Source organism: Amorphus sp. MBR-141 (genome assembly GCF_053628695.1).
The window spans coordinates 57,672-145,780 of sequence record NZ_JBRJGW010000016.1 but is presented as its reverse complement, the minus strand read 5'-3'; the positions used below and the strand labels follow the sequence as shown (position 1 = coordinate 145,780).

Below are 88,109 nucleotides of genomic sequence, written 5' to 3'. Positions count from 1 at the left end.
ACGACCCGCGGAGAGACGGCCACCTGACCGCGTCGGGAGGCGTCGCCACGCCTCCCGACGCTCAATCAAACCACACAAATCAGACACAAGCGGAGTAAAGGGGATGGCCGCGACAGGAACGAATGGAAGGAGCAAGGGGTGAAGGCCCATTCGTTTACCATCGTCGCATCGGGGCTCGATCTCGCGTCCGACGCGCTGGAGGACAGCCTTTACGAGAGCGGATGCGACGACGCGACCGTCTCCGTCGTGCGCGGCCGGATCCTGCTGGACTTCGACCGGGGGGCGAAGAACCTCGTCCACGCGATCGCCTCGGCTGTGGCCGACGTGGAGCGGGCAGGTGGATGCTTGGAGGCTGTCGCCGTGTGACGGCGTGCGCGGAGATGCCGTTGACGCTCGGCGGCCGCGCCCAAATTCCGCTCATTCCCGCGAAGGCGGGAATCCAGGGCTGCTTGCTCCGGGCGTCGCTGTAGACTTACGAGAAGCAACGTGCGGCGAAGGCTTCCCGATGGATTTTACGTCTACATTCTCGCCAGCGAGCCGAACGGGACGCTTTATACCGGCATGACGGACGACCTCGCCCGTCGCGTCCACGAGCACCGAACCAAGGTCAGGCCGGGCTTCACCAGCGCATACGGGGTCGTCGGGCTGGTCTGGTATGAGGTTCACGACACGCGCGAGGCCGCGTTCGTGCGCGAGCGGCAGATCAAGAAATGGCGGCGGCGCTGGAAGCTTCGGATGATCGAGGCGCTGAACCCCGCCTGGCGCGATCTCTACGACAGCCTGCTCTGAGACCCGCCGCCCTGGATCCCCGCCTTCGCGGGGATGAGCGGAGTGAAGGGTGGGGGCGGGGCAGGACTGACGGTGAGGAGGACCGGGGAATGTCGGACCCGTCGACACGCACGACTGAGCTTTTGCCGAACCCGCATCCGGGCGAGATCCTCCTGGAGGACTTCCTGACGCCGATGGGGCTGAGCCAGAACGGGCTCGCCCGGGCGGTGCGCGTGCCGCCGCGGCGGATCAACGAGATCGTGCTGGGCAAGCGGGCGATCACCGCCGATACCGACCTCCGCCTCGCCCGCTATTTCGGGATGTCCGAAGGCTTCTTCCTCGGCCTGCAGGCGGACTTCGACCTGATGGAACGGCGGCGGGAGATTGCGGGGGAGCTGGACGGGATCGAGCCGAGGGCGGCGTGAGGCTGAGAGTTGGAAGCGGTGGGCGAGCCCACCGCTTCCTCTCTAGTAGAAAATCGTTAGAATCGCTGCGATGCCAAACAAGACCATCGCCAAATCGATCCTAAGGACGATTTTGACCGAATGTTTCATGGAAGAAACTCCGGTCCGCGGCCGCGGAACCAACGGATTTCGGGAGCACGCCGGGGCCAAGCGCTTGGCCAGGGCTGTGCTGGTCGAGAAATCGGGTCTGAGCCGGTGCGATGTGTGCAGGTCTGAGCTGCGCGCATTGGGGCGGGTCTGAGCCGCGTGCGTGAATTTCGGCTGATCACTGCGATCGACACTCAGTGCCGTTCCGACCACTCGAAATTAGTTCATAGAATGCGCGAGTCGGGCGCGGGTCGCAACCACTGAGGGAGAAGCTCGCAATTAGGAAAAAAATCCCAATTATATACGTGACAAAAGTGGAAATAATCCTATGATGGGTCGCGACAGGCCGGCACCGAAGATCAGAATCACGCCTGAGATGATCGAGGCGTATCGCGAAGCGTCTAGTGACGCTTATGCGGCGTTATTGAGCGGGTTCGCCGGGGGTGCCAGCGGGCAGCATCCCATGGTCGGCAAGGAAGGTCTTGAACGCGGAAGCGCGCTCTAGCAGATCGTCCGCCTCCGCGTGCAGTTCGGCGGCGATCCAATCTCTCTCGCGGTCGCTGTGGCCTAGCAGCAGCAGTTTGGCCTTGGTCTTGATAACGAAGGGTTTGATCGAGCCGGTCCTTTTGCCGCCGCGCCAGACACAGTGAGCGATGTTGTTCCGTAGCGCCGACTTGGCGCTGATGGCGTCGATTAGCTTCTTGAACTCCTTGGCCTGATCGGCCGACGCCGATGATTCTTCGATGATGGCGAACAGCAATTGCTTCTTCTGTTCGTATCCGGATTGCGCCAGCGTCATCGCGGCCTGAAAGGGCTCCAGTTCCAGCGCCGACATGATGGCTGCTTCGTAGAGGCTCTCAACGCGGGCGAATGCGTGTAAGATTCGCCCGAACGCCGCGAAATGATCCGCGGAGATATGTGGAACTTCTCTGGGTCCGAACATGACAGAACCTGCCCCGAAAACCGCCGACAACAACCTGGACGAAACCAGGCGCATAATGGAGCGCTTGGTGAACACGCCTCCGAAGCCGCATGAGCCCAAAGGCGGAAAGCCGAAGGGCAAAGAGAGGCCGGGAGACACAAAGCCTAGCGGATAATTCCGCTAGCGGCGCACCGGGAATCCGGTTTATGCTTCTCGCATGAAAAAAAGACCCCGCCGAAGCGGGGCCAAGGTTGGGGTCGGCGCTACCTCCTTGGGTAGCTCCGGCAGTGCTCACGGACAAACTCTGTCTGTCCGTTCCGTACACGCACGTAGAAGGTGACGTGTACGGCTCTTGGCAGGGTGCATGTGATAGCCATGCGCTTGCCTCCTGCCGGGTTAATCCCCGGCCTGACCGGGCACGCGGGATTGCGTCCCTCGCCACGGATGCTTCCCGTGAGCCGGTCTTGGAGCTGCCGAATCAACGATCCGAGATTTCCGCCCCGGAGTCGAGTCGGCAGCGTTCTCGGTTTGATCTTTTTTGTTAGGAATCTGGGGAGGACGGGGGATTATCCACCCTCCGCTTGCGCTTTCGATGGCGCTGGAGCTTCCTCGCCTTCTGTCTAAGCGTGCGCGGCTTCGTTAATCCGCCGATAGGTCAGGCGCTTGCCTTCGATGCCCTGCATGATGGCGTCGACGCGTTCCTTGTCGGTGAACCCGAGCTTGGTGCGGCGGTTGTAGCGGAAATCGAACTCGGCAAGGTAGCGGTGCAGGTGGGCTTCGCCGCAGTGCTGGTAGACGCCTTTCATGCCGCGCTTGAAGATCGAGAAATAGCCCTCAATCGTGTTCGTGTGGACGGCGCCGCGCGCATATTCGCCAGCGGAGTGCTTCACGGTGTGGTGCTCGCGGTACTCTTTGCCGGTCTCGGTGTAGAGGCGTGATTCGTCCGTGTAGAGCACCGCTTCGCGGGTGACGTTCTGCACCAGAATGTTGCGGACGTTGTCCTTGGTGGCATGCTTGACGTGGAACGTGCGGACAGTGCCGCCGCGCTCGACCAGTCCGACAACCGCGCGCTTGCCGGTCGCCGACTTCTTGGACTTGTAGGGACGGCCCTTGCGCTGCGGAGAGACGTAGTTGTCCTCGCGCTTGCCGAAATAAGTCTCGTCGGCCTCAACCGGCTGACCGTTTCCGCCCATCGGGGTCTCAAACGATCCTTCGCGCATGGCTTCGCGAATGCGGTGCGCCATGAACCACGCCGTCTTGTAGGTGACGCCCAGCATGCGGTGCAGCTGGTGCGCTGACATGCCCTTCTTGGACGCGCCCAGCAGGTGCACGGCGAGCCACCACTTCGTCAGCGGGACCTTTGAGCGCTCGAACACGGTTCCGACGGTGACGGTGAACTGACCCTTGCACGCATTGCAGTAGCGCAGGCCCGGGCGGTGCGACCGCTTGGTGCCCTCAACCATCGCAATGGTGGACGGATCGGCGTTGCCGCACTTGGGGCAAGTCGGACCATGCGGCCAGCGGACGGCCTCAAGGGCTTCGCGGGCTGCGGTGTCGTCGTGAAAGATCGGGTCCTGAAGGTCAGCGTGCATTGGTTTTCTCCTGCCCCTCTAAGGTAGCCAGATGCCCACTTTTGTCAAGTATATAATTAGGAAAAAAATCCTTGACAGCGTGACGCTGGTCCGGTAGGGTTCAGGCATCGTCGGAGAGTTGCGGCCGGGGGACGGCGGCGCGGGTCTGGCGTTTCAGGACATTTGGGTTGAGGCCGCGTGTGCGGCCCTGGATCCCCGCTTTCGCGGGGATGAGCGGAGGTTTGGGCGGGCGTCGGCCCCGGAAACGGGCCTTGCCGGAGCGCACCCGCCAGCGGGCGACCGCCCGCCGGCCGGAGGCCGCCCTCGCGGAGCCGGGGCACGGAGCGACCCGGCGTGAGCGGAATAAACCGCCCTGGATTCCTGCCTTCGCAGGAATGAGCGGTGTGTTGGGCGGGCGCCGGAGGAAACCGGGCACGGACCCGCCGGACCGCACCCGCCAGCGCGCGACCGCGCGCCGGCCGGAGGCCGCGCCCGCGCAGCGGCGAGCGAAGCGAGCTCGCGTGAGCGGACCGATAGCAGGCCGCCCTTGCTGAGCCGGGGCGCGGAGCGACCCGGCGCGAGCAGATCAAGACCCCCCAGGGCGCGCTCCTGCGCGCCTTTTTTGGTTCACCACACACGGGACATGACGCGATGGACGAGGGCGCTCGCCGATTCGAACCGGACTGGGCGGCGGCGAAGGCCGCGTTCGAGGCGGGCGAGGGGTCGCTGCGCGAGATCGGCGACCGCTGCGGCATGACGGAATCGGGCCTGCGCGCCCGCGCCCGGCGGCACGGCTGGGACCGGACGCTCCGGCCGCCCCAGGGGGCCGGGGTGCCCGGCCGCCAGGACGACGGTGGCGGCGGGGCTGCCGAGCCGCCGACGCCGGAGCCCGGCGCCCTGGATCCCCGCCTTCGCGGGGATGAGCGGAGTTTTTGGGGAGGCGCCGGGGCCGGAAATGGGATCCGTTGGCGTGCACCCGCCAGCGGGCGACTGCCCGCCGGCCGGAGGCCGCCCGCCCGGAGCCGGTGCGCGCAGCGCATCCGGCGTGAGGGGACAAGACTCCGCGCAGATGAGCTTGGGTGAGGGGGTCACGACAGGCCCTATGGATCCCCGCTTTCGCGGGGATGAGCGGAGTTTGGAGGGCGCGCCGGGGCCGGAAACGGGATCCGTTGGGGAGCACCCGCCAGCGCGCGACCGCGCGCCGGCCGCAGGCCGCCCACCCGGAGCCGGGGCGCGAAGCGCATCCGGCGTGAGGGAGAATAAACCCGCCCGGGCGGCGCGCCCGCCCGGAGCCGGGGCGCGAAGCGCATCCGGCGTGAGGGAGAGCAGACCTGCCCCGTTGCCGCACCCGCCGATGGCGATGCGGCTGAGGGGGCGGCGGTTGCGGCGGACGGCGGCCGACCGGGCGGCGATGATCGCCCGCCTCTACCGGGTGTTCGAGGCCCGCATCGCCGCCATCGAGGCGCGCTTCGATCCCGACGCCGCCGACGACGCGGAACGCGACACGCGGGTGCTGGCGGCGCTGGCGCGCACCCTCGACATCCTGCTTGCCCTCGACCGCAAGGCGCAGGCCGACGGCGGAGAGGCGACGCATGACCAACGGGCCGACATCGATACCCTCCGACAGGACCTTGCGGGCCGCCTTGATCGCCTCGCTCGACGGGCTGGACGCTGAGGGGCGGGCCGACTTCCTGGCCGAGCTGCCCCACGAGACGCTGGCGTGGCTGGCGCGCGAATGGACGTTCGTCGCCCGCGACGAGCAGCTGCCGCCCGACGGCGACTGGACGGTGTGGCTGATCCTCGGCGGGCGCGGCGCCGGCAAGACGCGGGCCGGCGCGGAATGGGTGAAGGGCATGGCGCTGGGCAAGGACGGCTTCGCCGAAGCCCCCGTCGGCCGCATCGCGCTGGTGGGCGAGAACCTGATCGACGCCCGCGCCGTGATGATCGAGGGGGTATCGGGGCTGTTGTCGGTGCATTCGGCCGACGAGCGGCCGCTCTGGCAGCCCTCGCGCCGGCGGCTGGAATGGAAGAACGGCGCGGTGGCGGAGCTGTTTTCGGCGGACGATCCGGAGAGCCTGCGCGGGCCGCAGTTCGGCGCCGCCTGGGCCGACGAGCTGGCGAAATGGCGCCAGGCGGAGGAGGCGTGGGACATGCTGCAGTTCGCGCTGCGCCTGGGCGAGCGGCCGCGCCAAGCGGTGACGACGACGCCGCGGCCGATCCCGCTGCTGACCCGGCTGATGGAGGCGCCGCGGACGCGCGTTGCGCGGATGCCGACCAAGGACAACGCGGCGAACCTGGCGCCTGGCTTCCTCGACCGGGTGGTCGGGCGCTACCGCGGCACGCGGCTGGGCCGCCAGGAGCTGGAGGGCGAGATCCTGGCCGACCGGGAGGACGCGCTGTGGAGCCGCGACGCGGTTGAGCGGGCGCGGATCGCGGCGGCGCCGGCGCTCGCGCGCATCGTGGTGGCGGTGGACCCGCCGGCCGCGGGCGGGCGCGCCTCGGTGTGCGGCATCGTGGCGGCCGGGATCGGCGCCGACGGCATCGGCTACGTGCTGGCCGACGACACGGTGTCGGCGGCGGCGCCTGACGTGTGGGCGGCGCGCGCCATCGCCACCTACCGGCGCTTCGAGGCGGACGCGCTGGTGGCCGAGGTGAACCAGGGCGGCGACATGGTGGCCGCCGTCATCCGCCAGGTGGACGGTTCGGTGCCGGTGACCAACGTGCGGGCGCACCGGGGCAAGTGGCTCAGGGCGGAACCGGTGGCGACGCTCTACGCCCAGGGCCGGGTGCGCCACGCCGGCGCGTTCCCCGAGCTGGAGGACGAGCTCTGCGGCTTCGGGCCCGACGGCACGGCGAACGGCCGCTCGCCCGACCGGCTCGACGCGCTGGTCTGGGCGATCACCACGCTGATGCTCACGCCCCAGAGCCGGCCGGCGATCCGGCGGGTGTAGAGGCTTTTGCGATCAGGCGGTGACGTCTGATCGATCCGGAATCGCAGCGGGCCCAAGCGCTCGAGCCATTCCCTTTCGCAGATCGCGGCGATCCGACGGGGACAGGCTTCGAGGCAGGGTCAGTCGAAGGACTGGAAGCAGACGGTGGCCTTGCCGGCGTTGTCGGCAAGCGCCGCGTCGGCGTCGTTGATGCGGAACCCGAGCCGCGCGGCGTCGAGCGGGCGCCCGACGCGCGCGGCGGCTTCCAGCTCTTCGTCGAGGGCCGCGTAGTTGGCGACGATGTCGCCGTCGGTGTAGAGCAGGCGCCCGAACGGCAGCGACCGCACCAGCTTGAACCCGGCGTAGGGCTCCAGCGCCGTCGCGTCGGCGCCGCGGTGCCCCTCGACCCCGACCGGGGGATAGGAGCGCGCATCCACGGTCCAGTCGGCGTCGAAGTACCAGTCGATCATGAAGCTGTCCGGCAGCTCCAGATACTGCCAGCCGCGCCGCGCATCGACATCCAGGCAGTGGGTCGCGGCGGCCGCCGGGGCGGCGATCGCGACGGCGGCGACGATGAGAAGCAGCGGCGCGAAACGGTGGGTCATGGCGGGCTCCGCGGGCGGGGTTGGCGGGACACCGGAGAGGGCCCGTTTCGGGACGGCAGGCCGGACCGGCATGGCGGGGCCGTCACCGGCTTGGGGCGCGCGGCACGAGGTCCGGTCCGAGCGATCGGACGGCGTGCGCCCATCATAGTGCGTGATCGCGGCAAAAGCTCAAGCGCGGGACGGGGGCGGAGCGCCGCTTCCCCCCGTTTCCTCCCATGGCCCTTCAGACAGGACCCCCCACATGCTGATCGATCGCTTCTTCAGGCGGCCGGGCGGGACGGCCGCGCCCGAGGCGAAGGCCTCGCGCACCGGACCGCTGATCGCCGTCTCCACCCTCGGCCGGCCGGTGTGGACGCCGCGCGACTACGGGGCGCTCGCCCGGGAGGGCTTCGGGCGCAACCCGGTGGTCTACCGCTGCGTGCGGATGATCGCCGAGGCGGCGGCCAGCGTGCCGGTGCTGCTCTACCGCGGCGAGGCCGAGATCGAGCGTCATCCGCTGACGGATCTCCTCGCCCGGCCGAACGGCGGCCAGGCGGGGACGGGGCTGCTGGAGGCCGTTTACGGGCACCTGCTGGTGGCCGGCAACGCCTATCTGGAGGCCGTCAGCGTGGAGGGGCGGGTGCGCGAGCTGTTCGCGCTCCGGCCTGACCGGATGCGCGTGCTGCCGGGGGCGAGCGGCTGGCCGGAGGCGTTCGAGTACACCGTCGGCGGGCGCGCGGTGCGGTTTTCCGTGGCCGGCGAGGGGCTGGCGCCGATCCTGCACCTGACGCTGTTCCATCCCCTCAACGACCACTACGGCTTCGCCCCCATCGAGGCGGCGCAGACGAGCCTGGACATCCACAACGCCGCCGGCGCCTGGAACAAGGCGCTCCTGGACAACGCGGCGCGGCCGTCCGGCGCGCTGGTCTATTCCGGCGGCGACGGGACGCTGACGGCCGACCAGTTCGAGCGGCTGAAGAGCGAGCTGGAAGATGGCTACCAGGGCGCGCGCAACGCCGGGCGGCCGCTGCTGCTGGAAGGCGGGCTCGACTGGCGGGCGATGGCGCTCACCCCGAAGGACATGGACTTCATCGAGGCGAAGAACCAGGCGGCGCGGGAGATCGCGCTCGCCTTCGGGGTGCCGCCGATGCTGCTGGGCATTCCCGGCGACAACACCTTTGCCAACTACCAGGAGGCGAACCGGGCGCTGTGGCGCCAGACGGTGCTGCCGCTGGTGGGGCGCACGCTGGAGGCGCTCGGCGGCTGGCTCGGCCCGGCGTTCGGCGACGGGCTGCGGCTTGCCTGTGACGCCGACCGGATCGAGGCGCTGTCGGCCGAGCGCGAGGCGCTGTGGCGGCGGCTGGAGGCGGCGTCGTTCCTCAGCGACGACGAGAAGCGGGCGGCGGTCGGCTACTCGCCGCGCGGCGATCCGCCGGCGCCGGAGGGATGAGGTGGATCCGGTCACCCAGTCGGTCGTCGAGCGCGGCGACCTCGCCCACCTCGCGCTGTTCCTGTGGGCGAGCTCGGCCAGCGCGCTGTCGGTGTGGGCGCTGCGCGAGCTGGCGGCGTCCAACCGGCGCTTCAACGATTTCGTCAACGAGATCGCCCGGCTGACGGCGATCTTCCGGGAGCGGGGGTGAGGGGGGTGGAGTTTGGGGGTCCGGGGGGCGGCCTGTTTTGGTCCGCTCACGCCGAATGCGCTGACGCGCATCGGCTCCGCGAGGGCGGCCTCCGGCCGGCGCGCGGTCGCGCGCTGGTGGGAGGGATGCGGCGTGGCCTTGAGCGGACCACAGTCAGGCCGCCCGCCCGGAACCGGTGCGCGGATTTTGGGGGCAAGGCCGGGAGCCATTACACCCGCTCATTCCAGCGAAGGCTGGAATCCAGTTGCCGAGCCTGCTGCAAATTGAAGGGTGGGATAAGGCGCGTGGCGTGGCTGCGCGCACTTCTCGCGTCTTGGCCCGGATCAACGGCCCGAACTGGATTCCAGCCTTCGCTGGAATGAGCGGAGTTTTCGGCGGTTTCCGGACACGCCGTCATCCCGTTGGGCGTCTGCCGACAGGCCCTATGGATCCCCGCTTTCGCGGGGATGAGCGGAGTTTGGGGTTGGGACCGGGTGATACACGGCAGGGCCGGCCGGACGGCACCCACCAGCGCGCGACCGCGCGCCGGCCGGTCAGGCCGCGCCCGCGCAGCGGCGCGCGAAGCGCGCTCGCGTGAGCAGACCAGGCCAGGCCGCCCACCCGGAGCCGGTGCGCGAAGCGCACTCGGCGTGAGGGGAAGAAAAACAGGGCTGCGGCCCGTGGCCCTGGATCCCCGCTTTCGCGGGGATGAGCGGAGATTGGGGTGGGCTTCGCGCGACACACGCGAGGCCTGTCAGGACACCACCCGCCAGCGCGCGACCGCGCGCCGGCCGGAGGCCGCCCACCCGGAGCCGGTGCGCGGAGCGCATCCGGCGTGAGGGGTCAAGAAACAAGGCTGCGGCGCGCCGCCCTGGATCCCCGCTTTCGCGGGGATGAGCGGAGATTTGGGCTCTTCTGGAGAGAACACATGCAGATGCACAGCAGGGGGTCGGGGGCGATGCCGGCCGACCACAGGGGCGTGTTCGCCGCGTTCGCGGCGGAGATGGCGCGGCTGATCGGGCGGACGTCCGGGAGCCGGTCGGGCCGGGGGCCGCGGATCGTCGAGGTGGGGCGATGAGCGGGTCCCGGGATCGGGCGGGCGGCATCGACCGGGAGGCGGTGGGCGGCCGCGAGATGGTGGGTAGTCGCGAGATGGTGGGCGGCCGCGAGGCGGCCGGGGGCCTTCGACCGGCCGAGACGAAGATGGCGGCGACGGGATACCGGGGCACCGCCGCTGCGCCGTCTGGCACCGCGCTGGAGGTGAAGTTTTCGCCGGCGCCGCAGCCGACGGTGTCGGTGGACGGGTCGTTCTCCGGCTACGCGACGCTGTTCGGCCGGGCCGATCTGTCGGGCGACGTGGTGGCGCCGGGGGCGTTTGCCGCCGGGCTGGCGGCCAAGGGGGCCGGGGCCGTCAAGCTCCTCTACCAGCACGATCCGGCCGAGCCGATCGGCCGCTGGCTGACCATCGCCGAGGACGCGCGCGGCCTGTTCGTGCGCGGCCGGCTGACCACCGAGACGACCCGGGCCCGCGAGGTGCGCGCGCTGATGCGCGAGGGCGTGCTGGACGGGCTCTCCATCGGTTTCAGGACCGTGCGCGCCCGCACCGACCGGGCGACCGGCCACCGGATCCTGATGGAAGTCGATCTCTGGGAGATCTCCATCGTGACCTTCCCGATGCTGCCCGAGGCGCGGGCCCGGGCCGCGAAGGCGGCTTCAGTGTCGGTTGCGGCCGACCGGGCGCGGCTTGCGGCCGGCTTCCGGCGGGCGGCGCGGATCCTCGGGTCGGGCTGACCACCCGAGCACTTCGACCAACCGGCGGCGGGAACGCTGCCCATCGACCGCACACGGGACGCGGCGGACACACGCGCCCCTTTTCCATCCCGTTCCATCCACGCGAGGAGCACACGCATGACCGGATTGCACGACCGCGCCGCCGAGACCAAGGCGGTTCCCACCGACGGCGAACTCAGCGCCGCGTTCTCCGACTTCATGGGGGCGTTCGAGGTGTTCAAGGAGACCAACGACCGGCGCCTCGGCGACCTGGAGAAGCGCTCCAGCGCCGACGTGGTGACGCTGGAGAAGCTCGACCGGGTCGACCGGGCGCTGGACGCCCACAAGGCCCGCGTCGACGAGCTGGTGCTGAAGGCGCGCCGCCCGGCGATCGGCGGCGACGCGGCGGTTGTCCGCAGCGGCGTGACGCTGGAGCACAAGGCGGCGTTCGAGGCCTATGTGCGGGCCGGCCGCGACCACGACCTGAAGGCGCTGGAGACGAAGGCGCTGACGGCCGCCTCCGACGACGCCGGCTACCTGGTGCCGGAGGAGGTGGACCGCGAGATCGGCCGCCGGCTGGCGCAGATCTCGCCGATCCGCGGCATCTCCGGCGTGCGGCAGATTTCCGGCACCGGCTACAAGAAGCCGTTCGCCACCTCCGGCCCGGCGGCGGGCTGGGTCGGCGAGACCGACGCCCGGCCGGAGACGGCGGCGCCGGTGCTGAAGGAACTCGTGTTCCCGACGATGGAGCTCTACGCCATGCCGGCGGCGACCGCGACGCTGCTCGACGACGCGGCGATCGACATCGGCCAGTGGCTGGCGGAGGAGATCGACCAGGCGTTCGCCGAGCAGGAGGGGGCGGCCTTCGTGGCCGGCGACGGCGACAAGAAGCCGACCGGGTTCCTCGCCTATCCCACCGTCGCCGAGAGCGCGTGGGCCTGGGAGAAGATCGGCTACCTCGCCACCGGCGTCGACGCGGCGTTCCCGGCCGCCGACCCCGGCGACGTGCTGATCGACCTCGTCTACGCGCTGAAGGCCGGCTACCGCCAGAACGCCAGCTTCGTCATGAACCGGCGGACCCAGGCGGCGGTGCGGCGGATGAAGGACGGCGACGACACCTACCTGTGGCAGCCGCCGGCGGTGCCGGGCGGGACGGCCTCGCTGATGAACTTCGCCGTCGTCGAGGCGGAGGACATGCCGGACATGGCGGCGGACGCCATGGCGATCGCCTTCGGCGACTTCCGCCGCGGCTACCTGATCGTCGACCGGATGGGGGTGCGGGTGCTGCGCGATCCTTATTCCGCCAAGCCCTACATCCTCTTCTACACCACCAAGCGCGTCGGCGGCGGGGTCCAGGACTTCGACGCCATCAAGCTCCTGAAGTTCGGCGCGAGCTGAGCGGAGGGCTCGGAGGTTCACCGCACTCCGCTCACTCCCGCGAAGGCGGGAGTCCAGGGCGGCACGCTCCGAAGCTGCGGCTCCTGGCCCTGGATCCCCGCTTTCGCGGGGATGAGCGGTTGGAGCAACGGCGGGAGAGCCATCACACCCGCTCATTCCAGCGAAGGCTGGAATCCAGGTGCTGAGCTCGCTGCAGGCCGCAGGGCGCGATGAGGTGCGGGGCGGATGCTGCGCGCATCCTGGCGCGTCCTGGCCCGGTTCGACGGCCCGAACTGGATTCCAGCCTTCGCTGGAATGAGCGGAGTTTGGGGGCTGGGTATGGGGACAACTCATTCCGCCGGGATCTGCCGACAGGCCCTATGGATCCCCGCCTTCGCGGGGATGAGCGGAGTGTGGGGGGCGCTTTGGAGACACACCGCAGGCCTGTCCGGACCTCACCCACCAGCGCGCGACCGCGCGCCGGCCGGTCAGGCCGCGCCCCGTGCAGCGGCGCGCGAAGCGCGCTCACGCGAGCGGACCAACAACAGCCCGCCCTCCCGGAGCCGGTGCGCGAAGCGCACTCGGCGTGAGGGCAAAGAAACCTGACCGAACTTCCCCGCGCCACCTGGCCCGGCATCCCAATGGCTTGTCGATCCCCTGATCGACGGCAGACGGGGCGCCGGGCCTTCTTTTTTCCGGAGGGACCATGACCGCCATCCTGACCGAGCCGCCGAAGGTGGAGCCGGTGACGCTGGCCGCGGCCCGGGCGCACCTGCGCGTCGACGCGGCGGACGAAGATGCGGCGATCGTCGACCTGATCGCGGCGGCGCGCCGGCATGTGGAGGCCGCGACCGGGCGGGCGCTGCTGGAGCAGGGCTGGCGGATCGTCCGCGACGACGTGCGGCCGGCCGGCATCGTCCGGCTCGAACCGGCCCCGGTGATGTCCGTCGATGCGGTGAGCCTGCGCGGCGCCGACGGGACCGCGCGCGTGCTGGCGGCCGACGCCTATGTGGTCGATCTCGCCTCGTCGCGGCTGCGCATCCTGCCGGGCGTGCGGCCGCTGGTCGCCGCCTGCCAGGTGGAGATCGACATCACCGCCGGCTACGGCCCCGAGCCGGCCCAGGTGCCCGAGCCGCTGCGCCAGGCGGTGCTGATGCTGGTGGCGCACTGGTACGCGCACCGGGAAGCCGCACTCGCCGCGGTGCCGGAGCCGCTGAAGCTCGGCGTCGACAGCCTGATGCGGCCGTACCGGCTGACGAGGGTGGCATGAGCGGGGATCTGCCCATCGGGGCGCTCGACCGGCGCGTCCGCATCGAGGCGCCGCTGCGCACCGGCGACGGCGCCGGCGGGGCGACGGTGTCGTGGGCGACGGTCGCGACCGTCTGGGCGAACGTGGAGGCGGTCTCGGCGGTTGAGCGCGACCGGTCGGGCCGGCTGGGCGGGGTCGCCACGCACCGGGTGACGATCCGGGCGCGGGACGGGGTCGCGAGCGGCCAGCGGCTCGTGCTCGGCGGGCGGGTTCTCGCCGTGCGGGCGACGCGGCCGGCCGGGCGGGGCGATCGGTTCCTGGTGCTGGACGCCGAAGAGGAGGGACGCTGATGGACGCGGGGCTTGCGCTGCAGGCGGCGATCCATGCCGCGCTGGTGGGCGACGCGGAACTGGTGGCGCTGCTCGGCGGGGCGCGGGTGCATGACCGGGCGCCGCGCGGGGCGGCGCATCCGTTCGCGGCGTTCGGCGAGGCGGGCGCGCGGCCCGTCGACGGCGACCTGCCGCCGCTGGTCGAGCACCGGCTGGCGCTGGAGGTCCATTCGACGGCCGAGGGCCGGGCCGAGGCGGCGGCGATCGCGGCGCGCATCGAGACGGTGCTGTCCGGGGCGGCGCTGCCGCTCGACGGGCACCGGCTGGTGTCGCTGAGCCTCGCCGACCGGGGGCTGCGCGAGGCGCGCGACCGCAAGTCGGTGGTGGCGAGCCTGCGGTTTCGTGCGGTCACGGAGGTGGCGCAGTAGGGGCGGTTCCGCGCATTTGCGGGATGGCCTGAGGGCCGGGCGGGTTCGCAAGCGCTGGCCGTGTGGCCCTGGATCCCCGCCTTCGCGGGGATGAGCGGAGTGTGGGGCACTCTGGCGATAGAACCGGGGGTCTGTCAGGACTTCGCCCACCAGCGGGCGACTGCCCGCCGGCCGGAGGCCGCCCACCCGGAGCCGGTGCGCGAAGCGCACTCGGCGTGAGGGGAACAGGAATTCAACCCCTCCCGTCGTGACGCTGGCAACTTCAGGCTCTATCGTGCGGGCAGAGACGGTGATGGCCCGAGGGAGCGAGACGGATGAAGACACGGATGATGCTGGCGGCGCTGGTGGCGTGTGGGCTGGCGCAGGGGGCTGCGGCGGCGGATTTCGACGGCGAGTGGGATGCGCTCAGCAACACCGCGACGTCGATCACCGGCAACATCGAGATCGCCGCGAAGACCATCCAGTTCCAGAACGGCACCAAGCTGGGGATCGCGCCGGCCGGCTCGGCCGAGGGCAACTGGGGCGGCCAGAGCGCCTCCGTCGAGGGCGAGATCTTCAAGCTGGCGCCGCCGGCCGATCCGGAGCTCCTGAACGGCAACAAGTTCTGCGGCATGCCGGGCAACCCGGCGACCTTCGTTGTGCTGACGCCGCTCGACGGCGGGCTGAGCCTGATCGTCTACACCGGTGACGCGACGCCGACACCCAACTCCGACCCCTGCGCGATCTACAACTACGCGCGCTAGCGGCGGGACGGCCGGGGCGGGCTGCGGGCGTCCGCTCGCGTCCTGGTCTGGATCAACGGACGTAGCTGGATTCCAGCCTTCGCTGGAATGAGCGGAGTATTGGGGCTGGCGACGGAGAAACCCTGCATTCCGTTGGGCGCCAGGCGACAGGCCCTATGGATCCCCGCTTTCGCGGGGATGAGCGGAAGTTGGGGCGGGCTGCGTGCGATACGCGGGCACGAAGGACGACACCCGCCAGCGCGCGACTGCGCGCCGGCCGGTCAGGCCGCCCTCCTGGAGCCGGGGCGCGCAGCGCATCCGGCGTGAGGGGAACAGGAAAACAGCGACAGCCTCCGCGGCGTGCCGCCCTGGATCCCCGCTTTCGCGGGGATGAGCGGAGGTTGGGGCGGAGGCCGGGGCGCACTTGAACCGGCAACCGATCAACTGAACCGACCATTCATCGACGCGATCGCCGGGTGTCTTGCGGGGCCGGGGCGGTGGCGCGCGTCCGGACCACCGGACGAACCGTCGCATTCACCAGACAGGAGGTGCCAAATGGGCGCACAGCGGGGCAGGGACCTGGTGCTCCGGCTCGACGAGAGCGGGGCGGGGTCGTTCGTGACGGTGGCGGGGCTGCGCGCCCGGCGGCTGTCGTTCAACGCCGATGCGGTGGACGTGACCGACACGGAATCGGCCGGGCGCTGGCGCGAGCTGCTCGACGGCGCAGGCGTGCGGCGCGCCAGCCTGTCGGGATCCGGCATCTTCAAGGATGCAAGCTCGGACGCGGCGGCGCGGACCATCTTCTTTGCGGGTGCGATCCGCAGCTGGCAGGTGGTGATCCCCGATTTCGGCACCGTCTCCGGGCCGTTCCAGCTCACCGGGCTCGACTACGCCGGCAACCACGACGGCGAGGTCACCTACGAGATCTCGCTGGAATCGGCCGGCGAGCTGGCGTTTGCGGCGGCATGACCATGGCGAACCGGCATCGCGGCGAGATCGCCGCCGTCCTCGACGGGCGGCGGTTTACGCTCTGCCTGACGCTCGGCGCGCTGGCCGAGCTGGAGGCGGCGTTCCAGGCCGGCGACCTGGTCGGGCTGGCGGAACGGTTCGGCTCGGGCCGGCTGAAGGCCGAGGACGCGGTCCGGGTGATCGGGGCGGGGCTGCGCGGCGCCGGTCATCCGATCGAGGACGACCAGGTGGCGGCGATGACGACGCCCGGCGGGGCGGCGGGGTTCGCCGCCATCGTCACCGACCTGCTGACCGCGACGTTCGGCGGCGAGCCGGAGGCGCCGGGCGACCCGGACCCTCGGTAGCGCCGTCCGCCCTTCCAAGGCAAGGGCGAACGGCTCGGATCCGATGTTGCGTCGCCGGTGCGGACGGCGATCCGGCTCCCGCTCCGCCTCGCACCGCTTCCGAGCCGTCCGGCACTCCGGTGGACAGCGGCACGGCCGATGGGGCTCGTGCGGCGGCGTTTCCGTGGGAGGCGGCGATGCGCTTCGGGCTCGGCACCCTGCGGCTGCCGCCCGCCGCCTTCTGGGCGATGAGCGTGCCGGAACTGGCGGCGGCGCTGGCGCCGAACAGCGCGGCGGCGGTCGATACAAGCCGTCTGCGCACGCTGATCGACCACGACGACCAACCCTGAAGGAGCGAGCATGGCGACCGATCCCAACGACCCGGGCGCGGGCTTCGACGCGGCCGCGCTGGAGGCGGCGGTGGCGCGCACCTCCGCCGACCTGGAGCGCGCGGCGGAGCGCTTCTCCACCACCGTGGTGGGCGGGCTGAGGCAGGCGGTTCTCGAGGGCAAGCGCCTCGACGGCGTGCTGGCGGCGGCGGCGCGCAGCATCTCGGCCTCGGTGCTGAAGGCGGCGCTGAAGCCGCTCGGCGAGACGCTGCTCGGCGGCGCCGTCGGGCTCGGCACCTCGATCCTGGGTGCGGCGGCGGCCGGCGCCGTGAAGACGGCCGGCAACCTGCTGCCGTTCGCCGAGGGCGGGGTGATCGGCGCGCCGGCGACGTTTCCGCTGGGGGGCGGCCGCACCGGCCTGGCCGGCGAGGCGGGGCCCGAGGCGATCCTGCCGCTCGCGCGCGGTCCCGACGGGCGGCTCGGCGTGTCGGCCGGCGGCGGCGCGCCGGTGCACGTGACGATGACGGTGAATACGCCCGATGCCGAGAGCTTCCGGCGGTCGGAGGCACAGGTGACGGCGATGCTGGCGCGTGCGGTGGGGCGCGGCCGGCGGGGGAGCTGAGGGGAATTGAGGGGTTGGGGCGGAGGCAACTTACTCTCAGGACCTGCGAAGGCTGGGGACTGGCGCGTAGGTCTCCGATGCTGCGGTGTTCGGCCCTGGATTCCCGCTTTCGCGGGAATGAGCGGAGTTTGGGGCGGGCGTCGCAGTGACGCGACCTCTGCCTGACCGGATTGCACTCGCCAGCGCGCGACCGCGCGCCGCCCGGTCAGGGCGCCCTCGCGGAGCCGGCGCGCGCCAGCGCGCTCGGCGTGAGCGGAGTTTGGGGCAGGTTCGGGAGAGCCCGTCATTCCGTCGGGGCCAGCCGACAGGCCCTATGGATCCCCGCTTTCGCGGGGATGAGCGGAGGTTGGGGTGAGGCGGCGACAGAACCGCGGGCCCGAAGGACGGCACCCGCCAGCGCGCGACCGCGCGCCGGCCGGCCAGGGCGCCCTCGCGGAGCCGGCGCGCGCCAGCGCGCTCGGCGTGAGCGGACCAGAAACCTGCGCTCGGCGTGAGCGGACCAAAACCAACCTGCGCTCGCGAGAGCTGACCCGACGAATCCCCCACATCCAAGGGATCACAGCCAATGACAACGGCCTTTCATGAGGTGCTGTTTCCGCTTGCCGTGGCGTTCGGGGCGAGCGGGGGGCCGGAGCGGCGGACCGAGATCGTCGTGCTGGGCTCCGGCCACGAGGAGCGCAACGCGCGCTGGGCGGATTCGCGCCGGCGCTACGATGCGGGCTCGGGCGTGCGCTCGCTCGACGACCTGCATGCGGTGGCGGTCTTCTTCGAGGAGCGGCGCGGCCGGCTGACCGGGTTTCGCTACCGCGATCCGGTCGACCACCGCTCCGGCATCCCGAGCGCCGCGCCGACGCCGCTGGACCAGCCGATCGGCACCGGCGACGGGGCGACGGCGACGTTCCAGCTCGCCAAGACCTATGGCGGCGCGCATGCGCCCTGGGTGCGGCGGATCGACAAGCCGGTGGCGGAGACGGTTCGCGTGGCCGTCGGCGGGGTCGAGCAGACCGCCGGCGTCCACTTCACCGTGGATGGGGCGACCGGCGTCGTGACGTTTCAGCCGGGGGCGGTGCCGGGCATCGGATCGGCGGTGACGGCGGGGTTCCTGTTCGACGTGCCGGTGCGGTTCGACACCGACCGGCTGGAAATCTCGCTGACGGCGTTTGCCGCCGGCGCGCTGCCGTCCGTTCCGATCGTGGAGATCCGGCTGTGAAGACGCTTCCCGACGGGTTGGCCGCGCATCTGGCCGGCGGCACCACCACGCTCTGCCGCTGCTGGCGGCTGACCCGGGGCGACGGCACGGTGCTGGGGTTCACCGACCACGACCGGGACCTCGTCTTCGACGGCGTGGTGCACTCGGCCGAGGGCGGGTTGGCCGCGAGTTCCGACGTCGCCGCCAGCGGGCTCGCGGTGGGCGGCTTCGAGATCGAGGGGGCGCTGACCGACGACCGGCTGGCGGCGGGCGAGCTGGAGGGCGGCGTCTATGACGGCGCGGCGGTGGAGCTGTGGCTGGTCAACTGGGCGTCGGTCGAAGACCGGGTGCGGCTGCGCCGGGGCAGCATCGGCGAGGTGACGCGGGCGGACGGCGCGTTCCGGGCGGAGGTGCGCGGGCCGACGGTCGACCTCGACATCGTCGCCGGACGGCTGTTCCAGCCGCGCTGCGACGCGGACCTGGGCGATGGCCGCTGCGGCGTCGACCTCGGCGATCCGGCCTACCGGCTGGAGGCGGAGGTGACCAGCGTCCACGGCCGCGCCGGCCTGTCGGTGAGCGGGCTCGCGGGCTTTTCCGACGGCTGGTTCGCCCATGGCCGGCTGGCGTTTGTAAGCGGTCTCAACGCCGGACGCGCGGCGGAGATCAAGGCGCACAGCAACGCCACGTGGCGGATCGATCTGTGGCAGCCGATGGCGGCCGAGATCCTGACCGGCGACCACGTGGTGCTCACGGCCGGCTGCGACAAGCGCTTCGCCACCTGCGCCGAGCGGTTCGACAACGCGCTGAACTTCCGCGGCTTTCCGCACATGCCGGGCAACGACGCGGCGCTGGCGTCGGCATCCTTTAGCGGCGACAACGACGGCGGGAGGCTGGCGTGATGGCGACGCGGGCGGAGATCGTGGCGGCGGCGGAAGCCTGGCGCGGCACGCCCTATCGCCATCAGGCCTCGCTCAGGGGCGTCGGCTGCGACTGCCTGGGCCTGGTGCGCGGCGTGTGGCGGGAGACCATCGGGCCGGAGCCCGAGCCGGTGCCGGTCTACACGCCCGACTGGGCCGAGGCGGGCGGCGAGGAGGCGCTGGCGGCGGCGGGCTTCCGGCACCTGGTGCCGGTGGCGCCCGAGGCGCGGCGGCCGGGCGACCTGCTGCTGTTTCGCTGGCGGATGGGGGTGCCGGCCAAGCACGCCGGGATTCTCGTGACGCCGGAGCGCTTTCTCCACGCTTACGACGCGGCCGGCGGGGTGGTGGCGAGCCCGCTGTCGCCCTGGTGGGTGCGCCGGCTCGCCTTCGTCTTCGCCTTTCCGGGAGTGTGCGACTGATGGGAACGCTGGTCCTTTCCACCGCCGGCCAGGCGGTCGGCGGCCTGTTCGGGCCGGTCGGCGCGCTGGTCGGCCGGGCGGCGGGCGCGCTCGCCGGCGCCGTCGCAGACGACGCCCTGTTCGGCGGCTCGAAGGCATCGACGCCCACCGGCAAGCTCGACGATCTCGGCGTGCAGGCCTCCACCGAGGGCACGCCGATCCCGCGCGTCTATGGCCGCATGCGGCTGTCGGGCACGGTGATCTGGGCCACCCGCTTCGAGGAGACGGTGGTGGTGGAGGAGAGCGCCGGCGGCAAGGGCGGGGCGCAGCCGGAGAATTCCTCCTACGCCTATTTCGCGAGCTTCGCGGTGGGGGTGTGCGAGGGGCCGGTCGCGCGCATCGGCCGGATCTGGGCCGACGGCAAGCTGCTCGACCGGGAGATGGTGACGCACCGGGTGCATCTCGGCGCGGAGGACCAGATGCCCGATCCGCTGATCGAGGCGAAGCAGGGCACCGCGCCGGCCTATCGCGGCCTGGCGTACGTCGTCTTCGAGCGGATGCCGGTCGGACCCTACGGCAACCGGCTGCCGCAGCTCTCTTTCGAGGTGATCCGCGTCGTCGACCGGCTGGAGGGGATGCTGAAGGCGGTGACGCTGATCCCGGGCGCCACCGAGTTCGGCTATGAGCCGGGGGAAGTGAGGCGGACGCTCGGCCCGGGACGCAGCGTCAGCGACAATCGCCACGCGACGACGGCGGGCTCGGACCTGGAGGCGTCGCTGGACGAGCTGCAGGCGCTGTGCCCGGCGCTGGAGCGGGTGTCGCTGGTGGTGGCGTGGTTCGGCGACGACCTGCGCGCCGGCCACTGCCGGATCGAGCCGAAGGTGGAGGATGCCACCCGCGAGACGACCGGGGCGACCTGGCGGGTGAGCGGGCTGGAGCGCGGCGCGGCGCGGCTGACCTCGCGCATCGAGGACCGGCCGGCCTATGGCGGCACGCCGTCCGACGCGAGCGTCGTCGCGGCGATCCAGCACCTGAAGGCGCGCGGGCTGAAGGTGGTGTTCTATCCGTTCGTGCTGATGGACATTCCGGCCGGCAACTGCCTGCCGGATCCCTATGGCGGGGCGGAGCAGGCGCCGCATCCCTGGCGCGGGCGGATCAGCGTGCACCCGGCGCCGGGCGAGCCCGGTTCGCCCGACAAGACCGGGGCGGCGGCGGGCCAGGTGGCGGCGATCCTAGGGGCGGCGGGGCCGGGCGACTTCGCGGCTTCGGACGGCGGGATCGCCTATTCGGGCCCCGACGAGTGGTCGCTGCGCCGGATGATCCTGCATTACGCGCATCTGTGCGAGGCGGCGGGCGGGGTCGATGCCTTTCTGATCGGCTCGGAGCTGCGCGGGCTCACCTGGACGCGCTCGGACGCCGGCACCTATCCGTTCGTGGCCGGCCTCTGCGATCTCGCCGACGACGTGCGCGGCGTGCTGCGGGCGGGAACCAAGATCTCCTATGCGGCGGACTGGTCGGAGTATTTCGGCCATCAGCCGGCCGACGGCACCGGCGACGTGCACTTCCATCTCGACCCGCTGTGGGCGCGGAGCGCCGTCGATTTCGTCGGCATCGACGTCTACTGGCCGCTGTCGGACTGGCGCGACGGCGACCAGCTCGACGCCGCCGACGCCTATGGGCCCACCGATCTCGCCTATCTCGCCGGCAACCTGGCGGGGGGCGAGGGGTTCGACTGGTTCTATGCCAGCGGCGCGGACCGGAACGCCCAGACGCGCACGCCGATCACCGACGGTGCCCACGGCAAGCCCTGGGTGTTCCGCTACAAGGACCTGGCGGGATGGTGGGGAAACGCACATTTCGACCGGCCGGGCGGCGTCGAGGCGGGCGCGCCGACGGCGTGGACGGCGGCCATGAAGCCGGTGTGGTTCACCGAGGTGGGCTGCCCGGCGATCGACCGCGGCGCCAACCAGCCGAACGTCTTCTACGATCCGAAGTCGTCGGAATCCTTCTTTCCGTACTTTTCCTCGGGCGGGCGCGACGACGCCGTCCAGCGCCGCTACCTGGAGGCGATCGCGGGCGGCTTCGACCCCGAGTTCGGATCGGACGAGGCGGTGAACCCGCCGCACCCGGGCGAGGGCTGGCGCATGGTGGCGGCCGACGGGATCCACGCCTGGACGTGGGACGCGCGGCCGTTTCCGGCCTTTCCCCAGCGCGAGGATGCGTGGTCGGACGGGCCGAACTGGCAGCGCGGCCATTGGCTCAACGGCCGGCTGGGCGGAACCAGCCTGGCCGGGCTGGTGCGGGCGCTGTTCGCCGACTGGGGGCTCGCCGACCCGGAGGTCGTCGGGCTCGACACGGTGATCGACGGGATCGCCGTCGAGGCGCCGGCCACCTTGCGGTCGGTGCTGGCGCCGCTCGGCGAGGCGTTCGGCTTCGTCGGCATCGACGCCGGCACCCATGTGCGCTTCGCCGACCGGGGCGGGCGGCTGGCGGCCACCATTGCGGAGCCCGAGCTGGTCGACACCGCCGACGCCGAGGGCGTGCTGGTCTCGGTGGTGCGCGAGCAGGCGAGCGAGCTGCCCATCGAGCTCCGGATCTCCTACCGGGACACGCTGAAGGATTTTTCCGCCTCCACCGCGCTGTCGCGGCGGCTGGTGGGGGCGAGCCGGCAGGTGGCGGACCTCGCCCTGCCGGCGGCCCTCTGGGACGGGCTGGCGGGGCAGGCGGCCGACCGGCGGCTGCACGCGCGCTGGGCGGAGCGGACGCGGCTGTCGTTCGCGCTGCCGCCGAGCCGCATCGCGCTGGAGCCGGGCGACGTGGTGGCGCTCGCCACCCGCGCCGGCGAGCGGACCGTCACGCTGGAGGAGATCGAGGACGCCGGCCATCGGCGGGTGGAGGCGCGCAGCCACGAGGCGGCGGTGTTCCGGCCGGCGGCGGCCATCGGCGTGGGCCGGACGCCGAGCCCGGCGGGGAGCTACGGGCCGCCGCACGTGGTGTTCCTGGACCTGCCGCGGCTCGTCGACGGCGACGACCACCGGCCGCGCGTGGCGGCGTTCGCGGCGCCGTGGCCGGGGGCGGAGACGGTGTGGCGGAGCGCCAGCGGCGCGAGCTTCGAGGCGGTGGCTACGGTGGTGGCGCCGGCGACGATGGGCACGCTGGCGGCGCCGCTGGACGCCGGGCCGCTCGGGCGCTGGGACCGCGTCCATACTCTGTTGGTCGATCTGGCGGGGGGCAGCCTGTCGAGCCGGACCGACGCCGACGTGTTCGCCGGCGCCAACGCGCTGGCGGTGCGCTCGAACGCCGGCACCTGGGAGGTGCTGCAGTTCGCGGCTGCCGAGCTGGTGGCGGAGCGGCGCTACCGGCTGAGCCGGCTGCTGCGCGGCCAGCTCGGTACCGAGGATGCGATGGCGGCGGGGCATGCGGCCGGGACCGCGGCGGTGCTCCTGACGCCGGCGGTGACGACGGTGCCGCTCGACCGCAGCGCGCTCGGGCTTCCGCGCACCTACCGGATCGGGCCGCCGGCTGGCGGCATTGCCGGAGCGGCGGTGGTGGAGACCGCGTTCACGGCGGCGGGGCGGGTGATCCTGCCGCTGAGCCCGGTGCATCCGCGGGCACGGCGGGCCGACGACGGGCGGGTGACGCTGTCGTGGATCCGCCGCACGCGGGTCGGCGGCGACGACTGGAGCGGCGAGGACGTGCCGCTCGGCGAGACGGTGGAGCGCTACCGGCTGGAGATCCTGCAGGCGGGCGTGGTGGTGCGTGCCGTCGAGGTCGGCACGCCCGGCTTCGTCTACGAGGTGGCGGATCAGGTGGCGGACTTCGGGGCGCTGCCGGCGGCGCTGGAGGTGCGGATCGCCCAGCTGGCGATCGGCATCGGCGCCGGTGTCGCCCGGACCGCGGTCCTCAACCTCTGATCGGGTCGGCCGGGCGCGGAAAGCGGGCGCCGGTCGCGGCCGTGGCGTTGGCCGCCCGGCCGATCGCGGCCGGTGGAGGGACCACTGCGCGGCTGGGGGGCGGTCGTCGAGGCGTGCCCGGCGGTCTCGAGGTCAGGCAATGTCCGAGGAGTGCAGGGGGATAGCTGCTTCCAGAGCCGGATAAGGAAAAGGGGAAGCCGGCTTTCCGTTCCCATCCCGCTCCAAGAGATCCGAACCGATCGTCTTGCATGAACCGAGGCCAGTCAGCCCCGCTTTCGTTGTGCGCTGGAGCATTTCCCGTGCAGATCGAACCGATCCGAGCGAAGAGGAACTGCCAAAGGGTTTGAATCCGGAGACGTTTCTTATCGGTTCTTATCCGTCAGGTGTGACCACCTGACTTCGAAGAACCTAGTGGTAAATCTTCTTCATGCGGCGCTTGTGCTTGTTCTCAAGGCTGAGCCACATGAAGTCCTGGTTCGAAATCCAGATGAAATACCATCGGCCAAGGCGCCAAACCGGCACTTCCCGCTTGCGCTCGTAGCTCTGCAGCCACCCGCGGGTCTTGATCTTCAACGTGCCGCCGATGAGGCCGACCTGATAATGTGGCAAAGCCGCTCCTCGTTGCCCCCGTCGTCGATCACAGCACCGACGACATACCCGATCGAGTCAGTCCAAATTTACCAAGTCCGATGCTGCGCCGCAAACGATTTGCGGGCGCCGGCATCGCGCCTGGACTGGTCGGAACCGTCGGAAAACTGGACGATATCCGCAGCATACCACCCCCGGTGGCGGTTTGATACGGCAGCAGCGACAAGCTGTCGCGGGCGCCGACCTGCCTAGCCCGCGCTTCGCCGGCCGCTGCCGTGCACGACCGGCGAGGCCCCCCCCGATGAGACGCTCCTCGGACGATGCTCAGGGAACCGACCTTCGCTGCCGGCGTGGGCCGACGCACTCCACAATGAAGTCTACGACCTAAAATTGCAACCGCCGTCCGCCGCGGCGGCGAACGGCCCGCCGGCCGACGTGCGGTCGCGCCGTGGCCGGCTCGGGCTCGGGGCGACGGCCGGCGCTGCCTGGCCGGCATCCCGCTCACCCATCGAGGACATTGCGATGACCATGACCCTGTTGCCGCGCGACCGTGCGGCGCTTGCAGGCGTGCACCCCGATCTCGTCCGGATCGTTGCGCGCGCCGCCGACCTGTCACCGGTGCCGTTCCGGGTGTTCGAGGGGGTGCGGAGCGTCGAACGCCAGCGCGAGAACGTCCGCCGCGGCGTCTCCAGGACCATGAACTCCCGCCACATCCGGGGTGCGAACGGCGTCTGCCATGCGGTCGATCTGGTGCTGGCGTTCGACGTGGACCGGGACGGCGACATCGACGGTGCCGACCACTGGGCCAGCCCCGCCTCGCCCCAGGGCGCGGATGCGTGGCGGCGGCTGGAGATGGCGGTGAAGACCGCCGCGCGCGAGCTGGACGTGCCCGTCGAATGGGGCGGCGACTGGCGTTCCTTCAAGGATTATCCGCACTGGCAGCTGCCGTGGAAGGCCTATCCGCCGGACCGGCCGGTGGGCGCGGCGCGGGTGCCGGCCCCGGCGAGCGACGATGCCGCGGCGGAGAACGATGCGGCGGTGGTGCGGGCCTATCAGGCGAAGCTGCGCCGCCTCGGCTACGCGGTGCCCGTCAACGGGCGCCTCGACGACCGCACCGGCTTCGTGGTGCGGGTCGCCCAGCGGCAGAACGGGCTCGTCGTCGACGGCGTCCTGGGACCGCGCACCCGCACCGCGATCGACGCGATGATGGCCGCCCGGGCACGAGGCGAGGCGGCAGGTGCCGGCCTGGCCGTGGCCGACACGGAGGAGGTGGCGGGCGCCGGGCCGGCGCGCGAGGAAAGCGAGCAGCAGGCGGCCGCCCGGCAGGCGCTGGCGGTGGGCGGCGGCGGCGCGCTGGCGGGCGCGGGGCTGGCGGGGCAGGGGATCGAGCAGGCGGTCGAGGCGGCCCGGCAGGGACAGACGATCTTCACCGCCGGCACCCTGGTCCACGCGGTGTTCGGGCTCGTGGTGGTCGCGCTGCTGGGGCTGCAGGCCTACCGGACGATGAAGCGGGCGGGGGCGTTGCCGCGATGGCTCGGGGGCGCGGGATGATCGGCGCCGCCGCATCGGTGTTGGTGCTTGCCGGGCGCATCCCGTGGAAGGCCTACGCGGTCGCCGGGCTGGCGCTGGCCGGCTGGTGGGCCGTCGATCGCGCCTATGACCGGGGACGGGCCGACTGCGCCACGGCCGCGCGCGCCGCCGTGGCGGCGGAACGGCTGCGCCAGGCGGCCGCCAATGACATCGCGCTGAAGGCCGGGGCGGATCTCGCGGCGGCGCTCGCCGACGAGAACGACCGGTTGAGGACGCTCGTTACGGAGATTGAAGATGAAAGCCGTGGCCTGCCTGACAGCGATGCTTGCGGGCTCGGCCCTGACAGGCTGCGTCTCCTCGACCGGATCGGCGGTGAGGCCCAGCCTGGCGGAGCCGCCGGTGGCCCTCACCCGTGACTGCGACGATCCCGTCCGGCTCGCCGGCGAGACGGGGGCGGCTGCGGGGATCGGCCAGAGCGCGGTGGTGGCGCTGTGGGCGAGGGATCGCGCCGCGCTGGTCGCCTGCAAGGGGCGGCACCGGGGGCTGAAGACGTTCTACGGCGTGCGCGACGCGGGGCTGCGCGGGTGAGGTGCGGGCGCGCGAGATGGGTCAACGCAAAACGGGCGGGGAGACCCCCGCCCGTCGCGCCGTTTCCGGAGGTGCGCGGCCCGCGCTACTTCGCGGCGGGGCCGAGATTGATCAGCTGCACGCGGCGGTTGACCTGGCTGTACGGGTTGGCCGGATCGCGAAGATCCTCTTCGCCGAGGCCGACCGGCACCAGCATGTTGGCCGGCACGTAGAAGGTCGTGGTGAGGGCCTCGGTCACCGCGTTGGCACGGCGCTGGCTGAGCTCGAGGTTGTACTCGCGCTTGCCCTTGGCGTCGGTGTGGCCGATCACCAGGAACCGGTCGCCGCCCAGGTAGACGGTGTGCAGCGCGTCGGCGATCAGGCCGAGCGTCTCGTAGGATTCCGGCCGGATGCGATCGGAATCGAAGTCGAAGGTGATCTCGACGATGAACTGACGGAGCCTGGCGAGTTCCGCCTCGATCGGCAGATCGGTGGTCGAGTCGTCGCCCGGATGCAGGCGGATGTTGTCGAGCGCCTGCTGGCGCAGCTCGTCGGCCGTGATCTGCAGGCTACGGCTTTCGACGTTCTGCAGGTTGTTGATGATTTCGTTGCGCGTGAGCGCGGTCTGGGCGGACACGGGGAGCGACAGAAGCGCCAGTGCAGCCGCGGCGAGGATCAGTCTCTTCATGGGATCTACTCGGCTCGATGTCGGATCTGACGGGCTCAGCGGTAGCCGGCGTCGGTGATGGCCTGGTTGCATTTCTGGCCAACCGACCGTTCGGCCTTCAGCAGGCAGCGAAGCTCGGGAACCTTGCCGGCCAGGGTCTGCGTCGGCGTGCTGCCGTGGACGTTGCAGAGCTGGGCCGAATCGCGCGCGCAGACCTGGAAGACGACCTGCTGGGCTTCGTGACGCTTCTTGATGAGCTCGTAGACGCGGACATAGTCCGCCTTGCACTGGGGCGAGACCTTCGCGGCGTTGGCGTCGAGGCACTTCTGGATGCCGAAATTGCCGATGTTCGCCTTCGGGCAGTACTTGTTGATATCGGCGCCGCAGCTGTCGGCGAGGATCTTGATCGCACCGGCGTAGCCGATGGTCTGCGCCGACGCCTGGTTGGCGGTAGCGAACAGGCCGACGAACGCGGCGAGCGCCGCTGCGGCAAGCAGTCTCGAAATGGACATTCAGTCCTCCCGGTCGAAGTGAACACGAACGAGGCCGGACCGACGGTCTTGCGTCAGGCCCCCCAGCGATCAAGAAACCGATTTGGGGGCAATGTTTCAACCAAAACCCGCGGAGGACTGCCTATTTCGTCACCTTGCAGCCGAAAAATGGCCCAAATCCACCAGCCGGCTTCGCGCCCGGGGCCATCCGGTCGCGCGGGCGCTGCGACGCGGGGGGGCGGCGCGCCGTGGCGCCTGGCCGTTTGCGCTCGCCGCGGCGGCCGAGGGCGCCGACCGATTCGGGTCAGGGCAGCGGGTTTCGGGCCGCGTCGCGGCTACCGCTCGGGCTCATCGCCGCGCATGCTGAGGAATTCGTTCAGCCCGTAGAGGGTTTCGATCCGGCTGGCGAAGACCTTCATCACCACGAGCAGCGGCACGGCGATCAGGACGCCGACGAACCCCCAGAGAAAGCCCCAGAAGGCGACCGCGAGCAGGACCGCCACCGTGTTGATCTGCAGCCGCCGGCCGACCAGGAGCGGGGTGATGAACTGGCCCTCGACGGTGGTGCAGGCGAGGTAGATCAGCGGCGCCAGGATCGCCTGGCCGAGGGTCGGGAACGAGATCAGCGCGATCAGGGCGGTGACCGCGATGCCGATGATCGAGCCGAGGTAGGGCACGAAGTTGAGCAGCGCCGCCGCCACCCCCCAGAGGACCGGGTTGGGCATGCCGATCGCGAACATGCCGGCGGCGATCACGGCGCCGAGGCCGGCGTTGATGATGGAGATGGTGAACAGGTAGGTGGAGATGGACCGCTCGATCTCCTTGGCGATCGCCAGCCCGTGCTTCTTGTCGGTGAGGGTGGGCAAGACCCGCACCAGCTTCTCCTGCAGCATGTCGCCCGACGAAAGCAGGAACATCAGCAGGATGAGGGTCAGGCCGGCGCCGGCGAAGATCTGGGACGCGCTGTCGGCGGCGGTGTCGAGCAGGCCCGGGTCGCGGATCACGACCTCCTGGGCCGACCCGTCCGACGGCTGCTTCATGGCGTCGTTGATCTGTTCCTGGGCCCTCTGAACATCCTCGACCGACTCGCGCAGGTTGCGCAGCTTGAAGCTGATCTCCGCGCGCACCTGGGGAACGGCGCTGATCCATTCGGAGACCGGCGCGCTGAGGGTGTAGGCGGCGCCCCCGAGGCCGATGGCGAGGACGAGGCCGAGGGTGACCGCGGTGACGCCTTCGGGGATGCCGCGCCGTCTCAACGCGCGGACGATGGGCAGCAGGACGAGGGCGAACAGGAACGCGAGGGTGACGGGCATGATGAGCCCCTTACCGAAGTAGAGGACGCCCACGATCATGATCAGGAAGATCCCGATGACGGCGGTCTTCATGCGCTCACACGGATTGGGCCGGCGGGGCGAACGCCCGCGCCGGCCGAGGGGGACATGCGGATCCTATCAGGGGGCCGAAGCGGGGCTCTTTAAAATCTGCAAACCCGAAACGCACAAAACCGTCCGAAGATGCAGAAATTCTTCGGGCCGATGAAGAAATAACGTCGAGGGGCGATCTGATCGCCTGCGCTGCGGCGTCAGATCTGGTCGGTGGTCTTGCGGCCGGCGGCCGGCTTGCGCGCCGGCTTCGCGGCGGGGGCCGCCGGGCGCTTGTCCGCAGCCGCTTTCTTGGCGGGCGCCGCGGCCTTGGCTTTGCCGCTGCCCCTGGCGCCTGCGGACGCCTTGCCGGACGGGCCGGCCTTGGCCGCGGCGGCTGCTTTGGGTGCCGGTGCCGGCTCGGCTTCCGGGGCGGCGGCAGGCGTCTCTGTCGCCTCGGCGTCGGGCGCGACGGTCCAGTCGACCGGCTCCTCGGCGGGGGGCGGAGCGTCGTCCGGGCCTTCGACGGGGTCGGGCGCCGCAAGGTCCGGCTCGGCGGCGGGGGCGGCGGTGTCGGGCCGAGGAGTGCTGGTGTCGGGCTGAGGAGCGGCGGCGGCCGACCGGGTCGAGGCCGACAGGGAGCCGACCATGCGGCCGCCGGCATCGATGGCGAGCGCACCGTAGGCGATCTCGCCTTCGACATCGCCGGTGGCGCGGACCGCCAGCTCGCCGGAGACCGACAGGGTGCCCCGGAAGGTGCCCAGGATCTCCGCCGTTTCCGCCTCTGCGTGCCCGCTCAGCGTGCCGCCGCGGCCGACGACGAGATGTCCGGCGGCGATGTCGCCTTCGAAACGGCCGTCGACCTGCGCGGTCCCGCCGACGCGGGTCCGGGCGTTCTCGACGGCGGTCTCCACTCCGACCAGAAACTGGATTGTGTCACGGGCTGCCATGCCCGCATCCTAGGGGGGAGCGGAATCGCCTTCAAGGTGCTTCGGCGCTGGGTCGGGCCTGCCGTCGCCGGCGAGGCCGGCATCCGCCGGCGGCGCGATTGTTCATGGCAGGTTCAGGAGGAGCGCGGTACACCCATCCCCATGAAGCGGTTTCGAACCTTCCTCCTTGCCCTGAGCCTGTCGATCGCCGCGGTGCAGACCGCGGCCGCGGCCTGCCTGTCGCCCGGCGAACAGCGCGACGCGGTGCAGAGCGGGGCGGCGGTGCGCCCGGCCGCCGTGCAGGGCCAGGTGCAGGGAGAACTCGTGCGCCTCGACCTGTGCCAGGACGGCGGGCGTCTCGTCTACGTGGCCACGGTGCTGATGCCGGGCGGACAGGTCGACCGGGTCGTGTTCGATGCCCGGTCGGGTGCCAGGCAGTAGGGAGGCCATCATGCGCGTGCTCGTCGTCGAGGACGATCAGGACCTGTCGCGCCAGCTGAAGCAGGCGCTTGGCGATGCGGGCTATGTGGTCGATCTCGCCCACGACGGCGAGGACGGCCACTTCCTGGGCGACACCGAACCCTACGACGCAGTCGTGCTCGACATCGGCCTGCCGGTGATGGACGGGATCTCGGTGCTGGAGCGCTGGCGGCGGGACGGGCGGACGATGCCCGTCCTCGTGCTCACCGCGCGCGACCGCTGGAGCGACAAGGTGGCCGGCATCGACGCCGGCGCCGACGACTATGTCGCCAAGCCGTTCCACATGGAGGAGGTGCTGGCCCGCCTGCGCGCGCTGGTGCGCCGCTCGGCCGGCCACGCCAGCAACGTGGTCGCCTGCGGGCCGGTGGAGATCGACACCCGGTCGGGGCGCGTCGCGGTGGACGGCCAGACCATCAAGCTGACCTCCCACGAATACCGGCTGCTCGCCTACCTGATGCTGCACAAGGATCGCGTCGTCTCGCGCACGGAGCTGATCGAGCACCTGTACGACCAGGATTTCGACCGGGATTCGAATACGATCGAAGTGTTCGTCGGGCGCCTGCGCAAGAAGATCCCGGCGCCGATCATCGAGACCATCCGCGGGCTCGGCTACCGGGTCGCCGAACCGGGCGAAGGCGAAGGCGCGGATGCGGCCGGCACCTAATTCCCTCGCCAGGCGGCTGTTCTTCATTTCGGCGATCTGGAGCGTTGCCGCGATCCTGGTCGCCGGCCTGATCCTCGTCGCGCTCTACCGGCAGTCGGTAGAGCGGGCCTTCGACGAGCGGCTGGACGTCTACCTGAAGACCGTGGTGGGCGAACTGGCCGCCGACCAGCAGGCGGGCGAGGGCGGCTCGACGGCGATCTCGGTCGGCGGCCTCGGCGAACCCCGGTTCGCGCTGCCGCTCTCCGGCTGGTACTGGACCGTGACTGATGCGCAGACCGGCGCGGTGCTGGCCGCCTCGCCGTCGCTGGCCGGCGACCGGCTCGCCCTGCCGGCCGAGCAGGAACAGCCCGACGACTGGCGGCGGCCGATGACGGCGTCGATCACCGGCCCGGACGGCGAGGCGCTGCGCGTCGTCAGCCGGCACATCCGGCTGCCGGACGGCACCCGCTATCTTGTCTCGATCGCCGGCGATACGACGGAGGTCCGCAAGGACGTGATCTCGTTCGGCACGCGGGTGGCGGCGACGCTGTTCGCGATGGGCGCGGGGCTGGTGCTGGCGATCGTCCTGCAGGTGCGGATCGGCCTGAAGCCGCTCGACCGCATCAGGGCCTCGCTGCAGGCCATCCGGGTCGGCGACCGGGAGCGGCTGGAGGGCGATTTTCCCCGCGAGATCGCGCCGCTCGCGAGCGAGCTCAACGCGCTGCTCGACAGCCACCGGGAGGTGGTGGAGCGCTCGCGGACGCACGTCGGCAACCTCGCCCATGCCCTGAAGACGCCGCTGAGCGTGATCCTGAACGAGGCGCGCGAGGCCGACGGTCCGTTCCCGCGGAAGGTGGCGGAACAGGCAAGCGCCATGCAGACCCACATCGCCCACCATCTCGACCGGGCCCAGATCGCGGCGCAGCGCCGGGTGATCGGCGTGGTCACGCCGGTCGAGCCGGTGCTCGAATCGGTCGTGCGCGCCATGCGGCGGCTCTACGAGGAGAAGGGCATCGCGATCGAGGTCGCCGACCACACCGGCTTCCGCTTCCGCGGCGAGAAGCAGGACCTGCTGGAGGTGCTCGGCAACCTTCTCGACAATGCCTGCAAGTGGGCGGAGCGCGATGTCCGGGTGGCCGTGCGCCCGGCGCCGGAGACCTCCGGTGCGCTGCCGTTCTTCGACATCGTGGTGGAGGACGACGGGCCCGGCCTGCCGCCGGAGGAGCGCGTCCGGGTGATCGAGCGCGGCCGCCGGCTGGACGAGACCAAGCCCGGAAGCGGTCTCGGGCTGTCGATCGTGTCGGAGCTGGTGCGGCTCTACGGCGGCGAGCTCACGCTGGCGGCGTCGGCCGAGGGCGGCCTGCAGGCCGTCGTGCGGCTGCCAAGGATTTGATGGGGATCGTTTCGGTTCCTGCGCCGTTTTGGTGTAGACGGTGTCTGAACGCAATTCGGCCACCAACCTATGCAAACCACCCCTCGTCCTCCTCATCCATCGTTCGAACTCATGTTGCCCGAGCCCGAAATGAACCGGCCCCTGCGGCGCGGCTTCCGCGCCTCCGTCTTCCGCATCGTGTCGGTTCTCGTCGTGTCGAGCGCCGTCTCGGCGTGCGTCGCGACCACCGGCGGCGGCACCAGTGCTCCCGACACGGCCGGCCGGGTCGAGGGATCGCAGATCACGCGCAGCGATGCGCTCGGCCTCACCCGCGAGGACCAGTCGGTGGCGCTCAAGGCGGAGTTCCGGGCGCTGGAGATCACGCCGGCCGGCGCCGCCGTGTCATGGCGCAATCCGGCCACCGGCCATTCCGGCGACGTGCTGCCCGGGCCGGCCTATCAGGTGAACGCCCAGAGCTGCCGCGACTACACCCACACGGTGGAGGCGGCCGACGGGGCGAGCTTCCAGGCGACGGCATGTCGCGGTCCCGACGGGGTGTGGCAGGTGGTGACCTGAGCGCGGGCCTGCTAGAGCAATTCCAGGTCAGGCCGGGTCGGGATTCCGGTGGACGATCGCACGGCGGCGTCTCTCCGGCGGTCCGTGCGCGCTCGCGCCGACGTTTGTTGACGGGGTGGGCGTCCCACTCTCTTTTTCCCGGCGGGGTGATCCCGGGCCGTCTCCCGATCGGGGGAGAGGCACCGCCCGGGACGCGGAAGGAGCCGGACGTCTCGTGATGGTGTTCTGGATTTCGGTGGCGATCCTCACCGCATTGGCGGTGCTGGCGGTGCTGTGGCCGCTGTCGCGTCGCCCGGACGCGGACGACGCCCCGCACGACGTCGCCGTCTACCGGGACCAGCTCGGCGAGGTCGAGCGCGACGTGGAGCGCGGGCTGATCGCGCCGGGCGAGGCGGAAGGCGCGCGCGCGGAGATCGCCAGGCGCCTGCTGCGCGCCGACCGGGAAGCCGGGGGCGCCTCGATCCCGAGCCGGACTCGCCGCAGGGTCGTGGCGCTGGCGGTGATCGTGACGATCCCGCTCGTCTCCCTCCTCGTCTACGGCACGCTGGGGCGGCCGACCTATCCCGACCAGCCGCGCGCCGCGCGCCTGCAGGCGCCGGCCGGCGACGAGACGCTGTCGACGCTGGTCGCCCGCGTCGAGGACCACCTGGCCAAGAACCCGGACGACGGACGCGGCTGGGACGTGCTCGGCCCGGTCTATCTGCGCCTCGGCCGTCCCGCCGACGCCAGCGCCGCCTTCACCAACGCCATCCGCCTGGAAGGCGAGAGCGCCGAGCGGCTGTCCGGCCTCGGCGAAGCCATCGTGCAGGCGAACGGCGGCGTGGTGACGGACGACGCGACGGCAGCGTTCACGGCGGCGCGCGACCTGGCTCCGGCGGCGGTCAACCCGCGCTTCTTCCTCGCGCTGGGCCTGAGCCAGGAAGGCAAGACCGACGAAGCGATCGCCGCCTGGAATGCCCTGATCGCCTCGGCCGAGGGCGGCGAGCCGTGGCTTCCCATCGCCCGGCAGCAGGTGGCGGCGCTGGGCGGCGTGGCTGCGGGCGCACCGGCTGGAGCGGATGCACCGGCGGGAGCCGACGGAGCGATGCCCGGGCCGAGCCGCGCCGACGTGGACGCAGCCGCCGGCATGAGCGACGCAGACCGGCAGGCGATGATCGAGGGGATGGTCGCGCAGCTGGCGACGCGCCTCGATTCGAGCGGCGGCAGCGTCGACGAATGGCTGCGGCTGATCCGCGCCTACCAGGTGCTCGGGCGCACCGACGACGCGAAGGCGGCGGCCGAGCGGGCCACCGAGGCCTTCGCCGACGACCCTGAGGCACAAGCGCGCATCCGGTCCATCGAAGACGAAATTGGTCTAAATCAATAATCGTTCTATGTGATCGGACTAGGAAAAGCCGACAGACGTTCGCGCGCGTCGCGGACCGGACGGCAGGGCAACCGGAGTGACGGGTTTGCGGGCATGACGCGGAAACAGCGGCGTCTCACCTTCATCGGCGTGGTCGGTGGCGTGCTCGCGTGCGCCGTCGGGCTGGTGTTCGCCGCGATGGGCGACAAGGTCACCTTCTTCAAGACGCCGACGGAACTGGCCGCGATGACCCCCGTCGCCGGCCAGCGCATCCGGCTGGGCGGCCTGGTGGAGGACGGATCGCTGGACCGCGGCGCCGGCACCACGGTGACCTTCCGCGTCACCGACCTGAACGACGAGGTGACCGTCTCCTACACCGGCATCCTCCCCGACCTCTTCCGCGAAGGGCAGGGCGTCGTCGCCGAAGGGACGCTGGCGCCCGACGGCACCTTCCGGGCCGATACCGTGCTCGCCCGCCACGACGAGAGCTACATGCCGAAGGAAGTCGCGGACGCGCTCAAGGAACAGAACCACTACTTCGAAACGGAAACCCGCACCCAGTAGGGTCGGGCCTTCGCCACAACCGAACCGGCAGCGGCGGGAACGGCCTTCATGTTGAACGAGCTTGGACACTACGCGCTGGTGCTGGCCCTGGCGCTGGCGCTCGTCCAGTCCATCGTGCCGCTCTACGGGGCACGGTCGCGCGACGCCCAGCTGATGCGCATCGCCGAGCCGGTCGCCGGCATGCTGTTCCTGCTGATCGGGCTGTCGTTCGCGATCCTGATGATCGCCTACGTGCGCTCCGACTTCTCGGTGCTCAACGTCTTCGAGAACTCCCACTCCGCCAAGCCGATGATCTTCAAGATCTCCGGCGTCTGGGGCAACCACGAGGGCTCGATGCTCCTGTGGATCCTCATCCTGGCGCTGTTCAGCGGCCTCGTCGCGGCGTTCGGCGGCGCGCTGCCCCAGTCGCTGAAGGCGACCGTGCTGTCGGTGCAGGCCTGGATCCTGACGGCCTTCCTGCTGTTCATCCTGGCGACCTCCAACCCGTTCACGCGGCTGTCGCCCGCGCCGCTGGAGGGCCAGGACCTCAACCCGATCCTGCAGGACATCGGGCTGGCGATCCATCCGCCGCTCCTCTACGTCGGCTACGTCGGCTTCTCGATCGCCTTCTCGTTCGCGGTGGCGGCGCTGATCGAGGGCCGGATAGATGCCGCGTGGGCGCGCTGGGTGCGCCCGTGGACGCTGCTCGCCTGGCTGTTCCTGACGCTCGGCATCGCGATGGGCTCCTACTGGGCCTACTACGAGCTCGGCTGGGGCGGCTGGTGGTTCTGGGACCCGGTGGAGAACGCCTCGTTCATGCCATGGCTCGCCGGCACCGCGCTGCTGCATTCCGCCATCGTCATGGAAAAGCGCGATGCGCTGAAGATCTGGACGGTGCTGCTGGCGATCCTGACCTTCTCGCTGTCGCTGCTGGGGACGTTCCTGGTGCGCTCGGGTGTGCTCACCTCGGTGCACGCGTTCGCCACCGACCCGACCCGCGGCGTGTTCATCCTGACGATCCTGATCCTGTTCATCGGCGGATCGTTCGCGCTCTATGCGTGGCGCGCCCAGCGGCTCAGGCCTGGCGGCGTGTTCGCGCCGATCAGCCGGGAAGGGGCGCTGGTCCTCAACAACCTGTTCCTGACGGCGGCCTGCGCCACGGTGTTCGTCGGCACCCTCTATCCGCTGGTTCTCGAGGCGGTGACCGGCCAGAAGATCTCCGTCGGGGCGCCGTTCTTCAACCTGACCTTCGGCCCGCTGATGCTGCCGCTGCTGGTGGCGGTGCCGTTCGGCCCGATGCTCGCCTGGAAGCGCGGCGACTTCTTCGCCGTCGCCCAGCGGCTGTGGATGGCGATGGTCGCGGCGGTGGTGGCGATCGCCGTGGTCGCCTGGATGGCCGGCAACCTCTATCTGCTCTCCGCCCTCGGCATCGGCCTCGCCGTCTGGCTGATGGCGGGCGCGCTCACCGAGATCCTGATGCGGGCGAAGGTTGGGCGCGAGCGCTTCGGCACGTCGATGCGCCGACTGGTCGGGCTGCCGCGCTCGGCGTTCGGCACCACGCTCGGCCACTTCGCGCTGGGCATGATGCTCATGGGCATCGTCGCGAGCTCGGCCTTCCAGAGCGAACGGATCCTGGTGATGGCACCGGGCGACAGCGTCGAGATCGGCGGCTACACGCTCACCTTCAACGGCATGGAGCCGGAGCTCGGCCCGAACTACCGCCAGGACGTGGCGCTGATGGAGGCCGCGCGCGGCGGCCACGTGAGCGACCTGCGCCCGGCCAAGCGGCTCTACACCGCGCGCCAGATGCCGACGACCGAGGCGGCGATCCACACGCGCGGCCTGTCGCAGCTCTACGTGTCGCTGGGCGACCTCAAGGACGACGGCGCGGTGGTCGTGCGCGCCTACAACAAGCCGCTGGTGCTGCTGATCTGGCTCGGGCCGGTGATGATGGCGCTCGGCGGCCTGGTGTCGCTGTCGGACCGGCGCCTGCGGGTCGGCGCACCGGCGCCGACGGCGAAACGGGCCCGCAAGGCATCGGCCGCATGACCCGGCTTGCGCGCCTCGTCTGGGTGGTGGTGTTCGCGATCGGTCTCGCGCTGCCGGCGCTGGCCGTGCAGCCGGACGAGGTGCTGGACGATCCGGCGCTGGAGGCGCGTGCCCGCGACCTGTCGGCGGAACTGCGCTGCATGGTCTGCCAGAACGAATCCATCGACGCCTCCAACGCGCCGCTGGCGCGCGACATCCGCCTGCTGCTGCGCGAGCGGCTGGAGGAGGGCGACAGCGACCGCGAGGTGCTCGACTATCTGGTCTCGCGCTACGGCGAGTTCGTGCTGCTGAAGCCGCGCCTCAGCGCCCATACGCTGCTGCTGTGGCTGACGCCGCTGCTGGTGTTGCTGGCCGGCGGATGGATGGTGGTGGGCGGATTGCGGCGCCGCCGCCAGCCCGAACCGGCGCCGCTGAGCGCCACCGAGGAAGCGGAGCTTCGGCGGGTGCTGTCGGACGACGCGCGGCGCTGATCGAGGATTTCGCGGCGAACCGCAGGAGAGAGCATGCGCACGACCGCTGAGAAGATCGAATTCGAGGGCGGCTTCGGCGCCCGGCTGGCGGCCCGTCTCGACCGGCCGGCCGGCAAGCCCCGCGCCTACGCGCTGTTCGCCCACTGCTTCACCTGTTCCAAGGACATCGTCGCCGCCCGCGAGATCGCCGGGGCGCTCGCCCGCGCCGGCATCGCGGTGGTGCGCTTCGACTTCACCGGGCTCGGCTCGTCCGACGGCGAGTTCGCCTCGACGAACTTCTCCTCCAACGTCGCGGACCTGCTGAAGGCGGTCGACTACATGCGCGCCAACCTGCAGGCGCCGCAGCTGCTCATCGGCCATTCGCTCGGCGGTGCGGCGGTGCTGGCGGCGGCCGGCGACGTTCCCGAGGCCACCGCCGTCGCGGTGATCGCCGCCCCCGCGGACGCGGCCCACGTGGTGGAGGCCTTCGCAGGCGACGTGGGTGAGATCGAGACGCAAGGTGCGGCGGAGGTGACGCTCGCGGGCCGGCGCTTCACCATCCAGAAGCAGTTCCTGGACGATCTCAAGGATCACACCCTGGTCGATCGGGTGGCGGAGATGCGCAAGGCGCTGCTGGTGCTGCAGTCGCCGACCGACCAGACCGTCGGCATCGAGAACGCCAGCCGGATCTTCGCCGCCGCCAAGCACCCGAAGAGCTTCGTGTCGCTGGACGATGCGGATCACCTGCTGTCGGAGCCGCGCGACGCCGTCTATGCGGCGGGCGTCATCGCGGCATGGGCCGAACGCTACCTGTCGCCGGAAGGGGTCGGAGAGGACGCCCCGGAGCCCTACGCCGTGACGGTGGAGGAGACCGGGGAGGGGACGTTCCAGAACCGGGTCGTCGTCGGCCCGCATCGGCTGCTGGCCGACGAGCCCGTCGCGGTGGGGGGCACGGCGACGGGACCCTCGCCCTACGACTACCTGGCCGTGGCGCTCGGCGCCTGCACCAACATGACGCTGCGGCTGTATGCGGACCACAAGGGGATCGCCGTCGACCGGTTCTCGGTCGAGGTCTCCCACGACAAGGTGCATGCGACCGACTGCGAGGGGTGCACCGACGAGATCAGAGGCCGGACCGGCAAGGTCGACCGCTTCGAGCGCCGCGTGACGATCCACGGCGACGTCGACGATGCGACGCGGGCGCGGCTGCTGGAGATCGCCGACAGGTGTCCGGTCCATCGTACGCTGAGCGAGGGAGCCGCCGTGGCGACGGTGGAGGTTGCTTCCCTGGACGAGTGAGGATCGAGCTATCGGCCCGTTCCCTGCGTGCCGTAGCCTGGGCCGAACTTGTCGATGTGCAGTTCGCCGTCGCTTGCCCAATTCTCACGCTCGAATTCATGGATCAGGATGGTGATCCACTCCGGGGGGAGCTTGAGCTCGGTCGCAACGACCTGCGTGACTTTCTTAACGAGCTCACGCTTCTCGGTGATCGGGCGACCCTTTCCTATCTGGATGGTTACGATTGCCATGGGGTTCTCCTCATTGCATTTGCCGGCGGATTCTCCAGTGAGATTCTAACATTACGAATCCGTCATATGGCGGACAGGACGCCGTAAGGCGCGATCCATCACAAAGGGGGCTAGCGAAGGCGGCGATTCCTGCTGTCGCCTCGCCTTTACGCAATCTCTTCACGGAGAAGCCTTTCATGATGAAAGCCCCCAATTCCGCGCGCAGCACGGTCCAGAATTCCTTTGCGAAGCGCCGCAAGGCGCTCGTCGCCGGCACCATGGCGCTCGGCGTCGCCGGCCTCCTTGCCACTGAAGTGTTCGTCGCGACGCCGACCCCGGCGCGGGCCGAGAACCTGTCCGCGGGCGTGTCCCAGCAGCAGGCCCCCGGCTTCGCCGACATCGTCGAGCGGGTGAGCCCCGCGGTGGTCTCGATCCGCGTCAAGTCCGATGCCGGCCCGGAACTCTCGTCCTTCCAGGGGATGCCCGAGGGCAGCCCGTTCGAGCGCTTCTTCAAGCAGTTCGAGGACCAGTTCGGCAACCAGCAGATGCCCCAGGGCCGCGGTGGCCCCGAAGGCGGCAGGCAGCCCCACCACTTCTCGATGGGCCAGGGCTCCGGCTTCATCATTTCGTCCGACGGCTACGTGGTGACCAACAACCACGTCGTCGACCACGCCGAGGAAGTCACCGTCGTCATGAGCGACGGCAAGACCTACGACGCCAAGGTCATCGGCGTCGACGAGAAGACCGACTTGGCGCTCGTCAAGATCGACGGCGAGGACAGCTTTCCGTTCGTCGCCTTCACCGACGGTGACGTGCGCGTCGGCGACTGGGTGGTCGCGGTCGGCAACCCGTTCGGCCTGGGCGGCAGCGTGACCGCCGGCATCGTGTCGGCCCGCGGCCGCGAGATCGGTGCGGGACCGTACGACGACTTCCTGCAGATCGACGCGCCCATCAACAAGGGCAACTCGGGTGGCCCGACGTTCAATCTCGACGGCAAGGTCGTCGGCGTGAACACCGCCATCTACTCGCCCTCGGGCGGCTCGGTGGGCATCGGCTTCGCCATTCCGGCGTCGATCGCCCGCGGGGTGATCGAGGACCTGAAGGACGACGGACAGGTGACACGTGGCTGGCTCGGCGTGCAGATCCAGCCGATCACGCCGGACATCGCCGACTCCCTCGGCCTCGATGCCATCAAGGGGGCGCTGGTCGCGCAGCCGCAGGACGACAGCCCGGCGGCGAAGGCCGGCATCAAGGCCGGTGACGCGATCATCGCCATCGACGGCGAGGCCATGGACAACCCGCGCGACGTCGCCCGCACGGTGGCCTCCAAGGCCCCCGGTTCGTCGGTGACGCTGACGCTCTGGCGCGACGGCAAGAAGGAAGACGTCAAGGTCGACCTCGGCACCCTCGATCCGAACCAGCAGGCCTCGATGACCCCGGGCGTCGAGCCGGGCACGGACCTGTCGTTCGGCATGCGCCTGGCTCCGGCCAAGGAGATGGGCGTCGACGAGACGGGCGTCGCCGTGGTCGAGCTCGATCCGGACAGCATCGCGGCGGAGAAGGGCTTCAAGGTCGGCGACGTGATCCTGAACGCCGGCGGCGCCGACGTGACGTCGCCCGCCGACATCAAGAAGAGCATCGAGGTCGCCGAGAGCGAGGGCCGCAAGGCCGTCCTCTTCCGGGTCCGCTCCGGCGAGCAGATCCGCTTCGTGGCCCTGCCCATCGAAAAGGGCTGACCAGCCCCTTCTGACGCCAACTGCCGGGGCCGCCTTCGCGGCCCCGGATCGCCCGCCGCAGCCGCCTGACACGTCGGCGCCGGTCCGGGCACCCCGCCGGGCATGGTCCCTGGCGCTTCCGTTTCGATCACGGTCCTGGTCATTCGACGCCCGTCGATGCCGCCCGTGGTTTACCTGATCGGTGTCGTCGTTGGCTTCCGTCGCCCCCGCCGACTCGGCACCGTGGGACGGCAGATCACCTCTGGTGGTCTGCCGTCCACCTCATTCGGCTTCCGCCGGCTTCCAGATCATGCAAGATCAACGGGACCCTGCAACGTGACGGATGCCATGCGAATCCTTTTGATCGAAGACGACAGCGACGCGGCGGGCTTCCTGTCGCGCGGGCTGAAGGAGGCCGGCCACGTGGTCGATCTCGCCCGCGACGGGGTGGAGGGCGCCGATCTCGCCCAGGCCAGCGACTACGACGTGCTGCTGATCGACCGGATGCTGCCCTTGCGCGACGGCCTGTCGATCGTCGAGGAACGCCGGGAGGCGGGCGACACCACGCCGATCCTGATCCTCTCCGCGCTCGGCCAGGTGGACGACCGGGTGAAGGGGCTGCGCGCCGGCGGCGACGACTATCTGGCCAAGCCCTACGCCTTCTCCGAACTGCTCGCCCGGGTGGAGGCGCTCGGCCGCCGCCAGAAGCCGATCCAGGCCGAGACGGTGTACACGGTCGCCGATCTCGAGCTCGACCGGCTGTCCCATTCGGTGACCCGGAGCGGACGCGCGATCCCGCTGCAGCCGCGCGAATTCCGGCTGCTGGAATACCTGATGCAGCATGCCGGCCAGGTGGTGACCCGGACGATGCTCCTGGAGAACGTCTGGGACTATCACTTCGACCCGCAGACGAACGTCATCGACGTCCACGTCTCCAGGCTCCGGGCGAAGATCGACAAGGACTTCGACCGGCCGCTTCTCCATACCGTGCGTGGGGCCGGCTATGTCGTTCGTGACGACGCTCGGTAGGCTCTTCCGCACCACCGCCGTCAAGCTGACCCTCGTCTACCTCGCGGTCTTCACGGCGCTGCTGGTCGGGCTGATCGTCTACATCTTCACAATGACGGACGATCTCCTCGACCGTCAGCTGCGCGACACCATCGACGCCGAGATCCGCGGCCTGTCGGACCAGTACCGGGTGCGCGGGCTGACCGGGCTCGTCAACGCGGTGGAGCGGCGGTCGGTGGCGCCGGGCGCGAGCCTCTATCTCATCACCGATTTCGCCGGCAACCGCATCGCCGGCAACATCGACAGCCTCACCCAGTCGCTGCTGTCGAGCGCCGACGGCGAGGCGCGGCCGGTGTTCTATCAACGGCTCGGGCCGTCCGGCGCCGACGAGTCGCGCCCGCGCCGCGCGCTGGTGCGGGTGTTCGTGCTGCCGGGCGGGTTCCGGCTGCTGGTCGGCCGCGACCTGGAGGAGCGCACCGAGTTCCGGGCGATCATCGGCGGGGCGGCGCAGTGGGCGCTGCTGGTGGCCATCGTGTTCGGCCTCGTCAGCTTCCTGGTGGTGTCGCGGCGGGTGCTGCGCCGCGTCGACGCGATCGCCGCCACCGGCAACCGCATCGTCGACGGAGACCTTACCCAGCGGCTGCCGGTCACCGGGACCGGCGACGAGTTCGACCGGCTGTCGGCCAGCCTGAACACCATGCTCGACCGCATCGTCGACCTCCACGAGGGGCTGCATCGGGTCTCCGACAACATCGCCCACGACCTGAAGACGCCGCTGACGCGGCTGAGGATGCAGGCGGAGGCGGCGCTGCGCCAAGCCCGCTCCGAGGAGGCGCTGCGCGATGCGCTGCAGGCGACCATCGAGGAATCCGAATCGCTGATCCGCACCTTCGACGCGCTGCTGATGATCGCCCGCAGCGAAGCCGGATCGGCGGTGGTGGCGCTCGCCCCGGTGGACCTGGCGCAGATTGCCCGCGACGTGGCGGAGCTCTACGAGCCGGTGGCGGAAGAAGCCGGCGTGGCGCTCACCGTCGACGTGCCCGAGACCGTCGTGGTGGAGGCGAACCGCGAACTCGTCGGCCAGGCGCTCGCCAATCTCATCGACAACGCCATCAAGCACGGCGCGCTCGGCGCCCCGGCGCCGGCTGTCGCCGTCACGCTGACCGCGTCCCAGATCGGCGCGCACCTGACCGTGGCGGACAACGGGGCGGGCATTTCGCCTGTGGATCGCAAGCGGGTGACGGGCCGATTCGTGCGCCTGGAGGCGAGCCGGTCGACCCCCGGCTCGGGTCTGGGGTTGAGCCTGGTCGAGGCGATCGCCAATGTGCACCGGGGCCAGTTTGTGCTCGGCGACGCCGAGCCGGGCCTGGAGGCCACGCTGGTCTTCCCGCCCGACCTGAAGCACGCGCCGCAAGACCGGAGCTGATGACCGCCACCGACCCCCGACCACTTCATCGCCGGATCGACCGGACGATCCCGTCCGATCCCACCCGCCACGACGCGCTCGCCGCCGATCTCGACCGGCTGGCCGAGGGAGAGGGCGGGGCCGTGCTCCGGTCGCTGCTGGACGAGGATGCCGGGCTGGCGCAGTTCCTCGTGGGGGTCTTCTCCAACAGCCCGTTTCTGCGTGACCTCGGGTTCCGCGACGCCGGCCGGCTGGCGCGGATCCTCTCCGCGCCACCGGAGGTCGCGCTCGCCGAGCTGATCGCGCGAACCTGTGCGTTCGTGCCGGACGACGCCACGCTGATGCGGGTGCTGCGGGAGGGCAAGCAGGAGGCGGCGCTGCTGATCGCGCTCGCCGACCTGTCGGGCTCGTGGGAGCTGGAGGCGGTGACCGGCGGGCTGACGGCGTTCGCCGACGCCGCCGTGCAGGCAACCGTCTCGCATCTCCTGCGGGACCTGAACGCGCGCGGAAAGCTGACGCTGCCCGATCCCGAGCGTCCGCAGGAAGGGTCCGGCTACATCGTGCTGGGCATGGGCAAGTACGGCGCGGCGGAGCTCAACTACTCCAGCGACATCGACCTGATCGTCTACTTCGACCCCGACCGGGCGCCGACGGCCGAGTCGGACGAGGTGTCGACGCTGTTCGTGCGGATGACGCGCCGGCTCGTGCAGATCCTGCAGGAGCGCACCGGCGACGGCTACGTGTTCCGCACCGACCTCCGGCTGCGGCCCGACCCTGGCGCGACGGCGGTGGCGCTGTCGGTGCCGGCGGCGCTGCACTATTACGAGGCGCTGGGGCAGAACTGGGAGCGCGCCGCGCTGATCAAGGCGCGGCCGGTGGCCGGCGATCCGGAGGCGGGAGCGGCACTGCTCGCCGACATCGCCCCGTTCATCTGGCGCCGCTCGTTCGACTACGCGACGATCGCCGACGTGCATTCCATCAAGCGCCAAATCCACGCCGTGAAGGGCCACGGGCGCATCGCGGTGGCCGGCCACAACATCAAGCTCGGCCGCGGCGGCATCCGCGAGGTGGAGTTCTTCGTCCAGACCCAGCAGCTGATCGCCGGCGGCCGCAATCCCGAGCTGCGCGGCATCCGCACGCTGCCGATGCTGGCGGCGCTGGTGGAGGCCGGCTGGATCGACCAGAAGGCGCGCGACGAGCTGGACGCGGCCTACCGGTTCCTGCGCTTCGTGGAACACCGCCTGCAGATGATCGCCGACGAGCAGACCCATACGCTGCCGAAGAGCGAGGAGGGGCTGGCGGCGGTGGCGCGGCTGTGCGGTACCGCCTCGTTCGACTACTTCGCGGCCGAGCTGCGCGGCCACCTGGAGCGGGTGCAGGGGCACTACGCCCAGCTGTTCGAGGATGCGCCGAGCCTGTCGACCGATCTCGGCAGCCTCGTCTTCACCGGCGACGAGGACGACCCGGAGACGCTGGAAACCCTGTTCGGCCTGGGGTTCGAGCGGCCGAAGGACGTGACACGGGCGGTCCGCGCCTGGCACTTCGGGCGCTATTCGGCGACGCGGTCGTCGCGTTCGCGGCAACTGCTCACCGAGCTGCTGCCGGTGCTGCTCGATGCGTTCGCCCACACGCGCAACGCCGACGTCGCCTTCGCGGCGTTCGACCGGTTCGTCACGCAGCTGCCGGCCGGCGTGCAGCTGTTCTCGCTGTTGAAGTCGAATCCCGGCCTGCTGCAGCTGCTCGCCACCATCATGGGGGCGGCGCCGAAGGTGGCCCAGACCCTGACCCGGCGCCCGCGGGTGCTGGACGCGGTGCTCGATCCGGAGTTCTTCGGCTCGCTGCCCGCGGCCGAGGACCTGCGGCGGCTGCTCGACCGGTCGCTGGAAGAGGCGCGCACCTACGAGGAGGCCCTCGACCGGGCCCGCATCTTCGGCCAGGAGCAGGTGTTCCTGGTCAGCGTCCGCGTCATGTCCGGCACCGTCTCCGCGGCCGACGCTGGCCACGCCTACGCCCGCATTGCGGACGTGCTCGTCGACCGGCTTCTCGACCGCGTGCGGGCGGAGTTCGCCCTGGCGCACGGCCACATTCCGGGCGGGGCGGTGACGGTGCTGGCGCTCGGCAAGCTCGGCGGCGGCGAGATGACGGCGGCCTCGGACCTCGACGTTATCCTGCTCTACGACCACAATGCCGACGTCGACGGGTCGGACGGCGCCAAGTCGCTGGCGCCCAGCCAGTATTTCGCGCGGCTGACCCAGCGGCTCGTCGCCGCCCTGTCGGCCCCGACGGCCGAGGGCATGCTCTACGAGGTGGATTTCCGGCTCCGCCCGTCCGGCAACTCCGGACCGCTGGCGACCCGGCTGGCGTCGTTCGAGGCTTACCAGGTTGGCCAGGCCCAGAGCTGGGAGCACATGGCGCTGACGCGGGCGCGGGTGATCGCCGGCGATCTCGACCTGGGGGCGCGCGTCAACGGCATCGTCCATGCGGTGCTCGCCCGCCGGCGCGACCCCGACACCATCCGCACCGACGTCCTGGAGATGCGCCGGCGCATCGAGAAGGAGAAGGGCAGCAAGGACATCTGGGACCTGAAGCAGGTGGCCGGCGGGCTCGTCGACCTGGAGTTCGTCGCCCAGTACCTGCAGCTGGCTCACGCCGAGGCGCATCCGGAGATCCTGTCGACCAACACGGAAACCGCGTTGCAGGCCGCGGCCGCCGCCGGGGTGCTCGAGAAGGGTGTCGCGGAAATCCTCGTGCCGGCGGCGAAGCTCTACCAGGCGCTGACCCAGATCCTGCGGCTGTCGCTCGACGGTCCGTTCAAGACCGAGACGGCGCCCATGGGCGTGCGCGATCTCCTGACGCGGGCCGGTGATGCGCCGGACTTCGCCCGCCTCGAGGCGGATCTCGCCGAGACCCAGGCGCGGGTGCGCGACGCCTTCGAGGCGATCGTCGGCCGGATGGACGAGACGGGGGCCTGAAGTCCGGGCTCCCGCCGGCCTCGCGGTTTCGTGATCGCCGCAGGGGCCTCGCGGCGCTCCCCGTCCGTAGGCCTCACCCCGCCACCTCGTTGAACTCGGTAAGCCGGCCAGAAGGGACATGGATCCCGGACCCCGGTGTGATCCGCCGCGCCCACAAGGCGTCCGCGGCGGACATCCAAGAGACATCCGAGGAGCACACACAATGGCTTTCCACAAAGTTCCGAGCCTGGCCGTCGCGGCCCTGCTCGCCTTCACGTCGGTGCCGGCAACGGTGGCGTTCGCCCAGGACAACAGCGCACCCGCGGCCGAGGCCCCGGACGGACCGCCGGCTGGCGGGCCCAAGGGCGAGCGCCCGGGCGGCCCGCGCGGCAAGGGCGGCGGGTTCCTGCTCGAGCGCTTCGACACCAACCGGGACGGCAGCCTGTCGATCGAGGAATTCGCGGTGATCGGCGAGCGGCCGATGGCCCGCTTCGATGCCGACGACGACGGCTCCATCACCTCCGAGGAGATCGACGACGCCATCCTCGAGCGGCTGGTCGAGCGCCGCCGCCAGCGGATTCTCGACCGCTTCGACCTCGACGGTGACGGCACCATCACGGCGGAGGAGATCCAGCGTCAGCGGGAGAAGATCTTCGCGCTCATGGACCGCAACGACGACGGTGCGGTCGACGCCAAGGAAATGCGGATGTTCCGCAAGCTCCTGGGTGAAATGGGCGGCCCTGGCATGCACAGGGGCAAGGGCCCCGGCGGCCCGGGTCACCACATGGGCATGGGTCCGAAGGGCCCCGACGGCGGCCGGCACGGCTTCCGCGGCGGTGACGATTGCGGTCCGCGCGGCGGCGGCCATCACGGCTGGCGGGGCGACGGTCCGGACGGACCGCGCTGGGGCGGCCGGGGTCCCGGATGGCAGGGTCAGATGCAGGACGACGGTCCGGACGGTCCTGACGGTGACGACGAGGCCGGCGCGCAGTAAGGCACGGTCGTTCGGGCCTGCCTGACCTGATTGACCTGACAAAATGAAGACGGCCGGGGGTGGCTTGCCCCCGGCCGTTTTCGCGATCGGCGGTCCGGACGTGCTGCGGTCAGGTGATCCGGGCCTGGGGCTCGCGGGGCAGGTGGACGGTGACCACGGTGCCTTCGCCGACCTCGGACTGGATGTCCATGGTGCCGGAGTGCATCTCGACCAGCGAGCGGGCGATGGCGAGGCCGAGGCCCGAGCCCTGGTGGGTCTTGGTGAACTGGTTCTCCACCTGCACGAACGGCTGGCCCAGGCGTTCCACTTCGCGCTTCGGGATGCCGATGCCGGTGTCCTCCACCGAGACGATGATGGCGTGCTGCTCGAGGCGGGCGCGGACCGTCACGCGGCCGTTGTCCGGGGTGAACTTCACCGCGTTGGACATGAGGTTGAGGAGGATCTGCTTCATGGCGCGGCGGTCGACGTTGATGCGCATCGCGGGAGCGATCGACGAGGCGAGCACGATGTCCTTCTCGCGCGCCGTCGGGGTCATGATGCGGGTCGCCTCGCTGACGAGTTCCTCCAGCTCGACCGCCTCCACCGACAGGTCGACCTGGCCGGCCTCGATCCGCGACATGTCGAGAATGTCGTTGATGACGCCCAGCAGGTAGGTGCCGGAGTGGTGGATGTCGTTGCAGTATTCCTCGTACTTCACCGATCCGAGCGAGCCGAACATGCCCTGCTGCATGATCTCGGAGAAGCCGATGATGGCGTTGAGCGGCGTGCGCAGCTCGTGCGAGATGTTGGCGAGGAATTCCGATTTCGCCTTGTTCGCTTCTTCCGCCCGGGTCTTTTCCTCGGCGTACTTCTCGGCGAGCTCGACGAGCTGGCGGGCCTGGCTTTCCAGCTTCTGGCGCGACTGGCGCAGGTCGACGACGGTGGCGCGCAGCTGGCGCTCGCTCTCCATCAGCCGCTCTTCGTGGCGCTTCAGGGCGGAAATGTCGGTGCCGACCGAGACGAAGCCGCCGTCCTTGGTGCGGCGTTCGTTGATCTGCAGCCAGCGGCCGTCGCCGAGCTCGGCCTCGTAGGAGCGGGCGCCTTCCTCGGTCTCGATCATCTCCGGCGGGGTCTGGCTGGAGACGATCGGCTGGCGGGCCGCCTGCATCACCACCTGATAGGGCGCGCCCGGGCGGATCGCCTCCTCGGGCAGGTTGTGCAGCTGCTGGTACTTGGAGTTGCACATCACCAGGCGGTTTTCGGCGTCCCACAGCACGAAGGCCTCGGAGACGGTCTCGATCGCGTCGCGCAGGCGCAGGTCGGCGGTTGCCGAGCGCTCGGCGATCATCTTCTGCTCGGTGATGTCGAGGGCGATGCCGATGAGGTGCGGCGTGCCGTGCGGGCCGTCCGTCACCAGTTCGGCGCGGAAGCGCTGCCAGACCCAGCGGCCGTCGGTGTGGCGCATCCGGAAGGCCCGGTCGAGCACGGTGGTGTCGGTGGCGAGCATCGTCTCGGCGATGGCGTAGAGGTCGCCGTCGTCGGGATGGATCAGGGCGGCGAACTCGCGGAATCCGAGGAGCTCGTCCCGCGGTGGCAGGCCGAGCACCTGGTACATGGAGGCGGACCAGAACATCCGGCCGCGCGCCAGATCCCAGTCGAACAGGCCGCAGCGGCCGCGGGTCAGCGCGGTGTCGATGCGTACGCGGGTGGATTCGTAGATCTGGTCGGCGCCGCGGGCGCGGGTGGATTGGGCGTAGAAGGCGTAGACGAGCACCAGGATCACGCCGCTGGTGCAGACGAACAGGGTGACGTTGGCCGACAGGTCGCGACGCCAGCGCAGGAAGACGGATTCCACCGGCTGGGTGAGCGCGACCATCCCCACGTCGCCACGGAGATGGTGGACGGTGGCGTAGGTGTGGTCATCGCGCCCGGTCGGGGTGATGTCGAGGACACCGGCGCGGGCGCCGAACGTCGTCAGCGGCTGGTTGGCGCCGAGGACGGTCGACAGCGGCTTGCCGATGAGCTCCGGACGGTAGGGCGCGGTGGCGAGGATCGTCTCGGCCTCGTCGGCGACGAGGATCTGGCGGTCGAGCCGCGTCGCGCCGGCGGGGAGGGCCTCCGCGAGGGCGGCCGCGATGCGGCCGCGTTCGGCGGGACCGACGGTGGGATCGACGGCCTGCGACAGCTCCGACGACAGCGCGCTCGCCATCAGGGCGAGGTCGGACTTGGCGGCTTCGTCGGTTGCCTCGTAGTCGGCGACGATCACGGCGGTGCGATAGGCCGCGATCACCAGCACGAAGATGATGGTCAGGAACGGAATGGCGCGGCGGAACAGCGGCTCGGTGTCGAGGAGCTGCCGGTAGCCGGGTGCGGCGAGGAGGCGGACGTGGCCGCTGAGACGATCCGAGGGCGCGTCTGCCTCCCGCGGTTCGGCGTGCGACAGGACCTTCTGCAGCCGCTGCTGGGCCGCAGTGATCAGCCATGAGATAGATGCGCGACGTCGAATGGTCGCGTGGGCAGCCCCCGCGCGCGCCATGGCAATATCCCCTGGAAACCGCTTGATTGCGTTGTTGAAACGCGCCGTTCAGCGCCGAATCATTTGCATTTGAATCGACGCGAATCCTGTTGTCTAGGGTTTTGATTAATTTTCCGTAACCCGCGAATCGGACTGCGATTTTCAGGTCGTCGCCGAGGGCGAATCCGCCGCCTGCGCGACCGGACCGTGTGACGGCCACCTGATTTGCGGGTGAGGGGGCGCCCGGCCGGGGACCGGCTGCGCGCTTCTCGGTTGGAGGGGGGCCGAGCAAGGCAGCCCCGACGGTGCCCCGAAGGCCGGACGGTCGGCCTTCGGGGGTGGGATCCCGATTGTCGCTATCCGAGGATGCGGGTGACGATGTCGGAGGTGTCGGTGGACAGGCCTTCGCGTTCGGCCACCCGCTCCAACTCGGCCTTGGCAAGCGCCTGGCGTCCCGGCTCCAGCGCGCGCCAGGACCGGAAGGCCGCAAGGAGCCGGGCGGCGACCTGCGGGTTCTTGCCGTCGAGTTCGATCACCACGCTCGCCAGATAGTGGTAGCCGGTGCCGTCGGGGTTGTGGAACGCCACCGGGTTGCCGGTGGCGAACGCCCCGATCAGGGCGCGCACGCGGTTCGGGTTGGCGAACGAGAAGGCGGGGTGGTCCATCAGCCTGCGGACCCGGTCGAGGTTGTCCTCCTCCGGGATCATCGCCTGCAGGGACAGCCACTTGTCCATGGCCAGCGCGTCGCCCTCGAACATCTCCGCGAAGGCGGTGAACGCCGCATCGGCCGACGGCAGGCGGTTCATGGCGAGTGTGGTCAGCGCCGCCAGCCGGTCGGTCATGTTGCGGGCGCTCTCGAAGTGGGCGCGTGCCAGGGCCTCCCATCCATCGATCCCGGCGGTGACGAGATAGTCGAGGGCGCCGTTGCGCAGGGCTCGGCGGCCGGTCGAGGCGGCGTCGGGGGTGTAGTCCCCGTCATCCGCCAGATCGGCGTACAGACGCTCGAAGGTGTCGGCCAGGCCCTTGCCGATCTCCACCTTCAGGGCGCGCCGGGCGACCGCAATGGCGGCCGGATCGACCTCGGAGCCGATCTCGCGGAAAATGTCGGATTCCGCCGGCAGCTGCAGGGCGAGGGCCCGATAGGCCGGCTCCAGGCCGTCGTCCTCGGCGATCGTGCCGAGGCCGCGCACGAACTCCGGATCGCCGGCCGGGGTGCCGCCGGTGCGGGCCGCCTCCGTCCCCGCCTTCAGCAGTTCGGTGGCGATCGCCTGGGCCGCCTCCCAGCGGTTGAACGGATCGCTGTCGTGGGCGAGCAGGAACATGCGGTCGGCGCCGTCGGCGTTGGAGAGGAGCCGGACGGGGGCCGAAAAATTCCGCAGAAGCGATGGCACCGGACGGGCGCCGATGCCGTGGAAGACGACGGTCTGGGCGGCGTCGGTGAGCAAGAGCACGTCGTCGGCGACGTCGGCGCCTTCGATCCGCTCGATGTCCATGTCCTCGCCGTTGGGGCCGACCAGGCCGAAGCGGATCGGGATGGGCATCGGCTGCTTGTCGCGCTGGCCGGGGGTGGGCGGCACCGTCTGGGTGAGTTCGAGCGTGAAGGTGGCCGCGTCCGCGTCGTAGGCGCCGTCGGCCGTCACCGTCGGGGTGCCGGCCTGCTCGTACCAGATGAGCATCGCGTCGAGATCGGTCCCGGTCGCCTCGGCGAAGCAGGCGATGAAGTCCTCGATGGTCGCGGCGTCGCCGTCGTGGCGCTCGAAATAGAGATCCATGCCGGCGCGGAAGCCGTCCTCACCGAGGCGGGTGGCGAGCATCCGCACCACTTCGGCGCCCTTCTCGTAGACCGTCGCGGTGTAGAAGTTGTTGATCTCGCGGTAGGTGTGCGGGCGCACCGGGTGGGCGAGCGGGCCGGCGTCCTCTGGAAACTGGTGGGCCTTCAGGGTGCGCACGTCGGAGATGCGCTTCACCGGCCGGGAGCGCTCGTCGGAGGTGAACTCCTGGTCGCGGTAGACCGTCAGGCCTTCCTTCAGGCACAGCTGGAACCAATCCCGGCAGGTGATGCGGTCGCCGGTCCAGTTGTGGAAGTACTCGTGGGCGATGACGCTCTCGATGCCGGCGTAGTCGACGTCGGTGGCGGTGCTCGGGTCGGCCAGGATGTACTTGTCGTTGAAGATGTTGAGGCCCTTGTTCTCCATCGCCCCCATGTTGAAGTCGGACACCGCGACGATCATGAAGATGTCGAGATCGTACTCGCGGCCGAACCGGACCTCGTCCCAGCGCATCGAGCGCTTGAGGCTGTCCATCGCCCAGTCGCAGCGGTCCTCCTTGCCCTTTTCCACGTAGATCCTGAGGTCGACGGTGCGGCCGGAGGCGGTGACGAAGGTGTCGGAGACGCAGGCGAGGTCGCCGGCGACGGCCGCGAACAGGTAGCTCGGCTTGCGGAACGGATCGTGCCAGACGACGAAATGACGGCCGCCCTCGAGGTCGCCTTCCTCGATCGGATTGCCGTTCGACAGCAGCACCGGCACCTGGTCCTTCGGGCCCTCCAGGCGGGTCGTGTAGACCGACAGCACGTCGGGGCGGTCGAGGAAGTAGGTGATCCGGCGGAAGCCTTCCGGCTCGCACTGGGAACAGTAGGTGCCGCTGGAGCGGAACAGCCCCATCAGCTCCGAATTGCCCTCCGGGTCGATCTCGGTCTCGATGGTCAGGCTGAACGGGCCGGCCGGAGGCTGCTTCAGGCGGAAGGCGTCGGAGGAGACGACGTAGGCGTCCTCGGAGAGCTGCGCGCCGTCGACCGACGCGGCCAAGAAGGTGAGGGCATCTCCCGAAAGCTCCAGCGGCGTGCCGGGCGCGGTGCCGTCGCGCGGCTCGATGGCGAGCGTCGAGGTGACCTTCGTCGCGGTGGGGTCGAGGCGGAAATCGAGCGCGACCGTGTCGATCGCGTACGGCGTCGGTCGGTAGTCCTCGAGGCGAACGCTCTGGCCGGTCGGAGTCTTCATCGAGCCTGTCCCAATCCCTGTCGTGGTGAGTGGTCGACCGTGCTTGCCGTCACGGCGAACCGGAACTGCGGGGGCGTGCGCCCGCCCCCGTCATAACGCCCATGGCCCACATCGCGCTAGGCCGTGCTTGCCGGGCAGTGGCCCGCTTCTATACAGTGCGGCCAAACGCGAAAGTTTGTTCAGGAGACACACGGCATGACTGCTGCGGCCGATTCCGCGCCCACCCGGACGTCCTCGTCCTTCGCCTGGTCCGATCCGTTCCTGCTGGAGGACCAGCTCTCGGAAGAAGAGCGGATGATCCGCGATACGGCCGCCCAGTACGCGCAGGACAAGCTGCAGCCGCGGGTGATCGAGGCGTATCGGGAAGAGAAGACCGATCGCGCCATCTTCAACGAGATGGGCGAGCTCGGCCTGCTGGGCGTGACGATCCCGGAGGAGTTCGGCGGCGTCGGTGCCGGCTACGTCTCCTACGGACTGGTGGCGCGCGAAGTGGAGCGGGTCGATTCCGGCTACCGCTCGATGATGAGCGTGCAGTCCTCGCTGGTGATGTATCCGATCTACGCCTACGGCGACGACAGCCAGCGCAAAAAGTACCTGCCGAAGCTGGCGTCCGGCGAGTTCGTCGGCTGCTTCGGCCTGACCGAGCCCGACGCGGGCTCCGATCCCGGCGGCATGAAGACCCGCGCCGACAAGGTCGACGGCGGCTACAAGCTGACCGGCTCGAAGACGTGGATCTCCAATGCGCCGATCGCCGACGTGTTCGTCGTCTGGGCGAAATCGTCGGCCCACGACGGCCAGATCCGCGGCTTCATCCTGGAGAAGGGGATGGCCGGGCTCAGCGCGCCGAAGATCCAGGGCAAGCTGTCGCTGCGCGCCTCGATCACCGGCGAGATCGTCATGGACGGCGTCGTGGTGCCGGAGGCGAACCTGCTGCCCAACGTCGCCGGCCTGAAGGGGCCGTTCGGCTGCCTCAACCGGGCCCGCTACGGCATCGCCTGGGGCGCGATGGGGGCTGCGGAATTCTGCTGGCACGCCGCGCGCCAGTACACGCTGGACCGCAAGCAGTTCGGCCGGCCGCTCGCCGCGACCCAGCTCGTGCAGCTGAAGCTCGCCAACATGCAGACCGAGATCGCCCTCGGCCTGCAGGCGGCGCTGCGCATCGGGCGGCTGTTCGACGACGGCAAGATGGCGCCGGAGATGATCTCGCTGATCAAGCGCAACAATTGCGGCAAGGCCCTCGACATCGCCCGCGTCGCCCGCGACATGCACGGCGGCAACGGCATCTCGGAGGAGTACCAGGTGATCCGTCACATGGCGAACCTGGAGACGGTCAACACCTACGAGGGCACCCATGACGTGCACGCGCTGATCCTGGGCCGGGCGCAGACCGGCATCCAGGCGTTCTCGTAAGGCGTCGCCGGACCCGGCGGCCCGGTGACCGCGGCGCGACAGCCCGTCCTGCGCTTGCGTAGGGCGGTGCGGTCGGGTCGCGTTTCCGGCTGCAACGGGTCGGGGCAACAGGGGCGGGGAGCGGTCAGCGGTGTGGAAGCGTAGGAAGCACGCCGCTGGTCGCGAACTGGCGCCGGCGGGCAAGCCCGTGCCGGCCGTCGTGGCCGAAGCGGTTCCCGTGCCGCGGGCGAAGCCGTCGCCGGGGGCTGGCAGATACACGGCGGCCGCGGCGGGATCGCCGCGCAATCGGCTGTGGCCGAAACTGTCGCTGGCCGCGTTTCTCGCCGGCACCTCGGGCATGCTGGTCGGCATCGCGATCCTGAGCGTCCTGCTGCTGACGGTCGCCGCGAATTTCCAGAACACCTACACCCTCCTGAACGACAAGGCCGTGCTGGTGATGGAGACGCTCGTCGAGCGCATCACCGACCGGGTTTCCAACGTCGAGCCGGTGGTATCGGCGCTGACGCGCCTCTATGCGGAGGGCAGGATAGACCTGCAGCAGACCGCCAATCGGACCGCGCTGCTGGAAGGCATGCTGGCCGCCGACCGTGCCATCCAGGCGATCGTGATCTACACCCGGGACCTGGATGCCGAGGGTGTCTATCGCGACGCCGACGGGAGCACCGCGTTCACGACCGGGGCGAAGGCGGTTTCGCCGCAGGTCGAAGAGGGCCTGAAGTCGATCCGGCTCGGCGATCCGCCGAGATGGGGCCCGCCGGTCTACGTTGGCGGCGCCACCTACATGAACGTCGCCGCCCCGCTGTCGCGAAGCGGTCACCTCGACGGCTACGTGGTCGCCGCCGTCGGCATCGACGGCCTGTCTGACATCGTCGAAGACGTGGGACGGAAATTCTCGAGCGCAGCCGCTCTTCTTTATGGCGAGAATACCGTGTTCGCCCATACCACGCCCGCGGGAGAGCTGGTGCCGCTGGACTCCAAGGAGGGGAGCCCGACGGTACCGCTCAACACGCTGGACGACCCGCTCCTGAGCCGCTTCCCCGATCGAAAGCCGCTCGAGGGTTTCGAGCGTGCGTCCAGGGACAGAGTTTCCGTCAGCACCATCGAGACCGAGGACGGGCCATTCGTCCTCCTGACCCGGAAGATCCAGGGCTACGGGCCCGAACCCTGGTATGCCGTTCTCTTCGAGCCGGACTACGAGGTGATGGACGAGGTTCAAAGGCTGCGCGGCTCCTTCGTCATCGGCCTCGTCCTGCTGGCGCTGTCGGTCGTGGTTGCCATCTTCACGGGACGCTCCATCGCCCGGGCGGTCGGCCGGATCGCACCGGAAGCCGAGCGCATCGCCCGCTTCGAGTTCGATCAGGTCGGCCGGCTCCCGGAAAGCCGGATCTTCGAGGTCGACACGGAAGCGCGCGCCTTCAATTCGATGGTCGAGGGGCTGCGGACCTTCTCCCTCTACGTTCCGCGCCAGCTGGTGCATCGTCTCCTGCAGCGCGGCTTCGACGAGGCGACGCGCAGCCGGTCGCAGCAGGCGACCGTCCTGTTCACCGACATCGTGGGCTTCACGGCGCTTTCGGAGCGGATGACCGCGGAGGAGGCCTCCTGCGTCCTCAACGCGCATTTCGCCGGGCTGGTGGCGTGCGTGGAGACGGAGCTGGGCATCGTCGACAAGTTCATGGGCGACGGTATGATGGCGTTCTGGGCCGAGAGCGACGTGCCGGACCATGCCGACCGCGCGGTGCGGACCGCGCTGTCGATCAAGCGCCACGCCGAGGCGTGCGCGGCTCAGTCGCGGCAGAACGGCGACCTGCCGCTCAGGATCCGCATCGGCGTGCATTCCGGCTCGGTGATCGTCGGCAATCTCGGCGCGCCGGACCGGGTGAACTACACCATCGTCGGCGACACGGTGAACGTCGCCGCGCGGCTGGAATCGTTCGGCCGCAACATCGATGCCTCCGCCGATGCGATCATTCTGGCCAGCGAGGAGACCGTCAACCGGCTGAGTTTCCCGGTGGCCCGCGAGCCGGTGGGCGCCGTCCATCTGACCGGCCGGGAGGCGCTGGTCGACATCTGGCGGCTTCTCGGCACCGAATTGCCGGCGGCAGTCCCCGCACCGGAAGACCCCGAAGCGGACGACGCCTGAGAGGCCCGCACGGGCGTGAACGCCGGGGGAGGCGCGCGCTGAATGCGCGGCTTGTGTCGCATTTCCATCCCCCCGTAGACTATTTCCAGCATGTGAGGCGCTTTCGGGCGGTTCGGTGATTCCCCTCAACCCGAAAATGCTCTAGGTGGACGGCATCCGCTGCTGGGGAAAGGGGCCTCGGCGGCGCTGCGGATTGCTTGATCGGGAGGGCGAGTGAGCGTCGTATCCATACGCGATCTCTGTATCGAGTATCACTCGGACAGCGGCACCACGCGTGCCGTCGACGGGGTGTCGTTCGATATTCCGCACGCGAAGACGCTCGCGCTCGTGGGCGAGTCCGGCTGCGGCAAGTCCACCATTTCCCAGGCCGTCATGGGGCTGCTGCCGCCCGCCGCGCAGATCGCCTCCGGGCAGATCCTGTTCACCGATCCCGCCGGCGGCGTGGACCCGGTGGACATCGCGGCGCTCGAGCGCGACGGCCAGACGATGCGGAACATCCGCGGCAACCGCATCGCCATGATCTTCCAGGAGCCGATGACCTCGCTGTCGCCGCTCCACACCATCGGCGACCAGATCGGCGAAGCGGCCCGCCTGCACCAGAACATGTCGAAGGAGGAGGCCCGGGAGGCCACCCGGGACATGCTGCGGCTGGTGCAGTTCCCCGACCCGGACCGGGCCCTCGACACCTATCCCTTCGAGCTTTCCGGCGGCCTGCGCCAGCGCGCGATGATCGCGATGGCGCTGATCTGCCGTCCGGCGCTGCTGGTCGCCGACGAGCCGTCCACCGCGCTCGACGTGACCATCCAGGCGGAAATCCTGAAGCTGATCCGCGACGTGCAGCAGGAGCTGCAGATGTCGGTGCTGCTGATCACCCATGACTTCGGCGTGGTGGCCAACATGGCCGATGCCGTGGTGGTGGTCTACCAGGGCCGGGTGATGGAGGCCGGGCCGGTGGAGACGGTGTTCCGGGCGCCGGAGCATCCCTATCTGAAGGCGCTGCTGAATGCGGTGCCGACCTTCCACATGGCGGCCGACGAGCGGCTGCGGCCGATCCGGCCGATCGCACCTAAGATCGGCGGCTTCCTGTCGAGCAAGCAGGAGCATGGCTCCGGCGAAGGCGGGAAGGGCGGCGGGCCGCTGCTCGTCGTCGACCGGATCACGAAGTCGTTCTCGCTGCGCCAGAGCGGCTTCTTCTCGAAGGGCAAAGCCCACGCCCTGAAGGCGCTCGACGGTGTCTCGCTGACGATCAACCGCGGGGAGTGTCTCGGGCTCGTCGGCGAATCCGGCTCCGGCAAGACGACGACGGCGATGGCGGTGATGCGGGCGCTGACGCCCGACAGCGGCAGCGTGAAGTTCGATGCCGGCGCGGGCCTCAGGAACATCGCCGAGCTCCGCGGCGCCGACCTGATGGACTACCGCCGCCGCGTCCAGATGATCTTCCAGGATCCGTTCTCGTCGCTCAATCCGCGGATGTCGCTGAACGAGATCCTGATGGAGCCGATGGTCATCCACAACATCGGCACGCCGGCGGAACGCGCCGACTGGGTGCGTGAGCTGATGGCGCTCGTCGGCCTCGACCAGCGCTATCTGCGCCGCTACCCCCACTCCCTGTCCGGCGGCCAGCGCCAGCGCATCGGCATTGCGCGGGCGCTCGCGCTGAAGCCCGACCTGGTGGTCTGCGACGAGCCGGTGTCCGCCCTCGACGTGTCGGTACAGGCGCAGATCCTCAACCTGCTGCAGGACCTCAAGTCGGAGCTCGGGCTGACCTACCTGTTCGTCAGCCACAACCTGGCGGTGGTCGACTATCTGTCGGAGCGCGTCGCGGTGATGTGCAAGGGGCGCCTCGTGGAGATGGGCCCGACCGCGGCGGTGGTCAACGACGCCCAGCATCCCTACACCCAGGCGCTTCTGGCCGCGGTCCCCGAGGCGAGCCTCGATCATCGGCTCGACTTCGATCATCTGTCCCAGACCAGGGCATCGCAGCCCTCGGCCTGGCCCGAGCCCTACAGGCTCGACGACAGCACCGAACCGGTTCTGGTGGAAGTGTCTCCGAACCACTTCGTCTGTGCACCCGGTCTCGCAAGCCCGCCCCTGAAGGAAGCCGTGTGATGTTGCCCCGTCTCTTTCTCGCCGCCCTTGGATGCCTCCTCGTCGGAACCGGCGCGCATGCCCAGGACCTGCCCCCGCTGAAGGAGACGCCGACGCTCTCCCGGACGCACCCGGAGGGCCTGCCGCCGATCGCCGAACGCATCCCCGAGGATCCGCTGATCGTCGACCTGCCGAAGGAAGGCCGCGAAACCGGCATCCCGGGCGGCGACATCGAGACGCTGATCGGGCGCAGCAAGGACGTGCGGCTGATCAACGTCTGGGGCTATGCGCGGCTCGTCGGCTACACGGAGGACCTCGAGCTCGTGCCCGACATCCTCGCCGACGTCGACGTGGAAGACGGGGCCTCGTTCACGCTGCATCTGCGCAAGGGGCACAAATGGTCTGACGGCAAGCCGTTCACCTCCGAGGACTTCCGCTACTACTGGGAGGACATCGTCAACAACAAGGAGCTGACGCCGTCCGGACCGCCGCAGTTCATGCTGGTCAACGGCGTGCCGCCGGTGTTCGAGGTGCTCGACGAGACCACCGTCCGCTACACGTGGCCGGAGCCGAATCCGCAGTTCCTGCCGACGCTTGCCGAGGCGGCGCCGCCGTTCATCTACCGGCCGGCGCACTACCTGAAGTCCTTCCACACGAAGTACGGCGATCCGCAGATCATCCAGAAGGAGGTCACGGATGCGAAGGTGCGCAACTGGGCGCAGCTGCACAACCAGAAGGACGAGATGTACGACGCCACGAACCCGGACATGCCCTCGCTGCAGCCATGGGTTCCGTCGCACGAGGGCACCGACCGCCGGGCCATCATGACCCGCAATCCGTACTTTCACCGCATCGATTCCACCGGCCAGCAGCTGCCCTACGTCGACCGCGTCATCATGAACGTGTCCGAAGGGAGCCTGATCGCCGCCAAGACCCAGGCGGGCGAGGTCGACCTGCAGGCCCGCGGCCTCGGCTTCCCCGACATCACGGTGCTCAAGCGCGGCGAGGAGAACGAGAACTACAAGACGCGGCTGTGGCCGATCGCCAAGGCGAACCAGATCACCATCTACCCGAACCTGACCACCAACGATCCGGACTGGCGCACGCTGTTCCGCGACGTGCGGTTCCGGCGCGCCCTGTCGCTTGCGATCGACCGGGAGGCGATCAACCGGGTCCTGTATTTCGGACTGGCGCGCGCGAGCAACAATGCCGTGCTGGACGCGAGCCCGCTCTACAAGGAAGAGTTCCAGACGCTGTGGGCGAACTTCGACATCGAGAAGGCGAACGCGCTGCTCGACGAGATCGGCCTCGACAAGCGCCGCTCCGATGGCGTGCGGCTGATGGAAAACGGCCGGCCGCTGGAGATCATCATCGAGACCTCGGGCGAGAGCCGCGAGGAGATCGATGCGCTGGAGCTCATCAAGGACACCTGGGCCGAAGCCGGCATCGCGCTCTTCATCCGGCCGAGCCAGCGCGACATCCTGCGCAACCGGGCGTTCTCGGGCGACCTGATGATGCTGGTGTGGTCGGGGTTCGACAACGGCATTCCGACGGCCGAGATGGCGCCGCACCAGAGGGTGCCGCTGGATACCACCTTCTATGTGGGGCCGGCCTGGGGCGCCTACGTGATGAGCAAGGGCGAGAGCGGCGAGCAGATCGACTACGAGCCGATCAAGGAACTCTATCAGGCCTACCAGGACTGGCTGCTGGCCGTCGACGACGAGGAAATGGCCGCCAAGTGGCAGCAGATCCTGCATATCCACGCCGATCAGCAGCTGACGATCGGCACGGTGGCCGGCGTCCGCCAGCCGGTGGTCGTCAAGAACAACCTGAAGAACGTGCCGGCGGAGGCCGTCTACGGATGGGATCCCGGCGCGCAGTTCGGTATGTATCGGATGGACGAGTTCTTCTTCGATCCGTCCAAGTAGGCTAACCCTCAGGACGTCGATCGCGCCCGATCGGGGCGGCGCGGTCGGCGGCCGGTCGGATACGCCGATTCCGACCATCCATCCCAACGGCCGGCGCTCCATTCGTGGGGACGGTTGAGCGACAGCGAGATCATGGGCGTCTACATCCTCAAACGGCTGCTGACGATGGTTCCGACGCTGTTCGTCATCAGCTTCCTGATTTTCACGATCATCGAGCTGCCGCCGGGAGACTATCTGTCGAACCAGATCGAGCAGCTCCGCATGCAGGGGGAATCTGCGGCGATCGCCCGCGTGGAATTCCTCCGCGACCAGTTCGCGCTCGATAAGCCGTTCGTCGAGCGCTACGGCATCTGGGTGGGCATCTGGCCGGGGCCCAACGGCTTCGACGGGCTGCTGCAGGGCAACTGGGGCTGGTCCTTCGAATTCCAGAAGCCGGTGCAGGAGGTGTTGTCGGGCACGCTTCTGCTCACGGTGATCCTGAATTTCGCGACCGTCCTGTTCGTCTACATCGTCTCGTTCCCGATCGGCATCTATTCCGCCACGCGGCAATACAGCTGGGGCGACTACGGCTTCACGTTTCTCGGCTATCTTGGCCTGGCAACGCCGAACTTCCTGCTGGGCCTGATCCTGCTGTTCCTGGCGAACCGGTGGTTCGATCTGTCCATCGGCGGCCTGATGGATCCCCAGTACGTCGACCAGTCCATGAGCCTGGGCAAGCTCGGCTCCATCCTCGGCCACCTGATCGTGCCCACCATCGTGATCGGAACGGCGGGGACGGCGGCGATGATCCGGCGCCTGCGCGCCAACCTGCTCGACGAACTCCACCGCCAGTACGTGACGACGGCGCGGGCCAAGGGGCTGAAGGAGAACAAGCTGCTCCTGAAGTATCCGCTGCGCATGGCGCTCAACCCATTCATTGCCGACATCGGCAACCTGATCCCGTCGCTGGTGTCGGGCTCGGTGATCGTCTCGGTGGTGCTCAACCTGCCGACGGTGGGGCCGGTGCTGCTGTCGGCGCTGCAGTCGCAGGACCAGTTCCTGGCGGGATTCATCCTGCTGTTCGTCGCGGTGCTCACGCTGATCGGGATGCTGATCTCCGACCTGCTGCTCGCCGTCCTGGATCCGCGGATCCGGCTTGGAGGCCAGGCGTCGAAATGAGCCACCTGTCGCCCATGACCGAGCACTACGTCGACCGTGAGCCGTTCGATCCGCAGGAGGCCGAGACGCTCACCCCGGAGCAGGAGAGCTTCTACCAGGCTTCCCAGTGGAAGATCATCTGGTGGCGCTTCAAGCGCCACAAGCTGGCGCTGTGGTCCGGCGTCATCCTGATCCTGTTCTATCTCTGCGTTCCGTTCGCCGAAGTGATCGCGCCCTACGACCCGAATGCCCGGGACAACAATCATCTCTACGCGCCGCCGCAGATGATGCATCTGTTCGACAACGGCCGCTTCGTCGGACCGTTCGTCTACGGCTTCGAATCGACGGTGAACCTCGACACCCTGCAATGGGAGTACACGGTGAACCGGGAGGACGTGCAGCCGCTGCGCTTCTTCTGCCTCGGGGACAGCTACCAGTTCTGGGGCATGTGGGACTCGCGGTTCCACCTCGTCTGTCCGGCGAAGGGCGGCACGTTCTTCCTGTTCGGAACGGACCGGCTCGGCCGCGACGTGCTGTCGGGCCTCGTCTACGGCGCGCGGCTGTCGCTGACGATCGGCCTGGTCGGCGTGGCCATCTCGATCTTCCTCGGCATGTTCTTCGGCGGGCTGGCCGGCTATCTCGGCGGGATCGTCGATTCGGCCATCATGCGGCTCATCGAAATCCTGCGCTCGCTGCCCGAACTGCCGCTGTGGATGGCGCTGTCGGCGGCGATCCCGGTCACCTGGAGCCAGCTCTGGGTCTATTTCGGCATCACCGTCATTCTCGGGCTGCTCGACTGGCCGGGACTTGCCAGGGCGGTCCGCTCGAAGCTCCTGTCGCTGCGCGAGGAAGAGTATGCCCGCGCCGCCGTGCTGATGGGCGCACCCGCCGGCCGCGTGATCCGCAAGCACCTGCTGCCGGGCTTCACCAGCCACATCATCGCCTCGGCCACCCTGTCGATCCCGACCATGATCCTCGGCGAGACGGCGCTGTCGTTCCTGAACCTCGGCCTGCAGCGCCCGGCGGTGTCGTGGGGCGTGCTCCTCAACGAGGCGCAGAACATCACCGTGGTGACGGTCTATCCGTGGCTGATGGCGCCGGTGATTCCGGTGATCATTGTGGTGCTGGCCTTCAACTTCCTGGGCGACGGCCTGCGCGACGCTGCGGACCCGTACAAGCACTGAGCAGGATCGCGAACGGCGGGGGCCGGTTTTCCGGCCGGGTCATGCCGTTGCAAGCCACCAGGTCCGCGAGCCTGCGGTGATCTGGTGGCGTGCCGCCGTTGCCCCGCCGCGCGGGCCGGTGCTATCAAGCGGCGAACCCCGCGCCGGCTGTGGCGCGGTCGTAACGACACGGACATCGGAGACCGGGACATGTCGGTGGATTCTGGCACGGTGAAGCACGTCGCCTCGCTCGCGCGGATCGCGGTGACGCCGGAAGAGGCGGAGCGGCTGACCGCCGAGCTCAACGGCATCCTCGCCTTCGTCGACGAACTGGCCGAGGTGGACGTGACCGACGTGCCGCCGATGACGGCCGTCGTGGCGACCGCGATGAAGATGCGCGAGGACAAGGTCACCGACGGCAACCGGCTGGACGACGTGATGTCCAACGCGCCCGACAGCGAGGACGGCTACTATCTCGTCCCCAAGGTGGTCGAGTAGGCCGGGCGCTGCGGCACCCCATGAATTCTGACGATCTCGCCCGTCCGCGCGCCCGGCGCGGGGCGGACGCTCTGGAAAGGACCACCACGTGACGGATCTGACGGCGCTTTCGCTGTGCGACGCCCGCGACGGCCTGGCCGCCGGCGACTTCACCTCGAGCGAGCTGACCGAGGCCTACATCACGGCCATCGAAGCGGCGCGGGGGCTGAACGCGTTCATCCTGGAGACGCCGGACGCGGCGCGCGAGATGGCGGCCGCCTCCGACCGGCGGCGCGCCGAGGGCAAGGCCGGCGCGCTCGACGGCGTGCCGTTCGGGGTGAAGGACCTCTTCTGCACCAAGGGGATCGCCTCCACGGCGGCCTCTAAGATCCTCGGCAACTTCGTGCCGCCCTACGAATCGACCGTCACCGACAATCTGTGGAAGGCGGGCGCGGTCCTGCTCGGCAAGCTCAACCTCGACGAGTTCGCGATGGGCTCGTCCACCGAGAACTCCGCCTTCGGCAACGTGATCAACCCCTGGCGCGCCACCGGCGACGACACGCCGCGCACGCCCGGCGGGTCATCGGGCGGGTCGGCGGCGGCGGTCGCTGCGCATCTCTGCGCGGCTGCACTTGGAACCGACACCGGCGGCTCGATCCGCCAGCCCGCCGCGCTGACGGCCACCGTCGGGCTCAAGCCCACCTACGGCCGCTGTTCGCGCTACGGCATCGTCGCCTACGCATCGTCCCTGGACCAGGCCGGCCCCGTCGCCCGCACGGTGCGGGATGCCGCCGCCATCCTCGGCGTGATCGCCAGCGTCGACGACAAGGACACCACCTCGGTCGACGTGCCGGTGGACGACTACGAGGCGGCGCTGGAGCGCCCGATGAAGGGGCTGAAGATCGGCATCCCGCGCGAATACCGGGTGGACGGCATGCCGGCGGAGATCGAGGAGGCGTGGCAGAAGGGCGCCGACTGGCTGCGCGCCGCCGGCGCCGAGGTGGTCGAGATCTCGCTGCCGCACACGAAGTACGCGCTGCCGGCCTACTACATCGTGGCGCTGGCCGAGGCGTCCTCCAATCTCGCCCGCTACGACGGCGTGCGCTACGGCGTGCGCGTGCCGGCCGACGAGATCGCGGAGATGTACGAGAAGACCCGTGCCGCCGGCTTCGGCGACGAGGTGAAGCGCCGCATCCTGCTCGGCACCTACGTGCTGTCGGCCGGCTACTACGACGCCTACTACCTGAAGGCCCAGAAGGTGCGCACGCTGATCAAGCGCGACTTCGAGACGGTGTTCGCCGACGGCGTCGACGCGGTGCTGGCACCGACGACCCCCGGTGCGGCGTTCCCGCTGGGCGCCAAGACCAGCGATCCGGTGGAGATGTACCTGAGCGACGTCTTCACCGTGCCGGTCAACATGGCGGGTCTGCCGTCGATCGCGGTGCCGGCCGGCCTGTCGGCGGAGGGCCTGCCGCTGGGGCTGCAGCTGATCGGCCAGCCGTTCAAGGAAGCGGGCCTGTTCGCGCCGGCGCGGGCGCTGGAGGAGGCCGCCGGCTCGTTCACGCCGTCGAAGTGGTGGGCCTGACCTGCCGGCTTGCCCCGGCCCACCCAGCGCGACGGGCACGGATCCGAACGAACGAAAAAGGGCGCTGTCCGACCGGATGTCGGCAGCGCCCTCTTTCATTTCGTCCTGTTTGATGTCGTCCCGGTCACGTCGTTCCGGTCCGGTCGTCCCGTCCAGCCGAACGCCGGTGGGCCGGTGGGACCTCAGACGGCTTCGCGGACCGGGATGCCGTTGTCCTTGAAGTGGGCCTGCAGCTCGCCGGCCTGGAACATCTCGCGGATGATGTCGCAGCCGCCGACGAATTCGCCCTTCACGTAGAGCTGGGGGATCGTCGGCCAGTTGGAATAGTCCTTGATGCCCTGGCGCAGCTCGGCCGACTCCAGCACGTTCACGCCCTGATAGGGCACGCCGAGATAGTCCATGATCTGGACCACCTGGCCGGAAAACCCGCACTGGGGGAAGGTCGGCGTGCCCTTCATGAAGAGCACCACGTCGGTCTCCTTCACGGTGTCGGCAATCCAGGTGTTGACGTCGCTCATTGTGCAATCTCCGTATCCGGCCGGGGTCAAGGTCCGGCGGTTGAAGCGTCTCTCAGGCCTCCGGCGCCGAGGTCTGGAGCGCCAGTGCGTGAAGCTGACCGCCCATCTGTCCCTGCAGCGCATTGTAGACCATCTGGTGCTGCTGGACGCGGGTCTTTCCCTTGAATTCCGCCGAGACGACGACGGCCGCGTAGTGATCGCCATCGCCGGCGAGGTCGCGGATCTCGACGGTCGCGTCGGGAAGGGCGGTCTTGATCAGTTTCTCGATCTCGCTGGCATCCATCGCCATGGTGCGGTTGTGTCCTTTCGCCTCGAAAAGTCTCACGCAGTCGATCAGCTCGCGCCCATGAAGGCGGGGAACCAATCCTCGTGCGCCTTGACGAGGGATGCAACGGATATGGAGAGCGTTCCCTCCACCGTCAATTCGCTGCCGCCCACTTCGCCGATGTCGACGAGGTCGATTCCCGCCTCAGCGGCGGCCTCGACGAGGCGTGCGGCAAGCTCGCCCGGCGCCGACACAACGTAGCGCGCCTGATCCTCGGAAAACAGGGCGACATGCGCCGCACCCGCCACGGAGACCGTACAGCCGAGCCCGGAGGCCATCGCCATCTCGGCCAGCGCCAGGCCGAGCCCGCCCGACGAGATGTCGTGGCAGGAGCGCAGCCCCATCTCCCGGATGGCGGTTCTGACGAAGTCGCCGTTGGCGCGCTCGCGGGCCAGGTCGACGTGCGGCGGCGGGCCGTCCGAGCGGCCGAGCACGTCGCGCAGATAGATCGACTGGCCCATTTCGGTGCCGTGGCCGCCGACCAGGAGAACGCGCTCCCCGGCCGCCCCGAAGGCCGCCACGGCGGTCTTGCGGTAGTCGTCCAGCAGCCCGACGCCGCCGATGGTGGGGGTCGGCAGGATCGCCTCGTCGCCGGTGGCGTTGTAGAGCGACACGTTGCCGGAGACGACGGGGAAGTCGAGCGCCGTGCAGGCCTCGCCGATGCCTTTGATGCAGCCGACGAACTGGCCCATGATCTCGGGCCGCTCGGGGTTGCCGAAGTTCAGATTGTCGGTGACCGCCAGCGGATCGGCGCCGATGGCGGAGAGATTGCGCCACGCCTCCGCCACCGCCTGCTTGCCGCCCTCGAACGGGTCGGCGGCGCAGTAGCGCGGCGTCACGTCGACGGTCATCGCCAGGCCCTGGGTCGAATCGCCGATCCGCACCAGGGCCGCGTCGCCGCCGGGTCCCGCGACGGTCTCGCCGAGGATCAGGTTGTCGTACTGCTCCCACACCCAGCGCCGCGACGACTGGTTCGGCGAGCCGACGAGCGACAGGAGCACCGCGCCGAGATCGTCCGGAGCGGGCACGTCGGCGGCCGCCAGCGGCGTCGGCTTGGCCGGTTCGCCCCACGGGCGGTCGTATTCCGGCGCCTCGTCGCCGAGCTCCTTGATCGGCAGGTTGGCAACTTCCTCGCCCTGGTGCCAGACGGAGAAGCGCAGATCGTCGGTGGTCTCGCCGACCACCGCGAAATCGAGGCCCCATTTCACGAAGATCGCTTCGGCCTGCGCCCTGAGGTCGGGCCGCAGCACCATCAACATCCGCTCCTGGCTCTCCGACAGCATCATCTCGTAGGCCGACATGGCCTCCTCGCGCACCGGCACGTGGTCGAGGTCGAGGCGCACGCCGAGATCGCCCTTGGCGCCCATCTCCACGGCCGAGCAGGTAAGGCCGGCGGCCCCCATGTCCTGGATGGCGATCACCGCGCCGGTGGCCATCAGCTCGAGGCAGGCTTCCAGCAGCAGCTTCTCGGAGAACGGATCGCCGACCTGCACGGTCGGGCGTTTCTCCTCGATGGTGTCGTCGAAGGCGGCGGAGGCCATCGTCGCGCCGCCGACGCCGTCGCGGCCGGTCTTGGAACCGAGATAGACGATCGGCATGCCGACGCCTTCGGCCTTCGACAGGAAGATCTTGTCGGTGTCGGCAAGGCCCACGGCCATCGCGTTGACCAGGCAGTTGCCGTCGTAGGAGGGGTCGAACTCGACCTCGCCGCCCACCGTCGGCACGCCGAACGAGTTGCCGTAACCGCCGACGCCGGCCACGACGCCGGAGACCAGATGCCGGGTGCGCGGATGCTCCGGCGCGCCGAAGCGCAGCGCGTTGAGCGCGGCGATCGGCCGGGCGCCCATGGTGAACACGTCGCGCAGGATGCCGCCCACGCCCGTCGTCGCGCCCTGGTAGGGTTCGATGTAGGAGGGGTGGTTGTGGCTCTCCATCTTGAAGACCACCGCCCGGCCGTTGCCGATGTCGACCACGCCGGCGTTCTCGCCCGGCCCCTGGATCACCCGCGGGCCCTTGGTCGGCAGGGTCCTCAGCCATCGCTTGGAGGATTTGTACGAGCAGTGCTCGTTCCACATGGCGGAGACGATGCCGAGCTCGGTGATCGTCGGCTCGCGGCCGATCAGGCCGACGAAACGCTGATACTCGTCGGGCGTGAGCCCATGCTCGGCGATGAGCTCGGGGGTAATCGCAATCGCGTTCGGGATCGACATGGGGCGGACGTCGGGCCTTTCGGTGGATGTCCCCCGCGGATAGGCGTGTGCGCGGCGCGCGTCAATCGATTGGCGGGCGATTGGCGGGCCGCAACGCCGTCCACGCTTGACGGAACAGTGGATTTCGGACCCATTTTCTTGCACACCGGAGGACTTGGGGAAACGTCGTTCCGATGGGCTGAGGGCTTTCATGATGACTGGATCGGGTCGCGGACTTCGCGTGGTGCTGACGGGGTTGATCCTGGCAGTCGCCTTTTCGTTCGCCTCGCTCGGCGGAGCGTCGTCGGCACACGCCCAGGCCGCCGCGCTTCTGGCGGCCAAGAATGCCGGCAAGTCCGCGGAGGAGCCTTCGTCCACTGCCACGTCTGACGGCCTCTCCTCCGGGCTGCAGGCGGTCGTCAAGCAGGCGGAGAAGGCGGGCGCGCAGGTCATCGTGATTGCGCCCGCCGGGTCAGCGAGCGCCCCGGCGGAGACGCCGACCGAAAGCGCCGGACGCCTGAAGCAGCGGCTCGTGGCGATCACCGTCCGGGTGGAAGAAAGAGTGAAGGAGCTCGTCGCCAAGTTCCCGCTGCTCCCGGGGCATATCGACAGCACGCTCCGGTCTGCCACACCGGACCAGTCACTCCACTGGCTCGGCATGGCCGCACTTCTGGTCGGCATCACGATCCTCGCCGGCGCGCTCGTCTACCGGGTGGTGATCGGCTGGTTCCGCAGTCACCTGCTGCGCCTCTACCCGGCGGTTCCGGTCACCCGGGGCGAGAAGATTGGCTACCTGCTGACGCGCGGGGTGCTGATGCTGATCGCCGTGGCGTGCTTCGCCTTCGTCGGGCTGGTCGTCGGCGTGTCCGTGACGAACAGTGGCGGGCCCGTCCGGATCACCAACATGGTGGTGATCTCGGCCGTCGCGCTCGGCCTCGTCGCCCGCACGATCTTCAAGACCATCCTGTGTCCGGACCGCGTCGCCTATCGCCCGTTCCGGTTCGACGATCACACCGCGTCTTCGCTGTTCTCCCGGCTGATGATCGGCGTGTGGATCTCGCTCGCCGTCCTCGCGCTCGCCGAATGGATGCGCGGCATGGGCATGGACATCGACGCCTTCAAGCTCGTCTACATGCTCTCCGGCCTAGTCGCCGTGATCATCCTGTCGGGCATCACGCTCGCCTACCGCAGGGAGGTGGCCGGCGCGATCCTGGCGCACGAGCCGGGACGGCCGCTTTCCGTGCCGCGCCGGGTCATTGCCCAGATCTGGTACGTGGTGGTGCTCGTCTATCTGTGGGCCGCCTGGATCGTCGGTTCGGTGCGACGGCTTCTGGACATCGACAGCGGCGGAGCGCTCATCGCCGGGCCGCTGGTCGCCATGGTGCTGGCCCTCATCCTCTATTCCATCCTGCTGATCTTCATCGACCACATGTTCCCGCTGCCGGAGAAGAGCGAGCGCCTGGTGGTCGACGACGACGCGCCGGTGCAGGCCCATTCGCTGGGTGCCGCCGCCGCCGGGCCCGAAGACTACGTGCCGTTCGACGAGGACGACGACTACGCCGACGACGCGCCCCTGAGAGCGCGGGTGGTCGGGAAGCCGGCCTTCAAGCGGCTGTTCGAACACGGCGCGGCGATCGTCTCGGTCGTCGTCTGCGCCGTGCTCATCCTGCACCTGTGGGGGCTGCCGATCGCGGCGGAGGGCAACCTGCTCGCCCGCTCGCTGGGCACCTTCGTCGTCCTGTTCCTCGCTTACATGGCCTACGAGGCGGTCAAGCTGTGGGTCGATGGCAAGATCGCCGCCGAGCAGGCCCAGTTCCAGGTGCATGGCGACGGCGACTCAGAGATGGGGCATGGCGGGTCGACCCGCCTCGCCACGCTGCTGCCGCTGTTCCGCAACTTTCTGCTGATCACCATCGCGACCATGGCGATCATGGTCGCGCTTGCCGGGATCGGCGTGAACATCGCCCCGCTGTTCGCCGGTGCCGGCGTCGTCGGCCTGGCCGTCGGCTTCGGCTCGCAGGCGCTGATCAAGGACATCTTCTCCGGCGCCTTCTTCCTGATCGACGATGCCTTCCGCAAGGGCGAGTACATCGATCTCGGCGGCGTGAAGGGGGTGGTCGAGAAGATCTCCATCCGCTCCTTCCAGCTGCGCCACCAGAACGGGCCGCTCCACACGGTGCCGTTCGGCGAGATCAAGCGGCTGACCAACTATTCGCGCGACTGGGTCATCATGAAGCTGCCGCTGCGGCTCACCTACGACACCGACCCGGAGAAGGTGCGCAAGCTGATCAAGAAGGTCGGACAGGACCTGCTCGCCGATCCCGACATCGGCCACATGTTCCTGGATCCGCTGAAGTCGCAGGGCGTCTACCAGATGGAAGACTCCGCGATGATCATCCGGGTCAAGTTCATGACCAAGCCGGGCGACCAGTTCCTGGTGCGCAAGCGGGTCTACGCCGAGATCCGCGACCTGTTCGCGCGGGAGGACATCCACTTCGCGCACCGCGAGGTGACGGTCCGCATCGTCGACCAGGACGGCAACGAGGTGGACGACAACGACGAGAACTCCGATCGCCGCAAGCAGGCGGCGGGTGCTGCGGCTCGTCGGCTGCTCGACCAGGAGACGGAGGCCCTGGCCAAGCCGGCCGGCGAAGACCCGTCGTCGGCCCGATAGCGGCCGCCGGGCGATGACGCGCAGCGAAAAGGACAAGATGCTGGCCGGCGAATTCTACGTCGCCGAGGGCCCCGAACTCGCGGCCGACAAGCAACGCGCCGCGCTGTGGATGGACGTCTACAACGCCGCCCAGGCGCGCCCGGCCGTAGAACGGCATGCGCTTCTGGCCGAGCTGTTCGCGGCGGTGGGCGAGGGCAGCGAGGTGCGCCCGCCGTTCCACTGCGACTACGGCTACAACATCAGCCTCGGCGCCGGCGTCTTCCTCAACTTCAACTGCATCATCCTCGACGTCGTCGAGGTCTGGATCGGCGACGGCACCCAGGTCGGGCCGGGCGTGCAGATCCTGACGGCGGACCATCCCCGCGAACCGGCGAGACGGGCCCAGCGGATCGAGTTCGGCCGTCCGGTGACGATCGGCTGCAACGTCTGGATCGGGGGAGGGGCGCTCATCCTGCCCGGCGTCACCATCGGCGACCATGCCCGCATCGGGGCGGGCAGCGTCGTCACCCGCGACGTTCCGGGCTACGGCGTCGCCTTCGGCAATCCGGCGCGCCTGAGGCCCTGACAGGCCCCGTCAGGCGGGCTCGGCCAGCGCCGTGGTCAGGCCCGCGAACAGGCCGACGCCGTCGGTGCCGCCCTGGTGCGCGGTGATCAGGTTTTCCGGATGCGGCATCATCCCGAGGATGCGGCCGGTCTCGTCGGTGATGCCGGCGATGTCGTTGACGGAGCCGTTGGGGTTGGTGCCGGCGGCATAGCGGAAGACGACCTGGCCGTTGTCCTCCAGCCGGGACAGGGTGTCCGGCTCGGCGAAATAGTTGCCGTCGTGGTGGGCGACCGGGCAGGCGATGACCTGGCCCGGCGCATAGGCGCCGGTGAACGCCGTGTCGGTGCGTTCCACCGAGAGCTTGACCGTGCGGCAGACGAACCGCAGGCCGGCGTTGCGCATCAGCGCGCCCGGCAGCAGCCCGGCCTCGGTGAGGATCTGGAAGCCGTTGCAGATGCCCAGCACATAGCCGCCGAGGCGGTGGTGCTCGGCGAGCGCCGGCATGATGCCGGCCCGCGCGGCGATGGCGCCGGCGCGCAGATAGTCGCCGTAGGAGAAGCCGCCCGGCAGCACCACCAGGTCGACGTCCGGCAGGGTCGTGTCCGCATGCCAGACGAAGACCGGCTCCGTCCCGGTCGTGGCGGCAAGCGCCTTGGCGACGTCGCGGTCGCGGTTGGAGCCGGGAAAGACGATGACGGCTGACTTCACGGGAACATCTCCGGCGGCGAGATCTAGACCAGCTCGATCGCGTAGGATTCGATGACGGTGTTGGCGAGCAGCGCCTCGCACATGGCGGAGACCTCGGCGCGGGCGCGCTCCGGATCGGTCTCGGCGAGATCGAGGTCGATCACCTTGCCCTGCCGGGCGGCGTTGACCCCGCCGAAGCCGAGCCCCTTGAGCGCCCCTTCGATGGCCTTGCCCTGCGGATCGAGAACGCCCTGCTTCAAGGTCACCGTCACACGCGCACGCATCGTCTTGTCCAAACCCGCTTCAATCATCTGGGAATGCCCGCACGTGTCGGGCGCAGTCCGGCACGGTTCGGGGCGGTGCGCGATCGCATCGCCCCGGGCCGCCTATTTGACGAGGACCGGGCCGGTGCCCTGGGGGCGCTCGACCTCGTTGAGGATGCCGAGGCGCCGCGCCACTTCCTGGTAGGCCTCGAGAAGGCCGCCCAGATCGCGGCGGAACCGGTCCTTGTCGAGCTTCTCGTCGGTGGCGATGTCCCACAGGCGGCACGAATCGGGCGAGATCTCGTCGGCGACGACCATGCGCATCATGTCGCCTTCCCACAGACGGCCGCATTCCATCTTGAAGTCGACGAGACGGATGCCGACGCCCAGGAACAGGCCGGACAGGAAGTCGTTGACCCGCACGGCCAGCGCCATGATGTCGTCGATCTCCTGGGGCGTCGCCCAGCCGAAGGCGGTGATGTGCTCTTCGGTGACCATCGGGTCGTTGAGCTCGTCGTTCTTGTAATAGAACTCGATGATCGACCGCGGCAGCTGGGTGCCTTCCTCGAGGCCGAGGCGCTTGGACAGCGACCCCGCCGCGACGTTGCGCACCACGACTTCGAGCGGCACGATCTCGACTTCCCGGATCAGCTGCTCGCGCATGTTCAGCCGCCGAATGAAATGGGTCGGGATGCCCATGTCGTTCAGGTGGCCGAAGATGTACTCCGAGATCCGGTTGTTGAGCACACCCTTGCCGTCGACGATCTCGTGCTTCTTCGCGTTGAACGCGGTTGCGTCGTCCTTGAAGTGCTGGATCAGGGTGCCCGGCTCCGGACCCTCATAGAGGATCTTGGCCTTGCCTTCGTAAATTCGGCGACGACGGTTCATCGGCACATACCGTGTGTGATTGTGAAAATCCATGAAGCCGGTGGCTCTCCGAGATTGCGGGGCGCGAACCAGCCACTGTCGTTTTGCGGCTGAAGGTATCACGAGTCGCTGCGCAGCCACCGCGGCCGCACCCTACTCGATCGTGAAACCGTGGACAATCCACACCCTCCGCCGGACCGCTGGCAGCTCGCGACCCACAGCCACCGCGCGGATGTGGGTCCCGGCGATCCGACGTTAGATGGGATTTGCAAGCCGTTTCAACAAGATGAAATGATCCTGCGGGCGCGCCGACCTGTCGCGCAGATGTGTTGACCGATTGGCGCGGTGGCTCTTGGCGTCGGCCTTCACTGCCCCCATTTTTCGGGGCAGGGCGGCGATCGGGTGGCCATGCGGTTTGCACCGCGTTGATTCCGCGATGATGCGCCGTTATTCAGGCAGCGACGGACCACGGGGTTGCGACGACAGCGGCCGGCAGTGTGTCACTTTTGGGAGGCTCTCATGACCACGTTCGAAGGCCGCAAGGACGCTCACGAAGGCAAGTTCGCTCACGACGAGGAACTGCGCTTCAAGGCGACGGCGCGTCGCAACAAGCTGCTCGGCCTGTGGGCGGCCGACAAGCTCGGCTACACCGGCGAGGAAGCCGAAAACTACGCCAAGCAAGTCGTGCGGGCCGATTTCGAGGAGCCGGGCGAAGAGGACGTTTTCCGCAAGGTGCGGGCGGACTTCGATGCCGGCGGCGTCGAGCAGAGCGATCACCAGATCCGCCGCACCATGGACGAACTGATGGCGGTCGCCGTGGGGCAGATCAGCACCCAGTGAATTCCCCGCGGACGGGGCGGGGGCAGCATGCCTGCCCCGCCCATCACTGGGAAGGCGGGGTGGCCGGCTCCGACTGGGCGGGGGCTTCGCCGTTGGTGGCTGGCGAGATTTCCTGATCCGGTTCGGCCATCAGATAGAACCAGGCCAGGAAGCCGAAGATCGTGAAGGCCGCGATACCGAGGCCGAGCACCCATTTCATCGGCCAGAGGTTTTCTCCCTGGCGCGCGCGCTCCTTGCCGACACGGACTTCATCGTCGTTGGTGTGCTTGAGCATGCTGGGTCAACCTGTTTCGATTGCAAGGGTGCGGCAGACGAGCGGACAGTGCCTCCGCCCGGCCGGCAACGCAGGGTCTGGGCAGGGAAACGCGGCAGCGCCGGATGGGGTTCCGGTTTGCGGCATCCGCGTGCCCGAGAGGCGGGGGCCATACATCCCAGCTACCCGGCGTGTCCCGCCCGGACGCGGAACCCGGCCCCCCGCGGGCGCGTTCTGTTGCCGACACGTGGACCATCGGGTCCGCGCAATGATCGGCTTGTAGAGGGGCCGACGATCGCGAGGATGATCATGAGCGACGGCAAGAAGCACGGCGACACCGACGACAAGAAGACGGACGACAAGAAAAAGCACGAGGAGGCGGCGCGCAAGGACACGGAAGACAAGCGCAGCAAGGCGGAGAAGTCGGAAGACCTCGACGAGGCGCTGGAAGAGACGTTTCCGGCGAGCGACCCGGCCGTCTCCCCCTCCATCACCGGCCGGGACTGACCGCTCCGGTGCGGGCGCGCGTCGCAAGACCGCGCCCAGATGGACCTGCGACGTCCGGATGGCTCCGCTCCCCGGACGTCGGATGGCCGGTCAGAACACCGACAGGTCGGCGTCTCGCGCCAGGCGCTCCAGCGCCGCAAAGCCCGCGACGGAGTTGCCGAGGGCATCGAGTTCGGGCGACCACACGGCGATCGCCATCCGGTTCGGCACCACCGCGACGATGCCGCCCCCGACCCCGCTCTTGGCCGGCAGCCCGACCCGATAGGCGAAATCGCCGGCCGCATCGTAGAGCCCGCACGTCAGCATCAGCGAATTCACCCGCCGGGCCCGTCCGGCCGGAAGCAACTGCGCGCCCGATTTCGCGTCCCTGCCGTCGTTGGCGAGCGGCAGCGCGGCCTTCGCCAGTTCCACGCACGTCATCGAGGCGGCGCAGAAGTGGGTATAGGCGGAGACCACGGCCCGCGGATCGCACCGGAGGTTGCCGTAGTCCTTCAGGAGCGCGGCGGCGGCGTAATTCCGGAAAGCGGTGGAAAGCTCGCTCTTCGCCACCTCGTAGTCGCAGTTGACCCGCTGGGAGTGGGCGAGCTTGCGCAGGAAGCCGATCAGGGTGTGGACCGGCGTTGCCGCCCGCTCGGTCAGGCAGTCGGCGACCACCAGCGCGCCGGGATTGACGAACGGGTTCATCGGCCGGCCCTGCTCCTGCTCGATGCGGGTGAGCGAGTTGAAGCGCTGCCCCGAGGGGTTGCGGCCGACCCGCGTCCACAGATCCCCCTCCATGTAGTCGAGTGCCAGGCACAGGCTGAACACCTTCGAGATCGACTGGATCGAGAAGGGCACGTTGGCCGCTCCGGCCGTGGCGATCCCGCCGTCGAGGGTGGCCACGGCGATGCCGAACTGCTTCGGGTCAACCTTCGCCAGCAGCGGGATCGACCCGTTGACCTTGCCCTGGCCGAAATAGACCGGTGCGTCCTCGGCGATGCTCGCAAGCAGGGGCGCGAGTTCGGCGGCTGCAGTCGTCATTGGCGGACCTCCCAGTCCTGAACCTGTCGATCAGGCGTGTGCGCGAAGCTCGGCTTCGATCGTTTCGGTGTACCGTCGGAGTTCGTCGCTGACCTCCACCGCATAGGCCGGCCGGGCCGGTTCGATCGCGCGCAGATGCGCGGGCAGGCGGGCCACCTCGCGGACCGCCGTGGCGCGGATCTCGTCGAGGCTGCGGCGGCCGGCTTCCGTGCGAACGCCGTCGGCCATCACCGTCTCCAGCAGCGGCCGGCCGGGGCCGTCCTCGCCCAGCCGGCGGATCACGTCGTTCCGTGCGACGCCGTCGGCCTCGATCCGGCAGACCTGCTTGGCGCCGGGCAGGTTCTTGCGCAGCGGCGCCAGCTTCATGCGGCCTTCGCCCCCGTAGGCGGCAAGCTTGTAGGCGATGTCGAGTTCGGCGGCATCCGATGACGTGGTCAGCCGGGTGCCGACCCCGTAGCCGTCGATCGGCGCGCCGGCCGCGGCGAGATCCGCGATCCGGTGTTCGTCGAGGCCGCCCGAGGCGATGATCTGCACGGACTGCAGGCCCGCTTCGTCGAACCGGCGGCGCACCTCTTTCGACAATTCGGCCAGGTCGCCGGAATCGAGCCGGACGGCGCGCACCCGGAAGCCGTCTCCCAGTTCGCGGGCAAGCGCGATGACATTGTCGGCGCCCTGGATCGCGTCGTAGGTGTCGATCAGCAGGACGGTGTCGGGGTAGAGCGCCGTGAAGGCGCGGAACGCCGACAGCTCGTCCTTCCAGGCCTCCACGTAGGAGTGCGCCATCGTCCCGGCGATGGGCAGGCCGTAGAGCTTGCCGGCGAGGACGTTGGCGGTGCCTGTGCAGCCGGCGATGTAGGCCGAGCGCGCCGCCTTGTTGCCGGCGTCGAAGCCATGGGCGCGGCGGGTGCCGAAATCGATCACCGGGGCGCCCCGGGCCGCCTCGACGATGCGGATCGCCTTTGAGGCGAGGATGGTCGAGATGGTGATCTGGTTGATCAGCAGCGTCTCGATGAGCTGCGCCTCGGCCACCGGCGCCTCGACCTCGAGGATCGGGGCGTGGGGGAAGATCGGTGTCCCTTCTGCGACCGCCCGCACGGATCCGGTGAACCGGAAGCCCTTCAGGTGGTCGAGAAACGCTGGCGAAAAGCGGCCGGTCGAGGCGAGATAGGCGAGGCTGTCCTCGGAGAAGTGCAACGTTTCGAGATATTCCAGCACCGGGTCCAGCCCGGCGGCCAGCATGAAGTTGCGCGTCTCGGGCAGCTTGCGGAAGAACAGCGAGAACACCGCCTGGCCGTGCATTTCCTCCCGGTGATAGGACTGCAGCATCGACAGCTGGTAGAGGTCGGTGAAGATCGCGGCGTCGTCGTAGGGGATGCCGAGCGGCGGAAGGGCCATCGTGCGCCTCGTCAGCGGAGGGAAGGGGGCGTGCGAACCGGTTGCCCGCTGCCTTTGAGGCCGTCCGGACGCGCCGTGTCAACATGGCTTCTCATGCCCCGGAGCGAACCGGGGCCGTAAATCGGGATCGGGAGAGTTCAGGATGCGCATCGTTTCGGCAGCCGACATCGACCAGGCGCTTTCGTGGAAGTCGCTGGTGGAGGCGCTCAGGGCCGCCCACCGCGCCGAGGAGGTCGACCTGGGCGACACGCTGCTCGCGTCGTCGGGCCGCAAGATGCTGGTCCGCTCGGCCTGGATCGGTGGCCTCGGCGCCGGCGTGAAGGCGGTCACCGTCTATCCGGACAATCCAAGGGCCGATCCGCCGCGCCCGTCCATCCAGGGCGCCATGCTGGTGTTCGACGAGGAGACCGGCGCGCCGGCCGCCCTCGTCGACGGGGCGGCGCTGACCGCCTGGAAGACGGCGGCCGATTCGGCGCTCGGATCCGATTTCCTCTCCCGGCCCGACATCGCCACGATGCTGATGGTGGGGGCCGGCAGTATGGCCGAGCCGCTGATCCGCGCGCACCTCGCGGTGCGGCCGTCGCTCTCCCGGGTGACGATCTTCAACCGCACCCGCGCCCGCGCCGAGGCGCTGGCCCAGCGGATGTCCGATCTGCCGGTGGAGATGGTGGTCGCCGAGGACCTCGATGCGGCGCTGCCCGAGGCCGATCTCGTCACCACCGCGACGATGTCGGAAACGCCGGTTCTGGCCGGTGCGCGGCTCAAGCCCGGCTGTCACGTCGATCTCGTCGGCGCCTACACGCCGACCATGCGCGAGGCCGACGACGCGGCGCTGACGCGTGGCCGGCTGTTCGTCGACTGCCGGCACACGACCATCGGCGAGATCGGCGAACTCATCGACCCGATGGCGCGCGGCGTGATCTCGGACGCCGACGTGCGGGCCGACTACTTCGATCTCGCCAAGGGGGCGGAGGGGCGCACGAGCCCCGACCAGATCACGGTCTGCAAGAATGGCGGGGGCGCGCATCTCGACCTGATGGTGGCGCGCCACGTACTCGATCAGGGCGTCGGCCGCGACGTCTGAGCCGCGGCCGGCGCTCAGCTCGTTTCCCGCACCTCGAACGGCGTGGTGAGGATGTGGGAGTATTCCTGGACGCTGACGGAGGTGACGTTGGAGCCGCGCGGACCCTTGCGGCATTCGGCGATCATCTCCGCGACGACCTCGCTCGGGCCGGAGAACACGGCTTCGATCTCGCCCGTCATGCGCTCCCGAACCCAACCGCTCAGTTCGTAGCTGTCGGCAATCTGCGCCAGCCAGGACCGGTAGCCGACCCCCTGCAGCATGCCTGCGACGACGACGTGAACGCTGCGATCGCTCATGGCGATCTCCTTTCGCGCTATCCCGGCCGCAGCCAGGACTCCAGTTCACATAGATGGGTCGGGGGCAGTCCCCATGCACGTGCCGCCGGCAGGACGATCTTGTCGAGATAGCCTTTGCGCGGGCGGCCCGAGGTCCGGGAGCGACCGACATATACGAGCGCGCGAACGGGTCCATTTGTTCCGCGGACCGGCAGGTGCGTTTTGCGATAGAGGCCGCCGGCGACCTCCTCGTAGGCGTCGAGTGAGGCTTCGTCCTTCGCGGAAATCTGCCAGAGCACCCCGTGCACGGCCGAGCCGAGCCGCGGTGCGACCGAGGCGTAACCGTCGACGGTGATCCGGAAATGCCAGTTCTCCAGGCATGCGTGCCCGAGCGGCTTGGCCGACGGGCAGCGCTGACGCATGCCGGCGGGGTCGAGATTGGCACCGTAGGCAAAGGTCATCCGCATCGGTCCGTCACTCCGCGAAAAGGAGGTCGAAATGGCAGCAGGACGGACCTTACTCGAACTCCATGATGATCGCATCAACGGCGAGGCTGTCGCCCTTCGCCGCGTTGATCTTCTTCACGGTGACGAGGCGCTCCGCCCGCAGCACGTTTTCCATCTTCATGGCTTCGACGATGGCCAGCGTCTCGCCGGGCTGGACCTCCTGGCCCTCGGCGACCTCCAGCGACACCACCAGCCCGGGCATCGGGCACAGCAGGAACTTGGACGTATCGGCCGCGATCTTTTCCGGCATCAGCGCGTCGAGTTCGGCGATTCGCGGCCGCAGCACGCGCACCTCCGTGGACACGCCGTGCCAGGTGGCCTGGTAGCCGTTGAGGGACGACTGAAGCTGCACCGACACCGACTGGCTTCCCACCTTGCCCGTCCACAGGAGGTCGCCCGGGCGCCAGTCTGAGCTGACGGTGACCGGCTCCGCGTCGTCGCCGATCTGCAGGCCAAGGGCGATCGGCAGGCCGGGCGTCCCCTCCGTCACGCGCACCGACAGCTGTTCGCCGGCGATGTCGACGGTCCAGTCGGTGTTGAGCGGCGCCGGCACGCGCCGCATCTGGTCGGGAAGCCGCCGGTAACGCTCGGCGCGGGCGAGCTCCGCCGACACGGCGGCGGCGCACAGCACCCGCCGTGCGGTGGCGTCCAGTTCGCCGCCGGCAAAGCCGTCCGGGAACTCCTCGTCGATGAAGTTCGTCGACAGCTCGCCCGAGCGCCAGCGCGGATGCGCCATCAGCGCCGACAGGAAGGGAATGTTGTGGCGGATGCCGCCGATGATCGTGCGGTCCAGCGCCTCGCCCATGGCATCGATCGCCCCCAGCCGGGTGGGCGCGTGCGTCACCATCTTGGCGATCATAGGGTCGTAGAAGAGGGTGATCTCGGAGCCTTCCACGACGCCGGTGTCGACCCGCACCTTGGAATCGCCGAGCACCTCGTCGGCGGGCGTCCGGTAAGTGGTCAGCCGGCCCGTGGAGGGCAGGAAGCCGCGAAAGGGATCTTCCGCATAGAGGCGGGTCTCGATGGCCCAGCCGTCCAGCTTCACGTCGTCCTGGGCGATCGACAGCGTCTCGCCGGCGGCGATGCGGATCATCTGCTCGACGAGGTCGATGCCGGTGACCAGCTCGGTGACGGGATGCTCCACCTGCAGGCGGGTGTTCATCTCCAGGAAATAGAAGCTCTTGTCCTGGCCGGCGACGAACTCGACCGTGCCTGCGGAATCGTAGCCGACGGCCTTGGCCAGCGCGACGGCCTGGGCGCCCATCCGCTCGCGGACCTCGTCGTCCTTGTCGAAGAGCGGCGAGGGGGCTTCCTCGACGACCTTCTGGTTGCGGCGCTGGATCGAGCATTCGCGCTCGCCGAGGAAGATCGCGTTGCCGTGCTTGTCGCCCAGCACCTGGATCTCGATGTGGCGCGGATTGACGATGAACTTCTCGATGAAGACGCGATCGTCGCCGAAGGACGAGGCCGCCTCGGAGCGGGCGCGGGCGAAGCCGTCGGCCACCTCGTCCACCGTCTTGGCGACGCGCATGCCCTTGCCGCCACCGCCGGCCGACGCCTTGATCATCACCGGGAAGCCGATCTCGCGGGCGACCTCGACCGCCTCCTCCGGCGTGGCGATGATGCCGGCCGAGCCCGGCACGGTGGAGACGCCGGCTTCCTTCGCCTTGATCTTCGACGTGATCTTGTCGCCCATCGCATCGATCGCGGCCGGGTGGGGGCCGATGAAGACGATGCCGGCGGCCGCGAGCGCCGTCGGGAAGGCCGAACGTTCGGACAGGAAGCCGTAGCCGGGATGGACGGCCTGGGCGCCGGTCTGGCGGCAGGCGTCGACGATCTTGTCGATGACGAGATAGGACTGGGAGGCGGCCGGCGGGCCGATCAGCACGTACTCGTCGGCCATCTCCACGTGCAGGGCGTCCCGATCGGCTTCCGAGCAGACCGCGACCGTCTTGATGCCGAGGCGCCGGCAGGTGCGGATGATGCGACAGGCGATTTCGCCCCGGTTGGCGATCAGGATTTTGTCGAACATCGGCAGGCCATCCCCCTTTGGCAGTTTCCAGCGCGTCGTGGTCAGATCTTGTGGCCCGACCGAGCCGGAGGCCTTGATCTCTGTTTCTGTTTGCTGGATGTCGCCTATACCAATCCGCTGAAGCGGACAACGCGGTCAACCGGCTCCGCTGTCAAGACGAGAGCCGCCCGGGCGAAGACACCACGAAGTCATGATCAACGCACTCGCCATCCTGCTCGTCTGCCAGCTGGCGGGTGAAATCGCCGTGCGCCTGATCGGTGCGCCGGTGCCCGGGCCCGTCGTCGGCGCGGCGTTGCTGGCGGTTGTCCTGTCGATCCGCGGTATGCCGTCCTTCCTGCCGCCTGTGGCCCACGGCATCCTGCGCAACCTGTCGCTGCTGTTCGTTCCGGCGGCCGTCGGCGTCGTGCAATACGGGCCGCTGCTGGCCGAGCACGGGATGGCGCTGGCGGTGATCCTCGTCGTTTCCACCGTGCTGGCGATGGCGGTGACCGCGCTGGTGTTCCGGCTCGTCGGCGGGCGGGTGGGGGAGGACGAGCGATGACGCCGGCCGAAAGCCTGTGGGTCTATCTCGCCGAGAAGCCGCTCCTGTGGCTCACCGTCACCCTGGTCGCCTATCTGGTCGCCGACCGGATCGCGGCGCGGTTCGGCTACACGCCGCTCGCCAATCCGGTGGTGATGGCGACGGCGCTGGTGGTGGCCTGCCTGCAGATCACCGGCACGCCCTTTCCCGTCTATTTCGAGGGCGCGCAGTTCGTGCATTTCCTGCTGGGGCCGGCCACCGTCGCGTTGGCGGTGCCGTTCGTGGAGAATCTCCGGCATGTGCGCCGCGCGCTCGTTCCGCTGGCGGTGGCGCTGGTGGCCGGATCCGGCACCGCGGTCGGATCGGCGCTGGCGCTCGGCTACGCCTTCGGCCTGCCGCACGACATCCTCGTCTCGCTGGCGCCGAAGTCGGTGACGACGCCGATCGCCATGGGCATCGCGAGCCTGGCGGCCGTGCTCGTCATCTGCACCGGAGTGATCGGCGCGATGCTGCTCACCCCGCTGATGGCGCTGCTGAAGATCCGCGACGAAGGCGCGAAGGGGCTGGCCGCCGGCGTCGCGGCGCACGGCATCGGCACGGCACGCGCCTTCCAGCTGTCGCCACTCGCCGGCACCTTCGCCGGCCTCGGCATGGGCCTCAACGGCTTCCTGACGGCGCTGCTCGTCCCCGTGTTGCTCCTGCTCCTCGGGTGAGACGGTGCGGCTGGACGCGCTCCGGCGGTTGCCATCGGCGGCGTGTTGGTGCCATCGTCCGTCGCGCCGCGATCCGCGGCGACTTCCCCGATCGTCCCACCCCTCCGGCCTTCCCGGGGGCGCCCCTTTCCGCCCGAATTTGTGTGACAGATCGATCCCGCCCGGTCGCCGATCCTCGTGGACGGCCGGCGGAGAGATCGCGAACGATGGAGCGACGGTGATCATGGCCAATGCGGAGCGCGTGCTTGTGGTCGGTGCGGGTCCTGTCGGGCTCTCTGCGGCGCTCGCGCTCAGCCGGTCCGGCTTCCAGGTGCGCATCGTCGACCAGGCGGCCGAACCGTCGACGGAATCGCGCGCGGCGGTGGTGAATGCGCGCACGCTCGAGGTTCTCGACTATTTCGGCGTCGCGGCCGACCTGATCGACGCCGGCGTGCGCCTCGACGGGCTGAAGCTCGTCTCCGGCTATTCCACGCTCGCCACCATCGACATGACGCGGCTCAAGCATCCCTTCAACTTCATCCTCGGCATTCCCCAGAGCGAGACCGAGGCGATCCTCGACGACCATCTGGCCTTCGAGGGGGTCGCGGTCGAGCGCGGCATGAGGGTCAGCGAGCTCTACCAGGACGCCGCCCGGGTGAACGTCACGACGACCCGGGGCTACGACCGCCACGAGGAGAGCTACGACTGGGTGCTCGGCGCCGACGGGGCCCATTCCACGGTCCGCAAGGCACTCTCCCTCGATTTCGCCGGTGAGGCCTATCCGTTCCAGTGGTCGCTCGCCGACGTCGACATCGACAGCGGTGCGGCGATGGACTGGGGCGAACTCCGCCTCGACCCGGGCCGGCCGATGCTCCTGCGCGTGCCGATCGCCGATGGCCGCCACCGGCTGATCTCCAACGTGCCGAACGTGCTCGATCTCGTGCCGCCTTCCTGGCTGCTGGGCGCGCTCCACTGGAGCGCCGAGTTCACCGTCAGCCATCGCCACGTGGCGGCGCAGGGCAAGGGCCGCGTCTGGCTCGCCGGCGATGCGGCGCACATCCATTCGCCGGCCGGCGGGCGCGGCATGAACCTCGGCATCGAGGACGCGGTCACCTTCGCCCGCTTCCTGCACGCCGGGCGCGTCGCCGAGTGGGCGACGTGGCGCTGGCGCAAGGCCGCAGCCGTGCTCAAGGAAAGCGACCGGATGCAGCGGTTCGCCACGGCGGACAAGGGGCTGATGCGCCGGCTCGGCCCGAAGGCCGCCGGCGTCGCGCTGAAGGTGGCGCCGCTCCACCGGCAGCTGGTCACCCGGACGGCCGGGCTGTTCGACGTGAAGCCCTGACGGGCATAGTCTCCGCTGGAGGCGGCAAGCGGGAAGGACGCGCCGGATGACCGGGCAGGATCTTTCGGAAGACCGGACGGCGCCGCCGTTGGCGGCCGACAGCGCGACGGTGCGGATCCCGTTCGGCGCGGCGCGCCTGTCCAGCGCTCCCGGCGCCTCCGTCCGCGCGTTCGCTGCGATGCCGGGGAGCGGGCCGCTGCGGCTGTCGAGCGGGGTGATCGGCGTCGCCGGTGCGCCCGGGGTCCCCTCCGCCGACGACCAGTTCGCGGCGCTGCGCGCGCGGATCCTGACCCTGGCGGACCCCTGGTCGCGGTCGATGCGCGCCTTCGTGGACGGCTACTTCGCGTTCGTCGCCGACGAGGTCGCCCGGTCCCGGGACGAGATCGCGGCCCGCCTCGCCGATTTCCATGGTCTCTACACGCCGGAGGATCTGCGCTTTGCCGCCTGGCTGCCGCTGCCGATGGCCCATCTGCCGGCGGCGGAGGGGTACCGGCTCGTCCCCTTCGCGTTCTGGTCGGGCACGGCGGTGGTGGCGGTCGATCTCGGCGGCGGCACCGCGCCGGTCGGTATCGACGATCCGCGGCTGCCGACGGAGGCGATCTGCATCGACCGGCGGGACCTCGCGCGCGATCCAGTGGCGGCGCTGCGCGCCGGCCTGCCGGCGGCGGCCGTCCGGTTCTGGGCCGGCGCCGGCGTGCCCAGCGCCCCCGCCCGCACCGATGCGGCAACGCTGGCGCTGCCGGCCTGATCCCGGGCGTGCGGGCGCTCGGTGGCGCAGCAGCGGCGGCGCGGCTGCCGCAGGCTCAGAAGTCGGCCTCCATGCAGTAGAGGCCGCCGGTGAAGCGCTCGGCGCCGTAGACGATCCGGCGCTCGTCCACATAGATGTCGTTCATCTGGGAACAGCCGACCGGCGAGCCTTCCGGAGCCGGCGGCACGCAGAAGCCGATCTCCTTCGGCTGCAGCGGGTCGGCGATGTCGTAGATGCGGATGCCGCCGTTGAAGATCGCCGCGAAGATGATGGTTTCCGAGCGGAAGCTGTACGGCCCCGGCTGGTTCTCATGGACGTTGTGGGAGCCGAAGCGGCCGCCGCGGTGGCCGAATTCCGCCAGCGGCGGCAGCGGCATCGTGGCGATCGGCACCAGATTGGTCTCCACCCGCGCGTCGACCACCCAGGTCATCTTCGGCCAGTCGGCGGCTTCGTTCTTGATGCTCTCGTCGGTGACGATCAGCAGCTCGCGGTCGATGAGCGGCAGCACCGTGTGCATGAAGCCGTTGTAGGGGGGATGCGGGTTCCAGTGGCTGATCTCCTTCGGGTTCGCCGGGTCGGAGATGTCGAGGATGAACATCCCGCCGTCGAGATAGGAGACGTAGGCCCGGTCCGGCCGGTCCGGGTAGACGTTGGTGTTGTGGGCGCGGAACGCGGTGTCGAAGCGGGGATGCCGGGCCGGCGGCGGGGCGCTGTCGCCTTCGCGCACGCCCGGATACCACCAGCGCCCGATCTCGACGGGCTTGGACGGGTTGCGCACGTCGATGGAGCGGTAGAACTGGCAGTCGCGCCGGTCACGCGGCTGGAAGTCCGGTGCGCCGCCGGAAAAGTGGATCGTCTCGCCGTCGACGAACCACAGCTGGTGGACCCCCATCGAATGCGGCCCCGAGCAGTCGTAGAAGGCCACCCGCTTCGGCGTCTCCGGCACCGAGACGTCGAACAGCTCGATGCCGGCCGGCGTCATGTCGAGGCCGGGATCACCCAGCCCCTTCTCGCCCAGCGTCTGGTAGGCCACCGCCAGCAGGTCGCCGACCACGTCGAGGGAGTTGGACCGCATCCGGTTGTGGGCGAGGTCGGTCTGCACCACCACGGTCGGGTTGCGCGGATCGCTGACGTCGACGCCGGTGAAGTTCTTCGGCGGCCCCTCGTGCGCCAGCCACATGATGCGGCGGCCGTCCCTGGTCATCTGGATCGACATGCCTTCGCCGAGCCCGCCGTAGCCGCCGAGCCGGTTGTGGCCGATGATGCGCATGTTCCTTGCTTCAAGCGATGTCATCGGTGGTCGTCTCCTCCCTGAGAACCTGTTGCGCTCGGCCCGGCGGCGGACAGGCGCGGGCGAGGCTCGCCGCGAGCCCCCTGCCCAGGTCCGCGTCGAGCCTCGATGCGATGAACACCAGCCGGGTCGCCTTCGCGCCGACGGGCCAGCGCGGCAGCCGGGCCGGCGGCGCCAGCCGGTGGTGGACGGCCTGCACCAGGATCGGCTGGTCGCAGCCGCGCACGAAGGCGAGCCCCTTGACGCGCAGGATCGTGTCGCCGCGCAGCGACAGCACGCCGGCGAGCCACGCGGCGAGCGGGGGCCAGGCGAGCCGGTCGGTGCGCTCCAGCACGACAGTGCGCGCATCGTGCGCGTGCGCGCCGTGCGCATCGTCCGCACCGCGTTCGCTGCGCACGTCGGCGCGCGCAGGCGCCAGAAGCGCGGCGGCGAGGTCGGTCTCCGCGTCGCGCACGACGATCTCCGCCGTCGGGTTAAGGGCCGCGATCCGGGCGTGCAACATCTGCAGCCGGTCGGCGCTGGCGATGTCCGCCTTGGTGACGACCACCCGGTCGGCGAACAGCACCTGCCGGCGCGCCTCGTCATGGGCGGAGAGGTCGCTGTCGGCGTGGATCGCATCGACGGTGGTCGCCACGGCGTGCAGCGCGAACCGCTGGCGCATGCCTTCGTCGGCGGCGAAGAGCGCCACCAGCGGACCTGGATCGACCAGACCGCTCGTTTCGATCACCACGTGGGAGAGCGGCGGCAACCCGCCGGCGGCGACGCGTTCGGCGAGGGTCATCAGCGTGCTGCGCAGGTCGCCGCGCACGGCGCAGCAGGCGCAGCCGTTCTCCAGGACCACGGCGCCGTCGAGGGCCCGGTCGACCAGCAGATGGTCGAGGCCGACCGCGCCCACCTCGTTGACGATGACGAAGATGCCGGCCCGGGCAGGGTCGGCGAGGAGGGCGTTCAGCAGCGAGGTCTTGCCGGAGCCGAGGAAGCCCGTGAGCAGCGTGACGGGGGTCCGTCCGGACGTCGCCGGCCTCTCGCCCATCACGCGCGTCATCCGAGTTCGACGGTGCCAGGCCGGATGTCGGGCACCGGGAAGAAGCAGAGCATCACCAGCGGCTCAGTGCCGGTGTTGCTGGTGGCGTGCGGCTCGTCGGCGGGGACGAGGATGGTGTCGCCTGGCCCGACGGGCAGCAGGGTGCCGTCGCCCGCCCGCATCTCGCCGCGCCCGGAAACGATGTGGATGCACTCCTCGTAACCCTGGTGCAGGTGCTGGGCGCGCGGCCTGGCGCCGGGCGCGGGAACCGGGATCTCGACGCGGCGGAAGGTCACCTGGGCTGAACCGTTCGCGCCGCCGACGATCTCGCGGGCGTTGCGGCCCGCCAGACCGATCTGGGGGGCATCTTCCAGCCGGATGACCTTCGCCATGTCCGTCTTTCCTCCGCCTGTGCGCCGCGCCGGTGCCGCTTCAGGCCGTCTTCTTCATGTCCGTCACGCGCGTTCCGCCGCCCTGCACGGCGTCAAGCTGGCGGAAGATCTCGCGGGCTTCTGCGGCGATCGCATCGGCGATGTCGACGATCATCTGGCGGCCGCGCTCCGCGGTCGCCGGCTTCGGGTCGCCGTACCAGCCGCGCGGCTCGATCGACCGGATGTCGGTCAGAACCGGCTGATAGTTCCGGTTGCGGCGGAGCTTGTCCATCTTGGAGCCGAGCGTCTTGTTGCTGCCGTCCTCGGCCCGGTCCAGGTGGACCAGGTCCGGCCGGTGGGCGAGCACCGCCAGCGCCTCGATCTCGCCGGCGTGGGTCAGCCCGCCGCAGGTCGGGCCGTAGAGGTCGGCGGCCACGTAGCAGGCCTGCACGGTCACCACCGACAGGCCGTGGTCGCGGTGGAGCGATTCCGCCGCCAGCGCCAGCGGCGCGCTGTTGCCCTCGTGCCAGTTGACGATGAGGAGCTGCTTGGCCCCGTGCCGGGCGGTCGAGATGCAGGTGTCCTTCACCACCTGCATGTAGGTCTCCGGCGAGAGCGAGATCGTGCCCTCGAACGGCATGTGCATGGGCGTGACGCCGAGGGGGCCGCCCGGCAGCACCAGGCCGTCCATCCGTTCCGCAAGCGCGTGGGAGACCTCGTTGGCCGCATAGATGTCGGTGCCCGTCGGCAGGTGGTTGGAATGCTGCTCGACGCTGCCGGCCGGCAGGATGACGAGTGGGTTCTTGACCAGCTGCGCAGCGATCTCCGGCTGCGTCAGTTCGATGAAATAGCGCGTGGGAAGCGCGCCGGGTGCGGACGCGGTCATGCCGGTACCGTTCTCCTGGGTGTCCGGGGCCGGCGACGTCGGGCGATCCCCGCACGCGCCACCGGCCTCGGGATTGCTCCGATCAGGCGGCGTCGCGCTCGGCTGCGACGTCGGCCCGGGCTTCGTCCATGACCTCCGACAGCGGGACGAGGGCGCCGTTGCGGTCGACCGAGCGCAGCGCCGCGTAGACGACGGCCAGCGCGACGTTGCCGTCGGAGGCCGACAGCTCCTTGATCTGGCCGGTGCTGCAGACCTCGGCGAACATCTCCAGCTCGTCGACGAACATGTTGGCCTTCGGTATCTCGATGACCTCGCGCTTGCCGTAACAGTCCTTGCCGCGCTGGAGGTAGAGCGTGGAGGTGAGGTGCAGGTTCGACGGGTCGTCCCAGCTGCCGAAGTCGAGCTCGTAGTGCATCAGGCCTTTGGAACCGAACACGCGGATCGAGTAGATGCCCGGCGAGGTCCAGCAGCTGCCCACGTAGGCCACCTTGCCGTCGGCGAACTTCATCAGCGTCATCGACTGGTCGTCGACCTCGGCGCCCACCGGCGACAGCTTCGAGGCGATGGAGGACACCTCGGAGATCTCGCCGCCAAGATAGTGCAGCGCGTCGAACTGGTGGATGGCGAGCTGGGAGAGCGGTCCGCCCGGGGCCTTGTCGCGGTACCAGCGCCAGGTCGACGGGGTGAGTTCGAGCGCGCGCTCGTTGGAGAAATTCGCCTCGATGAAGGCGACGCGGCCGAGTTCGCCGGCATCCATCGCCGCCTTGATCATCCGGGTCCCCTTGAGGAGACGGGCGCTGTGGCCGACCATCAGGCGCACGTTGTGGCGCTTCTGGAGGGCGTCCATCTTCAGGCCGTTGGTCAGCGTGTTGGCGATCGGCTTCTCGGTGTAGATGTGCTTGCCCGCGGCCGCGACCTGCTCGGCCACCGGCAGGTGCTGTTCGTTCGGCACCGTGAGGATGCAGCCGGCGATCTCGGGGTTGGAGAGGAGGTCGTCGAGCGAGGCCACGGTCTTGATGCCGAAGTCGGCCTCGTAGGACGCCCGCTTCTCCTCCGAGCGGCTGTGGCCCGCGACGATCTCGAACCTGTCGCTGGTCTGTGCCGCGCGCGTCAGCACCTTGGCCCAGCGGCCCAGTCCCACGATCCCGATCTTTACCGGCTTGGATGTCATCGTCTGCTCCCC

84 protein-coding genes are annotated in these 88,109 nt (G+C 69.7%); 56 read left to right on the top strand and 28 right to left on the bottom strand.

All coding sequences use genetic code 11. The features are described from left to right. Positions 1-138: 138 nt before the first annotated feature. From ACSSVZ_RS20080 to ACSSVZ_RS20070, 3 genes are all read left to right on the top strand, one after another. Positions 139-366, top strand: coding sequence for a hypothetical protein (locus ACSSVZ_RS20080; protein ID WP_453972518.1), 228 nt, complete (start codon positions 139-141; stop codon positions 364-366). Positions 367-486: 120 nt separating this feature from the next. Further along, positions 487-789 (top strand): GIY-YIG nuclease family protein, encoded by a 303-nt coding sequence (locus ACSSVZ_RS20075; RefSeq protein WP_453972517.1) that lies wholly within the window; start codon positions 487-489, stop codon positions 787-789. Between the two features lie 89 nt (positions 790-878). Next, positions 879-1,193, top strand: coding sequence for a HigA family addiction module antitoxin (locus ACSSVZ_RS20070; RefSeq protein ID WP_453972516.1), 315 nt, complete (start codon positions 879-881; stop codon positions 1,191-1,193). 547 nt (positions 1,194-1,740) lie between these two features. Here ACSSVZ_RS20070 and ACSSVZ_RS20065 read toward each other — a convergent pair. Continuing rightward, positions 1,741-2,337 carry a hypothetical protein gene (locus ACSSVZ_RS20065; RefSeq protein WP_453972515.1) on the bottom strand — a complete coding sequence of 199 codons (597 nt, stop codon included), beginning with the start codon at positions 2,335-2,337 and terminating at the stop codon, positions 1,741-1,743. A gap of 524 nt (positions 2,338-2,861) precedes the next feature. Further along, positions 2,862-3,833, bottom strand: a complete 972-nt coding sequence (locus ACSSVZ_RS20060) for an IS1595 family transposase (protein WP_453972514.1) — start codon at positions 3,831-3,833, stop codon at positions 2,862-2,864. Positions 3,834-5,151: 1,318 nt separating this feature from the next. Between ACSSVZ_RS20060 and ACSSVZ_RS20055 the strand changes: the two genes are divergently transcribed. Both ACSSVZ_RS20055 and ACSSVZ_RS20050 read left to right on the top strand, forming a co-directional pair. Continuing rightward, positions 5,152-5,487, top strand: coding sequence for a hypothetical protein (locus ACSSVZ_RS20055; protein ID WP_453972513.1), 336 nt, complete (start codon positions 5,152-5,154; stop codon positions 5,485-5,487). After that, positions 5,405-6,763, top strand: a complete 1,359-nt coding sequence (locus tag ACSSVZ_RS20050) for a DNA-packaging protein (protein ID WP_453972512.1) — start codon at positions 5,405-5,407, stop codon at positions 6,761-6,763. The genes ACSSVZ_RS20055 and ACSSVZ_RS20050 overlap by 83 nt, the downstream gene beginning before the upstream one ends. 119 nt (positions 6,764-6,882) lie before the next feature. Here ACSSVZ_RS20050 and ACSSVZ_RS20045 read toward each other — a convergent pair whose 3' ends face one another. Further along, positions 6,883-7,347: a hypothetical protein gene (locus ACSSVZ_RS20045; protein WP_453972511.1), complete on the bottom strand. Its 465-nt coding sequence runs from the start codon at positions 7,345-7,347 to the stop codon at positions 6,883-6,885. Positions 7,348-7,588: 241 nt separating this feature from the next. Here ACSSVZ_RS20045 and ACSSVZ_RS20040 point away from each other — a divergent pair, with 241 nt between their 5' ends. The 17 genes from ACSSVZ_RS20040 to ACSSVZ_RS19960 all read left to right on the top strand — a co-directional run bounded on the left by ACSSVZ_RS20040 (position 7,589) and on the right by ACSSVZ_RS19960 (position 23,481). Next, positions 7,589-8,776: a phage portal protein gene (locus ACSSVZ_RS20040; RefSeq protein WP_453972510.1), complete on the top strand. Its 1,188-nt coding sequence runs from the start codon at positions 7,589-7,591 to the stop codon at positions 8,774-8,776. Position 8,777: 1 nt separating this feature from the next. Continuing rightward, positions 8,778-8,966 (top strand): hypothetical protein, encoded by a 189-nt coding sequence (locus ACSSVZ_RS20035; RefSeq protein ID WP_453972509.1) that lies wholly within the window; start codon positions 8,778-8,780, stop codon positions 8,964-8,966. 907 nt (positions 8,967-9,873) lie between these two features. Beyond that, positions 9,874-10,023: a hypothetical protein gene (locus tag ACSSVZ_RS20030; RefSeq protein WP_453972508.1), complete on the top strand. Its 150-nt coding sequence runs from the start codon at positions 9,874-9,876 to the stop codon at positions 10,021-10,023. Further along, on the top strand, positions 10,020-10,736 hold the full coding sequence (locus ACSSVZ_RS20025) for an HK97 family phage prohead protease (RefSeq protein ID WP_453972507.1): 717 nt from the start codon (positions 10,020-10,022) through the stop codon (positions 10,734-10,736). Before ACSSVZ_RS20030 ends, ACSSVZ_RS20025 begins: the two co-directional genes overlap by 4 nt. Before the next feature lie 117 nt (positions 10,737-10,853). Next, on the top strand, positions 10,854-12,113 hold the full coding sequence (locus ACSSVZ_RS20020) for a phage major capsid protein (protein ID WP_453972506.1): 1,260 nt from the start codon (positions 10,854-10,856) through the stop codon (positions 12,111-12,113). A 685-nt stretch (positions 12,114-12,798) separates the two neighbouring features. Beyond that, positions 12,799-13,362 (top strand): head-tail connector protein, encoded by a 564-nt coding sequence (locus ACSSVZ_RS20015; protein ID WP_453972505.1) that lies wholly within the window; start codon positions 12,799-12,801, stop codon positions 13,360-13,362. Next, positions 13,359-13,691 carry a phage head closure protein gene (locus tag ACSSVZ_RS20010; RefSeq protein ID WP_453972504.1) on the top strand — a complete coding sequence of 111 codons (333 nt, stop codon included), beginning with the start codon at positions 13,359-13,361 and terminating at the stop codon, positions 13,689-13,691. The genes ACSSVZ_RS20015 and ACSSVZ_RS20010 overlap by 4 nt, the downstream gene beginning before the upstream one ends. Beyond that, positions 13,691-14,098: a DUF3168 domain-containing protein gene (locus ACSSVZ_RS20005; RefSeq protein WP_453972503.1), complete on the top strand. Its 408-nt coding sequence runs from the start codon at positions 13,691-13,693 to the stop codon at positions 14,096-14,098. The genes ACSSVZ_RS20010 and ACSSVZ_RS20005 overlap by 1 nt, the downstream gene beginning before the upstream one ends. A 314-nt stretch (positions 14,099-14,412) precedes the next feature. Then, the gene (locus ACSSVZ_RS20000) at positions 14,413-14,841 is read left to right on the top strand and encodes a hypothetical protein (RefSeq protein ID WP_453972502.1); all 429 of its coding nucleotides are present in this window, start codon (positions 14,413-14,415) and stop codon (positions 14,839-14,841) included. A 534-nt stretch (positions 14,842-15,375) separates the two neighbouring features. Next, positions 15,376-15,789 (top strand): phage major tail protein, TP901-1 family, encoded by a 414-nt coding sequence (locus ACSSVZ_RS19995; protein WP_453972501.1) that lies wholly within the window; start codon positions 15,376-15,378, stop codon positions 15,787-15,789. Further along, positions 15,786-16,133, top strand: coding sequence for a gene transfer agent family protein (locus tag ACSSVZ_RS19990; RefSeq protein ID WP_453972500.1), 348 nt, complete (start codon positions 15,786-15,788; stop codon positions 16,131-16,133). Before ACSSVZ_RS19995 ends, ACSSVZ_RS19990 begins: the two co-directional genes overlap by 4 nt. Before the next feature lie 176 nt (positions 16,134-16,309). Beyond that, on the top strand, positions 16,310-16,462 hold the full coding sequence (locus ACSSVZ_RS19985; protein WP_453972499.1) for a phage tail assembly chaperone: 153 nt from the start codon (positions 16,310-16,312) through the stop codon (positions 16,460-16,462). Positions 16,463-16,472: 10 nt separating this feature from the next. Further along, a complete protein-coding gene (locus ACSSVZ_RS19980; RefSeq protein WP_453972498.1) occupies positions 16,473-17,063 on the top strand; it encodes a phage tail tape measure protein in 591 nt (196 codons plus the stop codon). Positions 17,064-17,628: 565 nt separating this feature from the next. Further along, positions 17,629-18,273 (top strand): phage distal tail protein, Rcc01695 family, encoded by a 645-nt coding sequence (locus tag ACSSVZ_RS19975; protein WP_453972497.1) that lies wholly within the window; start codon positions 17,629-17,631, stop codon positions 18,271-18,273. After that, complete coding sequence (locus tag ACSSVZ_RS19970; RefSeq protein WP_453972496.1) at positions 18,270-19,151, top strand: DUF2163 domain-containing protein; 882 nt, start codon at positions 18,270-18,272, stop codon at positions 19,149-19,151. Before ACSSVZ_RS19975 ends, ACSSVZ_RS19970 begins: the two co-directional genes overlap by 4 nt. Then, complete coding sequence (locus tag ACSSVZ_RS19965) at positions 19,151-19,588, top strand: NlpC/P60 family protein (protein WP_453972495.1); 438 nt, start codon at positions 19,151-19,153, stop codon at positions 19,586-19,588. Before ACSSVZ_RS19970 ends, ACSSVZ_RS19965 begins: the two co-directional genes overlap by 1 nt. Next, entirely contained in the window at positions 19,588-23,481 is a 3,894-nt protein-coding gene (locus ACSSVZ_RS19960) for a baseplate multidomain protein megatron (protein ID WP_453972494.1), read from the top strand. The genes ACSSVZ_RS19965 and ACSSVZ_RS19960 overlap by 1 nt, the downstream gene beginning before the upstream one ends. A 408-nt stretch (positions 23,482-23,889) precedes the next feature. Here the strand turns inward: ACSSVZ_RS19960 and ACSSVZ_RS19955 are convergent, their stop codons facing one another. Further along, positions 23,890-24,090 (bottom strand): hypothetical protein, encoded by a 201-nt coding sequence (locus ACSSVZ_RS19955; protein ID WP_453972493.1) that lies wholly within the window; start codon positions 24,088-24,090, stop codon positions 23,890-23,892. Between the two features lie 501 nt (positions 24,091-24,591). Between ACSSVZ_RS19955 and ACSSVZ_RS19950 the strand changes: the two genes are divergently transcribed. Genes ACSSVZ_RS19950 through ACSSVZ_RS19940 form a run of 3 tightly spaced genes read left to right on the top strand, consistent with a single transcriptional unit; the run spans position 24,592 to position 26,187 of the window. After that, entirely contained in the window at positions 24,592-25,620 is a 1,029-nt protein-coding gene (locus tag ACSSVZ_RS19950; RefSeq protein ID WP_453972492.1) for a peptidoglycan-binding protein, read from the top strand. Then, a complete protein-coding gene (locus ACSSVZ_RS19945) occupies positions 25,617-26,015 on the top strand; it encodes a hypothetical protein (RefSeq protein ID WP_453972491.1) in 399 nt (132 codons plus the stop codon). Before ACSSVZ_RS19950 ends, ACSSVZ_RS19945 begins: the two co-directional genes overlap by 4 nt. Further along, entirely contained in the window at positions 25,999-26,187 is a 189-nt protein-coding gene (locus ACSSVZ_RS19940) for an anaerobic dehydrogenase (RefSeq protein ID WP_453972490.1), read from the top strand. The genes ACSSVZ_RS19945 and ACSSVZ_RS19940 overlap by 17 nt, the downstream gene beginning before the upstream one ends. Before the next feature lie 85 nt (positions 26,188-26,272). On the opposite strand, the gene ACSSVZ_RS19935 is transcribed toward ACSSVZ_RS19940, so the two are convergent. The 4 genes from ACSSVZ_RS19935 to ACSSVZ_RS19920 form a co-directional block, all read right to left on the bottom strand. Next, positions 26,273-26,854, bottom strand: coding sequence for an OmpA family protein (locus ACSSVZ_RS19935; RefSeq protein WP_453972489.1), 582 nt, complete (start codon positions 26,852-26,854; stop codon positions 26,273-26,275). 35 nt (positions 26,855-26,889) lie between these two features. Continuing rightward, positions 26,890-27,345 (bottom strand): hypothetical protein, encoded by a 456-nt coding sequence (locus tag ACSSVZ_RS19930; protein WP_453972488.1) that lies wholly within the window; start codon positions 27,343-27,345, stop codon positions 26,890-26,892. Between the two features lie 314 nt (positions 27,346-27,659). Continuing rightward, positions 27,660-28,709, bottom strand: a complete 1,050-nt coding sequence (locus ACSSVZ_RS19925; RefSeq protein WP_453972487.1) for an AI-2E family transporter — start codon at positions 28,707-28,709, stop codon at positions 27,660-27,662. Positions 28,710-28,906: 197 nt separating this feature from the next. Next, positions 28,907-29,635 carry a polymer-forming cytoskeletal protein gene (locus ACSSVZ_RS19920; RefSeq protein ID WP_453972486.1) on the bottom strand — a complete coding sequence of 243 codons (729 nt, stop codon included), beginning with the start codon at positions 29,633-29,635 and terminating at the stop codon, positions 28,907-28,909. A gap of 141 nt (positions 29,636-29,776) precedes the next feature. Here ACSSVZ_RS19920 and ACSSVZ_RS19915 point away from each other — a divergent pair, with 141 nt between their 5' ends. The 9 genes from ACSSVZ_RS19915 to ACSSVZ_RS19875 all read left to right on the top strand — a co-directional run bounded on the left by ACSSVZ_RS19915 (position 29,777) and on the right by ACSSVZ_RS19875 (position 38,370). Next, on the top strand, positions 29,777-30,055 hold the full coding sequence (locus tag ACSSVZ_RS19915) for a PepSY domain-containing protein (protein WP_453972485.1): 279 nt from the start codon (positions 29,777-29,779) through the stop codon (positions 30,053-30,055). A 10-nt stretch (positions 30,056-30,065) separates the two neighbouring features. Further along, a complete protein-coding gene (locus tag ACSSVZ_RS19910) occupies positions 30,066-30,758 on the top strand; it encodes a response regulator transcription factor (RefSeq protein ID WP_453972484.1) in 693 nt (230 codons plus the stop codon). Further along, positions 30,742-32,130, top strand: coding sequence for an ATP-binding protein (locus ACSSVZ_RS19905; protein WP_453972483.1), 1,389 nt, complete (start codon positions 30,742-30,744; stop codon positions 32,128-32,130). The genes ACSSVZ_RS19910 and ACSSVZ_RS19905 overlap by 17 nt, the downstream gene beginning before the upstream one ends. A gap of 129 nt (positions 32,131-32,259) precedes the next feature. Then, complete coding sequence (locus ACSSVZ_RS19900) at positions 32,260-32,685, top strand: RT0821/Lpp0805 family surface protein (protein ID WP_453972482.1); 426 nt, start codon at positions 32,260-32,262, stop codon at positions 32,683-32,685. 217 nt (positions 32,686-32,902) lie between these two features. Next, positions 32,903-34,051: a c-type cytochrome biogenesis protein CcmI gene (ccmI, locus tag ACSSVZ_RS19895; RefSeq protein ID WP_453972481.1), complete on the top strand. Its 1,149-nt coding sequence runs from the start codon at positions 32,903-32,905 to the stop codon at positions 34,049-34,051. A 93-nt stretch (positions 34,052-34,144) separates the two neighbouring features. Next, a complete protein-coding gene (gene ccmE, locus ACSSVZ_RS19890) occupies positions 34,145-34,594 on the top strand; it encodes a cytochrome c maturation protein CcmE (RefSeq protein WP_453972480.1) in 450 nt (149 codons plus the stop codon). A gap of 48 nt (positions 34,595-34,642) precedes the next feature. Next, a complete protein-coding gene (locus tag ACSSVZ_RS19885) occupies positions 34,643-36,622 on the top strand; it encodes a heme lyase CcmF/NrfE family subunit (protein WP_453972479.1) in 1,980 nt (659 codons plus the stop codon). Further along, on the top strand, positions 36,619-37,092 hold the full coding sequence (locus tag ACSSVZ_RS19880) for a cytochrome c-type biogenesis protein (protein ID WP_453972478.1): 474 nt from the start codon (positions 36,619-36,621) through the stop codon (positions 37,090-37,092). Before ACSSVZ_RS19885 ends, ACSSVZ_RS19880 begins: the two co-directional genes overlap by 4 nt. Positions 37,093-37,125: 33 nt before the next feature. Next, positions 37,126-38,370, top strand: coding sequence for a bifunctional alpha/beta hydrolase/OsmC family protein (locus tag ACSSVZ_RS19875; RefSeq protein WP_453972477.1), 1,245 nt, complete (start codon positions 37,126-37,128; stop codon positions 38,368-38,370). Positions 38,371-38,378: 8 nt separating this feature from the next. Here ACSSVZ_RS19875 and ACSSVZ_RS19870 read toward each other — a convergent pair whose 3' ends face one another. Continuing rightward, the gene (locus ACSSVZ_RS19870; protein ID WP_453972476.1) at positions 38,379-38,600 is read right to left on the bottom strand and encodes a tautomerase family protein; all 222 of its coding nucleotides are present in this window, start codon (positions 38,598-38,600) and stop codon (positions 38,379-38,381) included. A 176-nt stretch (positions 38,601-38,776) separates the two neighbouring features. On the opposite strand from ACSSVZ_RS19870, the gene ACSSVZ_RS19865 reads away from it, so the two are divergent. The 5 genes from ACSSVZ_RS19865 to ACSSVZ_RS19845 all read left to right on the top strand — a co-directional run bounded on the left by ACSSVZ_RS19865 (position 38,777) and on the right by ACSSVZ_RS19845 (position 46,652). Next, positions 38,777-40,315 carry a Do family serine endopeptidase gene (locus tag ACSSVZ_RS19865; RefSeq protein ID WP_453972475.1) on the top strand — a complete coding sequence of 513 codons (1,539 nt, stop codon included), beginning with the start codon at positions 38,777-38,779 and terminating at the stop codon, positions 40,313-40,315. Positions 40,316-40,642: 327 nt separating this feature from the next. Beyond that, the gene (locus tag ACSSVZ_RS19860) at positions 40,643-41,323 is read left to right on the top strand and encodes a winged helix-turn-helix domain-containing protein (protein ID WP_453972474.1); all 681 of its coding nucleotides are present in this window, start codon (positions 40,643-40,645) and stop codon (positions 41,321-41,323) included. Further along, positions 41,298-42,728, top strand: coding sequence for a sensor histidine kinase (locus ACSSVZ_RS19855; protein ID WP_453972473.1), 1,431 nt, complete (start codon positions 41,298-41,300; stop codon positions 42,726-42,728). The genes ACSSVZ_RS19860 and ACSSVZ_RS19855 overlap by 26 nt, the downstream gene beginning before the upstream one ends. Further along, a complete protein-coding gene (locus tag ACSSVZ_RS19850) occupies positions 42,728-45,679 on the top strand; it encodes a bifunctional [glutamine synthetase] adenylyltransferase/[glutamine synthetase]-adenylyl-L-tyrosine phosphorylase (protein ID WP_453972472.1) in 2,952 nt (983 codons plus the stop codon). The genes ACSSVZ_RS19855 and ACSSVZ_RS19850 overlap by 1 nt, the downstream gene beginning before the upstream one ends. 202 nt (positions 45,680-45,881) lie before the next feature. Next, the gene (locus ACSSVZ_RS19845; RefSeq protein ID WP_453972471.1) at positions 45,882-46,652 is read left to right on the top strand and encodes an EF-hand domain-containing protein; all 771 of its coding nucleotides are present in this window, start codon (positions 45,882-45,884) and stop codon (positions 46,650-46,652) included. Positions 46,653-46,761: 109 nt separating this feature from the next. Here the strand turns inward: ACSSVZ_RS19845 and ACSSVZ_RS19840 are convergent, their stop codons facing one another. Beyond that, positions 46,762-49,167: an ATP-binding protein gene (locus ACSSVZ_RS19840; protein WP_453972470.1), complete on the bottom strand. Its 2,406-nt coding sequence runs from the start codon at positions 49,165-49,167 to the stop codon at positions 46,762-46,764. A gap of 335 nt (positions 49,168-49,502) precedes the next feature. Then, positions 49,503-52,145 carry an aminopeptidase N gene (gene pepN, locus ACSSVZ_RS19835; RefSeq protein ID WP_453972469.1) on the bottom strand — a complete coding sequence of 881 codons (2,643 nt, stop codon included), beginning with the start codon at positions 52,143-52,145 and terminating at the stop codon, positions 49,503-49,505. Positions 52,146-52,340: 195 nt separating this feature from the next. Here pepN and ACSSVZ_RS19830 point away from each other — a divergent pair, with 195 nt between their 5' ends. From ACSSVZ_RS19830 to gatA, 8 genes are all read left to right on the top strand, one after another. Beyond that, positions 52,341-53,555, top strand: a complete 1,215-nt coding sequence (locus tag ACSSVZ_RS19830) for an acyl-CoA dehydrogenase (RefSeq protein WP_453972468.1) — start codon at positions 52,341-52,343, stop codon at positions 53,553-53,555. 130 nt (positions 53,556-53,685) lie between these two features. After that, positions 53,686-55,695 carry an adenylate/guanylate cyclase domain-containing protein gene (locus ACSSVZ_RS19825; protein ID WP_453972467.1) on the top strand — a complete coding sequence of 670 codons (2,010 nt, stop codon included), beginning with the start codon at positions 53,686-53,688 and terminating at the stop codon, positions 55,693-55,695. A gap of 213 nt (positions 55,696-55,908) precedes the next feature. Then, positions 55,909-57,804: an ABC transporter ATP-binding protein gene (locus ACSSVZ_RS19820; protein WP_453972466.1), complete on the top strand. Its 1,896-nt coding sequence runs from the start codon at positions 55,909-55,911 to the stop codon at positions 57,802-57,804. After that, positions 57,804-59,711 carry an ABC transporter substrate-binding protein gene (locus ACSSVZ_RS19815; RefSeq protein WP_453972465.1) on the top strand — a complete coding sequence of 636 codons (1,908 nt, stop codon included), beginning with the start codon at positions 57,804-57,806 and terminating at the stop codon, positions 59,709-59,711. The genes ACSSVZ_RS19820 and ACSSVZ_RS19815 overlap by 1 nt, the downstream gene beginning before the upstream one ends. A gap of 132 nt (positions 59,712-59,843) precedes the next feature. Next, positions 59,844-60,869 carry an ABC transporter permease gene (locus ACSSVZ_RS19810; RefSeq protein WP_453972522.1) on the top strand — a complete coding sequence of 342 codons (1,026 nt, stop codon included), beginning with the start codon at positions 59,844-59,846 and terminating at the stop codon, positions 60,867-60,869. After that, positions 60,866-62,032, top strand: a complete 1,167-nt coding sequence (locus ACSSVZ_RS19805; protein ID WP_453972464.1) for an ABC transporter permease — start codon at positions 60,866-60,868, stop codon at positions 62,030-62,032. The genes ACSSVZ_RS19810 and ACSSVZ_RS19805 overlap by 4 nt, the downstream gene beginning before the upstream one ends. 189 nt (positions 62,033-62,221) lie before the next feature. Continuing rightward, the gene (gene gatC / locus ACSSVZ_RS19800; RefSeq protein WP_453972463.1) at positions 62,222-62,509 is read left to right on the top strand and encodes an Asp-tRNA(Asn)/Glu-tRNA(Gln) amidotransferase subunit GatC; all 288 of its coding nucleotides are present in this window, start codon (positions 62,222-62,224) and stop codon (positions 62,507-62,509) included. A gap of 88 nt (positions 62,510-62,597) precedes the next feature. Further along, positions 62,598-64,073 carry an Asp-tRNA(Asn)/Glu-tRNA(Gln) amidotransferase subunit GatA gene (gene gatA, locus ACSSVZ_RS19795; protein ID WP_453972462.1) on the top strand — a complete coding sequence of 492 codons (1,476 nt, stop codon included), beginning with the start codon at positions 62,598-62,600 and terminating at the stop codon, positions 64,071-64,073. Between the two features lie 182 nt (positions 64,074-64,255). Here gatA and grxD read toward each other — a convergent pair whose 3' ends face one another. The 3 genes from grxD to purL are packed head-to-tail and all read right to left on the bottom strand — an operon-like array spanning position 64,256 to position 67,126. Further along, entirely contained in the window at positions 64,256-64,591 is a 336-nt protein-coding gene (gene grxD, locus ACSSVZ_RS19790) for a Grx4 family monothiol glutaredoxin (RefSeq protein ID WP_453972461.1), read from the bottom strand. Between the two features lie 52 nt (positions 64,592-64,643). Then, positions 64,644-64,880, bottom strand: a complete 237-nt coding sequence (locus ACSSVZ_RS19785) for a BolA family protein (RefSeq protein ID WP_453962391.1) — start codon at positions 64,878-64,880, stop codon at positions 64,644-64,646. A gap of 44 nt (positions 64,881-64,924) precedes the next feature. After that, the gene (purL, locus tag ACSSVZ_RS19780; protein WP_453972460.1) at positions 64,925-67,126 is read right to left on the bottom strand and encodes a phosphoribosylformylglycinamidine synthase subunit PurL; all 2,202 of its coding nucleotides are present in this window, start codon (positions 67,124-67,126) and stop codon (positions 64,925-64,927) included. A 190-nt stretch (positions 67,127-67,316) separates the two neighbouring features. Here purL and ACSSVZ_RS19775 point away from each other — a divergent pair, with 190 nt between their 5' ends. Continuing rightward, positions 67,317-69,779, top strand: coding sequence for a mechanosensitive ion channel family protein (locus tag ACSSVZ_RS19775; RefSeq protein WP_453972459.1), 2,463 nt, complete (start codon positions 67,317-67,319; stop codon positions 69,777-69,779). Positions 69,780-69,792: 13 nt separating this feature from the next. Next, on the top strand, positions 69,793-70,344 hold the full coding sequence (locus tag ACSSVZ_RS19770; protein ID WP_453972458.1) for a sugar O-acetyltransferase: 552 nt from the start codon (positions 69,793-69,795) through the stop codon (positions 70,342-70,344). Between the two features lie 9 nt (positions 70,345-70,353). On the opposite strand, the gene purQ is transcribed toward ACSSVZ_RS19770, so the two are convergent. The 3 genes from purQ to purC form a co-directional block, all read right to left on the bottom strand. After that, positions 70,354-71,031: a phosphoribosylformylglycinamidine synthase subunit PurQ gene (gene purQ, locus ACSSVZ_RS19765; protein WP_453972457.1), complete on the bottom strand. Its 678-nt coding sequence runs from the start codon at positions 71,029-71,031 to the stop codon at positions 70,354-70,356. 23 nt (positions 71,032-71,054) lie between these two features. Then, on the bottom strand, positions 71,055-71,294 hold the full coding sequence (purS, locus tag ACSSVZ_RS19760) for a phosphoribosylformylglycinamidine synthase subunit PurS (protein ID WP_453972456.1): 240 nt from the start codon (positions 71,292-71,294) through the stop codon (positions 71,055-71,057). A gap of 102 nt (positions 71,295-71,396) precedes the next feature. Next, positions 71,397-72,161 (bottom strand): phosphoribosylaminoimidazolesuccinocarboxamide synthase, encoded by a 765-nt coding sequence (gene purC, locus ACSSVZ_RS19755; RefSeq protein ID WP_453962397.1) that lies wholly within the window; start codon positions 72,159-72,161, stop codon positions 71,397-71,399. A gap of 498 nt (positions 72,162-72,659) precedes the next feature. Between purC and ACSSVZ_RS19750 the strand changes: the two genes are divergently transcribed. Beyond that, the gene (locus ACSSVZ_RS19750) at positions 72,660-72,980 is read left to right on the top strand and encodes a DUF1476 domain-containing protein (protein WP_453972455.1); all 321 of its coding nucleotides are present in this window, start codon (positions 72,660-72,662) and stop codon (positions 72,978-72,980) included. Positions 72,981-73,023: 43 nt separating this feature from the next. On the opposite strand, the gene ACSSVZ_RS19745 is transcribed toward ACSSVZ_RS19750, so the two are convergent. Beyond that, on the bottom strand, positions 73,024-73,254 hold the full coding sequence (locus tag ACSSVZ_RS19745; protein WP_453972454.1) for a hypothetical protein: 231 nt from the start codon (positions 73,252-73,254) through the stop codon (positions 73,024-73,026). A 288-nt stretch (positions 73,255-73,542) separates the two neighbouring features. Here ACSSVZ_RS19745 and ACSSVZ_RS19740 point away from each other — a divergent pair, with 288 nt between their 5' ends. After that, positions 73,543-73,740: a hypothetical protein gene (locus ACSSVZ_RS19740; protein ID WP_453972453.1), complete on the top strand. Its 198-nt coding sequence runs from the start codon at positions 73,543-73,545 to the stop codon at positions 73,738-73,740. Positions 73,741-73,830: 90 nt separating this feature from the next. Here the strand turns inward: ACSSVZ_RS19740 and ACSSVZ_RS19735 are convergent, their stop codons facing one another. Beyond that, complete coding sequence (locus tag ACSSVZ_RS19735; protein WP_453972452.1) at positions 73,831-74,760, bottom strand: glutaminase; 930 nt, start codon at positions 74,758-74,760, stop codon at positions 73,831-73,833. Positions 74,761-74,790: 30 nt separating this feature from the next. Beyond that, entirely contained in the window at positions 74,791-76,155 is a 1,365-nt protein-coding gene (locus ACSSVZ_RS19730; RefSeq protein ID WP_453972451.1) for a nicotinate phosphoribosyltransferase, read from the bottom strand. Positions 76,156-76,297: 142 nt separating this feature from the next. On the opposite strand from ACSSVZ_RS19730, the gene ACSSVZ_RS19725 reads away from it, so the two are divergent. After that, on the top strand, positions 76,298-77,239 hold the full coding sequence (locus ACSSVZ_RS19725; RefSeq protein WP_453972450.1) for an ornithine cyclodeaminase family protein: 942 nt from the start codon (positions 76,298-76,300) through the stop codon (positions 77,237-77,239). A 14-nt stretch (positions 77,240-77,253) separates the two neighbouring features. On the opposite strand, the gene ACSSVZ_RS19720 is transcribed toward ACSSVZ_RS19725, so the two are convergent. Genes ACSSVZ_RS19720 through ACSSVZ_RS19710 form a run of 3 tightly spaced genes read right to left on the bottom strand, consistent with a single transcriptional unit; the run spans position 77,254 to position 80,052 of the window. Continuing rightward, the gene (locus tag ACSSVZ_RS19720) at positions 77,254-77,535 is read right to left on the bottom strand and encodes an acylphosphatase (protein WP_453972449.1); all 282 of its coding nucleotides are present in this window, start codon (positions 77,533-77,535) and stop codon (positions 77,254-77,256) included. Between the two features lie 17 nt (positions 77,536-77,552). Beyond that, a complete protein-coding gene (locus ACSSVZ_RS19715) occupies positions 77,553-77,981 on the bottom strand; it encodes a gamma-glutamylcyclotransferase family protein (protein WP_453972448.1) in 429 nt (142 codons plus the stop codon). Positions 77,982-78,030: 49 nt separating this feature from the next. Continuing rightward, positions 78,031-80,052 (bottom strand): acetyl-CoA carboxylase biotin carboxylase subunit, encoded by a 2,022-nt coding sequence (locus ACSSVZ_RS19710; protein WP_453972447.1) that lies wholly within the window; start codon positions 80,050-80,052, stop codon positions 78,031-78,033. Positions 80,053-80,242: 190 nt separating this feature from the next. Between ACSSVZ_RS19710 and ACSSVZ_RS19705 the strand changes: the two genes are divergently transcribed. The 4 genes from ACSSVZ_RS19705 to ACSSVZ_RS19690 all read left to right on the top strand — a co-directional run bounded on the left by ACSSVZ_RS19705 (position 80,243) and on the right by ACSSVZ_RS19690 (position 83,354). Continuing rightward, complete coding sequence (locus ACSSVZ_RS19705) at positions 80,243-80,593, top strand: CidA/LrgA family protein (RefSeq protein WP_453972446.1); 351 nt, start codon at positions 80,243-80,245, stop codon at positions 80,591-80,593. After that, entirely contained in the window at positions 80,590-81,285 is a 696-nt protein-coding gene (locus ACSSVZ_RS19700) for an LrgB family protein (RefSeq protein ID WP_453972445.1), read from the top strand. Before ACSSVZ_RS19705 ends, ACSSVZ_RS19700 begins: the two co-directional genes overlap by 4 nt. A gap of 223 nt (positions 81,286-81,508) precedes the next feature. Further along, positions 81,509-82,606 carry an FAD-dependent oxidoreductase gene (locus ACSSVZ_RS19695; RefSeq protein WP_453972444.1) on the top strand — a complete coding sequence of 366 codons (1,098 nt, stop codon included), beginning with the start codon at positions 81,509-81,511 and terminating at the stop codon, positions 82,604-82,606. 46 nt (positions 82,607-82,652) lie between these two features. Beyond that, positions 82,653-83,354 carry a hypothetical protein gene (locus ACSSVZ_RS19690; protein ID WP_453972443.1) on the top strand — a complete coding sequence of 234 codons (702 nt, stop codon included), beginning with the start codon at positions 82,653-82,655 and terminating at the stop codon, positions 83,352-83,354. Positions 83,355-83,409: 55 nt separating this feature from the next. On the opposite strand, the gene ACSSVZ_RS19685 is transcribed toward ACSSVZ_RS19690, so the two are convergent. From ACSSVZ_RS19685 to ACSSVZ_RS19665, 5 genes are all read right to left on the bottom strand, one after another. Beyond that, entirely contained in the window at positions 83,410-84,648 is a 1,239-nt protein-coding gene (locus tag ACSSVZ_RS19685) for an LVIVD repeat-containing protein (RefSeq protein WP_453972442.1), read from the bottom strand. Then, on the bottom strand, positions 84,635-85,678 hold the full coding sequence (locus tag ACSSVZ_RS19680; protein WP_453972441.1) for a CobW family GTP-binding protein: 1,044 nt from the start codon (positions 85,676-85,678) through the stop codon (positions 84,635-84,637). The genes ACSSVZ_RS19685 and ACSSVZ_RS19680 overlap by 14 nt, the downstream gene beginning before the upstream one ends. Positions 85,679-85,686: 8 nt before the next feature. Next, entirely contained in the window at positions 85,687-86,061 is a 375-nt protein-coding gene (locus tag ACSSVZ_RS19675; protein WP_453972440.1) for a cupin domain-containing protein, read from the bottom strand. A gap of 40 nt (positions 86,062-86,101) precedes the next feature. Beyond that, complete coding sequence (locus tag ACSSVZ_RS19670) at positions 86,102-86,926, bottom strand: creatininase family protein (protein ID WP_453972439.1); 825 nt, start codon at positions 86,924-86,926, stop codon at positions 86,102-86,104. 82 nt (positions 86,927-87,008) lie between these two features. After that, positions 87,009-88,097 carry a Gfo/Idh/MocA family protein gene (locus tag ACSSVZ_RS19665; RefSeq protein ID WP_453972438.1) on the bottom strand — a complete coding sequence of 363 codons (1,089 nt, stop codon included), beginning with the start codon at positions 88,095-88,097 and terminating at the stop codon, positions 87,009-87,011. Between the last annotated feature and the right edge of the window lie 12 nt (positions 88,098-88,109).

What these genes read in the sequence shown, in the direction of transcription:
- ACSSVZ_RS19785 (WP_453962391.1), bottom strand. Translation starts at nt 64,880, where the DNA reads ATGGCGATGGATGCCAGCGAGATCGAGAAACTGATCAAGACCGCCCTT.
- ACSSVZ_RS19840 (WP_453972470.1), bottom strand. Translation starts at nt 49,167, where the DNA reads ATGGCGCGCGCGGGGGCTGCCCACGCGACCATTCGACGTCGCGCATCT.
- ACSSVZ_RS19905 (WP_453972483.1), top strand. Translation starts at nt 30,742, where the DNA reads ATGCGGCCGGCACCTAATTCCCTCGCCAGGCGGCTGTTCTTCATTTCG.
- ACSSVZ_RS19865 (WP_453972475.1), top strand. Translation starts at nt 38,777, where the DNA reads ATGATGAAAGCCCCCAATTCCGCGCGCAGCACGGTCCAGAATTCCTTT.
- ACSSVZ_RS19880 (WP_453972478.1), top strand. Translation starts at nt 36,619, where the DNA reads ATGACCCGGCTTGCGCGCCTCGTCTGGGTGGTGGTGTTCGCGATCGGT.
- ACSSVZ_RS20000 (WP_453972502.1), top strand. Translation starts at nt 14,413, where the DNA reads ATGAAGACACGGATGATGCTGGCGGCGCTGGTGGCGTGTGGGCTGGCG.
- ACSSVZ_RS19925 (WP_453972487.1), bottom strand. Translation starts at nt 28,709, where the DNA reads ATGAAGACCGCCGTCATCGGGATCTTCCTGATCATGATCGTGGGCGTC.
- ACSSVZ_RS19685 (WP_453972442.1), bottom strand. Translation starts at nt 84,648, where the DNA reads ATGACATCGCTTGAAGCAAGGAACATGCGCATCATCGGCCACAACCGG.
- ACSSVZ_RS19725 (WP_453972450.1), top strand. Translation starts at nt 76,298, where the DNA reads ATGCGCATCGTTTCGGCAGCCGACATCGACCAGGCGCTTTCGTGGAAG.
- ACSSVZ_RS20050 (WP_453972512.1), top strand. Translation starts at nt 5,405, where the DNA reads ATGACCAACGGGCCGACATCGATACCCTCCGACAGGACCTTGCGGGCC.
- gatC (WP_453972463.1), top strand. Translation starts at nt 62,222, where the DNA reads ATGTCGGTGGATTCTGGCACGGTGAAGCACGTCGCCTCGCTCGCGCGG.
- ACSSVZ_RS20025 (WP_453972507.1), top strand. Translation starts at nt 10,020, where the DNA reads ATGAGCGGGTCCCGGGATCGGGCGGGCGGCATCGACCGGGAGGCGGTG.
- ACSSVZ_RS20040 (WP_453972510.1), top strand. Translation starts at nt 7,589, where the DNA reads ATGCTGATCGATCGCTTCTTCAGGCGGCCGGGCGGGACGGCCGCGCCC.
- purC (WP_453962397.1), bottom strand. Translation starts at nt 72,161, where the DNA reads ATGAACCGTCGTCGCCGAATTTACGAAGGCAAGGCCAAGATCCTCTAT.
- purL (WP_453972460.1), bottom strand. Translation starts at nt 67,126, where the DNA reads ATGTCGATCCCGAACGCGATTGCGATTACCCCCGAGCTCATCGCCGAG.
- ACSSVZ_RS19875 (WP_453972477.1), top strand. Translation starts at nt 37,126, where the DNA reads ATGCGCACGACCGCTGAGAAGATCGAATTCGAGGGCGGCTTCGGCGCC.
- ACSSVZ_RS19845 (WP_453972471.1), top strand. Translation starts at nt 45,882, where the DNA reads ATGGCTTTCCACAAAGTTCCGAGCCTGGCCGTCGCGGCCCTGCTCGCC.
- ACSSVZ_RS19900 (WP_453972482.1), top strand. Translation starts at nt 32,260, where the DNA reads ATGAACCGGCCCCTGCGGCGCGGCTTCCGCGCCTCCGTCTTCCGCATC.
- ACSSVZ_RS19670 (WP_453972439.1), bottom strand. Translation starts at nt 86,926, where the DNA reads ATGACCGCGTCCGCACCCGGCGCGCTTCCCACGCGCTATTTCATCGAA.
- ACSSVZ_RS19740 (WP_453972453.1), top strand. Translation starts at nt 73,543, where the DNA reads ATGAGCGACGGCAAGAAGCACGGCGACACCGACGACAAGAAGACGGAC.
- grxD (WP_453972461.1), bottom strand. Translation starts at nt 64,591, where the DNA reads ATGAGCGACGTCAACACCTGGATTGCCGACACCGTGAAGGAGACCGAC.
- ACSSVZ_RS19680 (WP_453972441.1), bottom strand. Translation starts at nt 85,678, where the DNA reads ATGGGCGAGAGGCCGGCGACGTCCGGACGGACCCCCGTCACGCTGCTC.
- ACSSVZ_RS19815 (WP_453972465.1), top strand. Translation starts at nt 57,804, where the DNA reads ATGTTGCCCCGTCTCTTTCTCGCCGCCCTTGGATGCCTCCTCGTCGGA.
- ACSSVZ_RS19850 (WP_453972472.1), top strand. Translation starts at nt 42,728, where the DNA reads ATGACCGCCACCGACCCCCGACCACTTCATCGCCGGATCGACCGGACG.
- ACSSVZ_RS19695 (WP_453972444.1), top strand. Translation starts at nt 81,509, where the DNA reads ATGGCCAATGCGGAGCGCGTGCTTGTGGTCGGTGCGGGTCCTGTCGGG.
- ACSSVZ_RS19920 (WP_453972486.1), bottom strand. Translation starts at nt 29,635, where the DNA reads ATGGCAGCCCGTGACACAATCCAGTTTCTGGTCGGAGTGGAGACCGCC.
- ACSSVZ_RS19720 (WP_453972449.1), bottom strand. Translation starts at nt 77,535, where the DNA reads ATGAGCGATCGCAGCGTTCACGTCGTCGTCGCAGGCATGCTGCAGGGG.
- ACSSVZ_RS20060 (WP_453972514.1), bottom strand. Translation starts at nt 3,833, where the DNA reads ATGCACGCTGACCTTCAGGACCCGATCTTTCACGACGACACCGCAGCC.
- ACSSVZ_RS19995 (WP_453972501.1), top strand. Translation starts at nt 15,376, where the DNA reads ATGGGCGCACAGCGGGGCAGGGACCTGGTGCTCCGGCTCGACGAGAGC.
- pepN (WP_453972469.1), bottom strand. Translation starts at nt 52,145, where the DNA reads ATGAAGACTCCGACCGGCCAGAGCGTTCGCCTCGAGGACTACCGACCG.
- ccmE (WP_453972480.1), top strand. Translation starts at nt 34,145, where the DNA reads ATGACGCGGAAACAGCGGCGTCTCACCTTCATCGGCGTGGTCGGTGGC.
- ACSSVZ_RS20045 (WP_453972511.1), bottom strand. Translation starts at nt 7,347, where the DNA reads ATGACCCACCGTTTCGCGCCGCTGCTTCTCATCGTCGCCGCCGTCGCG.
- ACSSVZ_RS19775 (WP_453972459.1), top strand. Translation starts at nt 67,317, where the DNA reads ATGATGACTGGATCGGGTCGCGGACTTCGCGTGGTGCTGACGGGGTTG.
- ACSSVZ_RS19985 (WP_453972499.1), top strand. Translation starts at nt 16,310, where the DNA reads ATGCGCTTCGGGCTCGGCACCCTGCGGCTGCCGCCCGCCGCCTTCTGG.
- ACSSVZ_RS19915 (WP_453972485.1), top strand. Translation starts at nt 29,777, where the DNA reads ATGAAGCGGTTTCGAACCTTCCTCCTTGCCCTGAGCCTGTCGATCGCC.
- ACSSVZ_RS19935 (WP_453972489.1), bottom strand. Translation starts at nt 26,854, where the DNA reads ATGAAGAGACTGATCCTCGCCGCGGCTGCACTGGCGCTTCTGTCGCTC.
- ACSSVZ_RS19805 (WP_453972464.1), top strand. Translation starts at nt 60,866, where the DNA reads ATGAGCCACCTGTCGCCCATGACCGAGCACTACGTCGACCGTGAGCCG.
- ACSSVZ_RS20030 (WP_453972508.1), top strand. Translation starts at nt 9,874, where the DNA reads ATGCAGATGCACAGCAGGGGGTCGGGGGCGATGCCGGCCGACCACAGG.
- ACSSVZ_RS19675 (WP_453972440.1), bottom strand. Translation starts at nt 86,061, where the DNA reads ATGGCGAAGGTCATCCGGCTGGAAGATGCCCCCCAGATCGGTCTGGCG.
- ACSSVZ_RS19950 (WP_453972492.1), top strand. Translation starts at nt 24,592, where the DNA reads ATGACCATGACCCTGTTGCCGCGCGACCGTGCGGCGCTTGCAGGCGTG.
- ACSSVZ_RS19910 (WP_453972484.1), top strand. Translation starts at nt 30,066, where the DNA reads ATGCGCGTGCTCGTCGTCGAGGACGATCAGGACCTGTCGCGCCAGCTG.
- ACSSVZ_RS19990 (WP_453972500.1), top strand. Translation starts at nt 15,786, where the DNA reads ATGACCATGGCGAACCGGCATCGCGGCGAGATCGCCGCCGTCCTCGAC.
- ACSSVZ_RS19965 (WP_453972495.1), top strand. Translation starts at nt 19,151, where the DNA reads ATGGCGACGCGGGCGGAGATCGTGGCGGCGGCGGAAGCCTGGCGCGGC.
- ccmI (WP_453972481.1), top strand. Translation starts at nt 32,903, where the DNA reads ATGGTGTTCTGGATTTCGGTGGCGATCCTCACCGCATTGGCGGTGCTG.
- ACSSVZ_RS20015 (WP_453972505.1), top strand. Translation starts at nt 12,799, where the DNA reads ATGACCGCCATCCTGACCGAGCCGCCGAAGGTGGAGCCGGTGACGCTG.
- ACSSVZ_RS20020 (WP_453972506.1), top strand. Translation starts at nt 10,854, where the DNA reads ATGACCGGATTGCACGACCGCGCCGCCGAGACCAAGGCGGTTCCCACC.
- ACSSVZ_RS19945 (WP_453972491.1), top strand. Translation starts at nt 25,617, where the DNA reads ATGATCGGCGCCGCCGCATCGGTGTTGGTGCTTGCCGGGCGCATCCCG.
- ACSSVZ_RS19885 (WP_453972479.1), top strand. Translation starts at nt 34,643, where the DNA reads ATGTTGAACGAGCTTGGACACTACGCGCTGGTGCTGGCCCTGGCGCTG.
- purS (WP_453972456.1), bottom strand. Translation starts at nt 71,294, where the DNA reads ATGCGTGCGCGTGTGACGGTGACCTTGAAGCAGGGCGTTCTCGATCCG.
- ACSSVZ_RS19710 (WP_453972447.1), bottom strand. Translation starts at nt 80,052, where the DNA reads ATGTTCGACAAAATCCTGATCGCCAACCGGGGCGAAATCGCCTGTCGC.
- ACSSVZ_RS19690 (WP_453972443.1), top strand. Translation starts at nt 82,653, where the DNA reads ATGACCGGGCAGGATCTTTCGGAAGACCGGACGGCGCCGCCGTTGGCG.
- ACSSVZ_RS20010 (WP_453972504.1), top strand. Translation starts at nt 13,359, where the DNA reads ATGAGCGGGGATCTGCCCATCGGGGCGCTCGACCGGCGCGTCCGCATC.
- ACSSVZ_RS20005 (WP_453972503.1), top strand. Translation starts at nt 13,691, where the DNA reads ATGGACGCGGGGCTTGCGCTGCAGGCGGCGATCCATGCCGCGCTGGTG.
- ACSSVZ_RS19770 (WP_453972458.1), top strand. Translation starts at nt 69,793, where the DNA reads ATGACGCGCAGCGAAAAGGACAAGATGCTGGCCGGCGAATTCTACGTC.
- ACSSVZ_RS19665 (WP_453972438.1), bottom strand. Translation starts at nt 88,097, where the DNA reads ATGACATCCAAGCCGGTAAAGATCGGGATCGTGGGACTGGGCCGCTGG.
- ACSSVZ_RS19700 (WP_453972445.1), top strand. Translation starts at nt 80,590, where the DNA reads ATGACGCCGGCCGAAAGCCTGTGGGTCTATCTCGCCGAGAAGCCGCTC.
- ACSSVZ_RS19975 (WP_453972497.1), top strand. Translation starts at nt 17,629, where the DNA reads ATGACAACGGCCTTTCATGAGGTGCTGTTTCCGCTTGCCGTGGCGTTC.
- ACSSVZ_RS19855 (WP_453972473.1), top strand. Translation starts at nt 41,298, where the DNA reads ATGTCGTTCGTGACGACGCTCGGTAGGCTCTTCCGCACCACCGCCGTC.
- ACSSVZ_RS19810 (WP_453972522.1), top strand. Translation starts at nt 59,844, where the DNA reads ATGGGCGTCTACATCCTCAAACGGCTGCTGACGATGGTTCCGACGCTG.
- ACSSVZ_RS20070 (WP_453972516.1), top strand. Translation starts at nt 879, where the DNA reads ATGTCGGACCCGTCGACACGCACGACTGAGCTTTTGCCGAACCCGCAT.
- ACSSVZ_RS19960 (WP_453972494.1), top strand. Translation starts at nt 19,588, where the DNA reads ATGGGAACGCTGGTCCTTTCCACCGCCGGCCAGGCGGTCGGCGGCCTG.
- ACSSVZ_RS19715 (WP_453972448.1), bottom strand. Translation starts at nt 77,981, where the DNA reads ATGCGGATGACCTTTGCCTACGGTGCCAATCTCGACCCCGCCGGCATG.
- ACSSVZ_RS19750 (WP_453972455.1), top strand. Translation starts at nt 72,660, where the DNA reads ATGACCACGTTCGAAGGCCGCAAGGACGCTCACGAAGGCAAGTTCGCT.
- ACSSVZ_RS19930 (WP_453972488.1), bottom strand. Translation starts at nt 27,345, where the DNA reads ATGTCCATTTCGAGACTGCTTGCCGCAGCGGCGCTCGCCGCGTTCGTC.
- ACSSVZ_RS19730 (WP_453972451.1), bottom strand. Translation starts at nt 76,155, where the DNA reads ATGGCCCTTCCGCCGCTCGGCATCCCCTACGACGACGCCGCGATCTTC.
- ACSSVZ_RS19830 (WP_453972468.1), top strand. Translation starts at nt 52,341, where the DNA reads ATGACTGCTGCGGCCGATTCCGCGCCCACCCGGACGTCCTCGTCCTTC.
- ACSSVZ_RS19980 (WP_453972498.1), top strand. Translation starts at nt 16,473, where the DNA reads ATGGCGACCGATCCCAACGACCCGGGCGCGGGCTTCGACGCGGCCGCG.
- ACSSVZ_RS19735 (WP_453972452.1), bottom strand. Translation starts at nt 74,760, where the DNA reads ATGACGACTGCAGCCGCCGAACTCGCGCCCCTGCTTGCGAGCATCGCC.
- ACSSVZ_RS19705 (WP_453972446.1), top strand. Translation starts at nt 80,243, where the DNA reads ATGATCAACGCACTCGCCATCCTGCTCGTCTGCCAGCTGGCGGGTGAA.
- ACSSVZ_RS19870 (WP_453972476.1), bottom strand. Translation starts at nt 38,600, where the DNA reads ATGGCAATCGTAACCATCCAGATAGGAAAGGGTCGCCCGATCACCGAG.
- ACSSVZ_RS19860 (WP_453972474.1), top strand. Translation starts at nt 40,643, where the DNA reads ATGCGAATCCTTTTGATCGAAGACGACAGCGACGCGGCGGGCTTCCTG.
- ACSSVZ_RS19745 (WP_453972454.1), bottom strand. Translation starts at nt 73,254, where the DNA reads ATGCTCAAGCACACCAACGACGATGAAGTCCGTGTCGGCAAGGAGCGC.